This is a genomic window from Streptomyces sp. NPDC050560 (assembly GCF_044457285.1).
Classification (GTDB): Bacteria; Actinomycetota; Actinomycetes; order Streptomycetales; family Streptomycetaceae; genus Streptomyces.
In genome coordinates this window covers 226,705-341,385 of record NZ_JBITGT010000001.1, presented here as the reverse complement: position 1 = coordinate 341,385, position 114,681 = coordinate 226,705, and the positions used below count along the sequence as shown (strand labels likewise).

The window sequence follows — 114,681 nt, the reverse complement described above, 5'->3', positions numbered from 1 at the left end:
GTCTCCGAGCGCAGCAAGACAGGAGCAAGCCAGTGAAGTGCTACCACTTCAGCGAGATGCCCTATCCGTATGTCCCCGCCGAGGTCGAGGAGGAGCACCGTGGGCTGAAGTACTTCATGCCCAACCGCCACTACGACCCGGTCCGCGGCTACGAGTTGTACCAGCGCTACCTCGACGAGTACGAACTGGCCGACGAGCTGGGCTTCGATCTGATGGTCAACGAGCACCATCAGTCCGCGTCCACGCTGCATGTCTCCGCGACCCTCAGCGCCGCCTCGGTGCTGGCACGCACCCGGCGCGGACGGGTGCTGGTGCTCGGCACACCGCTGCCGCACCGCGAGAACCCGGTCAGGGTCGCCGAGGAGGTCGCGTACCTCGACGCGATCAGCGCCGGCCGTATCAACTGCGGCTTCGTGCGCGGTGTACAGGGGGAGACCTTCCCCTCCAACCAGAACCCCGTACACAACCTGGACATGTTCTTCGAGGCGCACGACCTGATCAAGGAGGCATGGACCCGGCGCGACCTGTTCAACTGGGAGGGCCGCTTCTACCACTACCGGTACGTCAGCATCTGGCCACGGCCCTATCAGCAGCCGCACCCGCCGATCTGGGTCAGCGGCACCACCCGGCCGCTCGTGGAGTGGACGGCGCGCCACGGATACACCCTGTGCAACCTGCTCGGCACCTACGAGGACACCGCCAAGTCCTTCCGGCTGTACCGGAAGACCGCGGTCGACGCCGGTCTGCCCGAGCCGCCCCCTGACAACTTCGCCTATCTCGCGTTCTGCCATGTCGCGCCCACCGAGGAGCAGGCGAGGCGGTCGGGCGAGAAGCTCATGTGGTACCTGAAGCAGGGGCGGCTGCGGCTCGGCGCCGCCAACCCGCCCGGCTACTCGTCGAACGCCGCCGCGGTGGCGGCGCTGCGCGGAAAGCTCGGCGAGGTGCGCAAGTACGACTTCGAACGGCTCGTGGACGAGGGGATCATGCTCGTCGGCACCCCGGACACCGTGACCCGGCAGATACAACGGCTCTACGACCGCACCGGCGTCGGCAACCTGATCCTGATGAACCAGGCGGGCGAGATGACGAGCAACGAGGTCAGGGACAGCGTCCTGCTGTTCTCCCGCGAGGTGCTGCCCGCGGTGGCCCCCATCGGCAGGCGGTGGCAGGACGACGACACCAGTTGGCGGGTGGACCACGACACCCGGCCGGTGGAGACCGTCCTGGCCAGCGCCCTGTCCTGACCAGGAGGCCGCCCCGACGGGGACGGCCCCCGCACCGCGCATGCACCGCACCGTATCGCCACAAAGGAGACGAGTAATGCCGAGGATTGTCGTGCAGGCCATCGAGGGCAGGTCGTTGGAGCAGAAGCGGCACCTGGTACGCGCCCTCACCGACGGCATCGTCGAGGCGTTCTCCGTGACCCCCGAGAGCGTCACGGTCGTTATCGAGGAGATCCGCCGCGACCACACATCGAGGGCCGGTGTCCTCGACGTGGACCGCGCGGGCCGCGCGCCCGCGGGGGACGGGGCGCGGCGGACACCGGCGACCGGAAGCTGACCCGGCACGGCCCGCGGGCCACCGCTCACGCGGGGCCCCCGCCGTGCACCGCACCGCACCAGACCACGACACAGGGGAGATCAACGTGACGGATGACGCTGCCGCCTCGACGGCGCCGGTGGGCCTCGACCCGGGGCTCGCCGGGTCCCGGGCCGTCGTTTTCGGGGTCGGCCCCGGCATCGGCCTTGAGTGTGTACGCCTGCTCGCGGCCCTGGGAGCCGACGTCGCCTGTGTCGATGTCGAGCCCGACAGGGCCGCTGAGGCGGCCGCGGCGCTGGCCGAGTACCCGGGCAGTGGCACCCCGCTGACCTGCGACGTACGCCGCCCTGAGCAGGTGGGACGGGTCGTCGACGAGACGGTGGCCGCGCTCGGCGGTATCGATGTGATGATCAATGTCGTGGGGCACGGCGGACCCGCGGGACCGGTCGCCGAGATGCCGGACGACGTGTGGCGGGACGTGCGCACGCTCAACCTCGACCAGCACTTCCTCGTCGCCCGCGAGGTGCTGCGCCCGATGGTCGCACGGCGGCGGGGCAGCATCGTCCTGATCTCGTCCATCAACGCGTTCGGCTCGTCGCCGCTGCGGGCGGCGTATGGCGTGGCCAAGGCCGGGATCGTCTCGATGGCCAGAAGCCTGGCCATCGAGAACGCGCCGTACGGGGTCCGGGTCAACACCGTCGCCCCCGGGCCCACCCGCACTCCGCGGCGCCGGCATCTCGCCGAGGGCGAGCTTGCGGACGTCTACCGGACGTCGATACCGCTCGGGCGGCTCGCGGAGCCGTACGAGGTGGCGCGGGCGGCCGTGTTCCTCGCCTCCGACCTGGCGGGCTATGTCACCGGCGAGACCCTGGTCATGGACGGCGGCGCCACCGTGAAGTACTCGGTGCCCGCGGGCAACTGACCGGCCCGCGCCCCGCCCGGGGCGCGGGCCGGTCAGTGCCAGCCGATGATCTCGTTGTGCAGCGCCGCGTAGCTCCGCTCGAAACCGGCGGCCAGCTCCACCATGTGCTCACGCATCAGCCGCTCGGCCTCGGGGCCGTTCCCGTCGAAGATGGCCTGCGCCACCGCCTCGTGCTCGCGGCGCACCTCGGCCCAGCGGGCCGGGGGCCGTTCCGCGGCGATCACCCGCTCGGTGTACACCTCCTTGAGCGCCCGTCCGTACAGGTCGAGCACGCCGTTGCCCGACATGCCCGCCACCACGCCGTGGAAGCTCTGCACCACCGAGAGGTACGTCGCCTGGTCGTTGGTCTCCAGGTCCTTGTGCGCCTGCATGGCCTTCATGAGCTGGCTCAGCCGCTCCTCGTCGCGGCGCTCGGCGGCGAGCCGCGCCATCATCGGCTCCATGACCACCCGGGCCTCGACCAGCTCCCAGAAACGGGTGCGTCCCATCTGGAGGAAGAGCGCCATGGTGCGGCCGAAGTTGTACGGGTCGGCCGCGCCCACCATGGGACCGCCCCCGCGGCCGGGTCGCACCCGCACCAGACCGTTGTTCTCCAGGATGCGCAGCGCTTCCCGCAGCGTGCCGCGGGCGATGCCGTACATCTCAAGCATCGGCGCCTCGCTGGGCAGCGCCGCGCCCGCGGGCAGGCCCTGCTCGACGATGTCCTCGACGATCTGCCGGGCCACCAGCTCGGCCATCTTGGCCGAACGCTGCCGGAACCGCGGTGTGGGCCGCGGTTCCCCGGGCTCGGACACAAACACCCCTCACTGGCCCCGGCACCCTGGTACGCGGATGGCCCCGTCGATTCCTGCGAATGTTTAGAAGAATTTGTTAAATTCTATCAGCCACCGCAAGCTCAAGCCGCCCCCAGGCCGACCAATACCGGTCATATCCCGCCTTGAAAACCCGGCAGGGAGCCCCTGGGGCACCGAGAGCCCCAAGGCCGCCGACCCGCGGGTGGGCGGTCCCGCGGGTGCCGAGGCTGGGTTGAACCGCCGTACGTCGATGCCGCCGCGCGCTTGCCCGAACGAGGAGCCGGTGATTCTCATAAATCATCCGCAGATGTAGTTGTTCGCTGATGGTTGCCGACGAGCGATCCGCAAGGGGACGTCACGTGGCGTGCAGTGGCCGCGGCCGCGGTGGTTGTGCCCGCCATGCAACTTGACTGGTTCGAACGCCGGTGAGAGTAGGAGGTGTTCCACGGGGAGGGTTGGCGGCCCTTCCATCGGTGATGGCGGGGGCGGATGGACGGTGGGTGTACGTCAGGCGGCTGTGCGGCGAACTATGCTACGAGGCGGTCGAGTTGAGCGGCTTCTTCGCCTAAAGGCTATCCCGTAACTGCTGGTCACAGATGAGATGATCTTGGTGTGGCTGGTGTGATCGCGGCGTCGGAGCCGTCCTGGATAGCCCCGTTCACCGGGCTGAGCCCGAGGCAGTTCGGGAAGCTGGTGACGATGCTGCGCCGTGAGGGTGCGGACGCTGTCCGCGAGGGCCGGCCGTGGAGTCTTCCGCTGGAGGACCGGGCACTGCCGGTCGCGGCGTACTGGCGCACGAACCTGACCATGCGGCAGCTCGCCCCGCTGTTCGGGGTGTCCAAGTCGACGGCGGACCGCATCATCGGCCGTCTCGGGCCGCTGCTCGCACTCCGGCCCCGCAAGCGGTTCGCCGAGGACACCGTGCTCATCGTGGACGGCACCCTGGTTTCACGAGCACGTCCGAGCCCGCGTCGAGCACGTCTTCGCCCGTATGCACAACCTCACCCTCGCCGGACAGGCCGGCGAGCCGCACAGCGACCAGCATGCCCAAGGCGACCCAAAGATCATTTACGAGACAGCCCTTAGGTCCCTGAAAATGAACTCGTAGTGGTCGAGCGGTGCTTCGGCGGACCGGGTCATCAAGCTCCGCCAGTCCCCGGCTCTCGGGGACGAGTGGCTGTTCGGGGACGTTGCGCCGGAAAGTGGCGGAACGGTTGGCACGCTGGTCGGCCATCTTCAGGAAGAGGAGGTAGGTCAGTTGCCTGACGTAATCGAGGGTGGAGACGCCTGAGTGGCGGAGCAGTTCGCAGTACGACGGGAGGCGGTTGACGAGGGTGGGGGTCGGGGCAGGGGCGGCGGATGCGGCCTTGCTCTTGGTCCCGGTCGCGGGGCGGGAGGAATGCAGGTACCGAGGGGGCAACGCCTCAGCGGAAGCCACAGGGGGTCGGCTTCTCGGTGCCGCTGCTCATGTTGGATACCTGTCCTCCGGGAACCTTCGCTTTCCGCTTTCTGAATCCTTCTGGCAACGATGCTGTGCTGTTCAGCCCGGGGGCGGGCTGCGAATTGTCTTCCCGGAACTTCTGCTGCGTCGGAGTGAAATGTCTTCTCTCCCGCAGAACCTACCTCCTCGGACACGGCGGCGCCGTCGGCCGACGCTCTCTGCCGGATCTCGAACGGGCCGACCCGCACGGCGGCGCGCGAGTCGGCCCGGCAGCCAGCGGACCGGCGCGCCTGGAATCCTCAGCGGGTGGCGGAGCGGGAGCGGGAAGAGGCGGAGGAGGGGCGGGTGTGCTGCGCTGCGGCGGGCGACGTCGGCGAGACGGGACGGAGCCGCTGCGTCTCGCTGCCCGGCGGGAGCAGGGAGGACACCGGCGCGGTCGCCGGATTGCGGATGGCGGGCGGCCGGGCCGGATCGTTCGCAGGCGAGGCCCTGTTCACGCTCTCTGCCGACTGGGAGCCCTGGGGCGGCAGCGGCGGCGGACCTGGCTTCGCGCTCAAGGCTTGGTCGTGCGGGCCAGGGGACGGCCGGCGGCCCGCCGCACTCTGCAGAGCGTTACCGATACGCCTCGCACTGTCCGCCAAGAAGTGGTCGAAGCGTAGCCCCACCCGGCCCAGCGCGTCATACCCGTCGGGCGGCGCCAGCGGCTTCCTGTTCTTCTCCTGGTACTCCTGGCGTGTCATGGGACGCCAGTAGTCTTTAACTTTCCGCTGAAGAGCAGCATCCTCGGAGCCGTATTTCCGCACCAACTCACCGAATTTGCGGCCTTTTTCCATCATGTCCGCCAAAGCCCGGAGTTCACGTTCGAACTCCGGATGGGCGTAGATCCCGTACTCGTTCTTTACTCTCGGCCTTTGCGACCTTTTCTCCGCAGTGTTCTCCGCCCAGGCCCCGTCCTGGTTCCGCGCCGCCTCCGCAAACCGGCGCGTAGGTGCCGCCTGCACCATTCCCCTGCGCCACGCCTCCTGCATGTCCTTGTCGTTCTGCCGAGCAGATACCACCTGGTCTTCGGGGAAAGTGAGGGAGGTTCGCTCCTTCCAGAACTCCCGCGTCGCCGGGTCGGAAAGGTCGGGGGACGGTCGTGCCACAGGAATGCCCTTCTCGATCGCTCGTGTCCGCTGGTTGGTTAATAACGTGATAACGGATCTGCCGTCCGGAGGGTTCAACATCACCCGGTCGGGGTCCATCACCACGACGCGGTCCGCGCGGGCGGCGGTCGTCGGGCGGTGGCCGGCGGCTGCCCCGCCGCCCCGGCGTGTTCGCCATGGTGGACTTGAGGGCCGGGTCGACGCCCTCGGCGACGCGGCTCCCGTAAGAAGACCCATCACGGACCCACACGCGCCCCCACAAAGCGAAAGGGCGCCCTCGAAAGACGAGAACGCCCAGGTCAGCGACCTATTCGCAAGTGCGCCGCCAGGGACTCGAACCCCGGACCCGCTGATTAAGAGTCAGCTCGTGGTGGGTTCGGTGGGTGTCGGACTGTGTTGAGGCTGCTCGGAAATGCTGAGTTTGTGTAGGTCAGGGTTGAGTCATGGGTGCGTCCTGTGCTGTTGGGTGTCAGCGTGTTTCAGGGCATTCGGCCCCATCAACGACCCATTCGTGGTTGTGCTGGGTCGGAGTTGAAAGGCAGGGAGCGGTCGGCTACACACGCTCCCAGATCGTGGATAGGGGGCTGCGAGCACCGGGGTGCTGTGGGTGGTCCGTCGGTCCATTCCCGTGTGTGACGAAGCAGCGCCGTCTCGGCCTGGCGGGGTTCGCGGTCAAAGAACTATCCCCGCGCGTGTGGGGACCAGACCGGCCTTCCGTGCCGTATGCCGACGGTGACGGGACCATCCCCGCAGGCGCGGGGCCGACTGCTCCACGCTCAACCGGTAACCGAGCGCCGGGGGAACATCCCCGCAGGCGCGGGGCCGACTCTAGAGGCTGTCCCGTAACTGCTGGTCAGAGGTGGGATGATCTTGCCGTGACTGGTGTGATCACGGCGTCGGAGCCCTTCTGGACAGGTCCGTTCACCGGGCTGAGCCCTCGGCAGTTCAAGAAGCTGACTGATCACCGCGCTGCGGCGTGAGGGAGCCGATCCGGTCCGCAAGGGCCGGCCGTGGTCGCTGCCGTTGGAGGACCGGGTGCTGCTGGTGGCCGCGTACTGGCGCACCAGCCTCACCCTGCGTCAACTTGGCCCGCTGTTCGGCGTCTCGAAGTCGGCAGCCGACCGGATCGTCGCCCACCTCGGGCCGGCTCTCGTCCTCCAGCCCCGGCGGCGGTTCCGTAGGGAGACCGTGCTCATCGTGGACGGCACGCTGGTCCCCACCCGCGACCGGACCGTGGCCGCCTCCAGCAAGAACTACCGCTACTCCACCAACCACCAGGTCGTCATCGACGCCGACACCCGCCTCGTGGTCGCCGTCGGCAAGCCGCTGCCCGGCAACCGCAACGACTGCCGGGCCTGGCAGGACTCCGGTGCGAAGACCGCCGTCGGCACCACCCCCACGGTGATCGCCGACGGCGGCTACCGCGGCACCGGCCTGACCATCCCGCACTACCGCCAGCACAAGAACGAGGAACTGCCTGCCTGGAAGGAGGAGCACAACGCCTCCCACCGCAAGGTCCGGGCCCGCGTCGAGCACACCTTCGCCCACATGAAGAGCTGGAAGATCCTCCGCGACTGCCGACTCAAAGGCGACGGCGTCCACCACGCCATGCTCGGCGTCGCCCGCCTGCACAACCTCACCCTCGCCGGGTGACAGGCAAACAAGCAGGTCAGCCAGCATGTCCCAGAGCATTTACGGGACACCGTCTAGGACGGACTCAGCGACAAGCCCGGTATAAGGAACATCCCCGCAGGCGCGGGGCCGACGACGGCGTTACGGCGCAAGACGGTCTCGCAGAGGGAACATCCCCGCAGGCGCGGGGCCGACGATCGACCTCATCGGAGATTTGGCAGGCACGTAGGAACATCCCCGCAGGCACGGGGCCGACGGCCGGCGCGCTCATGTCCCGGGTCGCGTGGACGGGAACATCCCCGCAGGCGCGGGGCCGACATGGCCGGTGACACCCTGCTCGGCTGGCTCGCCGGAACATCCCCGCAGGCGCGGGGCCGACTCGGCAACTGGCACCGCTTCCGTCTGCGGCAGGGGAACATCCCCGCAGGCGCGGGGCCGACCTTTCGGTGGGCACTGGCGGCGGCAAGAGCACAGGAACATCCCCGCAGGCGCGGGGCCGACACGGGTCCGGGAAGGCACCCGAGGAGCTGGTGAGGAACATCCCCGCAGGCGCGGGGCCGACGTGAGGCCCCGGCATCTGAAAGGCCGCGGTCACGGAACATCCCCGCAGGCGCGGGGCCGACCCCCGGCCTGGCACCGGTTCAACAGCACGTAGGGGAACATCCCCGCAGGCGCGGGGCCGACCCCCGCCTGGCAGATCGGGCGAAGACGGGAGCGGGAACATCCCCGCAGGCGCGGGGCCGACTTGCCGGATCTTTTGACAAGCGCGGCAGACCCGGGAACATCCCCGCAGGCGCGGGGCCGACTACGCCTCTGCGCGTGTGCCCGGCGTGCGCGAGGGAACATCCCCGCAGGCGCGGGGCCGACCACAGGGCCAGGAGGAGGACGCGGAGGATGTAGGGAACATCCCCGCAGGCGCGGGGCCGACTCGACGGCGATGGCGACCGCCCCAAGCTCCACGGGAACATCCCCGCAGGCGCGGGGCCGACGGTAGAGCCTCGGATGAGGAGTCGGGACCCGAAGGAACATCCCCGCAGGCGCGGGGCCGACGTCTGAGAGTGCCAAACGCAGATCCCCTCAGGGGGAACATCCCCGCAGGCGCGGGGCCGACTGGTGGCCCCTGGACGCGCTGCCGGACCTCGCGGGAACATCCCCGCAGGCGCGGGGCCGACGCGGGCGGAGTACTCGGTTACGTAGCTGAGGACGGAACATCCCCGCAGGCGCGGGGCCGACGACCTTCTCCACGCCGTACCCAGCGGCTACCGCGGAACATCCCCGCAGGCGCGGGGCCGACCGTTCCACTCGTCGCGCGACATCAAGGGGCCGAGGAACATCCCCGCAGGCGCGGGGCCGACGCGGGCGATCTCGGCGCGCATCTCCTGGTCCCAGGAACATCCCCGCAGGCGCGGGGCCGACCCCACGACCACCCACCCGCTGCGCTCGTACGCCGGAACATCCCCGCAGGCGCGGGGCCGACCAGCTCGTCAGCGAGGGCGCGGGCGCCGCGGAGGGAACATCCCCGCAGGCGCGGGGCCGACGAGGCGCAGCGATGAGCACGGAACAGCTCACCCGGAACATCCCCGCAGGCGCGGGGCCGACTAGCTGTACTCGGGGTAGCAGGCGCACTCGTTGGGAACATCCCCGCAGGCGCGGGGCCGACTCGATGCGGATGTTCCTCCACCAGCGCGATCAGGGAACATCCCCGCAGGCGCGGGGCCGACCTGCGGTCGGCCGGTCTTGGTGGTGCAGCGCCGGGGAACATCCCCGCAGGCGCGGGGCCGACGGCGGAGTTCGGCCACCGAACTGGCCGAAGTGGGGAACATCCCTGCAGGCGCGGGGCCGACCGTGACGCGACCGGACTCGACCTCTTCCAAGTGGGAACATCCCCGCAGGCGCGGGGCCGACGGCACACCGGCACTCATGGCTCACCCGCGTGCCGGGAACATCCCCGCAGGCGCGGGGCCGACTCAGACACTCCGCCGAAAAAGGCCAAAGCGCGGGGGAACATCCCCGCAGGCGCGGGGCCGACTACCGGCTCGACCTCAGGAAGGCAGGCGAAGTGGGAACATCCCCGCAGGCGCGGGGCCGACACTTTCTGGCCTGCTGTTTTATCTGGCGGGTGCTGTGTTTTCGTTTAGTTGTTTTCGGGGGCGGGCGGAGAGGATCAGTCCGTCGAAGTCGACGGGTTGCCAGCGGTCGTGCCCTGCGGTGCGTACGGCCCAGCCTTGTTCGTTTGTGTCTGGTTCGATGAGGACAGCTTGGCCGTCTTTGATGCGGGTGGCGAGGAGTTCCCAGAGGCGGTCACGTACGCGGCGACTGGGGTTGCCGATGAATACGCCTGCGCTGGCTTCTACCATCCAGCGGGTGAGGTGCCCGCGGAGTCCTGGCGGGGCGGCGATGAGGATGATGACGGTCATGGGGTAGGCCCGGTCCCCTCGTCGAGTTCGGGGCCGATGATGGCGATGTGATTGTCGGGGGTGAAGGAAGCCGTGGTGGTGGACCAGTCGGTGCCGCCGGGGACGACGCCGAGGTGTTCGTCCCACAGTAGGTTGGTTTCGGGGTCGTCGAAGTCGGTTCCGTCGGGGGTGAGGAGGGTCTTGACGTCGGTGACGATGCGGCCGAGGAGCTTGTTGCGGGCGATGAGGTCGCGGAGGCCGAGTCGTGCGTCGCGTTCCTCTGTGAGGTCTTTTGCGGCGAGTTCGAAGGCGAGCGGGATGGTGTATTCGGCTTTGTAGAGATCGGCGATGTCGAGGACGAAGGATGTGGCGAGACCGGTGTGGACGAAGCCGAGTCCGGGGCTGGCGCCGAGGCCGACGATGACGGCGTGGCAGATGCCGTAGAGGGCGGCGTTGGCGGCGGACAGAAGGCGGTTGAGGTCGTCGCCGACTGCGTGGGGGTCTCCTGCTTTGTAGAGGCGGCCGTTCCAGGTGATCCCGGTGCGTTCAGCCTGAGCGCGGTAGATCTTGCGGACGCGGGCCCCTTCACGGCCGCGTAGTTGCTGCATGGTGAGGGTGGAGACGTCTTCGCCTGGAAAACGCATGCTGTACATGGCACGGGCCACGTTGAGACGTTCTTTGGGGCGGGTGACGAGCCATGCCTGGCGGTGGAGGAGTCCCGCGCCGCGGCTGGGTCCGACGCCCGAGGCGTACATGCGCACGCCCTGTTCCCCGACCCAGGAGACGGCGGTGCCGGAGTCTGCGAGCAGGCGGATGGCGCCGTGAGTGACGCGGGTGCCGGGACCAAGCAGCATGACGGCGACCATGGCGGCCGGGACGCGGACGGTCTTCTGCTTGTTGATGATGACGATGGCGTTTTCGTCGCGGTCGAGGTGGCTGCGTTCGACGTAGACGCTGGAGACGCGGTCGGCGAGTCGGTGCAGGTCCTGGGGGTCGGCCTTCCACCAGATGTCGGGCATGGGTTCAGGCTCCGGCGGTCAGGGGGGCGAGGGTGAGCAGGCCGCATCCGTAGGCTTTGGAAGGGCCGATGCCGCTGAGGAGGTGGTTCCTGAAGAGGGCAGGGTCGGTGATGTGCAGGCGGCCCTCGAAGGTTGCGGTGCGTACGACGACGCGGTCTTCGCGGGCGGTGTGGCGTCGCTCGTGGGTGTGGGCAGTGGTGACGGTCTTGCTGAAGGAGTGGCGGTTGCGTGTGGTGATCCGCACGTCACGGGGAGGCCGGCCTTGTGCGTCATGGGTGTCGGTGAGTCCGGGGGCTTCCGGGATATCGAAGCCCCAGCGTTGGGTCCGGGTGAGGAACCATTCCAGCTGTGTGGCGGCGGTGCGGTGTCCGGTGCGGAAGCCGCGAAGGTGGTGAGTACCGCCGTTTTCTGCTTCCTTGAGGTGTTGTTCCAGGCGTTGTTTCTGGTTTTCGGTGGGTTTCAGGGGGCGGTTGGTGTTCTGTACCGGGCTTGCGGTCAAGCGGAAGGCGAATTCCCGGCCTAGTGCGAGCTGGCTGAGCAGCGGGGTGTAGTCCCGGATGGTGTAGTGCTCTCCGTCCGCGTCGGGCCAGCCGGCCTGTTCGGTGAGGTGGGTCCAGTCGGGCTTGGACTGGGTGAGGACGTACAGGTGGGGGCGTCGGGGATTGTCGGAGTCCAGGCGCCAGAGAGTGCGTTCCTGTTCGGGAGCGGTGGGTAGGCCACCTTGGACGGCGCCGTGCAGGGCGCGGGGGTTGGCGAGGAGGTGGCGGCTCGCGGTGCGCAGGGGATTGATACGGATGCGGGAGAGGTAGGGCATTGTCGTCACCAGCCCAGGAGGGCGAAGGGGTCGTGGCCACCGTGGTCCTCGGTGGGCGGGGGCTGGTCGGCGGCCGGGGTCAGCCCGGTGGGCGCGTTGAGGTAGGTGTGCCGTACGTGTCGGGTGGTGAAGGTCCGGTGGTGTGGGTTGAAGCTGAGGGGCACGTCGTGGCGGGTGTCGTCGCCTGCCGGGTCGTCGAGGGTGGCGGGTAGGTCGACATGCGTGGCGTGGTGGTGGGTGCGTCCCCAGCGTCTGCGGTGGTGGTCTGAGGCTTGCCAGGGCTCGTCGCGCAGAGCGTCCTCCAAGGTTCTTGAGCGGAGGCCGAGGGAGAGTGGCTGGGTGGGTACGCAGGAGCGGCGGCCGAGAGCGAGAGGGAATGAGGGGTGCCGTACGGCGGCGTCGAGCGCACTGATCAGTGCCGCCGGCCCGGTGACGGCAGCGAGGAACACGGCGTCCTGAAGGTAGAAACGCTGCGTGACGTGGGTGTGTTTTGCGGGAGAGGTCGGCTTCTGCGTTCCTTTGGCGTTGACGGCCGAGGACAGGAGCGGATTGCCCCGGTAGTCGCTGACGGTGTGGTAGTCACGCAGCAGGCTGCCTGGCTGGTCGACGCGGACGCCCAGCCGGAGCTCAACCAGGTCGACGACCGGGGCGCTGCGCGGGCGGCCGGCAGCAGCGGCCAGCAGGCCGATGACGCCTGACTTTGTGGGTTCGGGGCGCGTTTCGCGGCGGTTGGATGTGCTGCGGTCGCCCCAGGACTGGAGTGGTCCAGCCAGTCGAAGAAGCAGTACCGGTTCGTGGGGACTGACGGTAGTCACTGTGCCTCCTCGATGACGGTCGTGAGACGCGTCCGCAGGCCGTCGAGCAACTGGGGGAAGGCGACGGGTTCTCCGAAGGCTCCTGCCAGCGCTTCGACGGTGTCCTTCGTGTGGGAATCGGCCGCGCGGAAGGAGTGGCTGACGGCTGTGTGAAGCGGCGCGTCACCCCACATGCGGACGGCTTCCCTGTGCTCTTCGGCGAGGCGGAGGGCGGAGAGGGCCGAGATGCCGGCCTGGGCGGGCACGGGCGTCTCGAAGGCGGACACGAGGTTGACTGGTTGGTCTGCGCGGGCGACGACGGCGATGAGTGTGGGGCGGGTGCGGTGGGCGAAGGCGTTCTGGTAGCCGGTAGGAGCGGAGCGGGCGAAGCTGTCGACGAGGGTGGTGACGGCATTGACAGCGGCTTCGGTGTCGCCGCCGAGGTTGGCGATGAGCTGCTCCACACCGACGGTGGCGTATCGGTAGAGGGTGGCGGAGTTGAAACCGATGGAGCCGATCATCCCGGCGCCTGTCTCCTCCTTCTCGTTCCTGTCATCGACGGCTGTGAAGTAGTCGAATTCCAACTCGGTCTCGTGGGTGGACAGGGCGTGAGCAACTTGGACAGCCGCATCCACGTGCAGGGTGGGGAGGTTGGCAACCATGCGGCCGAACAGGGCGACTCCAAGCGGATGGCCCCTCTTGAATGTCTCTACGACGGGAAGGCGCTTCACCTTCTCGGTGAGCGTCGCGTCGTCGAGCAGGGCGAGTGCGCCTGCGTCGGTCAGTTCGGCTGGTGTGTTCTCACTGGTGAGGAGCGCTGTGACCGCATCAAGTTGGGCATTGCCGTAGAAGAGGAGATAGGCGGTGTCGTCCGCCTTCTTGCCCTGGCTCAGTCCGAGTTGCCCCAGCAGGGCGTTCGCGAGTCGGCCGGCCTGTTCATCGCCGATCTGAGTGCTTGTGGCGATGCGTTTCGTCAGCTCGCCGCGGACGCGCTTCGTGCGGGTGGCGCGGTCGGCCTCCGGGGCATGCTCGTCGAAGTGCTTACGGGTCGCCCGCTTCCAGGCTTGCGAGGAGACGCGGGAACGGCGGACGCCGCCGAAGATCGCTTCCTTCGGATTTCCTTGATCATCACGATTGGCGTTGGCCGGCGGGAGGCTTTGGATGACGTGCATGTCGACATACAGGCGGGAGGTCATCAGGATCTCCTGGTGGTGGGCACCATTGAGGGCGCAGTGAAAAAACGTGGTCGTGTATCGGGCGGCGCGGGGCGGGGCAGAGCGGCCGCTTTACGGCCTGCTGGCCGCCTCACGGCCTGCTCTGCCTCAGTCGTCCGGATGGCTCGTCGGGTGCCTGTCGGCGCGTTCCCCGGCGTAGTACTCCAGGCCCCAGCGACGACGAACCCGGCCGCGGGTTGCGGGCCGTTGCCATGCGTACAGGTCCTCGATGAGCCGGTCGTAGTCCAGCGGTTGGCCGATGCCCCGCAACTGTGTGACCAGGCCGCGCAGCCGCAACGTCAGCGCGGGAACTGAGGTGGTCGAGAACGCCTGTCGGAAGCGTGTGTCGACGGCTTCGGGGGAGGAGCGCTGATGGTGGCGCAGCTTCCGCATGGCGCGTCCGAGTCCGACTCCGCCGCGGTGCATGGGCTGGTCCTGGCTCTGCTGGTGCAGCCCGAAGAGGGCAAGCGCGGTGTGCTCGGCCTGCTGGACGTCTGACATCTCGCCACGGCGCGCCGCGAAATCATCGGACGGGCAGGTGTAGAAGGGAAACATCTCCAGGACCTCGCCCGCGGGCTTGCCCAGCCCGCGGCGCAACACTGCCAGGTCTTCACCGGGCGGGCGCCTGGCCGCGGCAGAGCCGCTCCGATGGCGCCACGTGCCGTCGGTGGCGATGTACAGGTTCCAGAAGCGGCTGCGTGCCAGGGCGTCGTCAGGCACCGTCGTCTCCGTTCGTGATCGTGTCCTGGGTTCGGTCCTGGCCGCTCTGGGCCCGGGCTTTCGCGACTCGGTGCAGGATCTCCTTGCGGCGATCCAGGAAGCGCCTTTCAGCAAGGGAGGCTTGGTGGAAAAGATCCGGTCTGCCCTCCCGGGACTCTGTACGGCCTGCGAACGCGCTGACAGGAACGGCCTGAATCAGCCGATCGGCCACCCCCCATGTCGCCCGCCAGGCCAACTGCTCCCATGCGAGCTGTCCCGCCTCGGCTTTCTCCAGCGCCTCGTCGTCTTCGCCGGTGCCGCGTATCCCCGCCAGCAGCCGACGGATCAGGGGGTCCAGTGTGTGCAGGACCTGTTCGCCGGGCCGGTGTCCCTTGTCCCACGGGATGGGTTTTCCGCCTGCCGCCCGGTGCAGGTCGGCGGAGAGGTGATTGACGGCCTCAGCAAGTTCCTCGGTCTGCGCGGCGACTTCAAGAACCGCGTCGCGAACGAAGCTGTTCTCGTCCAGGGCTGCGAGGGGCAAAGGCAGGGAGTCCGACATCACGTCTTCGATGACCGCGGACTGCACTCCGTACGTGATGCCGCACAGTTCAACCCGCAGCGGATAGCCCTCTCCGAGGTCGGCGCGGACGCTGCCAGCCTGGTCAAGCGTCCAACTGGTCGCGAATCCCGCGCGGTCAGCACTGGCTTCGCGACTCTGCCGGCTGAGGGCAAGCAGGGCCTGCATATCCCGCCAGGCTGCCTTGCCGGGCTGCATGCGCAAGGGACGGCGGGCAGACGCCCCACCTTTCGGCTTCTTGGCGCGGGACACATCACGAGATGCTGTGGGCTGCATGCGCCACATGGTGTGTGGGTCGAACTCCGGAGTGTGCGGCATCCGGTCTCCGGCCGCGACCACGACCCGTGTAATCCTCAGCCCTTCCCCGGTCTCCTCCGGTACCAGGCGAATGCGGCGTGACTGCCATGTCCAGAGGTCAAGGATGCCCACGGGCATCCGCTCGTACCAGGTAGAAGCCGATACGCGCTGCTCCTTGGTGATGTGGTCCCCGTCTCGGCGGCGCCATTGTGGGAGGTCGTCCGAGCGCAACGGAGGGCCGACTGGTATGTTCAACAGCAGCGTCTCGTAGAGTGTCCGACCCAGCGGGAGCGTGACCCCCATCTGACCCAAGGGCCCGGTGGGATTGCCTGTCGTTTTGCCTGACTTGACCCTTGGGTCGCCAACGGCACCGGTCTTGATGGCGGCCGTGTCCCAGCAGTGGGTGTGCAGAAGCCATGTGAGAGCTTGCGGGAGCGTCAGGGCCAGGACGTCGCCCTCGGTATGGGACGCGAAGAGCGGCACGTTGTTACCGTTGGCGCCGCTGGCCACCAGCAGGCCGGCACCCTTGGTTTCATTCTTGGCGGTGTGCAGATCTGCGACCTGAGCGAAAGGATGCTTGGGGTGAAGCAGATCGAACCGGTCGGCGTACTCCTCGAAGTAGGCCGTCAGCTTTCGCTCCTGCTCCGGGGTCCAGCGTCCCCTGCGGAACCAGACGGCCCACTCCCTCTCGTTCGCAGGTCGTCCCAGTGCGTCGACGACAACCGGCAGCAGAAGTTGACGCAGTTTCGAAGGATGCTGGGTGGGGAGGCCGACAACCAGATCACCCAGCGTATGCGCGTTCAGGAGAGCCGAGCGTACCGAGTGTTCTTCCACAGGACCGTGGTGGGCTTGTGCCCGTAAGCAGGGTTCATTGAGCAGGGAAAACACGACTCACTCCAGTTGGCTAACTGTCTCTACCTAGGCCACCGTATCGGTGAGAAGCAGGGGGAGTCTCGGGTTTCGTGAAACCCGGTGCAAGAATCCAGATGGCTGGCTCCGCACACCCGGGGGACCTCGGTGTGTCTCCCGGGCGGAGATGATCCCTGTCTGTACCTGGCAAGGGACCACGGCAGTGAGTAGGCCCCGCACAGCGGGGAAGCGGGCCGCCGGGCAACCGCCCGGCGGCCCCATCCGTTCGAGCTGTCAGGCCAGACGCTTCTTGCGTAGACCCGCCTTCTTCTCGTACCGCAGCTCCACGGAGCCCAGCAGGGCTCGCTGGGAAGCGTCCAGGACGAGGGCCCGGCTATGGTGCAGCCACGGGTGCCCGTGCCACGCCGCCAGCGGTGACAGGCTCTGGGCATCCCGAGTCAGTGAGACAGGCAGACGGACGGCCGAGCCCAGCACCTCATCGAGCAGCTCGGCTGCCACATCGCCGTTCGCGCTCAGCGGGCGGCCGCCGAGGGTCCGATAAGGCTCCCCTTCTGCCTCCTGAACGACCAGGATGACCTCCACGGACTCGTCACCATCCCGCACGGCGACTCGCATCTGATCTTCGCTGTCCCCAGACGAAGCGCCGCCGTAGTGCAGCCCCGCCAGGGTCGGCAGTTCATGTTCGCCGTGCCGGGTGAGCAGCAGCTCGCGTGCGGTCTCGGCACGCACCCGCTGCTCTCCGCGGTGTTCTTCGGCCGCAGCTTCGCCGGCTGCCCGCCAGGCTTCGGGCAGCAGCGACGGATCGTCGTCATACGCCTGCTTCACAAGTGAGGGCACGACGCTGGGCACCTGCCAGATCCTTGCCCCAGCAAGGGTGTCTGGGGCGGGCGCAGCAGTACCCGCCAGATCGCCGGCCTGGACCGGCAGGAGCGCCGCGGCGCGCAGCATCAGGTGGGTGCCGTAGATCTTGGTGTCGGCATACGAGAAGGCGGGCTCGCGAGCGCCGCGCGGTTGGAAGCCCGTGACAAACACCTGCGGCTCACGCAATGGGGCGGGCCGCCAGGTGTCGGCGTGACGGTGGAGACGCCCAATCCGCTGAAGCAGCAGATCTATTGGGGCAAGGTCGGTGATCAGCAGATCAGCGTCCACGTCAAATGACTGTTCTGCCAATTGGGTGGCGATAATGATCGTCGTCTCCCCTCGGGAGGCGGGACGGTCCGGTCCCAGCAGATGAAGGCAGTCCTGCGTGAGGTCGGCCCGCTCCGACACGGTGAACTGTGCGTGCAGCAGCCGCACCCGGGCGCTGCCGAACCGGGCCTGCACGCTGTCGTACAGGCTCTGCGCCCGGTCGACCGTGTTGCGGATCACCAGGGCCGTACCCCCTTGGGCAAGTTCGTGCTCAAGCAGCCGGACCACGGCCGTATCGGCGGCGGCACGCCGAGCGTCCCTGTCACGCAGGCTGGCCCGGGGGCCTGGGATCGACTCCGGGACCACGGTGACGCGAACTGGCAGATCGCCGCGCCATCCCTTCGCGGCGGCACTGTGGAAGCGAGGCTTTCCGGTCTCTTCTTCTATCCAGGCAGTCGTCACCTGTGGATAGCCCCCGGGCGCCGGGACAGTCACGGGAAACTCCTCCCGGGACGCTGCGCCTGCCAGGTATGCCTCGACCAGCGCATGGCGGGAGGCGGGTGGGAGTGTTGCCGACAACAGCACCACGGGGATGCGCGCCTGCCCCAGCCAGCGCAGTGCCTCCTGCAAGAACTGACTCATGTACACATCGCACGCGTGTACCTCGTCGAGGACGACCACCTTGCCTGCCAGCCCCGCCATGCGCAGCATCACATGCCGGGTGCGGGTCGCCGCATAAAGCAGTTGATCCACCGTCCCCACTGCGAAGGACGCGAGCAGGCCACGTTTCGAACCGAGGAACCACTCGGCCGGCGCCAACCGGTCCTGGTCCGCGCGGTTTCCCTGTAGCCCGTACGGATCGTCCTCGCAGCCGTACTCGTCAACTCCGGCGAACCGGTCACTCGTATCGGGAGAGCCACCCAGGAGCGCACGCCACTCCTTGTTGAACGCACGCTTGCCATGCAACAGTGCCACTTCGGCGGCCAGTCGCGGATCGATCGCCTCCGCCCACTGCCGAACCCGGGTGAACATAGGATCGCAGGTTGCCTGCGTCGGCATTCCCACAAATAATCCGTCAGCCCCGAACCTGGCGGCCAGTACCTCCACAGCCGCGAGCGCAGCCTCGGTCTTCCCCTCACCCATCGGAGCCTCGACCACCAGCAGCCCTGGCGACCGCATCCGCCAGGCCGCTTCCGTGACCATGGTTTGCGAAATGCGAGGACGCTTTCCGAACCTCACGCGGAACGCTGACGAGCCGGGCGTCGCCAACCGACCCCAGCCGCCCCGCAGTTCCAGCTCCGCCCAGGCTTTCGCCGCACGCTCTCGGGCGTTGTCCAGCGACACCCGGGTAAGGTCGTCAACGCCGACGAAATACTTCTCGTCGCTGGCAATCCAATCGGCCATGACCATGAAGCCGCTCAATACCAACTGCAATGCTCGTGGGGGTGCCACCGCTGGCTGCGTGGATTCCAGCCCGGCCAGTCCCACCTCCGCGGTGAACTCGACAAGCACCGCGTCTTGCAGTTCACGCCACAAGCGACGGCCCCGCAACTGTCCCTTTGCGAAAGGCGGTTCCTGGATGTTGCTCAGCGTCGGGAACATGCCATGATGCCCGGCCACCAGAGGCCAGGCCCAGTCAACCTGCTCGGCCTTCCAGCCTGCAGAGCGCAGCGACTCGCGCACCAACAGACCGCCGGCCCAGTCATGCCGCCAACGACTCCGCTTGGCACCGGCCGCGGCAGCAGCCTCCACCCACGTCAGCCCGACGCGGCGTACTGCCTCCCCGCCCTCCGGCCAGATCCGCTGGTGAGCGGGCGTCGCCTTTCCACAGTCGTGCACACCGCACAACCACATGAAGAACAAGCGCCCCCGTCCTGGGCCGCCCGCAACACGGTCCACGGCATCCCGAACAGACGGTGCCAGGAACCGGTCCCATAGCAGCTCAGCCACGGCAGCTGTATCAAGGAGATGCGTAAGCAGCAGATTCGTCCGTCCCCCAGCACGCTCCTTCGACTTCCCCCACACAGTCCCCAAAGCGGCCGCGACTTCAGGCCCGTACCGTGCCCTGATCTTCTCGACGTCCATTCATTCCCCACCTCCCGACGTTCTGAGAGCGTATGGGGCAGCACTGACAATGAGCCTGAACTGGGCATATCCGTGGTGGTGGGGCACTCCGACGATGACCGCGTCGACGAGGCCATCGGGGGGCCCGGAGTGGCGAAATCAGTTGTGAGACGCCCGGGTGCGCGCATGACGGTCGGCGAATGGCTGGCCGAATGGCTCACCTCCAAAGCCGACCTGCGCCCCACTACTCACCGCTCCTACGAGTCCCACATCCGCCTCTACCTCACCCCCCACCTCGGCCAGCTCCGCCTCGGCCGGCTCCGCGTCGCCCACATCCAGGCCATGTTCACCGCCATCACACAGCACAACGAAGCAATCACTGACAACAACACCGCCCGCCACACCCTCGAACAGGCAGCCCGTCAAGCATCGAAGGACGGAGGCCGGGAAACAGCACGCATCCTGCGTGCACGCCTCAGCACTCTCCCGCCCTACGTCCGCACCGTCGGCGCGGCGGGAAGGCAGTCCGTCCGCGCAACACTCCGCGCCGCTCTCTCCGACGCCCAGGCCCAGCAACTCGTGCAGATCAACGTGGCCAAACTCGTCAAGCTCGCCCCGGCCAAGCGGCCCAAAGCGCAAGTGTGGACCCCTGAACGCATCCTGGCCTGGCAGCAGACCGGCGAGAAACCCTCTCCGGTCATGGTCTGGAACGCCACCCACACGGCCACCTTCCTCACCCGCGCCCGCCGCCACCACCAACTCGGTGCACTCCTCCACCTCGTCGCCTTCACCGGCCTACGACGCGGAGAAGCCTGCGGACTGCGCTGGATCGACCTCAGCCTCGAAGAAGCCACCATGCAGATCCGCCACCAGATCGTATAGCTCGGCTGGAAAACCCAGACCGGGGCTCCGAAGTCGGACGCGGGGGAACGTACCGTCGCCCTCGACACCGCCACGCTCGCTGTACTGGCCGCTCACCGCCGACGCCAGATGAAACAACGCATCGCCCTCGGCCCCACATGGGCCAACACCGGACTCGTCTTCACCGAAGATGACGGCACACCCCTCCACCCTGCCTGGGTCACCACCCAGTTCCGGCAACTCGTCCGGGAAGCCGAACTCCCACCCATCCGCCTGCACGACCTGCGCCACGGAGCAGCCACCCACGCCCTCTCCGCCGGAGTGGACGTCAAAGTGGTCCAGGACATGCTCGGCCACTCCTCCTCCACCCTCACCCGCGACACCTACACCTCCGTCGTCGACGGAGTGAAACACCACGCCGCCGGTGCCGTAGCACGCGTCTTCCTCTCCGCAGGACTCCAGGACAACACCCGCCCCTGATACCCGCGAGACCGGGTCCGCTGTCACTGCGCAAGGCCGGGCGTCCCACTTCCGGGGCGCCCGGCTGACGGGGATCGTATGGCGGCTACTGGCGGCCGTGTCAGCTCAATCGGCCCAAGCCGCGACGGTTCACCGGGCCCCCGCCCGGGAGAGCGCAGTTGCCACGAGACGAACCCGCTGCGTTTTGCGATATGTCGGCCGAGGTCGGCATCGGTGAACCGACTTGCGCTCCCGCCCGTCACAAGCCCCCGCTGATTCGATCAGGAGACACGGGCTTCAGCACCCTCCAGCTCCTGCCCGCGCCGACCGCACTCCCCAAAACTCCGCCCCTAACCCCCGACCAGTTAATGCCCCCACCGACGCGTCTCCCGCACACGGACCCATCACGGACCCACACGCGCCCCCACAAAGCGAAAGGGCGTTCTCGAAAAACGAGAACGCCCAGGTCAGCGACCTATTCGCAAGTGCGCCGCCAGGGACTCGAACCCCGGACCCGCTGATTAAGAGTCAGCTGCTCTAACCAACTGAGCTAGCGGCGCCTGCTGACGTGTAAATCTTACCCGGTCTCCGGGGGTGCTGATGACCACCGGGGCGGCGGGGGGTGGCCCCGCCGCCCCGGCCGTGGGTCAGAGGATCGCGCTCAGGAACTCGCGCGTCCGCTCGTGGTCCGGGTCGCCGAAGATCTTGTCGGGGGCGCCGGACTCGATGACGCGTCCCGAGTCGAACATCAGGATCTGGTCGGAGATGTCGCGCGCGAAGCTCATCTCGTGGGTGACGCAGATCATCGTGATGTCGGTGGTGTGCGCGATGTCCCGCAGGACGTCGAGGACGCCCGCGACCAGCTCCGGGTCGAGCGCCGAGGTGACCTCGTCGAGCAGGAGTATCTCTGGCTGCATGGCGAGCGCGCGGGCGATGGCCACGCGCTGCTGCTGACCGCCGGAGAGCTGGGTCGGGTGCGCGGTGACCTTCTCCTTGAGGCCCACCAGGTCCAGCAGCTCCCTGGCCCGCTCCTCCGCCTGGGCGCGCGGCACCCCGAGGACGTTCACCGGGGCCTCGGTGATGTTCTGGAGCACGTTCATGTTCGGGAACAGGTTGAACTGCTGGAAGACCATGCCGATCTTCTTGCGTACCTGTCGCTGGTGCTTCTCGTTCGCCCGCTTCAGGGAGCCGTCGGAGGCGCGCATATGGGACAGCGGCTCACCGCCCACCCATATGTGGCCGTCGCTGATGTGCTCAAGCGTCATCAGCAGCCGCAGGATGGTCGTCTTGCCCGAGCCGCTCGGCCCGATCAGCGTGACGTGCTGGCCGCGCTGCACGGTGAAGTCGAGGTGGTCGAGCACCACATGGTCGCCGTACTGCTTGACCACCTGGTCGAACTGGACGAGATGGCCGGCGTCGGGCGTCGCGGCGGCGCGTGCTCCGGCGCCGTCCGCGGGCTTCTTGGTCGGGTCAGTGGCCAAGGCGCTTCTCCAGTTTCCTCATCAGAAGCGAAGTCGGGTAGCTCGCCACCAGGAAGATCAGTCCCGCCAGCGTGAAGGTCTCGGTGTAGGCGAAGTGGTCGGAGCCGTACTCGCGTGCCTTGGAGACCATCTCCGCCACCGTGATGACGGCGAGGAAGGGGGTCTCCTTGAACATGGCGATGGCGTAGTTGCCGAGCGCGGGCAGTACGTTGCGTACGGCCTGCGGCAGGATCACGGCCTGCCAGGTGCGCCGCGGCGACATCGACAGCGCGCGGCACGCCTCCCACTGCCCCCGCGGCACGGCGTCGATGCCGGCCCGGTACACCTCGGAGAGGTACGAGGCGTAGTGGATGCCCAGGACCACGATGCCGATGGTCAGCGGGTCCACGGTGTTGAAGATGGCGTAGGCGAAAGCCAGTTGCACCAGCATCGGTGTCGAGCGGATGAACTCGACCACGACCCGCAGCGGCACCGTGACGAAACGGGACGGCGTCCGGTTCGCCATGGCGACGATCAGACCGAGCACCGCCGCGACCAGGATGCCGAACACCGTGGCCAGCAGGGTCGTCTTGAAACCGTCCATGAGGAGCGGGAAGGCGTCGCCCACCCGGTCCCATTTCCATTCGAAGTTCACGCCGCGCCTCCCCCGACCGGTGCCTTAGGACCCGGAGCCGCCGCGCCCTGGGCGCTGCGGGTGCGCAGCAGGCTGCGGGTGTCCGTGTGCTGCCCGAGCCGCTTCTTCGCCGCGCGCTCGACCGTGTTGAGGATCAGCGTCATGGCGTAGGCAAGGACGAAGTAGATGACCAGCAGCGTGAGGTACGCGGGGGTGCTCGCGCCGGTGCGGTCACGCATCTGCTGGATCACGGTCGTCAGGTCGGCGGCGCCGATCAGCCACAGCAGCGGGGTCGCCTTGAGGAGCTGGATCAGGAGGTTGGTGAACGGCGGGATCATCTGGACGAGGGCCTGCGGCATGATCACCCGGCGCATCCGCTGGAAGGGCGTCATGTTCAGCGCGACGGCGGCCTCCCACTGGGCCTTCGGTACGGCGTTGATCGCGCCCCGCACGACCTCGGAGCCGTAGGCCCCGTAGTTCATGCCGAACGCCACGACGCCGCAGAACAGCGCCGTCAGCTCGTAGCCGGATATCAGCGGGAAGGCGTAGTACAGCCAGAAGAGCTGCACGTACAGCGAGGTGCCGCGGAAGAACTCCACGATCACCCGGGATATCCCGCGGACGATCACCGGTTTGCTGTTCGCCATCAGGCCGAAGACGAAGGACAGGACGAACGCGACGAGCGCGCCGAGCAGGGTCGCCTGGACGGTCACCCACAGCCCGGAGAGGGCCGACGAGATGTGGTCGGAGAAGTAGGAGAAGAAGTCACCCATGAGGTGGTCTCGTCAGCCCTTGCAGAGGTCGGCGGTCTTCAGGCTCGGCGGGGGCAGCTCGGACTTGCTGAAGCCGTAGGGCGTCAGCAGCTTCACATAGCGCGCCTCGTCGGCCGTGATCTTCTTGAGCTGCTTGTTGAAGGCGTCCCTCAGGTCCTCGCTGCCCTTGCGGAACACGGCGCCGCCGGGGCTGTACTGCTTGGCGCCCTTGACCTCGGGCACGAACGGCTCGGTGACCTCGACCTGCGGGTTCGTCTTCGCGAGCCAGCGCAGCGAGATCCCGGTGAGGACGAAGCCGTCGATCCTGCCGTTCTTGACGGCGTCGGCGCCGTCCTGCTGCTTCTGCACGGTCTTGACCTTGTCGTCGGAGATTCCGGCGGCGGTCACGTAGTCCTTCTCGACGGCGCCCGACATCACCCCGAGCGTGACACCGGCCTTCTTCGCGGAGGCGAGGTCGGTGATCTTCTTGGGGTTGCCCTTCTTCACCATGATCGCGGTGGGGGAGATGAACTCGGGCTCGGAGAACAGCGCGTTCTCACAGCGCTCGGGGGTGATGGCCATGCCGGCGCTGATGACGTCGTACTTCCCGGCCTGGAGTCCGGGAATGAGGCCGTCGAACTCGGTGAAGGTCGGGCGCAGCTCGTCGACGCCGAGCGCCTTGAAGATGGCGGCGTGCAGGGTGGGGGCCTCGCCCTTGAGCTTGCCGTCCTCCTTGTAGCCGTACGGCGCCTCGTTGGCGTAGGCCACCTTCACGTAGCCCTGCTTCTTGAGGGAATCCAGCTTTCCCTCGCCGTCGCTGCCCGTGTCCGTCTTGCTGCAAGCGGTGAGGAGTGAGGGAACGGCGACCAGGCTCCCCACGGCCGCGGTGCGGGTGAGGAAGCCTCTGCGGGACAAGTTCGGGAACTCGGCCATGAATACGAACCTCCGGAAAAGGGCCTCGATGGTTGGGGCCAGAGAGGGCACCTGCCCGATCGCCTGAAAATATGCGGCCCGAGCCGCAGCCGTGACGGAACAGTGTCCGGAGGGTGACCTTTCTGTTTTCTTCTGACGGCTGCCGCACGGATTCCTTCGGTGATCGACCGGTCTCGTTCGGTGAGCGGTCGTGGGCAGGGGCGGACCCTGGGAAGGGGGATTCTCCCCCGTGGTGACGGGACGCGTCCCGTCGCGGTGCGGGAACGGGCGCGGCATGGGGCGGCCGGGATGCATGGGAAGCCGTGGTGCGTGGGAATGCTGGCTGCATGGCCGACCGCTTTATCGAAGTCGCCTTCGCCAAGCGCGGGGTGCACTGCACAGCGAAACTGCTCGATGACCGGGCCCCCCTCACCTGCGATGCGGTGTGGCAGGCGCTGCCGCTGAGCGGCGACGTCTACCACGCGAAGTACGCGCGCAACGAGGTCTACGCCCTCTTCCCGCCCTTCGCACCGGAAGAACCTCCCCTGGAAAATCCCACCATCACCCCGATCCCGGGCGATCTCTGCTACTTCTCCTTCAACGGCACACAATTGGGAAGCCAGGCTTACGGTTACAACGCGACCGGGGCCGAAGTGCGGGCCGGTGCCACCATGGTCGATCTCGCACTGTTCTACGAACGGAACAATCTGCTGATCAACGGCGATCTCGGCTGGATTCCCGGGATTGTGTGGGGACAGGTGGTGGACGGCCTCGAAGAGATGGCGGACGCCTGCCAGGATCTCTGGCGCGCGGGCGCCACGGGGGAGTCCCTCGTCTTTCGGCGGGCCTGAGACACGTTCGTCCGTCGGGCCTTTGTTCGGTGCATTCCGGCCGTGCCCGGAATGCCCTTTCAAAGGCCCCTGGCATTTACCGGCCCGCCCCGGCCGCCGCGCGGAGGCCCTGCGCAGCCCGTACCGCGGCTCGCGCCGGGCGCGGCCCGCCCGCCCTCTACCGCCGCCGGGCCGCCCCCGTTACCGCCCCGCCCTACTCACGCTCGCCCCCGGCCCCCGTGTCCGCGCCCGCCTCGGCCTCCCCCTCGGTCTCCAGCGTGTGCGCCGTGCGCAGCAGCAGCGCGTCCATGTGGCGGGCCGCGACGAGCTGGACGCCGATGGGCAGCCCGTCGGCGTTCCTGCCGTAGGGGAGCGTCACCGCGGGCTGCTGCGTCATGTTGAAGGGGTAGGTGAACGGGGTCCAGCCGGTCCACCGGGTGTGGGGCGAGCCCTTCGGGACCTCCTCGCCCGCCTCGAACGCGGTCACCGGCAGCGTCGGCGTGAGCAGCACGTCGTACCGCTCGTGGAAGAGGCCCATCCGGCGGCCGAGGTCCATGCGCACGTCCACCGCCGCCAGGTAGTCGAGCGCGCTCGCCGCCGCGCCCTGCTCGCAGACCTCCTGAAGGCCCGGGTCGAGCGACTGCCGGGCCTCCTCCGACAGGCCCTGGGTGACCCGGGCGGCGCCGCTGAACCACAGGGTGTGGAAGGCGTCCACCGGGTCGGCGATGTCCGGGTCGGCCTCGGTCACCTCGGCGCCCAGGCCGGCGAGCCGGTCGGCGGCCCGCCGTACCGCCTCCGCGATCTCCGGCTCGACCGGGACGTCCCAGCCGAGCGAGGCCGAGTAGGCCACCCGCAGGCCGCGCACCCCGTCGCCGAGGGTGGTGCGGAAGCTGCCGGTCAGCGGGCCGAGGCCCGACCAGTCGCGGGGGTCGGGGCCGCTGATCACGTCCATCAGCAGCGCCGCGTCCGCCGCGTCCCTGGTCATCGGCCCGACATGGGCCAGCGTCCCGAACGCGCTCGCCGGATAGAGCGGCACCCTGCCGTACGTCGGCTTGAGCGCGAAGATGCCGCAGAACGAGCCGGGGATGCGCACCGAGCCGCCGCCGTCGGTGCCCAGGGACAGCGGGCCCGCGCCCATGGCCACCGCCGCGGCGCCGCCGCCGCTTGAGCCGCCCGCGGTGCGCGAGGTGTCGTGCGGGTTGCGGGTGATCCCGGAGAGCGGGGAGTCGGTGACGCCCTTCCAGCCGAACTCGGGCGTCGTCGTCTTGCCGAGGAACACCGCGCCGTGCTCGCGCAGCCGCGCCACCGAGGGCGCGTCCTCGTCCCAGGCGCCGTCGGACGACACCGTCTTCGAGCCGCGCAGCGTGGGCCCGCCGCGCAGCAGCAGGATGTCCTTCACGGTCACCGGCACCCCGTCGAGCAGCCCCCTGGGCTCGCCGCGGCGCCAGCGCGCCTCGGACTCGCCGGCCTCCGCGAGCGCCCGCTCCGAGTCGATCCGTACGAAGGCGTTGACCCGTGGCTGGATCTCCTCGCAGCGCCGCAGCATCGTCTCGGCGGCGTCCACCGGGCTGAAGGAGCCCGCGCGGTAGCCCTCGACGAGGCGGCGCGCGGTCAGGTCCGTGAGGTCAGTCATGCGCGCTCCCTGAAGTCGTACGGGGCGGACGGGCCGGCCCCGCCCACCGCTCAGATCCCTTCCTTGCCGGGACGCGGTCCATGCCGCGCCGCGACCCATTCCCGAGGCCAGGGCCCGGTGTGCGCGGCTCCGGTGGGTGGGGCCCGGTGTGCCCGGTGTGCAGGGCGCCCCGTGTCGTCAGCACCCCGGCTTACGGCCCCCGGCGTCAGCGGCCGGTGGCCCCTCACGGCGGGGCGGCCCCTCAGCCGCCAGCGGCCCCGGCCCCGGCCCCGTGGCCACGTGTGCCCTCAGTGGCCCGGAACATAGCCCCGTTCCTTGTCGACGACGTTCGGCAGCGGCTTGCCCGCCTCCCACAGTTCGTACATCTGCACGAACTGCCGACCGAGGTCGTCGCGCCAGCCGTGGATGTCGCCGCTCATGTGGGGCGACACCAGCAGCCCCGGTGTGTCCCACAGCGGGCTGTCGGCGGGCAGCGGCTCGTGCTGGAACACGTCGAGGGCCGCGCCCGCGATCTCACGGCCGCGCACCGCCGCCACCAGGTCGTCCTCGACGACCAGGGGGCCCCTGGCGATGTTGACGAACCGCGCCGAGGGCCGCATCAGGCCGAAGCGCCTGGCGTCGAACATGCCGCGGGTGGCGTCCGTGAGCGGCGCGGCGCATACCACCCAGTCGGCCCCGGCCAGCAGCCCGTCGAGTTCGTCCTGCCCGTGCACCCCCTCGCGGGCGGTGCGGCCGACGAGCGCGGTCTCGATGCCGAGGGCGGAGAGGGTGTCGGCGATGGCGCGCCCGATCGGGCCCGTGCCCACCACACAGCCGCGGCCCCCGGCGATCCGCTGCGTCTCGCGGTGGCGCCACTCGTGGCGGCGCTGGAGGTCCCAGGTCTCAGGCAAATTCTTCGCCATGGCGATCACCAGTCCGGCCACGTATTCGGCGATCGGCTGATCGAAGATTCCGCGTGCGTTGGTGACGACCGTTTCCGAATGGACGAGTTCCGGACAGAGAAGATGATCGACACCGGCACTCGCCGTGTGCACCCAGCGGGGCCGAGAACCCGGCCCCGGCCAGGCCCTGCGGACCAGGTCGGAGCTGAAATCCCAGACGAGCAGCACGTCGGCGGCGGTGAGCTGGTCGGCGAACACATCGGGTTCTGCGGCGCTCGCGTGCTCCACCCGGACACGCCCGGTGAGCTGCCCGAGGCGGGGCGGAGGCTCCGCATCGAGTACGAGAAGGGTGGGTTCGGACATCGTGGTGAAACCCTTCTGCAACGAAAGTCGGCTTCTCTGGGACCCGGCGGTCGCAGCCGTCTGGATTATGCGGATTGACCACGCTGGCAGCCCCAACCTACCGTCGTCAATACGGACCCTTTCCCACCGTCCGCACCCTCGTCCCGACGTCCCCGGCGCCAGCCGGACATTCGCTGAACCCTTCGGCCATCGGCCGCATGCTCCTCACGCTTGAATCGAAATCGGAGCCTGTTATGGACGTCTCCTCCCTGGGTGGCCCCCACCCGCAGCGCGGCGTCGGGGTGGTAGCCCCGTTCGACTTCGCCCTTGACCGGGAACTGTGGCGCTGGGTGCCCGACGAGGTATCCCTGCACGTCACACGGACTCCCTTCGTACCGGTGGAGGTCAGTCTCGACCTCGCGCGCCTCGTCAGCGAGCACGAGACGCTCGGCGAGGCGGTGCGGGCGCTCGGCGCCGCCGAGCCCGAGGCCATCGCCTACGCGTGCACCTCGGGCAGCTTTGTCGGCGGCACGGCGGGCGAGCGCGCCATGTGCGAGGCGATGGTCAGGGCGGGCGAGGTGCCCTCGCTGACCACGTCCGGCGCCCTGCTCGAAGCGCTCGCCGACCTCTCCGCGACCAGGATCGCGCTGGTCACGCCCTACACCGCGTCCGTGACCGGCGCCCTTGAGGGGTATCTCGCCGAGGCGGGCGTGCATGTCACGGGGACGGCCGACCTCGGGCTCACCCGGCACATCTGGAAGGTCCCGTACCACGACGTGGTCACGATGGCCCGGATGGCCTGCAAGGGGCCCGCCGACGCCCTCTTCATCAGCTGCACCAACCTGCCGACGTACGACATCATCCCCCAACTGGAGGCGGAGCTACAGATCCCGGTGCTGTCCGCGAATCAGGTGACGATGTGGGCGGCGCTGCGCCGACTGGGTACCCGTGCCGTGGGGCCGTATCAGGCACTGCTCGACCCCGGCGCGAGGCCGGGGGCCGCGGGGCTCGACACCCCGGCCCTGCAAGAGCCGCCCGCCCTGCCGGACGGGCCACCCGCTGAAGGAGGGAGCTGGACGTGACCTCACTGGGATTCCTCTATCCCGGCCACTCCGCCGAGGACGACTACCCACGGATGGAGCAGCTCATCGGCAGCAACATCCGGCTCGGTGTCGTACACACGGACATCGGGGAGGACGCCCACCGGGTCGACGCGCTGATCGAGATGGGCTCGGCGAAACGGCTCGCCGCCGGAGTGGAGGAGCTGCGGCTCGCCGGGGCCGAGGCCGTGGTGTGGGCCTGTACGAGCGGCAGCTTCGTCTACGGGTACGAGGGGGCGCACGGCCAGGTGCGGGAGCTGGCACGGGTGGCCGGGCTGCCCGCGTCCAGCACGTCCTTCGCCTTCGCGCACGCCGTCAAGGAACTGGGCGCGAGCCGGGTCGCGGTGGCCGCCACCTACCCGGACGACGTCGCGGAGCTGTTCGCCGAGTTCATGAAGGCCGTCGACATCGAGGTGCTCTCGGTGCGCGGCAGCGGCATCATCACCGCGGCCGAGGTCGGCACCTGGGGCGAGGACGAGGTCCTGGCGCTCGCGCGCGCGGGCGACCATCCGGAGGCCGAGGTCGTGCTGATGCCCGACACCGCCCTGCACACCGCCGCGTATCTGCCGCTCATCGAGGAGACCCTGGGCAAGCCGGTGCTCACCGCGAACCAGGTGACCGCCTGGGAGGGCCTGCGGCTCGCCGACCGCCGGGTGAACGCCCCCAGGCTCGGCACGCTCTTCACCAGGGAACCGCTGGTCCAGGTCGACTGAGCCACGCCACGCGCGGGCGGCCCACCCGGCCGCCCGCGCGGCGCCCTGCCCCGGGAGTAAACGCGCGGCGCCCTGCCCCGGGAATAAAACGGAGGGTCGCTCCCGTTACCGGCACGTCCCGGGTTCCCGGGGCCCTGTGGGTTCTTCAAGCCGTACGTGGACGGGAGCAAGCCGTGGTGGACGCGAGCCGTGGCAGTGGTGGGGACGCAGCCGGCGGGCCGGAGGCGGGCCCCCGGATACGCGGCGAGGCGCGCGGGGAGGCCCCCGTGCCGCTCTCGGTGCTCGACCTGGTCACCGTCGGCGCGGGGCGCACCGCGACCGACGCGCTGGACACCGCGGTACGGATCGCGGGGCTGGCCGAGCGGCGCGGCTACCACCGGTACTGGACCGCGGAGCACCACTCCATGCCCGGGGTGGCGTCCTCGTCGCCCGCGGTCATCCTGGCCCACCTCGCCGCACACACCTCCCGCATCCGGCTCGGCTCCGGCGGTGTGATGCTGCCCAACCACGCCCCGCTGGTGATCGCGGAGCAGTTCGGCACGCTGGAGGCCATGGCGCCGGGCCGGATCGACCTCGGGCTCGGCAGGGCGCCGGGCACCGACGGCGCCACCGCCGCCGCGCTGCGCCGCACCGACCGGCTGCACGAGGGCGCCGATGACTTCCCGCAGCAGCTCGGGGAGCTGATCAGGTTCCTCGACGACGACTTCCCCGACGGCCATCCGTACGCGAAGATCCACGCCGTGCCCGGCCCCGTGCAGGCCACCTCGCCCGGCGGGGTGCAGTCGCCCGCGCGGCCCCCGGTGTGGCTGCTCGGCTCCTCCGGGTTCTCCGCGAGGCTCGCCGCGGCGCTCGGGCTGCCGTTCGCCTTCGCGCACCACTTCTCCGCGCAGAACACCATCCCCGCGCTCGACCTCTACCGTGAGCACTTCCAGCCCTCGGCGGTGCTGGACGCGCCCTACGCCCTCATCGGGGTGTCCGCGCTGGCCGCGGACGAGGAGCGGGAGGCGGAGCGCCAGGTGCTCGCCGCCGCGCTGAACATGATCAGGCTGCGCACCGGCAGGCCGGGACTCGTACCGACGCCCGAGGAGGCGGAGGCGTACCAGTTCGGCCCGCTGGAGCGGGAGTTCGTGGAGAGCTGGAACACCAACGTGATCAGGGGGACGGCCGACCGGGTCAGGGCCGACCTCGACGACCTCCAGAAGCGGACCGGCGCCGACGAACTGATGATCACCGCCAACGCGCACGGCGGCGACATACGGCTGCGTTCGTACGAGCTGATCGCCGACGCGTACCGCTTGTAGGACCCGCCCGCAGCGGCCCGCGGCGCGCGGGGAGGCGCCGCGCGCCGACCCGTGCTTCCACGCGCCCGAGCCCCCGCCTCGCGTGCGCGCCGGGGCTCACACCCCCCGCGCGGTCTTCGCCATCAGCAGGCCGGTGATGGACCGGGCCGGCACCGGGCGGCTGTAGAGCCAGCCCTGCCCGGTGTCGCAGCCGATGCGGCGCAGCCTGGCCGCCTGGTCCTTGGTCTCGACGCACTCCGCGGTGACCGTGAGGCCGAGCCGGTGGGCGAGCTGGACCAGCGCCTCGACGATGACCTCGTCCGCGGGGTTGGGGTGGGCGCCGTCGTCGTAGCGGAAGCCGTGCACGAAGGAGCCGTCGAGCTTCAGCGCGGACACCGGGAGCCTGCTGAGATAGGCGAGGTTGGAGTAGCCGGTGCCGAAGTCGTCGATGGCGATGCGCACCCCCATGTCGCTGAGCGCCTGGAGCGCCTGGAGGGGGCGTCCCGCGGAGCCCATCACCGCGGACTCGGTCAGTTCGAGCTGGAGCAGCCGGGGCGCGAGCCCGGTCTCGGCCAGGATCTCCGCGACGTCCGCGACCAGGTCGGAGTCCCACACCTGGCGCACCGCGACGTTCACGCTCACATAGACCGGCGGCACGCCGGGGTGGTCGAGCTGCCAGCGGCGCGCCTGGCGGCAGGCGGTCTCCAGCACCCAGCGGCCGAGCTGGACGATGGCGCCGTTCTCCTCGGCGAGGCCGATGAACCGATTCGGCGTCAGCATGCCGAACTGTGGGTGGCGCCAGCGCACCAGGGCCTCGACCCCGTGCAGCTCGCTGTCGTCGAGGCCGACGAGGGGCTGGTACTCCAGCACGAACTCCTCGCGGTCGATGGCGGGCCGCAGGGTGGAGGAGAGGGCCTGGCGGGTCATGCGGTGGGCGTTGCGCTCGGGGTCGAAGAGGGTCCAGCGGCCCTTGCCGTCGGCCTTCGCCCAGTAGAGCGTGGTGTCGGCGGCCTGCATCAGACCGGTGGCGGTGGTCCCGGCGGCGCGCCGCTCGACGACGCCGATGGAGGCGGACACCGAGAGGCGCTGCCCGGAGATGTCGAACGGCTCCTGGAGGCTGCGCAGCACCGACTCGGCCAGCTCGGCGAGCTGTTCCGTACCGGTGGAGTCCTCGACGAGCAGCGCGAACTCATCGCCGCCGAGCCTGGCCACGAGCGGCGCCCTCGAACGGGTGCGCCCCGCCTCCTCCGCGCACCGGGTCAGCCGCTCGGCGACGGTGGCGAGGAGCTGGTCGCCGGTGCGGTGGCCGAGGGTGTCGTTGACCGCCTTGAAGCCGTCGATGTCGAGGTAGCACAGGCCGATGCGTCCTGTGCCCGTCTCGCCGTAGCCGGCGTAGGAGCCGTAGGTCTCATAGGCCGGTTCGTACGAGTCCTGGCCCGGCGGGCCGCTCTGCGCCCCGGCGTCCACGGCCGCGGAGAGGCGCTCGAAGAAGAGGGCCCTGTTGGGCAGCCGGGTGACCGCGTCGTGCATCTGGAGGTGGCGCAGCCTGGCTTGCAGTTCCCGGCTCGCACTGATGTCGGAGACCGAGAGCAGGACCGCGCCGCCCGCGCCCTGCGCCTCGCTCCTGGGCAGCGGAGCCACCGTGACCTGGCCCCACAGGGAGTGTCCGTCGGGGTGCATCAGCCGCCTGGTGCATCGGAGTTGGGCCTGCCGGCCGCGCAGCACCTCGCGGTACGCGTGCCAGGTGCGGCTGTCGGATGCGAGGTCGACGAGGTCGGAGGCGACGAGCCCCGCGGGGCCCTCGTGGCTCGTGCCGAAGAGGGAGTTGAAGGCGTCGTTCGCGGTGACCACCGCACCGTCGCGGTCGACGACGGCCAGCGCGAGGGGGGCCGCGGCGAACGCGGCGTGGTGCAGGGGTGTGTCGGGCGCCGGACGCTGCGTGACCGTGTGGGCGAGGTCTGCCGCGGGGGCCGGTCCTTCGGACGTTCCGCTCACCGCTCGCTCCCGCAGTGCAGTCGTTCTCGTACAGGTGTCGCCGGTCTCGGCGGGGGCCTCGGCCCGCCGTGCCACCGGGGCCGTACGGGCCGGTGGGGCGGGGGCCGCCGGGTCCCGGCCTTCGCCGGCCTGTGGGTCGGTTCCGGGTTCCGGGGTGGGGTCGGGGACGGACGGGTCCGTTGGATATGGCGGCGGCGCGCCGCGCCCCCGCGGGAAAGGTGTGCCGATCATAGAGCCAGCCACCTGGCGTATCCAGCCACCGGCCGCGGGGGTGTGGCCCGGGAGGTCGGGACGGAACGCCTTTGGATCGGAGTTTGTCGTAAATCTAATGATCTAGTGCATGTGATCTCGCTGCTGACGATCCATTATGACCGCTTCCGATCGGAAGTGAGGGGTCCTCATCACCCGGCCGGGTCAGATAAACAGAGCAAAATATGACAAATCCATCCACTCTGGGTGCGGTGTTCCCGAAGTTCCCGAAAACCGCTTCCGGAGGTCGATGTGCCGCGCCCCTCGCGCTCCAAGGAGCCGCCCGGCGGCGCCGAGCGCCCCCGTCTGCGCGCCGTGGGCGCCGCCTGCACCGCGCTCGCCGCCCTCGCCGCCACCTCGCTCGTCGCGGGCCCGGCCGCCGCGGAGCACCTGGCGCGCCCCTGCGGGCTCCAGCGCACCACGGCGCACCACTCCGAGGGCCTGACCACCTGGGACGACGCCTATCCGCGGCCGCGCAGGACGCTGGACGCGGCGCTGGTCTTCCTGTCGTTCCCCGGCTCCCGGCCGCGGCTCGCCCCCGCCCGGCTCGCCGCCGACCACTTTCCCGCGACCACACGGTTCTACGAGCGTGCCTCCTACGGGAGATTCACCCTGCGGCCGCATGTACGGCCGGGATGGCTGCGGATGCCGAGGCCAGCGACCGCCTATCGGGTGCAACGGGACTGGGCCGCGGCGGACCGGGCGGCGTTCCTGCGGGACGCGATGGCGGCCGCCGACCCCCACGTCGACTTCTCCCGCTACGACGTCGTGTACTTCGTCGCCGACCCGGACGCGCCCGGTGTGAACGCGGACGCCACGAAGGTGGTCAACCTCGCCCGGCCGTTCGAGGCCGACGGGAGCGCGGTGCGCCGTCTGGTGACCGTCTTCGAGAAGCACCCGCCGGACCACAACGTCCTCGCCCATGAGACCGGGCACATGTTCGACCTGCCTGACCTCTACCGGCGCCCGGCCGACGGCAAGGGCGGCGACTGGGACACCCTCGTCGGGGACTGGGACGTGATGGGCAGTCAGTTCGGCCTCGCGCCCGACCTGTTCGGCTGGCACAAGTGGAAGCTCGGCTGGCTGCGCCGCGGCCAGGTGGCCTGCCTGCAACGCGGCGGCAGCACCCGGCTGAGCCTCACCCCGCTGTCCGCGCCCGGGGGCGGCGGCACCCGCCTCGCGGTGGTGCGCACCGGACGCACCAGCGCGGTGGCCATCGAGGCCAGGGACCGCAGCGGCAACGACGCCGCGTCGTGCGCCGAGGGCGTGCTGATCTACCGGGTGCACAGCACCACCGCCTCGGGCGAGGGCCCCGTGGAGGTCCTGGACACCCATCCGCACACCTCGGCCTGTGTGGGCGGCTCGGTGTACCCGCCGCTCGCGGACGCGCCGCTGCGGCCGGGGGAGCGGTTCCTGGTGCAGCGCTCCCCGGTGCGTATCGAGGTGTCGGCGGGCGCCCCGGCGGCCACGGGGCGGTGGCCGGTCACGGTGACGACGGGGTAGGGCGCCGCCGCTCAGCCGCCCGCGTCGTCGGCGCGGTCCCGGGAGATCACCTTGCGCGGCGCGAGCGCCACCGGCTGCGAGCGCGCCACGTCCTTCAGCTCGCGCCTGACCGCGCGGTGCTCGCGCGCTTCCACGAGCCCCCGCGCCTCCAGGGCGTCGAGGACGCGCCGGGTGGCGCCGCGCGGCTCCTGCTGGATGCATGCGTGCCCTCTTCCCGCGTCCCGCGCGACCACCGGCACTGGCCACGACGCGGGCGGCGGGGTCCGCGGTTTCCCACGGTGGGCCGCGAGGGCGGACGCGGCCCCGGGCCGGTCACAGGTCGTTGCCCGCGTACGACAGGTTGAAGCTCTTGTTGGCCAGGGGGAAGTCGGGGACGATCGTGTTCGCCAACGCCACCGGCAGCGCGGGCCAGTTGAAGAAGGACGGGTCGACCGGCTTGACCCGGCCGAGGGTGGCGTCGGGGGCGAGTTCGACGCGGGTGGCGATGGTGCCGCGCCAGCCCTCCACGAGGCCCACCCCCGAGCCGGGCCCCGCGCCGGGCGGCGGCGGGGGCGCCAGCGCCGTGAGGGGCGCGGACAGCTCCCCGCTCAACTGCTCGATCAGGGCGAGTGAGGTGTCGATCTCCGCCGCGCGTACCAGGAAGCGGGCGAGGACGTCGCCGCTCTCGTGCCGGGGGGTGTCGGGCGGGGTGGCAAGGCCGGTGGTGGGGTGTGCGATGCGGGCGTCGTCCCGCAGGCCGCTGGCCCGTGCCACGTAGCCGAGGCAGCCGATCTCCCGGGCGGCCTCCGCGGTGAGGACCGCGGTGCCCGTGAAGCGGTCGCGGACCGTGGAGTGCCCGAGGGCCAGGCCCGTGATCTGGCGGATGTCCTCGCCGACGGCGCGCAGCCGTCCGACGGCGGGCAGGGCGCGGAGGGTGGCGCCGCCGGGGACCACACCGCCGCGCAGCAGCCGGTGTCCCGTGATCTCCCTGTTAAGCCGCAGGAGTTGTTCGCGTACCCGCTGGGCATGGGCGTTGAGGACGCCGTGGCCGACGTCGTTGCAGAGCATGCCGAGGTCGGCCACGTGGTTGTGGAGGCGTTCGAGTTCGAGGAGCAGCGCGCGGGCCCGCCGTGCGGGCTCGGGGACCTCGGCCCCCGTGGCCTCCTCCACGGCCAGGCAGTAGGCGAGAGCGTGGCCGACGGCGGTGTCACCGCTGATGCGCTCGGCGAGCGGCAGCCCCGCGTCGACCGTGCGGCCCTGGAAGAGCCGCTCCACCCCCCGGTGGACGAACCAGAGGCGGGCCTTGAGCTTGAGGATGGTCTCGCCGACAACGGAGAAGCGGAAGTGCCCCGGTTCGATCAGGCCCGCGTGCACCGGCCCGACCGGGATCTCGTACACCCCGTCGCCCTCCACGTTCAAGAAGGGGTAGGGCCCCTCCTGCTCGCCGAAGGCGGGCGGCGCTCCCGCGTCGGGGCGCATCGGATACCAGCCGCGCGGCCAGTGGAAGTGGCGTACCAGGCGGCGGGGGAGGGGATGGCCGACCGGCACGATGCCGAACAGGTCCCGCATCTCGCGCTCGAACCGGCCCGCGGGGAAGGACAGTTGGGCGAGGGTGGGCAGCTCGGGCCGCTCGGGGTCGAGGCGTACCTGGAGTTCGACGCGGGTGTCGGGGGGACCGGCGACGAACAGGTGGACGACGCGGATTCCCGTCGCGTCATGGTGGGCGGCGACCAGGGCGAGCCGATGACCCTCGCGGAGCAAGTCCGCTGCCTGGCCCGGGAGTTCTGCGGCGTCGATGTCCCGTGTGGTGCGCATGGGGTCAGCCTCCCGCCACCTGGGCGGCACTGCGCAGCAGTGCGGTGAGCGGCCCCGTGGCGATCCCGAGGGCGGCGCAGCCGGCCAGGCCGAGGGCGAGTGGCCACAGCGCGGACACCTCGGCTCCCGCGGAGGGTGCCGCGGGCGGCGCCGCGGGCGGTGGTCCCAGGAGCATGCGGGCGCTGCGGACCGCGAGCGCCGCGAAGGCGACCAGTACCAGCGCCAGTGCCGCGCAGGTCGCCAGGGCGGGCCCCGTCCCATGGGTGAACCCCGCACGGAACAGGCCGAGTTCGGAGGCGAAGGGGCCGAAGGGGGGAAACGCGAGCAGTGCGAGCACCGCGAGGCCGAGCATCCCGGCGGGCGCGGGCACGCGGTTGAGGAGGCCCCGTACCCGGCCGATCCGTGTGGTGCCCGTGGCCTGGAGGATACGTCCGGAGGCGCAGAAGGCGACCGACTTGGCCAGGCCGTGCCCGGCGATGTGCAGCAGCGCCGCGCTCAGCGCCGCGGGGCCGCCGATCGCCGCGCCGAGGGCGACGAGGCTCATGTGTTCCATGCTCGAATAGGCAAGCATCCGTTTGTAGTCGCGCTGGGCCAGCAGCAGCGCCGCCGCGAACGCCAGCGTGAGCAGGGCGGCGCCGAAAAGGAGGACCCGGGTGAAGCCAGGACCCAGGGCGGCGTCGGCGATGACCCGGTAGCGCAGCACGGCCCCGAAGGCGACCGAGAGCAACACCCCCGACATCAGCGCCGAGACCGGCGCGGGGGCCTGGCTGTGCGCGTCCGGCAGCCAGGAGTGCAGCGGTACGAGACCGGCCTTCGCGCCGAAGCCCAGCACCGTCAGGGTGATGCCCAGCCGGGTCACATCCGGGTCGAGGCGGTGGGCGTGGGCGGCGAGGGTGGGCCAGTCGAGCGCCGCCGACTCCCCGATCCCGGCCTGCCGGGCCGCGTAGTAGATCAGCACCGTGCCGAGGAACGCGAGCGCGATCCCGGCCGAGCAGATCACCACGTACTTCCAGGCGGCCTCCACCGAGGCACGGGTACGGCGGTGGCCGACGAGGAAGGCGGTGACCAGGGTGGTGGCCTCCACCGCGACCCACAGCACACCGAGGTTGGCGCTGAGCACGGCCACGCACATGGCGGCGAGGAAGGCGTGCACCAGCGCGTGGTAACGCCGTACGGCGGCGGCCGTGGCACGTCCCGCGGCGCGCTCACCCGCCAGATACCCGGGCGTCGCCCCGAGGGCCACCAGCGCCACCGCACCCACCACCAACAGCAGCCACACACTGAGCGCGTCGGCCCGCAGCACCCCCGAGGCCCAGGACACGGAGCCGCCGCCACCGACCCGCGCCGCGAGCACACCCCCGCACGCCAGGATCGCCAACGGGGACAGCAGCCAGGACCAGCCCCACGGGGACCGCCGCGCGCCCTCGTCGGGCCCGGGTGCCTCCGCCACCAGGACGGGGCCGTCCACGGGCGTGGGCGTGGGCGTGGGCGCGGACGCCGGCACGGCGGCGGGCGGTGCCACGCGCACCGGGACGCGGGTGTGGGCGGCGGCGACCAGCAGCGGTACGGCCACGGGCGCGGTCAGCAGCAGGGTGGTGGCGTTCATCAGTCGTGCAGCTCCCGCAGGTCGTCGACATCGGTGGTGCCGAACGCCTCCACCACCCGCGCGGTCAGCAGGTGCAGCACCAGCACCGCGAGCAACACGTCGAAGGAGACGCCGAGTTCGACGATCAGCGGCACCCCGGACGTGGCGAGGAAGGCAGTGGCGGTGATCCCGTTGTCCAGCAGCAGGAAACCCACCACCTGCGCCAGCGCCCGCCTGCGGGTCACCAGCACGAAGAAGCCGATCAGCACCACCGCGAGACCCACCGGAAGCGCGCGCGTAGCGGCCGTCGGATCGAGCGCGGTCAGCGGGCGGCTCACCGCGTAGGCCAGCAGCGTCAGCAGCGCCGCCGCAAGCAGCGAGGCCGCCACGTTGACGAGGGGCCGGGTCTCCCGCACCTCGTCGCCCGGACCGCGCCCCGCGGTCAGCGCCGCCAGGGCGCGCCGCATCAGATACGGCAGCACACCGGCCCGCAGCACCCCGATGCCGACGCCGACACCGACCAGGTCCCACCGCCCCTCGTGCCCGCCGAGGAGGACGGCGACGGCGGCAAGCGCGATGCCCTGGAGGGCGAACAGCCGGATGACGGCGGCGAGTTCGCGTCGCCACAGCACGACCATCGCCGAGAGGAGGAAGGCGCCGCAGGCCAGGTCGAGGAGCTGGGTGTACGCGCTCCCTCTCATGCCGTCCCCCCGAGGAAGTACGACGCCGCCACCGCGAGCAGCGCCAACAGGAAGGAACCGGCGAGCAGTTCGGGAACCCGGAAAAGCCGGACCTTGGCCCAGCACACTTCCGCCGCCGCCAGCAGCCCGCCCAGCACGGTGACCTTCACCGCGAACAGCACCACCGCCACCGCGAGTGCGGCCCAGGAGCCGTCGGTGGCGATCCCCCAGGGGACGAACAGCGAGGACAGCAGCCCGAGCAGCAGCGTCAGCCGCATCTGGGCACCGAACTCGACCAGGGCCAGATCGGGGCCCGAGTACTCCAGCGCCATCGCCTCGTGGATCATCGTCAACTCAAGGTGGGTGGACGGGTTGTCCACCGGGATGCGGCCGGTCTCGGCGAGCACCGCGACCGCGAGCGCGGCGACGGCGAGGAGTTCCGCGGGGGAGGCGAGCCGCGACGCGTCGTCGAGGGCGCCCGCGACGATGGCGGGCAGGTTGGTGGTGCCCGCCGGTATCGACAGGGCGAACACGGAGAGCAGGAGGGTCGGTTCGACCAGCGCGGCCACCGTCATCTCGCGCGAGGCGCCCATTCCGCCGAACGCCGTGCCGGTGTCGAGACCGGCGAGCGCCAGCGCCAGGGTGCCCAGCGCGATCAGCGACACGACCACGATGAGGTCCGCGTGCCCGCTCACCGGGGTGTCCGTGGACAGCAGCGGTACGAGAGCGGTGGCGACCAGGCTCGTGGCCACCAGCAGCGCGGGCGCGACCCGGAAGGCGGGCCCGGTGCCGACGGGCGTGATCGGCTCCTTCCGCAGCAGCTTGCGGGTGTCCCGCCAGGGCTGGAGCACCCCGGCCCCGGCCCTGCCCTCCATCCGGGCCCGTACCTGCCGCATCCATCCGGCCAGCAGCGGAGCCCCGGCGCCCGCCACGACGACCTGGCCCGCCACTGCCGCGTATCCGTGTGCGCTCATCCGTCCGCCCTCACCAGCCCACACCCAGGGCCACCAGAAGCACGACCAGGCTGACGAAGCCGTAGGCGAGATAGCGGTGGACACTGCCGTCCGCGAGGCGGCGCGCCGCCCGGCCCGCCCCCGCCAGCGCGCCGAGCACCGGCTCGTACAGCCGGTGCTCGATCCGGTCGGCCACCCGCCGCTGGAAACGCACCCGCTCCACCAGGTACGCCGACTCGCGCACCGGTGTGACGTCCACGTCCTGCTCGGGGGCGAGCACGTTGTCGAAGACCCGCTGCAACGGTTCGGCGAACGAGGTCGCGGTGTATGCCATCCGGGGTGTCGGCGCCCCGCCGCCGCAGTCCCACAGCTGGGCGTTCGCCCTGCGCCGACGGCGCCCGTACCAGCGCGGCAATGCGGTGGCGAGCAGCAGGCAGGCCGTCAGCGCGGCGACCACCCACAGCGGCGCCAGCGACTCCGACAGGCCGCCGAGCCGCACCTCAAGGCCGCCGCCTGCGACCGCGTGGCCGCCCGGCAGACCCACCGCGTCCACGGCCCGGTCGAGGCTCCCGGCCAGCAGCCCCGGAACCAGCGCCAGCGCCACGCACAGGGCCGCGAGCAGGGCCATCCCCGCGAGCATGAGGGGCGGCGACTCCCGCGCCGAGGCCGCGTGCGCGCTGCGCGGCCTGGCGAAGAAGCCCACCCCCAGGGCCTTGACGAACGCGACCGAGGCGATGCCCGCCGACAGGGCGATGAGGGCCACCGACAGCGGCAGCACGACGGCCACGGCGACGCCGGGCACCTGGAGCCCGTGGATCAGCGATTGCAGCAGCAGCCATTCGCTGATGAAGCCGTTGCCGGGCGGCAGGGCCACGGCGCCGAGCGCGGCGAGGGCGAAAAGACCGGCCGTGACGGGCATACGGGCGCGCAGCCCGCCGAGCAGGTCGAGGTTCCGCTCGCCCGTGGCCCGCAGGACGGAGCCTGCCGCGCAGAACAACAGGGCCTTGAACGCGGCGTGGTTGACGGTGTGCAGCAGCGCCGCCGCCAGGGCGAGCGCGGCCGGCACCCGGTCGCCGTGCGCGGCGAAGAGCCCGCAGGCCCCGACGCCGATCAGCACCAGGCCCATGTTCTCGCTCGTCGAGTACGCCAGCAGCCGCTTCAGATCGGAGGCCATCGCCGCCTGGAGGATGCCGTAGACCGCGCTGATCCCGCCGACCGCCATCAGCCCGAGCCACCACCACGCGGGGCCGCCGCCGAGCAGGTCGAGACCGGCGCGTACGACCCCGTAGACACCGAGGTTGACCATGGCGGCGCTCATCAGCGCCGACACCGGGCTCGGCGCCTCCGGGTGGGCGCGCGGCAGCCAGGCGTGCAGCGGCACCGCCCCCGCCTTGCCGGTGAAACCGGCCGCCACCAGCACGAACACCAGCCCCCGCACGGCCGGTCGCATCGCGTGCGCGCCTTCCCGCAGGGCGGCGAAGGTCGTGCCTCCCGCCTGGGCGGCGAACACCGCGAGCCCGGTCAGCAGCAGTACGAGCCCGAGGTGGGTCATCACGGCATACCAGACGCCCGCCTGCCGCACCGACGCGCTGCCCCCGGGGCGCTGCCGCGACCGGTGTTCCGCGAGCACCAGTGCCAGGGAGGCGAGCGCCATCAGCTCCCACAGCACGAGGAACGTGGGGACCGAGGCGGCCACGGGCACCAGCACCAGGGTGAGGGCGAACAGCGGCAGCATCGACTGCGCCGTACGGGACGCGAGCCCGTGCGGGCCGTGGCCCGCCGCGTAGCCGACGCCGTACACCGCGACCACGGCCACGATCGTCCCGGCCACCGCCGTGAAGAGGCCCCCGAGCGCGTCCATCGCCAGATGTGTCCCGGCCAGCGGCAGCAGCCAGGGGATGGCGGCCGACCAACTGCCGCCGTCCAGCGCGGCGATGCCCGCGGTGGCGCCGCTCGCGCCCACGCCCGCCGTCAGCGCGCCCACCACGGGGGTACGCAGCCGGTGGGGAAGCCCGCATCCGGCCAGGGTGCCCGCGCCGCCCAGGACGGTGGCCGTCGTGAGGGCGACCGGGATCACGCTCACCGCCCTGTCACCCTCCGCAGCGCCGCCACGACGGCCTCGGGCTCCGGTGGGCACCCCGGCACCCGGAGGTCCACGGGCACGACGTCGGACACGGCGCCCTCGACGCCGTAACCGCCCGCGAACTCACCGCAGTTGATCGCGCAGTCGCCCACGGCGACCACCAGGCGCGGCTCGGGCATGGCGTCGACGGTGCGCCGCAGCGGCGCGGCCATGTTCCGTGTCACGGGGCCGGTCACCAGGGCCACGTCCGCATGCCGCGGCGAGGCCACCAACCGGGCCCCGTACCGCTCGGCGTCGTACACCGGGTTGAAGGCGGCGGCGATCTCGATCTCACAGCCGTTGCATGACCCGGCGTCCACGCACCGCACCTGCACCGAGCCGCCCAACTCCCGCGCCGCCTCCGGCATATCGCCTTCGGGGCGCGGTGGGGCGGCCTCGGCCACCCGTCCGGTGTCCCGGATCTTACGCAACAGGCCCATGGCCCCTCCCTGGTCCTTCGCCGACGGCCTTCCTTGCGCGGCCCGCAGCCGCTGCCGTGGGGCGCCGCGGGCCTGTCGCGTCGGGCGTGGCCGGGAGCCGGGACGCTACGGCGGCGGTGTCGCCTCGGTCTGTGCGGAGCGCAGGTCGGCGAGCAGTTCGGCCTGGCCCGCCAGTACCCCGGACAGGATGGTGCGCGCCACCCGCAGCAGTTCGGCCACGTGCGGGCTGGTCAGCGAGTAGTACGCGGTCGAGCCCTCCTTGCGGGTCACCACCAGGCTGGCCCGGCGCAGCACGGCGAGCTGCTGCGACAGATGCGCGGGCTCGATGCCGACCTCGGGCAGCAGCTCCGCGACCGCGTGCTCGCGCTCGCTGAGCAACTCCAGAATCCGGATGCGCGCGGGGTGTCCGAGCGTTTTGAAGAACTCGGCCTTGAGCTGGTACAGCGGAGTCGTCACCGCAGCGCCCCTTCACCGGCACGGGACCGTGTCCCTGCCGCGGTCGTCCGCCCACTCGCCGCGCATCGCGTCCACTCACTCGTCACAGACATGTGCCCCATTTTCGCGTGCGACGCGGCCGTGCCGGACCCGCACAGCGGGACCGGGGCAGCCGAATCCCACAACGGCAAGTGACGATCTCAGCAATTGCTAAATTTCGCAACTCTGCATGAGTGGGGAGGTGGGCTTCGGAAGATCCGCGGGGGCCGGGCGGGCGGCCCCCGCGCGTCATCCCGGCGTCCGGGGGACGGGCCGGTGTTCGGCGCCCTGCGGCCAGAGGACGTCGACGTCGACCCCGTGGCTGCGGGCGTAGGCCACCAGATGGGCCGTCGCGTCCGTGCCGTTCGAGGGGGAGCCGTCCCAGACCGCGAGCACCAGGGCGCATGTGCGCAGCAGGCTCTCGTCCGCGCCGACGCAGGCGCCGCGGTCGGCGGGGTCGAACTCCAGCAGGCGTACCTGCTCGGAGAGCATCAGCAGCTCCCCGGCCGCGCCGCGGTCGTCCCCGGCGAGCTGCGCGGGGACGCCGTCGTGCGACGGCAGGACCGTGACCAGCGCGAGCCCCGCCCTGCGCGCGGCCCGCCCGAAGGCGAGGGGGAGCCCGCGCCCCGCGCGTACGAGCCCCGTCCTCCCGGCCCGGGCGAAGCCCGCCAGCCTGGCGCGCAACTCCTCCTCCAGCAGCACGAGCGTCGGCACCGTGAGATCGGGGTGCCCCACCACAGCGATCACTCCCGGGTGTTCCTTCCTCCGCGACAGAACGCCACCGCTCCCGTACGGCCGCCCGGTCGCGGATGCGTCCCGGCCGTACGCGGCCGACCGCGCCGGCCACCCGTGAACGGCCGTCCGGGGGAGTGGAGACCGCCCACGGGCCCACTCGATTCTCCGCACACCGCGCCACGGTGCGCCCGGGTCAACCGGTCCGGACATGGGGCCGGTCGGCCCTTGTGGGGGTGGGTGGGGGGTGGATCAGCTCCGGTGTTGTTCGTAGAAGGGTTTGAGGCGGTGGGTCCTGCGGCACGGTGGGCAGGCCCAGCGCCCTCCCGCGTCCAGGCTCGACGTCCCGGTGACCGTCACGAGGCGGGTGTCGTGGGAGTAGCCCGCGTGCCAGTGACACCACCCTGCGCCGCTCGCCGCCGCCTGCCGCTGGCCGTGCCGGGTCAGGGTCTTCAGTGCTTCCGGGTCGCACAGCTTGTACGGCTTCGCCGGGGGCACGGTCCAGTACGGGGTCTGTGCGGTGGGCTGGGTGGCGGTGGGGGCGGGCATGTTGAGGTGCTGTTCGGGTTCCAGGCACCGGATGTACGCGACGGCGCGGCGCCAGGATTTGGCGGTGTCCGTGGGGACGAGGGGGTAGTAGCGGGCGCGGGCGGGGTCGTGGATCACGGGCCCGCCCAGGTGTTCGCGGAGCCGGGCGCGAAGGGTGTCGGTGTCGTCGGTCCCGGTGGCGGCGTGGACGATCAGTGCGGGTCGGCTGCGGAGCGGCCGTGGTTGCCCGGTGTCGGCGCCACCAAGTTCCCGTCGAGTTCTGTTGGCTTGTCCGGGTGGCAGTGTGCGGTGTCCATTTCGCCGACTCCTCGCGGTCGGCCATCCCCGGGGCCGATGAGCGGCCGCCGGGGTCTCTTGATGCCGTGACAGCGCGAAGCCGGTTGGGGAGTCGGCCCTCTTACTCCATCGGATAGTTGTCGATGCGCTCGAAGACATGCGTCGCGGTCACGCCCTCCTCACACACAAGCGGTCGGCGGTCCTGGTCGAACGCGGTGTGCAGGGCGACCGCCACTGCTGTGGGCTGGTCCACTTCCAAGAGTCGCGCCTCCTCGTCCGTGGCCAGCCGCACAGTCGTGCGGTCGACGCCCTCTGCCGGAGCGCGGCCCGTCTCGCGCCTGACGTAGTGCGTGGTGCCCTCGGCGATCGGCCCGTTCATCGCCAGCCGCGGGGCGCCATCCGCAACTGACGGTGGAAACCAGGCAGTCACCAGGCTGTTCGGTGAGCCGTCGTCCAGCAGCACCAGGCGCATCCTGCGCAACGCTTCCTCGCCAGGCTCCAGGCGCAGGGCATCCACCACGTGCGCGGGCGGCACTGTACGATCCGGGACGCCGAGGCGCCGGTACGGGCCGCCGCCGGACATCCGGCTCGAACCCGCGCGACGTCCGCCCGCAGGCCGGGCGACCGGCGTCTCCCCGACGGTGAACCCCGTGCCCTGGCGGGCGACCACCAAGCCGTCGTTGCGCAGTACTTCATAAGCCTTGACGACCGTGGCCCGCGACACACTCCACTGCTCGGCGAGATCACGGCCGGAGGGCAGGAGGTCGCCGGGAAGGAACTCGCCGTTCGCGATCCGGGTGCGCAGATTGTCGGCGATCTGCTCGTACTTCAACAGCGGCATGTCGTGTGTCTCCTCTTACTGGCCTGGTCCACCGGTGAGGTATCAGAATGACCGCATGACGAGCCCTGAGCCAGCGCCGGAGATCGTGAGGTTTTACACCGAGACCATCGATGAGGTCGGCCGCCTGACCGCTTCAGCCGACGGCCGTCTGGAGATGGTACGGACGCAAGAACTCCTGCGCCGCAGCCTTCCCGCGCCGCCCGGCCGGATCCTCGATGTCGGCGGAGGGCCCGGCGCCCATGCCGAGTGGCTCGTCGCGGATGGCTACACCGTGCACCTCGTCGACCCCGTCCCCCGCCACATCGGACAGGCGAGACGGACCGGCGCGACTGTCGAACTGGGCGACGCCCGGCTGCTCACGGCCGAGGACGCCTCGTACGACGTCGTCCTCCTGCTCGGCCCGCTATACCACCTCATCGAACGGACCGACCGGGACCAGGCCCTCTCCGAGGCGTACCGCGTACTCAAGCCGGGCGGTCTTCTCGCGGCGGCCGGAATCAACCGATACGCATCGCTCTTCGAGCACACGGCCTTCGCGCATCTCCATCGGGAGCCACTCCGGAAGAGCATCGGCAGCATCCTCGAAACCCAGACCCACGACGGCAAGAAAGCTTTCACTGCCGCGCACTTTCACACGGGCGAGCAGTTGCGCAACGAGGTGGCCGCGGCCGGATTCGAGGAGCCCGAGGTCTTCGGGATCGAGGGTCCGGCCTGGTCGCTGCTCGCCGCGACCGAGCGGCACACCGGTCAGTCCCTCGTGGACTCCCCGATGTTCGAGTCCGCGTTGACCGCGGCACGGATGGCCGAGCCATACCCCGAACTCCTCGCGGCCGGCTCCCACCTGCTTGCGGTGGGACGACGCGCGATGTCGTGAAAGGTGTGTCCGACCGCCCCGCGAAGGGGCGCGCGGTTGCGCCGCGGGCGGGAGCGTTTCCGTGTGGCGGGTTGGGGGAGACGAGGGCGGCGTGGGAGTGGAGGATCAGTCCCGCCGTCGTGCGTAGAAGGGTGTGAGGCCGGTGCGGGTGTGTCGAGGTGCTGCCCGGGTTCCAGGCACCTCATGTGTGCCACCGCACGCGCCAGGAACTGATGGTGTTCGTGGGCACCAGGGGGTGGTGGCGGGTGGCCGTGTCTCCACCACTCTTGACACCTACTGTGCCGGGAACAGGTGGCAGGGGATGTTGCTTGACCCGTACATTCAGTTCCCGAGGGCTTGACCGTGTGATCGGCAAAGGGGCGAATGATGGCTGGGGGCAAGGGGGACGGCAAGGTCCTGGACATCAAGGTGACGGACATCAAGGCGGCGGCGCCGGCGTTTCACGAGCAGGGCAAGAACCTCAGCAAGGCTTTGACGGCGCTGATCGAGACGTTGGACGGTCTTGGTAAGCCGTGGGGCGACGACGACCAGGGCAAGCAGTTCGAGGACGCCTACTCGCCCCAGCAGAAGACGATCGAGTCGGCCGCGGGCACCCTCGTCCTCGGACTGGTGAGCATTCATGAGGCGATGGTCGACATGGCCGACGGCCACATCGACAACGAGCTGTTGATTCAGGGCATGTTCACCGAGATCAAGGCACCCCACGGCGATGGCCGGGGGCAGGGCGGCGGCAGGTGAGCCTGGAGGACGAGGCCCGTGGCGTCCTGATGAAGATGGGCCTTTACTGGCCCGACGCCGATTCGGGAAAGCTCCGTTCCGCCGCCACTGCTTGGCGGACCTTCGCGGGTGCTGTCGATGATGTCCGCGGTCCTGTCAACACGGCCGCGTTGACGATCATCCAGCACAACAAGGGTGAGGCTGTTGACGCGTTCGAGAAGTTCTGGGGGCGTTATGCGAAGGGTAAGGACGCCGGCTGGCTGAGTGATCTGTCCCAGTCGGCTGGCAAGATGGCTGAGGCGCTGGACAAGTTGGCCAATGCCACCGATGACGCGATCAACAAGCTGTGGACGCAGATCGGTATCGACGCGGCGGTGATCGCGGCCGGGGTCGGCGTGGCCATCCTCACGGCGGGGATCGCCTCGGGAGCGGCGGCAGCGGCGGCCGAGGCCATCATCGAGCTCGGTGGCACGCTCGGTATCGCGGTGACGACGACGGTGGCGGAGCTGGCCGCGGGCGCCCTCGTCGCCGCGGCTTTCGGCGGGCTGGAATCCGTCACGGTGGATCTGGCGGTTGCTCAGCCGTTGAAGGTGGCCGCCGGTCTGCGGACGGGCTTCAGCCTGGACGAGGTGAACGAGGCGGCCCAGTCCGGGATGGTCTTCGGCGGCGCACTCGGCGCGGGCGCCGGGGTCCTGAAGGCGGGGGCGGAGGGTGCTTTCGCCAACCAGTCGCCCTTCCTTCTGCGCCCACCGTCACTCCGTCCTGACCTGGTCGACTTGGGTTCCGCCGCACGCCGTTCGGACGATATCCCCTGTGTGGGCGAGCCCATTGACGTCGCCACGGGCGCGATGCTCATGAGACAGACGGATCTCACCCTTCCCGCCGCCGGACTGCCGCTGGTCTTCGAACGTACTCACCTGTCCTCGTACCGGGCGGGAGTCTGCTTCGGTCCGAGTTGGGCGTCGACCTTGGACGAGGCGGTTCAGATCGACGGTGAGGGCGTGGTTTTCGCCGCCGCCGACGGCATGCGCCTGGTGTACTCGATCCCCCGGCCGGGTGAGCCCCTCCTCCCCGTGACGGGCGCCCGTTGGCCCCTCGAATGGGACGGTCAGGCGGACGGCGTCATGACCATCACCGACCCGGCCACCGGCGTGGTACGGACCTTCAGCACCCCCCTGCCCAGCGGCGCCCCCGGTACCTTCCGCCTGCCGATCGACGGCTGGCACGACCGCAACAACACCAGGATCAGCGTCGAACGCACCCAGCAGGGCACTCCCACCGCCCTGCGTCACTCGGGCGGCTACTACGTGGCCATCGACACTCACGGCCACCGCGTCACCGCGCTGCGCTTGCTCGATGAAGCTCCGTCCGAGTACGAGATGCACGACTCCCCTACGGCCGGGACGGGCACGGTCGTCATGCGCTACGGCTATGACGAGGCGGGCAACCTCACCGAAATCATCAATTCGACGGGTGAGGCCCTGCGTTTGGCCTACGACACCGAGGGCCGCATCACTCGCTGGACCGACAGGAACGGCACCTGGTTCGGTTACGTCTACGACGACCGCGGACGTGTGGTTCGCACCCAGGGGATCGACGGAATCCTGTCCGGGACGCTGTCCTACGACGACGAGGCACGTACGACGACGTACACGGATTCCCAGGGTCATGTCTCGGTCCGCCGGTACAACGCGGAAGGCTTGGTGGTCGAGGAGGCGGACCCGCTGGGGCGTGTCACCTATACAGAGTGGGACGGGTACGGAACGCGGCCGCTCGCGGTGACGGACCCCCTTGGACACACGACGCGCTACACGTACGACGCGGCCGGCAACAACACTGGCGTAGCCCTCCCGGACGGCACGCTGACCCAGGCGGAGTACAACTCGCTCGGCCTGGTGACGAAGGTGGTCGGGCCCGGCGGGGCACTCTGGCGGCACACGTATGACGAGCGGGGCAATCGGCTGACGACGCTCGACCCGCTCGGCGCCGAGACACGGTACGAGTACGACGATTCAGGCCGTCCGACTGCAATCACGAACGCGCTGGGCCATACCCGCACCATGATCCTGAACTCGGCCGGGCTCCCCATAGAGATCACCGACGAACTCGGCCACACCACCACACTCCGTCGTGACGTCTTCGGACGTATCACCGCGGCTACCGACCCGCTTGGGCATACCACCCGGACAGGTTGGACGAACGAAGGAAAGCCCAGTCGGCGCGAATTTCCTGACGGCACTCGGGAGATGTGGACCTGGGACGGCGAGGGCAATCTCCTCACCCATACGGACCCCGCGGGGAACATCACCCAACACACCCCGGGCCCCTTCGATCTTCCTGCTGCGCGCACCGACCCCGACGGCGCCCACTACCAATTCGCCTACGATACGGAGCTACGCCTCACGACGGTCACGAACCCCCTGGGAGACCAGTGGACTTATGCCTACGACGCGGCAGGCCGCCTGGCCGCGGAGTCCGATTTCAACGGCCGCAGTGTCACCTACGCCTACGATGCGGCAGGTCGCCTCACGGCCCGCACCACTGGTGTAACCGGGACTCTTTCCTACCTGCGTGACTCCTTGGGGCGGGTCGTGGAACAGCGCACCGTGACCGACGACATCACGACCTACGCCTACGATGCGAGTGGCAATGTGGTACGTGCCGCCAACGCGGAAGCCGAAGTGGTGCTGGAATATGACGCGTTGGGCCGCTTGCTGTCGGACAGTGTCAACGGCCGCAGCATGGTGTACGCGTACGACTCCCTGGGGCAGTGCACCCACCGGGTCACTCCCACCGGTCTGGCGACGGAATGGGCCTATGACCCGGTGGGTCGCCTCGCCGGACTCCGCTCGGAGGACGGGGCTCTCGCCTTCACCTACGACGCCGCAGGACGCGAGACCCAGTGCCGCATCGGCGACGGCGTGGTCCTCACCCAGGCATGGGACGCCACCGATCGCCTTACCACCCAGACCCTGGTCTCCCCGTCTTCGACTCAGCACGCGGAAGACCTGCTCCAATATCGCAGCTACGCCTACCGACCCGACGGCCATGTCTCCGAGATTCGCGACCTCACCTCCGGCACCCGGAGCTTCGGCCTCGACGCGATCGGCCGGGCCACGACGGTTCGGGCTCCCGGCTGGTCCGAGACATATGCGTACGACACCACGGGAAACCTCACACACGCGACAATCCCCGGCTCCTCGGAGCCCGATAAGCGGTCCTACACAGGCACCCTCCTCCGCGCCGCCGGCCGCACCGCATACACACACGACCTACAAGGTCGCCTTGTCCGTAAGACCCGCAAACTACTCAACGGCCAGACCCGCACCTGGGCCTACGACTGGAATGCGGAAGATCGCCTCACCACAGTCATCACTCCGGATGGACAGTGCTGGCACTACGCCTATGACCCACTCGGCCGCCGGGTTTCCAAACGCCGCGTCGCCACCGACGGTCACCCGGCCGCGACAGTCGACTTCAGCTGGGACAACAACAGGCTCGCAGAGCAGACGGAGGCCGATGGGCGGGCAGTCACCTGGGCCTACGCCCCAGGAACCCATCGCCCACTTACCCAGACCGATCACTGGCATCGCGCCCGCGCCCGGGAAACGTCCTTCCTGACTCAGCTCGCCGAGGATACGAGGGCGGATCGCGACACGCGCTTCCACGCGACCATCACGGATCTCGTGGGGACTCCTACCGAGTTGGTTACGGCTGACGGCGAGCTGGCGTGGCAGTACCGCACCGCGCTGTGGGGAACCGGGCTTCCCCAGGTGGCAGACGATCGCACAGCCGTGAAATGCCCACTCCGTTTCCCCGGGCAGTACGCCGACATCGAAACCGGCCTGAACTACAATCACTCCCGCTATTATGATCCGGAGACTGCCCGATACCTCAGCCCTGACCCCCTGGGCCTTGAACCCGCGCCCAACCACCATGCATATGTGGCATCCCCGCTGTCGATATCCGACCCTCTCGGACTGAATCCGTGCCGCATCGCTTCGGTGACGGGCCCCGCCGGGGAGACACTTCCCCTCCCTAAAGGGGCAACGGGCACTCCGGTCGCAACGGGGAAAGGGTGGGCTTATGATATTCCATCAGGAACCAAGGGGCTTGATCCGCGAGTTCAGCAAGTTCGGGTCATGGACCCGGTAACGACGGGAAAGTATCAATACCCCAATGGATATGTGGTTTACATGAACAAGGCAGGACAGTCGGTCAACCCTCTAACTGGTCAGACGGTCGGCAAGGCGGACCCTTACAATCACATCCCAATCCCATGATCTCGGTGAACAGTCTCGTTGCAGCGAAGCGTGAAATCTCGACGGGTGTCGAGGCGGCCGATCCAAATCCACTGAGAGAGGTCGACGCCCTACAAGAATCCCAATTGCTGGACTCCCGTGTATGCCAACTGAACTCGACGGCTGCCCTACTTTTCGAACTGCGCACCTCATTGCAGTTCGATGCCGGAAACGCGGCGCTGCTTGTCGTTCGCCGACTAGGATATTTCGGGTGGCGGTCTTCGACACTGCCGACGCCTCCTGCGGCTCTGACGGTAGTATCCAGCGAACCCGACAGTACTGCCGATTCATTTCGTATGAGCTTTGAGTTCTTTCCTGCCGCACGGCTCGACGTCGCGGGTTCCCAGGCGGAATTCTACGTTCTGGAAGTAGAGGGGATCGGTGACGCCCCACCGGATTACACTGAGATGAATCAGGAGGACCTCCGAAGCGGATTGCCGTCCTGGTCCTCCCCCTGTGACCTGCTTCAGGCGTCGAGTGTGTAACGCCGGCCACTCTCCACGCCTCGTACACCCTTGACAGGTCTGGGACGCGAGTGAGCCAGTGAACTTTTCGGTCACAGCGCCAGGGGAGGCTTTCCCCGCACACTGCCAGGACCATGCTGCCCAGAGGGCATGGTCCTGGCAGCGGTCGCCGAACCGCCGACCAGGTGATGCCCCGGCGAAGCGGCTCCCGCACCCGGACGCGTGCCCGGTCCGACAACGCGAAAGGGCGTTCTCGGGAACCGAGAACGCCCTGGTCAGCGACCTGTCGCTGGGTGCGCCGCCAGGGACTCGAACCCCGGACCCGCTGATTAAGAGTCAGCTGCTCTAACCAACTGAGCTAGCGGCGCCTGCTGACGTCGTAGACATTAGCACCCTGGTCGGCGCGAGGAAAAATCGATATCCGGGGGGCCGTGCGCGCCGCCCGTACGCAGGCCCAGAGCAGGGTGTCGGGGCCGGGGAGCCAGGGGTGGCGGGTGTCGGGTGCCACCAGCCAGCGGACGGCGTCGCGGGGGCCGGGGGTGAGGGCGGGCACCGTGATCGCGTCGCCCCTGCCGTGGCAGAGCACGGGGGCGGCCCAGTCGCGGCCGGTGTTCCACTCCTCCCAGCCGAGCAGCGAGGGCAGCCGCTGGGCGGTGCCAGGCGCCGCGAAGAGCAGCATGCGGCCCCGGTGGACGGCGACGGGCCCCGAGCCCGGGCCCTCTTTCCAGAGCGGGTCGAGCATGCGGCGCCCGAAGAAGGCGGGTGCGTTCACCACGTCGAAGACCCGGCCGCAGGGCAGCACGAGCGGGGCGTCGGGCCGCCGGGCCCAGTGTGTGAGCGCGCTGTGGGGATACGTTTCGGCAGAGGCCAGCCACGAGGCGCCTTCGCGGGTGACGCCCCGTACGTCGAACCGGTCGGACGGGCCCCCGCCCGCGGCGCCGCGACCGCCCTGCGCCGCCCCCGCCGCCGCTCCCGTCGCCCGTGCCGCCGCGCGCCGCGGCCCCGGCCGTCCGCCCTGCGCCGCCCCGCCTGAACCGCCGCCCACGCCACTCCATGCACTGCTCATGGGCGTCAGGTCTACCCGCGGTGAGCACCCCGTTTCCGAGAGTTCGCGAAAGCGGGGACAAGGCGCAGATACGGGGAGTATGGTGCCCACTCGGCATATGCCAGGCACTTGGCGGCGGACCCTCTCGGGATGCCCTGCCCGGCGGACCTCCTCGTGCCCCCCGGCGGCCTCCCCGGACCGCCCCCCTCCGCTCCCCGGGTCCTCGCGGCGTTGTCGGGTTATCCCCACCCCGGGACGGGCGTGTACCGCATGGTGTGGGGCGGGCGCGCTCCGTAACGTCGGTCGGGAGCCACCGGCAACCGACACTTCCCCGTGGGCCCGTCCCCCAGCCCCGGCGTCTTCCGCCCGCAGTTCCCGGCCGGTACGAGAGGAACACCACCTGATGAAGACACACGCCACCGCCTTCGCTCCCGGCCCCCCGCACGGGGGCGCGGGCGAGACGGCCCTGAGTCTCGACACCGTCACCAAGGTGTACGGCAGGGCGGACCGCGGGGTCCGCGCGCTCGACTCGGTGTCCGTCGCCGTGCCGCGCGGCACCTTCACCGCCGTGATGGGGCCCTCGGGCTCCGGCAAGTCCACCTTCCTGCACTGCGCCGCCGGGCTCGACCGCCCCACCTCGGGCACCGCCAGGATCGGCGGCACCGATCTGACGCGGATGAACGAGACCGAGCTGACGAAGCTGCGGCGCAGCCGGATCGGGTTCGTCTTCCAGGCGTTCAACCTCGTACCGTCACTGACGGTTCGTCAGAACATCGAGCTGCCGCTGCGGTTGGCCGGGCGGCGGCGTGAACGGGCCTGGCTGGAGGAGATCCTGGGGCGGGTCGGGCTCGCCGGGCGGCAGCGCAACCGCCCCGCACAGCTCTCCGGCGGCCAGCAGCAGCGCGTCGCCATCGCCCGCGCCCTGGTCACACGCCCCGACGTCATCTTCGGCGACGAGCCCACCGGAGCACTGGACACGGTCACCGCGAAGGAGATCCTCACCCTGCTGCGCACCTGCGTCGACGAGGGCGCGCAGACCGTGGTGATGGTGACGCACGACCCGGTGGCGGCCTCGTACGCGGACACGGTGCTGTTCCTCGCGGACGGCAGGATCGCCGACCGGATGCGCCGGCCGAGCCCCGACATGATCGCCGACCGTATGACACACCTCGGGGCGTGGGCCTGATGTTCCGCTACGCGTGGCAGACGCTGCGCTACCGCAAGGGCGGCTTCGCGGGCGCGTTCCTCGCGCTGCTGTGCGCCGCGACGCTGGTCACCGCCTGCGGCATGCTGCTGGAGACGGGGCTGCGCGGCCACATCGGCACCGAGCGCTACGCGGCGGCGCCCGTGGTCGTCGGCGGCGACCAGGACGTGCACCAGCGCACCGTCACCCACAAGCACGGCAAGACGAAGGTCAAGGAGAAGGCGAAGCCGCTCTCCGAGCGGGTGTGGCTGCCGGCGTCCACCGTGGACAGGCTCACCGGCCTGTCCGGCGCCCGCGCGGTGGTCCCCGAGGTCACCTTCCCCGCCCACGCCGTCGCCGACGGCGCGCTGGTCCCCGGGGTCGACGGCAGCCCGTCGTACGGGCACGCCTGGAAGTCGGCGGCGCTCACCCCGTTCACCCTCACCGCGGGCCACGCGCCCGGCGGCGCGGGCGACGTGGTCGTCGACGCCGAACTCGCCGCCCGCGCACACCTGTCGCCGGGCGACCGGCTGCCCGTGCAGGCGACCGACGCGCCCCGCACCTACACCGTCACCGGGATCGCCCACGCCACCGGCGGCCAACTCGCCCGGCAGACCTCGCTGTTCTTCTCGGACGCGGAGGCCGCGCGGCTCGCGGGCCGCGGCGGCGCGTACGACGCCGTGGGGCTGCTGCCGAAGCCCGGGGTCACCCCCGCCGCCCTCGCCGACCAGGCGGAGAAGGCCCTCGGCGGCACCTCGGCCAAGGTGGTGACGGGCGGCGACCGCGGCCCCGTGGAGTTCCTCGACGCCGCCGACGCCCGCGTCAAACTCGTCTCCATGGGCGGTGCGATCGGAGGCACCTCGCTCCTCGTGGCGATCCTGGTGGTGGTGGGCACCTTCGCGCTCTCCATCCAGCAGCGCCACCGCGAACTCGCCCTGCTGCGCGCCGTCGCCGCCACCCCCAGGCAGGTCAGGAAGCTCATCGGCCGGGAGGCACTGGGTATCGGACTGGTCGCAGGGGTGCTCGGCGCCGCGGCGGGGCTCCCGGTGGGGCACTGGCTGCACGACCGGTTCGTGTCGCTCGGCGCGATCCCCGACAGCCTCCAACTCACCTACAGCATCGTGCCGTTCCTCGCCGCCGTGGCCGCCGCGCTGCTCGGCGCGTGGGTCGCCGCCAGGATCTCGGCGCGCCGTGTCGCCCGGATCAGGCCCGCCGAGGCGCTCTCCGAAGCGGCCGTGGAGCAGCGGGCGTTCACCCTGGCGCGCGCCGTGGGCGGGGTGGTCACCCTCACCGGCGGCATCGTGCTCCTCGTGGTGCTGCGCGCGCTGCACACCGAGGCCGCCTCCACACCGGTCACGTATGTCACCGTGATGCTGCTGTGCATGGCGGTCGCCCTGCTCGGCCCGCTCGTCGTGCGCGGCGCGGTGGCGCTGTTGCGCGGACCGCTCCAGGCGTCCCCGGTGGGCGGGCACCTGGCCGCGGCCAACGCGGGCGCCAACACCCGCCGGGTCGCCGCGGCGATCACCCCGCTCGCGCTGCTCGTCGCCATGGCGAGCACCGTCCTCTTCGTCCAGAGCACCCTCGGCGACGCCTCCAGCGAGCAGGCCCGCGAGGGCACCACGGCGGCGTGGGTGCTCGGCTCGTCCGGCAGCGGGGTGCCGCACGCGGCGTCGGCCGCCGCCGCGAAGGTGCCCGGGGTCGACGCCGTCACCGAGGTGGTGCACACCGACGTCAGGGTCGGCCTCGTACGCTACCCGGCGCAGGGCGTCACCCCCGCGGGCCTCTCGCACACCTGGGACCCGGGCGTCACGGCGGGCTCGCTCGACGGCTTCGGCCCCGGCGACGTCGCGCTCAGCGACACCGCCGCCGACCACCTGCACAAGGGCCCTGGGGACAGGATCGCGGTCACTCTCGGGGACGGCACCCAGGTCACGGCGCGGGTCGCCGCGGTCTACCGGCGCGGCCTCGGCTTCGGCGACCTCACCCTCGACCACGCCCTGGTGGCCGGGCACGTGGACAATCCGCTGGCCTCCGCCGTGCTGGTCGCGGGCGACGTGTCCAGGGACCGGCTCGCGGCCGCGGTGGCCCCCTACCCCGGGGTGAGCGCCCTGGACAGCGGGCAGGCGGACGACCTCAACGCCGAGGTGGCGCAGACCACCGCCGAGGTCAACTACGTCGCCATGGGGCTGATCGTCGCGTTCACGGCGATCGCGGTGGTCAACACCCTCGCCATGGCGGTGTCGGACCGCTCCCGGGAGTTCGCGCTGCTGCGCCTCGTGGGCACCACGCGCCGCCAGGTGCGGGGCATGCTCAAGATCGAGACGGGTGTGGTGGTCCTGGTGGCGGGCGCCCTCGGCACCGGGATCGCGTACGCCGTCCTGGCGTCGTTCGGCAAGGGCATGACCGGCAATGGCTCGCCCACCTTCCATCTGCCGCTGTACGCGGCGACCCTCGGGCTCGCCCTGCTGCTCGCGGCGGCGGCGACGCTGGTGCCGGGGCGCCTCGCCCTGGCGCGGCGGCCCGCCGAGGTGATGGGGGAGCGGGAGTAAGGACCACGGCCCGCCGCGTCGCGCGACTTGTTCCGGAAGGCGCCCCGGTGCGAGCGCCGCGCGGCCCGCAGAACGTGCCACCGCAGCGCCTGCCGGGTGGCGGTGGCACCGGCCCTCCGGGGGAGGGGCCGCGAACGGGCGGGGCGGGGAGTGTGCGGACGCTCCCCGCCCCGCCCGTTCACTCCGCCAGGACGACGCAGGCGGCGAGGTGCCAGGTCTGGCCCTCCTTCGCCGAGAGGCCGACGTCCGTCTCGCGGCCCGCGGGGCCGCCGTCGAGCGGGACCCGCAGCCACTGAAACTGACGGCCCGTCAACTCGGCGCCGCGTGCCCTCTCTTCGCCGTCCACGCTCACGACCATCGTCTTCGTGAAGGTGTTGGGGTCCCAGGTGAGCAGATGCGCCGTGCAGGGTCCCGCGGGCAGCTTCAGCCGCAGCGTGCGGGGTGCGGCGTGGCGCACGTAGTCGCGTGGCGGCCCAACACCCCGGCGAGCGCGGCGAGTTTGTCGAGGAAGGGGGTGTCGAGGTAGTCGGCGCCCGTGTTGACGTTGTTGATCACGGCGCTGTTGATCCCGAGGGAGGCCAGCGCGCGGGCGTAGTCGGTGTGGCGGTCGTCGAGCTTCGGCAGCTCGTCCCAGGGGAGGGCGAGCGCCCCGGCGGTGCCGCCGAGGGCGGCCGCGGTCAGGACGCTGCGGCGACGTATGTCCGGGTCCATGATTCTCACTTTCCGCCGATCTTTCCGCCGATGGACGAACAGTGCGCAATCAGGGCCTCTTGACCGGCCCGCGAGAGATGGCCGGGAAGCGGCCAAGTCCCCAAACCGTCACATGCGTTACGACAAGTGTCAACACAATCGACCACGAAAACACATCAGATGCATGGGGCCGCATTCCGGATGTGGTCCAGGGATGGGAGGTGGCGTCAGAAACATGTACGGCGAGCCCGGCGACTCCGGGCCCCGAGGCGACGTGAGAAGGCGAAGCGCCCCGCTCGGGTTCGCCAGTTGATGGCCCGTAATCCATGTACGTGAATCTGGATCAGGTACGTCAACTATCAGAATCAAACATGTTCTTGATCGGCTGGGACGTTTCGGTCACTTTCTGAAGTCGGAGGGTTTCATGGTGTAGTAGCGCAAGCGTAGGGATGGAGGGGTGAGTGTCCGGGATCGACCGATTCCGGAAGGGGGTTGACCGGAGGGGTGGACGCTCTGTTTACTGAAGCGAGTTTCAGTGAATCTACTTTCAGTAAACTGGTGTCCAGGGAACTCAAGGGGGGACGCGATGGACGTCTTGGTCACAGGTGGGGGTGTCGCGGGTGCCGCGGCCGCGATCGCGCTGCGTCGCATCGGCGCCGACGTCACCATCCACGAGGCGTACGCCGACCCGGCGGGACAGGTCGGCTCCTTCCTGAGCCTCGCCTCCAACGGCCTGCGCGCACTGCGCGCCCTCGGCTGCCTCGACGAGGTCGCCGCCGCCGGATTCCCCGTACCCCACCAGCGCATGTGGTCGGGCTCGGGCAAGCTCCTCGGTGCGGGCCCGCGCGGCAGGCTCGACTCCGACCCCCTGCACAGCGTCACCCTGATGCGCGCCGAACTCGTCCGCGTGCTGCGCGAAGAGGCCGTACGCGCCGGTGTCCGCATCGTCACCGACCACCGGCTCGTCGGCGCGGAAGCCGTCGGGGGCGCCGTGCGCGCCGAGTTCACCGACGGCTCGCAGCACACCGCGGACCTCCTCGTCGGCGCCGACGGCCTGCGCTCCGCCACCCGCTCCGCGCTCGACCCCACCGCCCCGAGCCCCCGCTACGCGGGCTTCTTCACCGTCTCGGGCGTCACCGAGTCGGCCGCCGTGGAGGGCGTCCCCACGGAGCCAGGCTGCTTCAACATGGTCTTCGCCCGGCACGGCGCCTTCCTCCACCTGCCCGCGCCCGACGGCACCCTGTGGTGGTCCGCGCAGGTCGCCGACCCCCGCCCGCCCGACCTTGAGGGCTTCACCGGGGACGAGGGCGTCACCAAGCTCGCCGGTGTCTACCGCGACGACCCGGTCCCGTACGAGATCGTGCGCGCCGCCGCCGCGCTGCACCGCCCCACCCCGATGCACACCCTCGCCGAGGTCCCCCGGGTGCACACCGACCGCATGGTCCTGATCGGGGACGCGGCGCACCCGGTGGGCGCGGGACAGGGCGCCTCGATGGCGGTCGAGGACGCGGTGGTCCTCGCGCAGTGCCTCGCGGGGGAGCCGTCGACGCAGGCGGCCCTCGCCGGGTACGAGCGCCGCCGCAGGTCCCGGGTGGCCAGGATGGCCAGGGCCGCCACCGCCAACCGGGACGCCAAGGCCCCGGGGCCCGTGCGGCGCCGCGTGCGCGACCTCGTCATGCCGTACGTCTTCCGCCACGCCCAGGCCCGCGCGACGGCCTGGCTCTACAAGTACGACATCGGGGCGCTGCCGGAGCGCGGCTGAGCGCCCCCGGGGCGTGCCCGCCACGGCACCGTCGCGGCCCGCGTGTCACCTGTACGGCGTCAGCCGGGGGCGCGGCCCGGCACCGGCACCAGCGCGGCGGAAGGCGCACGTCGACGCGGTGGCCGGGGCGGGAGCGCCCGCCGGACCCGCAACCGCGGCCGTTTCCCGCGGGCGCGCGGGCGGCCCGCCTCCGACATGATCGGGCGGTGGGAGACGGCGACGGAGAGCGCGCAGGAGGGAGCACCGTGGGCACGGAGACGGCACGGGAGCCGCTGCACTGCCTGGTCACCGGGGCCTCCGGCTACATCGGCGGACGCCTCGTGCCGGAGCTGCTGAAGGCCGGGTACCGGGTGCGCTGCCTCGCGAGGTCCCCCGCCAAGCTCCGCGACCAGCCCTGGGCCGACGAGGCCGAGGCGGTCGAGGGGGACGTCATGGACGCGGAGTCCGTGGCCGACGCCATGCGCGGCATCGACGTCGCGTACTACCTGGTGCACGCCCTCGGCACCGGGTCGGGGTTCGAGGACACCGACCGCCGCGCGGTCCGCGTCTTCGCCGAGCAGGCGCACGCCGCCGGGGTGCGCAGGATCGTCTACCTGGGCGGGCTCACCCCGCGCGGCGTACCGGAGCGGTCGCTCTCGCCGCACCTGCGCTCCCGCGCAGAGGTGGGGCGCGTCCTCCTCGACGCGCCCGTGCCCGCCACCGTGCTGCGCGCGGCCGTCGTCATCGGCTCGGGATCGGCCTCGTTCGAGATGCTTCGCTATCTGACCGAGCGGCTTCCGGTCATGGTCACCCCCAGTTGGGTACAGACCAGGACGCAGCCCATCGGTGTACGGGACGTGCTGCGCTACCTCGTCGGCTCGGCCGCGATGCCGGACGACGTCAACCGCGCCTTCGACATCGGCGGCCCCGACGTCCTCACCTACGGCGACATGATGCGCCGCTACGCCGTCGTCGCCGAGCTGCGGCGCCGCCTCATCGTGCCGGTGCCCGCCCTCACCCCCCGCCTTTCCAGCTACTGGGTCGGCCTCGTCACGCCCGTGCCCACCCCGCTCGCCCGGCCGCTGACGGAGTCGCTGCGGCACGAGGCCGTCTGCGACGAGCACGACATCGCCCGCTACGTGCCCGACGCCCCCGGTGTGCCGATGCCGTTCGACGAGACGCTGGCGCTCGCGCTGCGCAGGGTGCGGGAGGCCCAGGTCGCCACCCGCTGGTCGTCGGCCGCGCTGCCCGGCGCCCCGAGCGACCCCCTGCCCACCGACCCCGACTGGGCCGGCGGCAGCCTCTACCGCGACGAGCGCGAACTGCCGGTCGACGCCTCGCGGGAGGCGCTGTGGCGGGTGGTCGAGGGGATCGGCGGCGACAACGGCTGGTACTCCTTCCCGCTGGCCTGGGCGGTACGCGGCTGGCTCGACAGGTTCGTCGGCGGCGTCGGACTGCGCCGCGGCAGGCGCGACGCGCAGCACCTGCGGGTCGGCGACTCGCTGGACTTCTGGCGGGTGGAGGAGATCGAGCCCGGCCAACTGCTGCGCCTGCGCGCGGAGATGCGGCTGCCGGGTCTTGCCTGGCTGGAGATGCGGGTGGAGACGGAGGATACGGGGGCCGGGGGCGGCGGGGGACGTAGCCGCTACCGGCAGCGCGCGCTGTTCCACCCGCGTGGGCTGTCCGGCCACATGTACTGGTGGGCCATCTCCCCCTTCCACACCGTCGTCTTCGGCGGCATGGCACGCAACATCGCCGCGGCCGCCGCCAAGTCGGCACCCCCGCGCCGATGACCGGCCCCGGCCCCGTGCACTGGCTCTTCGGCGACCAGTTGGGGCCGCACTTCCTGCGCCCGTCCCGGGACAGCGGCCTCGAACGCGACACACCCCTGCTGATGATCGAGGCCCGCTCGGTGTTCAGGCGCCGCCGCTTCCACCGCGCCAAGGCACACCTGGTGCTCTCCGCCATGCGGCACCGCGCCGCGGAACTCGGCGACCGGCTCACGTACGTACGCGCCGACACCTACCGCGAGGGCCTGGCGCGTGCCGTGGGCGAGGGGCCGGTGAGCGTGCACCACCCGACCTCGTACGCCGCCCTGCGCCTGGTGCGCTCGCTGCCCCAGGTGACGGTGGGCCCGGCACGCGGCTTCCTCATGGCCATGGACGACTTCGCGGCGTGGGCCGAGGGACACCGCGGGCGCAGGCTGCGGCAGGAGGACTTCTACCGGTGGGTGCGGCGCGACCACGACCTGCTGATGGAGGGGGACACCCCGGCGGGCGGCCGGTGGAACCTCGACCACGACAACCGCGAGCCACCGCCGCGCGAGGCGCACACCCTGCCCGTGCCCGCCCCCTACCGGCCGCGCGAGGACGAGATCGACGAGGAGGTACGCCACGACCTCGACCGCTGGGAGCGCGACGGCGATGTCTCCTTCGTCGGCCGGGACGGGCCGCGCGTGTTCCCCGCGACCCGCGCCGAGGCCCGCGCGGCCCTGCGGCGCTTCGTCGAGCACCGGCTGCCCGCCTTCGGCCCGTACGAGGACGCCATGCTCGCCGCCGACCCCGTCATGAGCCACAGCCTGCTGTCGTCCTCCCTCAACCTCGGCCTGCTCGACCCCGCGGAGTGCGCGGAGCGCGCCGAGGCCGCCTGGCGGGCCGACCGCGCGCCGCTGAACAGCGTGGAGGGCTTCGTCCGGCAGATCGCCGGGTGGCGCGAGTACGTGTGGCAGCTCTACTGGTACTTCGGCGAGGGGTACCGCGACTCGAACGCGCTGCGGCACACCGCGCCGCTGCCCGACTGGTGGGACACCCTCGACGCGGACGACGTGCGCGCGCGCTGCCTGCACACGGTGCTCGCGCAGGTCCGCGACACCGGGTGGACCCACCACATCCCCCGTCTCATGGTCCTCGGCAGCTACGCCCTCCAGCGGGGCTGGGACCCGGCCGCCGTCACGGACTGGTTCCACCGCAGCTTCGTGGACGGCTACGACTGGGTGATGGTGCCCAACGTCGTCGGGATGTCCCAGTACGCGGACGGCGGCCGTATGACCACGAAGCCGTACACGACCGGCGGCGCGTACGTGAACCGGATGAGCGACCTGTGCGGGCCGTGCGCGTACCGTCCGGGCGACAGGACCGGCGACCACGCCTGCCCCTACACGGCCGGCTACTGGACCTTCCTCCACCGCCACCGCTCCCGCCTCGCCCACAACCCCCGCACCGCCCAGGCGGTACACGGCCTCGACCGCCTCCCCGACCTGGACGAGCTGCGCCGCCAGGAGCGGAGCCGGGGGGATGCGGCGCCGTGAGGCCCCTTCGCTGACGTGTCGTCAGAAGGCGATCGGCATCGCTTGAAGGGCGCGGCCCTCCCCTCGGCGTCAAGCGCGTAGATAAGCCAGGACCGCCAGAACTCTGCGGTGGGTTCCCTCTGTTGGGGGGAGGGACAGCTTGGTGAAGATGTTGCCGACGTGCTTGCCGATCGCGGCCTCCGAGACCACCAGCTCCTCGGCGATCGCGCCGTTGGACCTGCCCTCGGCGATCAGGGCGAGCACCTCGCGTTCGCGGGGGGAGAGCGAGTCCAGGGGGTCGCGGCGGCGGCGCAGCAGTTGGCGTACCACCTCGGGGTCGACCACCGTCCCGCCGTCCGCCACCTCGCGCAGCGCCGCCACGAACGCCTCGACCTGGCCCACCCGGTCCTTCAGCAGGTAGCCGACGCCCGATCCGTCGCCGGAGTCGAGGAGTTCCGCGGCGTACGTCCGCTGCACGTACTGGCTGAGGACCAGTACCGGAAGCGTGGGCTGCCGCTCGCGCAGCCGCACCGCCGCGTACAGGCCCTCGTCCTGGAAGCCGGGCGGCATCCGCACGTCCGTCACCACGATGTCGGGCGCCTGCTGCGCCACCGCGGCGAGCAGCGCGGGGGCGTCCCCGACGGCCGCGACCACCTCGTGCCCGAAGCGGGTGAGCAGGCCGACGAGCCCGTCCCGCAGCAGCACGCTGTCCTCCGCCAGCACTACGCGCAGCGGTCGGCCGTGCCGCTCAACTCGCAAGGAAGCTCCACACGCAACAGGGTCGGTCCGCCCGGCGGACTGGTCAGGGCAAGTCTGCCATCGAGGACCGACACCCGGTCCGCGAGACCGGTGAGACCGCTGCCGGCCGAGGGGTCGGCGCCGCCCCGGCCGTCGTCGCACACCTCAAGGAACAGGCGCCCGTCGCGGTGGCCGCCGCTCACCCGCGCGCGGCCCGCCCCGCTGTGCCTCGCCACGTTGGCCAGCGCCTCGCAGACCGCGAAGTACGCCGCGGCCTCGACCGCCCTGCCCGGCCGGCCGGGCAGCTTGAGATCCACGTCGACGGGGACCGCACAGCGTTCCGCGGCGTCGGCCACGGCGGCCGCGAGGCCGTAGTCCGTGAGGACCTTGGGGTGGATGCCGTGGATGAGTTCGCGCAGCTCCGTGAGTGCCGCGCCCGCCTCGTCGTGCGCCTTGGCGAGCTGGTCCGCGAGCGGTCCGGGCGGAGCGTCGAGCCGGGCGAGGCCGAGGGCCATCGTCAGGGCCACCAGGCGCTGTTGGGCACCGTCGTGCAGATCGCGCTCGATACGGCGCCGCTCGGCCTCGAAGGCGTCGACCAACCGGGCACGGGAGCGGGCCAGTTCGACCACCCGGGCGCCGAGTTCGCCCTCGCGTGAGGCGATCAGCAGCCGGGTGAGACCGGCTCGGGCACCCGCCGTGGCACCGAGCAGATAGGCGCCCGCGCCCAGCAGGAGCACGCCAAGCACCGCGACGCCGAAGACGGCGGGCCAGGTGGTGACCGTCCACAGCTTCAGCACCTTCGCCTCGTGGCCGCCGCCGACGGTGGCCATCAGCAGGGGAGCGGCGGCCATGGACAGCGGGAAGAGCACGGCGGCGGTCACCGCCAGCGCGTCGAACGGCCACAACACCCCGGCGAACAGCAGCAGATACCCCAGCTCGCGCCAGGTCGCCTCCTCGCGCAGCCGGGTGGCCAGCCACGCCCTGAGCCCCGGCGCGGCAGGCATCTGGTGCCGCCCCGACACCCGGCGGCCGTCGACAAGGCGCAGCCTGCGCCGCTCCACCCATGCCAGCGGGACCCCGCCGAGGGCGACGAGGACGAGCAGCGGTAGCCCCACGAGGACGAGCGCGAGCGCGCCGCCCACCGCTGCCGCGGTGACCGTCCCCACCAGCGCGGCGGCGCCTGTCACCGCGCCGGTGAGCAGGTACGCGGCCGAGCGCCACGGCCAGGCCGACAGCAGGAAGCCCGGCCGGGACATGGCCTGCCACACGTTCCGAGGGTGCATGCGCCCGACCGTAGGCGCGCTGCGCGGCCTGTGCCATCCGCCCCGGGCCCGTACCGGGGGTATGCCCGGCCCTACCCCGGTTCTCGCCCCTGCCGTACTGCGCCGCGGCACGCCCCCGGGGTTTCGTGGAGGCTCCGACGAGCCGAGAAGCAGGTACTGGTGGAAGAACACAGGAACAACGAGGCGGTCCGGCTGCGCGCCGTGTCCCGGCGGTACGGCGCGGGCGGCACGTCCGTCACCGCCCTCGACCGGGTGTCGCTGACCTTCCCGCGGGGGAGCTTCACCGCCGTGATGGGCCCGTCGGGGTCCGGCAAGTCGACCCTGCTCCAGTGCGCCGCGGGCCTGGACAGGCCCACCTCCGGCTCGGTCACCGTGGGCGGCACGGAGCTGACCGGGCTGAGCGAGACCAGGCTGACCCTGCTGCGCCGGCAGCGCATCGGCTTCGTGTTCCAGGCGTTCAACCTGCTGCCCTCGCTGACCGCGGAGCAGAACGTGGCCCTGCCGCTGCGGCTGGCAGGCCGCCGCCCGAAGAAGGCACGGGTGCGCGCGGTCCTCCAGCAGGTGGGGCTCGGCGACCGGGCGCGGCACCGCCCCGCGGAGCTGTCCGGCGGCCAGCAGCAGCGGGTCGCCCTGGCCCGCGCCCTGATCACCCGGCCCGACGTGCTGTTCGGCGACGAGCCCACCGGCGCGCTCGACTCGCGCACCGGCCGCGACGTGCTCGCCCTGCTGCGCGGCATGGTCGACGGGGACGGCCGGACGGTCGTCATGGTCACCCACGACCCGGTCGCCGCCGGTCACGCCGACCGCGTCGTCTTCCTCGTCGACGGCCGGGTCAACGGCGAACTGGTCGGCGCGGGCGCCGAGGACGTCGCGGCCCGCATGGCCGGGCTTGAGGCGGCGCCGTGCTGAGCATCGGCATGCGCACCCTGCGCACCCGCTGGGTCACCTTCGTCGGCAGCTTCGTCGCCCTCTGCCTGGGGGTGGCGCTGCTCGCCGTCATGGGGCTGGTCCTGGCGTCCTCCGCGGACGCGCCGGAGCGGGGGCCGCAGCGGTTCGCCGCCGCACCCGTCGTCGTCAGGGGCCAGGACACCCTGGAGGTTCCCACCCCCGTCGGTGTGCGCAGCCGGAGGCTCGCACAGCCGCGCGCCGTCCCCGACGACGTGGTCGCAAGGCTGCGCGGCCTGGGGACCGTCGTCAGGGACCGCTCGTTCGCCGTGCGGGCCGCGGGCGCCCCCGCCGATCTGGTGGGCCACCCCTGGTCGACGGCGGCCTTCACGCCGTACCGGCTCGACGCGGGACGCGCGCCACGGGCCGCGGACGAGGTCGTCACCACCGGGGACCTGGCGCGTCCGGGCGCGGTGCTGCGGACCGGCGGCGGCACGGTGCGCGTCGTCGGCACCGTGCCGGGGCGCGGCTTCGAGAACGCCGTGTTCTACACCGACGCACGCGCCGCCGCACTGGCGCCGCGCAGCCTCCAGCTCGTGGTCGACGCGGACGCGGCGGCGGTGCGCGAGGCGGTGCGCGGCAGCGGCGTCCGGGTCCTGACCGGGAACGCACGCCGGTACGCCGACCCCGACCCGGACCGGGACGGCGAGGCGCTCACGGCGATGAACGCCATGTTCGGGACGGCCGGGGGTGTCACCGGCTTCGTGTCGGTGTTCGTGGTGGCCTCCACCTTCGCGTTCACGGTGGCCCAGCGGCGCCGCGAGTTCGGGCTGCTGCGCACCGCGGGGGCGACACCGGGGCAGGTCCGCCGCATGGTCGTGTACGAGGCGCTGGGGGTGGGCGCGTCGGCCGCGGCCGCGGGCTGCGTGCTCGGCTCCCACGGGGCCCCGCGGCTCGCGGCGTGGGCGGTCGAACAGGGCCTCGCGCCCGGCTGGTTCACCGTCGGCCACCACATCTGGCCGTACCACATGGCGTTCTGGACGGGGCTGCTCGTGGCCCTCTGCGGTGCGCTCGCCGCGTCCTGGCGTGCGGGGCGCACCGGGCCCGCCGAGGCGCTGCGCGAGGCGTCCGTGGACAAGGGGGCGATGACACGGGGCCGTCTGCTGCTCGGCGCGGCGCTGCTGACCGGCGCCGTGGTGCTGTCCGCCCTCGACCTGGCCACGGACCCGGGCGGCCTGCTCCACCGCAAGACCTATGTGAGCCGCCCGATGCTGCTGATCACCGCGGTGGCGCTGCTGGCACCCGTGCTGGTGCGGCCCCCGGCCCGGCTGCTCGCCTGGCTGCCCGCCCAACTGCCCGGCGCCGTGGGGATGTTGATGAGGGAGAACGCCGCCGCCGGGGTGCGCCGCACCGCCGCCGTCGCGGCACCGGTGCTCGTCACGGTCGCACTGGCGGGCTCGCTGCTCGGCGCCACCGCGACCCTCGACGGGGCGAAGGCCACCGGGACACGCGCGCGGACGGCCGCCGACTACGTGCTCACCCCGGCGGACGACGCCGGATTCGACGTGGCCACACTGCGGCGGCTGCGGGCGGTGCCGGGCGCGCAGGTGTCGGCAAGCTCGGCGAGCGCCGTGTACGTGCTGGCGGACGGTGTGGCGCTCACCAGGTCCGACGCCAGGGCCGTCGAACCGGGAGCGCTGACGGCGACGGCGCGCCTCCCGCTCGCCGAGGGGAGCGCGGGCGACCTCGACGACGGCTCGATCATCGTCAACGAGGAGTGGGAGAAGCACACCGTGGGCCAGCGGGTGGACGTGTGGCTCGCGGACGGCACCAGGAGGTCCCTGAGGATCGCCGCCGTGATGACCACCGGCACCGGGGACAACGGCGTCTACGTCACACCGCGCAACGCCCCCGCGGCGCCCGTCGACCGGGTCGACGTACGTCTCGGCCGGGGCGCGGACGCGAGTGCGGTGGCCGCGGGCCTGCGCGCGGCGGTACGGGCGTCGGGCGGTGAAGTCCGCACCAGGGACGCCTGGTTGCGGGCGACGCGCCCGGCGGCCGACCGCACCACCCGCGCGGGTTTCCTGCTGGTCCTCGGGATCGCCCTGCTCTACACCGGCATCTCCCTGGCCAACACGATGGTCATGGCGACCTCCGACCGGGTACGCGAACTGGCCGTGCTGCGGCTGGCAGGCGCCACCCGCGGGCAGGTGCTGCGGATGGTGGCGGCCGAGGCGCTGACGGTGGTCGCGGTCGGCGGGCTGCTGGGGGCGCTGGTCGCCGGGCTCGACCTGGCGGGCATGTGGGGCGCACTCGCCCTGCTCTCGGCGCGGGCGCCCGTCGAGATCCCGTGGGCGGCACTCGGAGCGGCCGTGGGCGCGTGCGCACTGCTCGCGGTGGTCGCGTCGGTCACCCCGGCCGCCCTCGCCCTGCGCCGCCCGGCGGTGGGGAGCGGGGGCGGCTGCGTGCCGAACTCGGCGGGTATGTCGCCGAGTTGCACACCCTCACCGGCGCGGGGTTCGGCTACCCGGCCGGGCCCTTCGGGCCGCTCACCAGTCGCTGGCGGGACGCGTTCCTCGCCATGGTGGGCGGGGTGCTCGACGACGCCGCCAGGTTCGGCGCCGTGCTGCCGCGTCCCGTGGACGAGGTGCGGCGGCTGTTCGCCGCGCGGGCGGACGTGCTGGACGGTGTCACCACACCCCGGCTCGTCCACTTCGACCTGTGGGACGGGAACGTCCTCATCGCCCACGACGGGCGGGGCGGAACCGGCGCGGCGCCGCGTATCGGTGCGCTCGTCGACGCCGAGCGGGCCTTCTGGGGCGATCCCGCCGCCGACTTCGTGTCGCTCGCGCTCTTCGGTGACATCGAGGACGACACCGACTTCCTGCGCGGGTACCGGGCCGCGGGCGGCATTGTCACGTTCGACGCCGCCACCCGCGAGCGCCTCGCCCTCTACCGCGGTTACCTCCATCTGATCATGTGGGTGGAGGCGGGCCCGCGCGGCTACGGGCGTGAGCGGTGCGACTGGCTCGAAGCGCGGGTCGTACGGCCGTTGGCCGCCACGCTCGACGGGTGGGCGCGCGGCTGAACCGCGTCCCCGGCGGTCCGCGCATCCCCCCGGGGTTGTCGATTATCGATATGCTCCCCTACCCTGGGGCATATCGATAATCGATGGGAGGGTGCAATGGACACGCGACTCACCAGGAACCTGGCGTCCGTGACGTTCGCGATCTCGGTGATCTGCGGGCTCGGCTTCGTCGCCAAGACGCTCACACACGCGACCGACGACGGGATGATCTGCGTCGAGACGGGCTTCTGGCACAACACCCCGCTGGGGAGCCGGATGCCGGTCGCCGACGGGGTGGAGGCGACCGGCGCCGGTACGCGCCTGTGCCAGGACGCCCCGTCCGCGGGGCAGCGCGCGGCCGAGATCGGGGGAGCGCTGCCCTGGCTGCTCTTCGCCGCCCTCGCGCTGATGCTCTTCTCCCGGCTGCTCAAGTGCGTACTGGACAAGGGCCCGTTCACCGACGCGGTGTCGCGACGGCTGTCCACGCTCGGCTGGTTCGTCGCGCTGGGGACGCCGCTGACCGGGCTCGTCGTCGGCTGGTCGCACTCCTGGCTGGTCGGGAGCATGGCGCCGATGATCGGCTCGGGGCCGACGGTCTCGGGGCCGCTGGTGCTCGTCGTCGCGGGGCTCGCCGCCGTGATCATGGGGAGGATCATGCGGGACGGCGTCCGTATGCGAGAGGATCTCGAAGGGACAGTCTGATGCGCGAACCCGAAGAGACGGCCTGATGTCGGAAGAGGATCTTCACACCATCCGGGTCCACCTGGACCGGCTCCTCGACGAGCGCGGCATGACGCTCACCGAACTGTCCGCGCAGGTCGGCATCACCGTCGTCAACCTGTCGATCCTCAAGAACGGGCGCGCCAAGGCCATCCGTTTCTCCACGCTGTCGCGGATCTGCGAAGTCCTGCGCTGCCAGCCGGGCGACCTGATCACCCACGACCCCGCCGCCCCGCGGTGACGGCCCCTTCCGGGGCGGCCCGGCGGCACGGCCCCGCGGAAACGGCCGCCCCGGCCGCGGCTCAGCTCCGCTCCTCGCCCCCGCGCCGCAGCAGGTCCTGGCCGTACTCGATCATCTTCTTCGCGTAGTCCTCGGTCCAGCCGGCCCGCTCCGCGACCGCGTCGGGCGTGAGGCGGTCGAAGCGGCGCGGGTCCGCGAGCTGGGCCGCGGCCATCGCCTGGTACTCGACGGCGCGGTCGGTGGCCGCGCGGAACGCGAGGGCGAGTTCCGTGGCGCGGGAGAGCAGTTCCCCCGGGTCGTCGAGGGATTCGAGGTCGAAGAAGTGCTCGGGGTCGGCGGCTGCCGCCGCGGGCTCGAAGAGCAGCGGGGCCGGTCGCAGCCGCGGTGCGCTACGGGGCCGGTCTGGCTCCGCCATGTTCTCCTCCTACGGGTCCTGCGGTGTCACGCTTCCTGCGGGCCCCGCGGGGTGCGGGGCGCTCGCGCGCCCTCCCGCGCGGGTTCTGACACCCCCATTCTCCCGCGTACCGCCGGTATCTTCACGGGTGCCGGGTGAGGATCACATGTGCGGGGGCGTGCCGGGGCCGAGCGGGTCGTCGAGCAGTTCGGGAAGGGCGCGCCGGGCCGCCGCGCGCAGGGCCGGAATGCGGTCCTCCGGAACCGGCCGGTGCGGCCAGCGGACCCGGGTGCCGGTGCCGCTCCAGCCGCCGATGGCGCAGAGGGTCTTGTCGAGCGCGGGGTCGCAGTAGCCCGCGCGGGCCAGGGGCGTGATGTGGGCGTCGAGGAAGGCCCGTATCCGGGCTTCGAGGGCGAGCGCGGCGGCCGGGTCCGCGGTCATCTGCGCGAACCAGCGCGCCGCGCCCGCGGGGCTCATACAGGCCACGTTCGAGTACGAGCCCGCGGCGCCCGCGCGGTGGGCGCTCGCCAGGGTGTGGCCCGCGACGAACACCGCGAACCGGTCGGTGAGCCCCTCCGCCACCGTCACCGAGGGCACCTTCAGGCCGACGACCTCCGGTATCTCCGCGGCGATCCTGGCCAACAGCGCGGGGCCCGCCTGGGTCTTGGCGCAGCCCGGGTTGTACAGCACGAGCGGCACCCCGTCCGCGGCCCCCGCCATGCGGCGCAGCGCGTCCAGGGCCTCGTCCTCGGTGAGCGGCAGCCAGTCGGGGAGCACGACCTGGATGGCGCCGGGGCGCAGCGGGGCGGCGCGGCGAATCCGGTCGAGCGAGAGCTGCCCCGAGGGGTGCCCGGCGCCGAGCTGGAACGGCGTCCCCGCCGCCGTGCAGCGCTCCGCCACAAGATCGTGCAGCCGGTCGTACTCGGCCTCGCCGAGGGTGTGGAACTCGCCCGCGCTGCCGTTGGTGTAGACGCCGTGCACCCCGGAGCCGAGCACCGCGTCCAGGGTGTCGGCAAGACGCCGGAAGTCAATCCCCTCGTCCTCGCGCAGGGGGAGCAGTGCGGTGCTCCAGACGCCGTTCAGGGTACGGGTGTCGAGCGGCCGCATGGCGCCTCCGGGGAAGGGTGGTTATCGGACATGGGACATCCTATGTCCGACCCCGGCATGAGGTGGCCCCGACCTCTGGTCCCACCGTCGGCTGCGCCTCCGGCGCTCAGCGGATATGCGCCTTCTTGATGTCCTCGGCGATGGCCAGTGCGTGTCGGGTTCTCGCTGGGTCGGTGAGGCTGATCGCGGCGTGGAGGATGTCGACGACCGCGAGATGGGCGAGGCGGCTGCTCGCGGGTGCCATGTGCAGGCCGAGGTCGGGGCCGCCCGCGACCAGGGCCACGGTGGCCCGTTCCGCCAGTGACGACGAGGCGAAACTGGTGATCGCGACGACGCTCGCCCCCGCGCCCAGCGCGGCGTCGGCGACGGCCAGCGTCTCGGCGCTCTGGCCCGAGTGGCTGACCGCCACCAGCACCGAGGCCGGATTCAGCAGCCCCGCCTGGAGTTGGGCGGTGCGGGCGTCGTGGGGGGCGGCGGTCCGGCAGCCGATGGCGGTCCACCGGTAGGCGGCGTCGGCGGCGGGCGCGGCCGACGTGCCCACCCCGAAGACGTTGATCATGTCGGCGGCGGCGAGCAGCGCCGCGGCGCGGGTCAGCGCCTCCGGGTCGACCGTCGCACGGGTCGCGCCGATGGTCGCGGCATGGCTGGCCAGTACCAGCTCCCGGATCTCGGCCGTGGTGGCGCCCTCGGTCAGCTCCTCGGGCGGCGCCGAGTTGGACCGCAGGGCGAGCTCCCTGACCAGCGCGCGCTTGAGGTCGCCGACCCCCTCGAAACCCGCCGCGCGGGCCGCGCGGACCACCGTGGCGGGGGAGGCCCCGGCCCGCTCGGCGATCTCGGCGGTGGTCGCCGACTGCACGAACGCCGGGTCGTCGAGCACCAGGCGCATCACCTTCGCGTCACTGGGCCGCAGCCCTGGCAGTACGGCCGCGACTGTGGCACGCAGCCCTCCGGCGACGCCCGGGCGTCCACCGGCACCCGCATCAGAAATCACGTTTCTCTTGATACCATATTTTGGAAACTGAGTTTCCAACGCGGGGGGTGCCGTGCACGCTGGCTCGCTGGCGCTGCTGCTCGGCGCGGCGGTCCTGCACGCCGCCTGGAACTTCGCGGCCAAGCGCGTCGGCGCCGGTGGCGCGGTGTTCGTCTGGTGCTACTACACGGCGTCCGCCGTGCTCTGCCTGCCCGTCGCCGCCGGGAGCCTGCTCCTCGGGAGCGTGCGGCCCGACTGGGGGTGGTGGAGCGCCGCCGCGCTCGGCACGGCGGTGCTGCACGTCGGCTACGGCCTGATCCTGCAACGGGGCTACGCCGTGGGCGACATGTCGGTGGTGTACCCGCTGGCCAGGGGCACGGGACCGCTGCTGTCCGTGGCGGTCGCCGTGCTGCTGCTCGGGGAGCACCCCCAGGCCGTACAGATCGCCGGGGTCGCCGCCGTCGTGCTCGGCGTGGGCGTGATCAGCGTCAACCCGGCCGCCGCGGGCGGCGGACCGCGCGTCGGCAGCGTCGTCCACGGCGTGCTGACGGGCGCCGCGATCGCCGGGTACACCCTGTGGGACGACCACTCCGTCGGCACCCTCGCGATGCCGCCCCTCCTCTACTTCACCGCCGGCTGTGTGTTGCAGAGCGCCCTGCTCACCCCGTACGCGATGGCCCGCAGGCGCGAGGCCGCCCGGCTGTGGCGCACGCACCGCCGCGAGACACTGGTCGTCGCGGTGCTGTCCCCGCTCGCCTACCTGTTCGTGCTGTTCGCGATGCGGACCACACCCGTCAGCGTGGTCGCACCGGTCCGCGAACTGAGCATCGTCATCGGCAGCCTCGTGGCGTGGCGCGTGCTCGGCGAGCCCCACCCGGTACGCAGACTCGTCGGGGCCGCGATCGTACTGACCGGGATAGTGGGGATAGCCCTGGGGTGAGGTGGGCCCCCGGGGCGGGGCGCCGTCGCGGACGCCCCGCCGCGGGCCGCTACCCCCGGTCCCCGACACACCTCAGCACCGGTGCGGAGGCGAGCGCGGACGGGTCGGGGAGGGTGGCGCCGGTGACCCGGATACGGGCGGTCTCGCCGGGCAGCAGGGTGACGAGCGCGTCGTCGGCCTCGGCGGCGGGGGAGAGGCGGTCGGGGAAGACCGTGAGGTCCTTCAGCAGGGTGTGGGCCGTCACCGTCAGCAGGTACCCGCCACCGGGGTCCGCCGCCACCCGCGCGTCGTACGCGGGCCTCGGCAGCGCCAGGGCGGTGTCCTCCGCGAAGTAGTGGTGCACACGCGCCTCCCCCAGGTGGGCCACCAGGAGTTCCGCCGCGGGGTCCGCGGCCGCCGCCACCGACGGGGGCAGCGCCACCCGCTCCACCGAGCGCGGCGGCACCGACACCTCCGCCTCCTCCTTGGCGAGCACCGTGCCGTCCCACGCGTGCCGGTTCAGCCGCAGCCGCCCCTCCCACGGCAGCGCGCTGTCGTTCACCGCGAACACCGCGCCGTCCCGCACCACGAGCAACCGGTCCGCGTACACCCTCCGCAGCGCGTACCACAGCGGCTTGCGGCGGCCGTCGCCGTCCACCGCCGACCAGGACACCACCGGCCAGCAGTCGTTGAGCTGCCAGACGATACTGCCCATGCAGTACGGCATGTGCGAGCGGAAGTAGCGGATGCCGAAGTCGACCGCGCGCGCCTGGTTGAGCTGGGTCAGCCAGTGCCAGTCGTCGAAGCCGACCGGGCGCGGAAGGTGCTCGCCCAGGCCACGCAGCAGCTTCTCGTCACCGCCCACCGCCTTTTGATGGTGTGTCAGCAGCGGTGCGCCGGGTTCGAGTTCGCCGCCGATGGCGCGGCGCAGGGTGGCGTGGGCGGGCGGGCCCTGGAAGCCGAACTCGGCGACGAAGCGCGGCGGTTCGTCCGCGTAGTGGGTGTAGTCGACGCGGTTCCACACGTCCCAGAGGTGGACCGTGCCGTGCCCGCGGTCCTGCGGGGGCAGCTCGGGGGAGCCGGAGTAGGGCGATCCCGGCCAGTAGGGGCGGGTGGGGTCGAGGTCGGCGACCAGGGCGGGCAGCAGCTCGTGGTAGTAGCCGCGGCCCCAGGTGCGTCCCCCGAGTTCGTCGCGCCAGCCCCAGTCCTCGTACCCCTCCAGGTTCTCGTTGTTGCCGCACCACAGCACCAGCGAGGGGTGCGGCGCGAGACGCACGATGTTCTCGCGGGCCTCCGCCGCCACCTCCGTGCGCAGCGGCTCCTCCTCCGGGTAGGCGGCGCAGGCGAACGGGAAGTCCTGCCACACCAACAGGCCCTTCTCGTCGCAGAGTTCGTAGAAGTCGTCGCTCTCGTAGAGGCCGCCGCCCCAGACCCGCACCAGGTTCACCCCGGCCGCCACCGCCTGGTCGAGGCGCTGTGCGACGCGCTCACGGGTGACCCGCGCCGGGAAGCAGTCGTCGGGAATCCAGTTCACCCCCCGCACGAACAGCGCCTCGCCGTTGACCGAGACCCGGAACGCGTCCCGTTCGAGCGCCACCCGGCGAAAGCCCGTACGGCCGCGCCACTCCTGGTCGCCGAGGCGCACCGACACCGGGTACAGCGGCTGCGCGCCGCGCCCGAGCGGCTGCCACACCCCGGCGTCCGGCACCGGGAAGCGGACCTCGCTGCTGGTGAGCCCGGCGGGCACGGGAAGCACCGTGCGCACCCCCGCGACCTCCACCACCGCCTCAAGTACCGCGTCGGGCGCGGGCGCCGTACCCTCGTCGGCCCGCTCCACGGTGAGGGCGACCGCGGCCCTGGGCACCCCCGCCGCGTCCACGTCGGCGAGCAGCCGCACGGACGCGATCCTGGCGCCGCTCCACGATTCGAGCGCCACCGGCCGCCAGATGCCCGAGGTGACCAGCGTCGGCCCCCAGTCCCAGCCGAAGTTGCAGGCCATCTTGCGGATGTACTGGTAGGGCTCCGCATACGCGCCAGGCCGCGCGCCGAGGCGCTCGCGCATCTCCTCCGCATAGGCGTAGGGGGCGGTGAAGCGCACCTCAAGGGTGTTGGCGCCCGCGCGCAGCGCGGTGTCCGCGCGGAAGCGGTAGCCGCGGTGCTGGTTGGCGGCCGTGCCGACGACGGTGCCGTTCAGGACCACGTCGGCGACCGTGTCCAGGCCCTCGAAGACCAGGTCGGTGCGGTCGTGGCCGCTGTCCGACCAGTCGAAGGAGGTGCGGTACGTCCAGTCGGTGCGGCCGATCCAGCCGAGCCGGGTCTCGTTGTCGTCGAGGTACGGGTCGTCGATCAGGCCCGCGGCGAGCAGATCGGTGTGCACACAGCCGGGCACGCTCGCCCGCACACCACCGGCGGGCAGCGCGGCGGGCACCCGGGCGGCTGGGTCGGTGGCGGTCAGCGTCCAGCCCTCGGTCAACGGGGTGCGGTGGTGTCCTGGCAGGGGGGTGGTGCTCACGCGGCGTTCCTTCCGCAGTCGGGTAGCTGGGCACACGCGACGAAGTGGTCGGGCTCGGTCTCCCGCAGGGCTCCGGCCCCGCCGCCGCCCGCCGCGTGGAAGGCGCACTCCGTGACCGGGTCCGCCTCCGTCCACGGGGCGCCGAGCCGCGGCACGGACGCCAGCAGCGTCCGGGTGTAGGGGTGGCGCGGGTTGCCGAACACCCGCTGGGTGTCGCCGCGTTCGACGACACGGCCGCGGCGCAGCACGACGGTGCGCTCGGCGAGATAGGTGCCGAGCGAGAGGTCGTGGGTGATGTACAGGACCCCGAGGCCGCGCTCCTTGAGGTCGGCCAGCAGGTTGAGGACGTCGATCCTGGTCGAGGCGTCCAGCATGCTGGTGATCTCGTCGGCGACGAGGAAGGTGAGGTCGAGGAGCAGGGCACGCGCGATCAGCAGCCGCTGGAGCTGGCCGCCGCTGAGCTGGTGGGGGTACTTGCCGAGGACGGCGCCGGGATCGAGTCGCACATCCCTGACGGCCCGCTCCACCCGGGCCGCCCACTCACCGGCGGGCACCCTCGGATGGTACGCGTGCCTGATCATGGCGAACACCCGGTCCGCCTTGAAGACGGGGTTGTAGCAACTGAACGGGTCCTGGAACACGCCCTGCACCCGGCGGTAGTACTCGCGCCCGCCGCGCACCGGGCGCCCGTCGAGCGTGAGGGCGCCGGAGCTGACCGGTGTCAGCCCCAGGACCATCCGGCCGATGGTGGACTTGCCGCTGCCGCTCTCGCCGATGAGCGAGACGACCTCGCCCTTGCCGGCCGCGAAGGACACCCGGTCCACGGCCGTGAAGGAGCCGCCGCCGAGGGTGCCCGTGCGGTACGTCTTGGTGACCTGGTCGAGGGTGAGCATCATGCCTTCCAGCAGGCGACGTGGTGGCGGGGGGCGATCTCGGTGACCGGGGGCTCCTGCTCGCAGCCCGTGTCCGCGAGCGGGCAGCGCTCCCGGAACCGGCAGCCCGCGGGGGGCCGCAGCAGCGGCGGCGGGCTGCCCTCGATACCGGTGAGGCGCCGCTTCGCGTGCCGGACCCCGACCTCCGGCAGCGAGTCGACCAGCATGCGGGTGTACGGGTGCCGGGGCGCGGCCGTCACCGTGTGCGCCGGTGCCTTCTCCACCAGCTTGCCCGCGTACATCACCATGATGGAGTCGGCGATGTGCGAGGTCAGCGCCAGATCATGGGTGATGAACAGCATGCTGCCCACGAGTCCGCGGTCCCGCAGGCCCACCAGGGCGCGCGCCACCGCCTGCTGGGTGGACACGTCGAGCGCGGAGGTGATCTCGTCGGCGATCAGCAGCGCCGGGTCGAGCAGCGTGGAGATCACCATCACGGCGCGCTGCTTCATGCCGCCCGACAGCTCGATCGGGTAGCGGTCGAGGACGTCGGGGGCCAGGCCCACGAGACCCAGCCTGCGGTGCAGCTCCGCGGTGTCCACCCGGGCCCCGCGCGCCGCGAGCAGCTCGCGGATCATACGGCCGACGCGGCGCGTCGGGTTGAGCGCGCTCATCGAGTACTGCGGCACGAGCGAGACCTCGTGGAAGCGGAACGCGTTCATGGCCCGGTCGTCCGCGAGCGGCAGCGCCGTGCCGTTCAGCTCCACGGTGCCGCCGATGTGCCGCATCCGCCCGTCGAGCCTGATCAGCGACTTGCCGAGGGTGGTCTTGCCGCAGCCGGACTCGCCCGCGAGCCCCAGGATCTCGCCGTCCGCGACGCCGAACGACACCCCGTCGAGCGCCTGTACGTCGCCGCGCAGCGTCCGGTAATGGACCCGCAGGTCCTTCACGGTGAGGCTCATGACTCCCTCAGCTTCGGGTTGAAGACCTCGTCGAGGCCGACGTTGGCCACGTACAGGCCGCCGACGATCGCCGTGATGCCCGCGCCCGGCGGTACGAACCACCACCACATGCCCAGTTGCAGCGCGCTCCACTGCTGCGCGCTCTGGAGCATCAGCCCGAGCGAGACACCGTCGGTGGGCCCGAGGCCGATGAAGTCGAGCGACGACGCGATGAGGATCGCCCCGCCGAACAGCAAGATGAACATCATGAACAGATACGAGTTCATGTTCGGCGCGATCTCCCGGAAGACGATCCGCCAGGTACGGCTGCCGCTGAGCCGCGCCAGGTCCACGAACTCCCTGCCGCGCAGCGACAGCGTCTGCGCCCTGATCGACCGCGCCGCCCACGGCCACGACGTCACCCCGATGAACACGCCCTGCACCGGGACGCTGCGCACCCCCAGATACGCGTTGACGATCAGCAGCACCGCCAGGGTGGGGATCACCAGCACGATATTGGTGAGCATGTTCAGTACCTCGTCGACGAGGCCGCCCCGGTAGCCGGCCAGGAAGCCGACCAGCATGGCGATCACGGCCGCGATACCACCGCCGACCACCCCCACCAGGAACGTGGCCCGCAGCCCGTACACGAACTGCGCCCACACGTCCTGCCCGAACGTCGTCGTGCCCAGCGGGTAGTCACCGCCGGGCGCGGCGGCCTGCGGTCCCACGTACTCGTTGGGGTCGGAGCTGTCCAGCAGCAGCGGCCCGACCAGGCCCGCGAGCAGCAGGAGCAGCACGATCGCGAGGCCGACGAGCAGCTTCGGGTTGCGCACCGCGTAGTGCAGGGTCTCGCGGCGCGGTGCGGGCGCCTCGGCGGCGCCGGTGACGGCGGCCGCCTCGGGAAGGGTGCTCATGCCCTGCCTCCCGTCATTCCGGTGCGGGTCCTCGGGTCGACGACGACGTATACGAGGTCGATCACGAAGTTGGCGATCAGCACACCCACCACGATGAACAGGAAGGCGCCCTGGAGCAGGAAGAAGTCCTGGTTCTGGATGGCCGCGAGGATCAGGCTGCCGAGCCCCGGATACGCGAACACGATCTCGGTCACCAGCGCCCCCGCCACCAGCACGCCCAACTGGAGCGCAAGACCGGTGAGTTGCGGCAGCACCGCGTTACGGAAGGCGTAGCGCCTGATGAGCCGCCGGGGTGCGCCGAGCGCGGAGAGGTACGAGGAGTAGTCCGCCTCCAGCTCGTAGATGATCATGTTGCGCATGCCGATGGCCCAGCCGCCGAGCGCGACCAGGAACAGCGAGAGGAACGGCAGCACCCAGTGGTGCAGCGCGTCGGCGATGAACTCCCCGGTCAGCGCGGGCTGTTTGTCGAGGCCGTAGCCGCCGGAGAGCGGGAACCAGCCCGCCTTCGAGCCGAGCGCCCAGGCCAGGATGACCGCGATCCACATGTACGGCATCGCGGTCAGCAGGTAACTCGCGGGCAGCACCGTGTTGTCCAGCAGCCTGCGCCGCGCGGCCAGCGCGCCCAGCCAGTTCCCCACCACCCAGCTCAGCAGGATCGCCGGGACCATCAGGGCCAGGGTGTACGGCAGCGCGTCCAGGATGACGTCGGACACCGGCTTCGGGAACACCCAGATGGAGAGCCCGAAGTCGCCCTGGAACAGCGACGACCAGAAGTGCAGGTACTGCTGCCACACCGGCTGGTCGAAGCCGAAGAGCCGGGTGTAGTAGGAGCGCATCGCCTCGACCGCCTCGGGCTGGGAGACCCGGGCCCGGGAGATCATGGCGGCGACCGGGTCGCCCGGCATGAAGCGCGGGATCATCCAGTTGACGGTGACGGCGACCACGAACGTGAGTGCGTAGACGAGGAGTTTGCGGGCGAAGTAGTGGCGCAAGGTCTCTCCCTCCCGGGGGTGCGGGCCTGGTCGGCCGCCCGGTGGCTCGGTCGGTGCCTGCGGGGGACGGCACCGGCCCCGCGCGGGGAGGCGGTGGGGGCCGGTGCCGGTCGCGTCAGCTCGCCGGCTTCAGGGTGGTCAGCGTCTCGAAGCCGCCCATCTCCAGCCAGTTGCGCCACATCGCGGGCGCCGAGTGCGGGGCGCCCGCCTTGTCCGAGGGCCAGTTGGTCCAGGTGCCGGGGTTGGACTGCGCCCACAGCGCGTTGTACCAGAGCGGGATCAGCGGCATGTCCGTCAACTGGATGTCCTGGAGCCGGGAGATGACCTTCCGCATCCCCGCGGTGTCGTCCGTCTTCACCTGCCCGAGCTGCTGCACCAGGTCCCAGGCGTGCTTGTTCTCGTACCGGCCGAAGTTGACGGTGTTCTGGGTGTCGAGGACCGGGAGCTGAAAGAGGTACTGGTAGTACGTCCAGGGCGTGTTGGAGAGCTGCCGCTGGTTGTCCATGATGAGGTCGAAGTTCCCCTTGCCGCGCTGCTCGTTGAGCGCGTTCTGGTCGGGGAAGCCCGGGGTGATCCTGATGCCGGCGGCCTTGGCGCTCGACGCGATGACCTTCGACGCCTCCATCCAGTCGGTCCAGCCGCTCGGCACCATCAGCTTGAGGCTGATCGCGGAGCCGTCCTTGTTCTCGACGTAGCCGTCGCCGTTCCCGTCCTTGTAACCCGCCTCGGACAGCAGCTTCCTGGCCTTCGCGGTGTCGAACGAGAAGCCCTTGCGCGCCACTTCGCCCTTGTCGACGAACTTGTCCCACTGCGGCAGCAGCCCCGTAGGACCGGCCTTGTCGACGAGCTGCCCGTAGACCCCCTTGACGATCTTGTCCACATCGACAGAACTGGCCAGCGCCTTGCGGAACTCGGCGTCGTCCATCGGCTTCCTGGTGGTGTTCGGCACCAGCCAGGCGGTGTTGGCGGGCAGCATGTAGGGGGGCTTGTCGTGGTACGAGACGACCTTCCCGGCCTTCACCATGGACGCGGCGCCCGGCAGGAAGTTGTTGCTCAGGTCCAACTGCCCCTGGTTGAGCTGCCCGATGACGACCTCGTTGCTCGGGTTGGAGACGTCGACGATGTACTTCGGCGCCGGGGTCATCCCGAGCGCCTTGGTGCCCCACCAGTCGTCCCTGCGCTGCCAGACCACCCGGTCCTGGCCCTTGCTCTTGAGCGTGTACGCGCCGCTGACCACCGGCTTGTCGTTGACCCCGTTCAGCACGTCCTTCTCGGAGCGCCCGCCCCAGACGTGCTTCGGCACGATCGGGATGCCGTAGAGGTCGAAGTCCCACTCCTGGTAGTGGGGTTGCTCGAAGCTGAAGCGCACGGTGGTGTCGTCGACCTTCCTGGCCCCGGAGAGCCAGCTCCACATGGTGTGCGTCGGAGCCGCCGCCATCTTGCCGATCTCGTACGAGTAGACGACGTCGTCGGCGGTGAGCGGCTTGCCGTCGGACCAGGTGATACCGGGGCGCAGCTTCAGCTCGTAGGTGGTGTCGTCGGTCCAGCTCCCCGATGTGGCGAGCCAGGGAGTGAGCTTGCCCGCGTTCGGGTCGAAGTGGAACAGGGTCTCGTACGCGAGCCCCTTGGTGCCGGTGGCGCAGTCCCAGTCCCGCAACGGGTTGTAGTTGGCGGGCGGGCCCCACTGGGTGCCGGTCGTGTAGAGCGTTTCGTTGCGCGGCAGCGCGCCGCCGGCGGCGGGCCCCGAGGGCCCGGAACCCGAGGACGACCCGCCGGTGCACGCGGTGGCGGCGAGTCCGAAGACGACAAGCGCGGCGGTGATCCGCCCCCGAATACCCATCGGTCCCTCTCTCTCGTTTAGTCATGCACTCGACAAATCAACGTCCTGATGGCGCGGCGGCACGGGGATAGCTGAACCGGGTAAGTGAGGGGAAGCTATGGCGGGGCGTGGGATGTGTCAATAGGGCGGGGGGACGGGAGGGGAGCGCTCCCAACTCCGCGTTCTTGATCCCTTGACCACACCACCCGCTAAGCTGCCCCCCTCCGAACCGGTTAAGTAAGGAAGGAGGCGCCCCATGCCCAAGCAGCGTCCCACCATCGCCGACATCGCACGGCGTGCCGGGGTCTCCAAGGGGGCGGTGTCGTACGCGCTGAACGACCGGCCAGGGGTCTCTCCCGCCACCCGGGCCGCGATCAAGGCGATCGCCGAGGAGATCGGCTGGCGGCCGAACAGCGCGGCAAGGGCGCTCACACACGCGCGGGTGGACACCGTCGGGCTCGCGCTGTGTCGGCCCGCGCACGTGCTCGGCGTGGAGCCGTTCTTCATGGAGCTGATCAGCGGCATCGAGAGCGAACTCGCCGCGCGCGACCGGGCCCTGCTGCTCCAGGTGGTGGCCGATCCCGCGCAGGAGGCGGAGGTGTACCAGCGCTGGTGGGGCGAGGGCAGGGTGGACGGTGTCTTCCTCGCGGATCTGCGCGAGGAGGACCCGAGGGTCGAGCGGGTGCTGGAACTCGGCATGCCCGCCGTGGTCATCGGGGACCCGGGCGCCGCGGGGCCGCTGCCCGCCGTGTGGTCGGACGAGGCCGCCGCGCTGCGCGACACCGTCGCCTACCTCACCGCCCTCGGGCACCGCTCGATCGCCCGGGTCGCGGGCCTGCCCGACCTGGTGCACACCCGGCTGCGGGACCGCGCGCACATGGCGCTCTGCGCCGAACTCGGCCTGGCGGAACCGGTGGTGGTGCACACCGACTACACCGGCGACGAGGGTGCGCACGCCACCCGCCGGCTGATCAGCGGGCGCGCGCGCCCGACCGCGATCCTCTACGACAACGACCTGATGGCGGTGGCGGGGCTGTCGGTCGCGCAGGAGATGGGGCTCGACGTGCCGGGCGACCTGTCGCTCGTGGCCTGGGACGACTCCCAGCTCTGCCGGGTGGTGCGCCCCGCGCTCACCGCCCTGAGCAGGGACATTCCCGCATACGGCGCCCATGCGGCGCGGGTGCTCGGCGCGTTCGTGGAGCACGGCGCGGCGGAGGGCCTTGAGGACGCACCGGCGCGGCTCGTGCCCCGGGGGAGCACGGGCCGGGTGAAGGCGTAGGACGGCCGGGGGCCGCGCGATGCGCGCCCCGTGGTGCCTCTCCGTGGTGTGCGGCGGCGTCCGGGCGCCGTGCCGGTGCCGCTCGCGGCGCCCGTGTCCCGGACGCACGGCCGGGCGGGTGTCGGCCGCTTCCGCACCGCCACCGCCGCGATCCCCGCGACGTCGGCCGCGCTGACCGCGGCGGGGGCCTCGCCACCGTCCGCCGCCTGGCCGTCTGACCGGCGCCCGCGGGGCCGCGGCGCGGTGTCCCTCAGTCCTCGGCGACGTCCTGGACGACCGAGGCCAGCAGGTCCACCAGTGCGTCCGGCTCACCGCCGCCCGCCACATAGGCCGTCGTGAAGCCGAGGTCGCGGCGCTCCTTGAGCTGGTGCAGCAGGTCGTCGCGGCCGGTGCCGGGGGCCACCGCGAGCGTGGTGGTCTTCTCGATGTCGTCGAAGTCGCGGCCCACCTCGTCGCAGTGCCGCCGCAGCACGTCGAACTTGTGCGGGGTCTCGGGCCCGCCGAAGAGGTTGCAGGCGTCCGCGTACTGGGCCACGTACCGCAGCGTCTTGCGCTCGCCGCCGCCGCCGAGCAGCAGGTAGGGGCGCGGGGTGCGCAGCGGGCGCGGGCTGCTGAGGGTGCGGCCGAGCGTGTAGTGGGCGCCCTCGAACGGCTCCTCGTCCGCGCCCCACATCGCCAGGCAGATGCGCAGCGTCTCCTCCAGCCGTTCGAACCGCTCGCCGACCGGCGGGAACGGCAGCCCGAGGCCCTGCGCCTCCTCCTCGAACCAGGCCGCGCCGATCCCGAGCCCCGCACGGCCCCCGGAGAGCGCGTCCAGGGTGACGATCTGCTTGGCGAGCAGCCCTGGCTCGCGGTACACCACCGCGGAGACCAGGGTGTGCAGCAGCACCCGCTCGGTGTGCGCGGCGATGAACCCGAGCGTGGTGTACGCCTCCAGCATCTCGTTCTCCGGCCGGCCCACGCCCGGGATCTGCCAGAGGTGGTCCATCACGGTGATGCGGGCGATGCCCGCGGCCTCCGCGTCCCGTACGGTGCGCGCCAGGGTGTCGCGCAGCGCCCGGGGGCCGCCGCTCCAGGTGAAGTTGGCGACGTGCAGGCCAAGTTCCATGAGATGTCCTCACTGATGGGTGATGCCGGGAGCGTCCGGTACCGGCCGCTCCCCGCCGTTCACGGGCCCCCGGCGCCGTGGAGCGCCGCCGTCCGGGCCCGTGCTCCCACCCTGCGTGAGCGCGGGCGCCGCGTCCAGGGCAACACGGGACCTTGCGCGCGGCGGCGACATGTGTTCACACGGGGGCGCCCTCACCCCGGCGCCGCGCCGCGGCCGCCGCGGTGGCGCCACTTCACCGGGTCGTGCGCGGTGGCGCCCGGACGCCCGGTCGGCAGCGGGCCCCGCCCCGCGCAGTCGAGGACCAGGGCCTCGTCGCCGCCCGGCTGGAACTCGTAGCCGACCCGTTCGATCCTGGAGGGCACGCCGAGCCCTTCCAGCCTGCGGCGCAGCCGGTCGAGCCCCGGGTAGCGCAGGTCGCTGGTGTGCAGCAGCACGGGGAAGAGCCGCACCTCCCGGGCCGCCACCCGTACCAGGTCCACCAGCGAGCTGAGGTGGAAGTCCTCGCCGAGCCCCGCCCCGTACGAGAACAGCAGATGGGAGCTGAGGACGAGGTCGAAGGAGCGGTCGGGGAAGGGGAGCCGGGGCAGCGCCCCGGCCACGTAGCGCCCGGGGCGCGCCGCGATGTCGGCGGTGAACGCGCGCGCCGAGGCGAGCCGCGCCCTGGTGTACCGCTCCGGATCGCCGAACCAACTCCACACGTACGCACCGGCGCCCGCCGCCACATCGGCGTGCTTGTGCGCGATCTCGCGCTGCGCCAGGGTGCCTAGGCCCGCCCTGCCGGGGCCGTACTGGGGGTCGACGGCGACCGCGTCGACCCCCCGCGCGCCCGCCTCGGCGGTGAAGCTCGCGGCGCCGCCCGGGCAGTCGAGCACCCGCCCGGTGAGATCGTCGTCCGTGAGCGCGAACATCGCCCGGTACTCGTCGAAGGAACGCGCGCTGACCAGCACCGTCAACCCCTGCCCAGGTAGGGCATGGTGGTGGGCAGCACCGTCAGGAACTGCACGTTGGCGTCGAGCGGCATCGACGCCATCAGCAGCAGCGACTCGGTGAAGCGGGCCACCGGGATGGTCGCCTCCACCGCCCGCGACCCGTCGGCCTGGGCCGAGGGCGGCTGCGGGGAGCCGTCGAGCGGTGTCACGTTGCCGACGTCGATCTGCCCGCACGCGATGTCGTACGGGCGGCCGTCGAGGGACAGCGCGCGGGTCAGCCCGAGCACCGCGTGCTTGGCGGTGGTGTACGCGATCGCGTGCGGGCGGGGGACGTGCGCGGACGGCGCGCCGTTGTTGATGATCCGCCCGCCGCGCGGCGACTGCTCCCGCATGACGCGGAACGCCTCGCGGGCACAGAGGAACGTGCCGGTGACGGTGGTGTCCATCACCCGCCGCCAGTCCGCGAGGTCCACCTCGGCCACCGGCCGCCGCGGCACCGCCGCGCCCGCGTTGTTGAACAGCAGGTCCACCCGGCCGAAGTGCTCCCGCACGGCGTCGAACAGCGCGGTGACCTGCTCCGGGCGGGAGATGTCGGTGGGCACGGCCAGCGCGCGCCCGGCGTCGGCGCCCGCCTCCGCGACGGTGTCCTCCAGGGTGACGCGCCGCCTGCCCGCGAGCGCCAGCGACCAGCCGTCGGCGAACAGCGCGAGCGCGGCGGCCCTGCCGAGCCCGCTGCCGCCGCCGGTGACCACCGCGACCCTCCCCGCGCCGCTCACGGGGTGTTCATCCAGACCCGCAGCACCCGGCGCGAGCGCGGCCCCGGCTCGTCCACGTAGGGCGAACGGCCGTGCAGGACACGGCTGTTGCGGATGACCAGCAGATCGCCCGCGCCCAGCCGCAGTCGGAACGCGATCTCCGGGCGGTAGAGCACGTCGTCGAGGTGGTCGAGGGCCGCCAGATGGGGCTCGTCGAGCTGGGCCGACGCCCGTACCGTGCGGGTCTGGTAGTAGCAGCCGACGGTGCCGTCGTCCTGGGTGAACAGGATGGGCGAGTGGATGATCTGCTGCCCCGCCCGGCCCGTGCGGTCGAAGCGCCAGTGCTCCTTCAGCAGCGCGAGCGCGTCGGGCCGCTCGTGCGCCACGATGTCGTGCACCCGCCCCGCGCTCGCCAGCTTGGTGAACCCGCCCCCGTCGGCGGCGGGTTGGAGGCAGAGCAGCACCAGCAGGTCGCAGGTGTCGGCGTGGAAGCCCAGCTCGGTGGCGCCGTCGCCTTCCCGGTCGCGCAGCACCTGGGTGAGGTCGCCCGCCGCGTTCTGCGGGATGATCTCGCCCAGCTCCCGCAGGAAGAAGGAGAACGCGTCGACCAGTTCGGTGTCGGGCGCCGCCGGGTCCATGAGGTTCGCGACGTGGGCAAAGCCCACCGCGTCCAGGCTGCCCTCGATGAACGCGCGCAGCCGCGCCCGCACCCCGTCTGCCGCGTCCCACCGCCCGGCGGTGGCGTCCTCCCACAGCAGCCGCCGGTCCCCGTCGCCGAGCGGCAGCGACCAGTCGCCTCGCCGCGCCTCCAGATGGGCGCTGGTCCAGCCGGCGCCCGTGCCCTGCCCGGGCTCCGCGGCGGGTGCCCCCGCCGCGCTCCCCGCGCCCTGTGTGTTCCGTGTGGTCTCGGCCATGCCGTGTTCCGTCCTCTCCGCGCCGGTACGGGTTCGCTATTCGGCCGCCGCCGTGACGGCCGCCCGCCAGATGTCCAGTGCCTCGTCAATCTGCCCCGCGGTGACGACAAGTGCCGGGATCATCCGGACGACGTTGCCGTACACACCGCACGTCAGGAGCAGCAGCCCGCGCCCGGCCGCCGCGCGCTGCGCCCGCAGCGCCCCCTCCTGGTCGGGGGAGCCGTCGGGCGCGCGGAACTCGCAGCCCGCCATGAGGCCGCGTCCGCGTACGTCCGCGATCGCCGGGGCGTCGGCCGCGGCCTTCCGCAGCCCTTCGAGCAGCCGCGCCCCCTGCTCGGCCGCGTTCTCCACAAGACGCTCGTCGCGTATCACGTCGAGCGTGGCGAGCGCCGCGGCGCACGCCACCGCGTTGCCGCCGTACGTGCCCCCGTGCGAGCCGGGCCACGCCTTCCCCATCAGTGCGGCGGGCGCCGCGATCGCCGACAGCGGCATGCCGCTGGCCAGGCCCTTCGCGGTGACCAGGATGTCGGGGACCACCCCCGGCTCGTACTGGTGGGCCCAGAAGGTGCCGGTGCGGCCGTACCCGGCCTGGATCTCGTCGGCCACCAGCAGGATGCCGTGCCGGTCGGCCCGCTCCCGCAGCCCCGCGAGGAAACCGGCGGGCGCGGGCACATAGCCGCCCTCGCCGAGCACCGGCTCGACGAAGAGGGCCGCGGTCTCGGCGGGCGCCGACACCGTCGCGAGCACGTGGTCGAGGCCGCGCAGCGCGTGCTCGACTGCCTCCTCCTCGCCCATGCCGAGCCGGAACGCGTCGGGGAACGGGGCCACCGCCACCCCCGGCATCAGCGGTCCGATGCCCGCGCGGAACCTGATGCCCGCGGTGCTCAGCGCCGCCGCGCCCATGGTGCGGCCGTGGAAGGAGCCGTCGAACACGATCGCGTTCTGCCGGCCCGTGGCGTGCCGGGCGAGACGCAGCGCCGCCTCCACCGCCTCGCTGCCCGAGTTGAGGAAGAACAGCGAGTCGAGTCCTGGCGGCAGCACCTCGCCGAGGCGCTCGGTGAGGGCGAGCAGCGGGGTGTGCAGCACGGTGGTGTACTGCCCGTGGAAGAGGCGGCCCGCCTGCTCCCGCACGGCCTCGACGACTCGGGGGTGGCAGTGTCCCGTGCTCGTCACCCCGACCCCCGAGGTGAAGTCGAGATGGCGGCGGTCGTCGGCGTCGTACAGGTACATGCCCGCACCGCGGGTGGCGACGACGGGCGTGGCCTGTTTGAGCAGGGGGGAGAGCTGGGACATGGCTTCACCTTCCGTGGTGCGGGTGGGTGCCGGTCGTCGAAGTCGGTTGTTTGCTAGAGGAGTTGGGGGGATCTGAGGCCGGTCGACGGGGCCTGCGCGGGCGGCGGCAGGAAGCCGGTGTCGCTGGCGCGGGCGAGGACGCGCGACCACCACGCGGGTGTGGGCGCGGCGAAGCGCACCCCGAGCCGGGCCAGCACCGCCGTCGTCCAGGCGCTGTCCACGACGACGCCACGGTCGTCGAGCGCGGACCAGGCGGAGGCGATCCCGGCCGCGTGCGGATCGCGCCGCTCGGCGCGGGCCAGCGCCGCCGCGAAGGCGTCGTCGTCCATGAGCGTGATCGGATAGCCGTGGGCCGCGAGCCAGCCGACGAGTTCGTCGTGGGGGAGCGGGTGCGGGTTCTCCACGTGGTACGTGCCGGGGGCGGCGCCGGGGTGCGTGACGAGTGCGGCGATGCCCGCCGCCACGGTGTCCGCGTAGGAGAACGCGAAGGTCACCGCGGGCCGCCTGGGCGCCGCGCCCGCGAGGACGTAGCCGCGCACGGTCTGGAAGATCCGGTTGTCCTGGAGGTTGCGCTGGAAGGCGCCGGTGCGGCTGTGCGCGGCGATGTGCCCGCTGCGGTGGATGTACGCCTCCCGTCCCGAGGCCGCCCAGCGGCGCACCGTCTCCTCGGCGTGGAACTTGGCCCGCTCGTACGGTGTCCTGAACTCCTGGCCGATCCGCAGGTCGGCCTCGCCGAAGCGGCGCCCGGGGGCGGGCACGGTGCCGGCGACGCCCAGCGTGGACACATGGTGCAGCGCGGCGCCCGGCGCCTCGGCGTCGATCCACGCCAGCAGCCGTCCGACCGCGGTGCTGTTGGTGCGTTCGAGTTCGCCGGGCGAGGCCACCAGCCGTACGTCGGCGGCGGCGTGGACCACCACACGGCACTCGCGGGCCCGCGCGAGCCCCGCGGGGGTGAGGCCGAGGCCGTCCCGGTTGATGTCGCCCGCGACCGCCGCGGCCCCGCCGAGGCGCCCGGCCGCCGCGGTGTCGCCCTCCGCGCGCACCAGGCACAGCACCCGCGCGCCGCGCTCGGCGAGTGCGGTGCGCAGATGGCCGCCGAGGTAGCCGGTGGCCCCGGTCAGCAGCACCCGTACCGGCTCGGACACCACCCGGGCGCGGGGCGGCGGGGTGGCGCCGGTGTGCAGGAGCTGGCCCGACGTCGACACCGGGGAGGCGTGGTGCGCGTCCGCCCCGGCGCCTGCCGCGGTGGCGACCGCCCGGGTGAAGGCGGTGAAGAGCCGGTCCGCGTGCCGGTGCGACACCCGCGGGGCCGCGTGGACGAGGTCGGCGACCAGCCTGCCGTGCACGACACGCGCGGTCAGCCGCAGCCGGTAGAGCGTGTCGGCGCCCGTGCAGCGCGCCGCCCCCGCCTGCTCGTCCGCGACCGACCAGCCGAGCGCGGGATCGGCGGGCAGCCGGAAGGAGCCGAGGAAGTTGAACGCCGCCTCGGGCCGCAAACCCCCGGTGTCCATGGGTAGTTGGGGTGCGCTACGGAGCTGTTCCCGGACGGCGTCGAGACGTGCGCCCGGGTACGGGGCCCCGGTGGCGGCGGCCACCGTCAGCCACTTCACGGCGGTGAACCAGCCCACCGTGTCCAGGTGCCGCCCCTCGCCGGTGTCCCTGCCGTGGGTCTCCACCTCCACCCGGAGGCCCGGCTGACCGCTCCACTCCGTCACCGCGTCCGTGAACGCCGCGAGCAGCAGCGCCTCAAGGCGCCCCGCCCGGCCGTGCCGTGCGACGAGCCGGGCGGTCGCCGCCTCGTCGAGCCGCCACAGCAGCGCCCTGGGGCGTGCGGCGCCGCCCGCGTCGTCCACCGGCAGCGGGGTGACGGGTCCGGTGTCCCGGGGCGCGGGGGCGGGCGGCTGCCCGGCGGCCCAGGCGTAGAAGTCGCCGGTCGGCGCGGGCTCGTGGCGCCCGCCGTCGAGGGCGGCGCGGTAGGCGGCCGCGAGGTCGTCGAGGAGGATGCGCCAGGAGAGCCCGTCGACGGCGAGGTGGTGGGCGAGCACCGCGATCCGGTCGTCGCGGCCGGGGCCGCCGCGGAACAGGTGCACCCGCAGCAGCCGCCCCGCCGCAGGGTCGAGGCCGCGGTGCAGCCCGGTACAGATCTCGCCGACGGCGGCCTCGTCCCGCGGCGACGTGCACGAGAAGGCGTCCGCACCGTCCGCGTCGTCCGCGGGCCGCGGGACCCCTGGCCCCTCGGGGCCGACGGGCACCCGCAGCGCGAGGTGGCGGCGGAGCACCGCGCACACCGCGGCGGCGAGCGCCCCCGCGTCGACACGCACCGCGCACCGCAGCAGCACCGACTGGTTGAAGTGCCGCGGGTCGTCGAGCGCGTCGGGCGGCAGCCGCAGCAGCCAGCGCTGGGCGGGCGCGAGCGCCCCGCGCGCGGCGGCCGGCTCCGGGGGCGGCGGCGCGGCGGGGGCGGTACGGGCCGCGGCGGCGAGCCCGGCGGCCGTCGGGTGCTCGTAGAAGTCGGCGAACGAGACCCGGTGCCCCCTGCCGCGCAGGAAGACGACGGTGCGCATGGCGAGGATGGAGTCACCGCCGAGGCCCAGCACATCGGCGCCAGGGGCGACGAAGGGCAGGTCGAGCGCCTTCGCCCACAGCTCGGCCACCGCGCGTGCCAGCGGCTCTTCGGCCCCCTGCGCCGCCTCTCGGCCGCCGTCGCGCGCCCGGCTCCCGACGAGGTCGGTGAGCTGTGCCCCGAGCGCCGTGTGGTCCACCTTCCCGTTGGCGCCCAGGGGGAGTTCGGGCACCGCGAGGATGGCGCCGGGCACCGCGTGCTCGGGCAGCAGCCCACGCAGCCGCGAACGGAGCGCCGCCGTGGTGCCGTTCGCATCGCCCTGCCCCGACAGCCGCACGGCGGCGAGGAGTTGGGTGCCCGCGTCGGTGGACCGCACCACGACCGCGCTCCGCTCGACGCCGGGGAACGCGTCCATCGCCCGCTCCACCTCCTCCGGATCGACCCTGAAACCGCGCACCTTGACCTGCCGGTCGGTCCTGCCGACGAAGACGAGGGTGCCGTCGGGCCGCCGTCTGCACACGTCCCCGGTCCGGTACATCCGCAGCCCGCCGTGGCGCACGAAGCGCCGCGCGGTCTCCTCGGGCCGCCCGAAGTAGCCCGCGGCGACGCCCCGTCCGCCGATGTACAGCTCGCCGCGCTCCCCGTCGGGCACCAGCCGCAGCTCGACCTCGCCGAGCGCGGTGCCGATGGGCACCGTGGCCTCGTCGGCGGGGAGTTGGGACGCGTCGGTGGCGGTGAAGCAGGTCGCGCCGACCGTGGTCTCGGTGGGCCCGTAGTGGTTCACCAGGCGCGCCGCGACGCCCTGGTGGAGGAGGCGCGCCGCGAACTCCCGGGGCAGCGCCTCCCCGCCGAGCAGCACGGTGTCGAGCGCGGGCGCGCTCCGCGGGCGCCCCGCGGTGAGCGCCATCAGGTGCGAGGGCGTGGTCTTCACCATCGTGACACGGGCGGTTTCCAGCGCGGCCCAGAAGGACTCGGGGTCGCGCACCAGGTCGTCGGCGACGAAGTGCACGCCGCCCGCGGTGGCGAGCGCGAGCAGCCACGAGGTGTGCCCCAAGTCGGCGGCGAGCGTGGTGACATGGGCGACACGGGGCGCGTCGGCCGCGGTGACGCCGAGGCGCCCGGCGAGCGCGCGTGCGTAGTGGACGGCGTTGGCATGGGTGACCGCCACCGCCTTCGGCGCCCCGCTGGAGCCCGAGGTGAACGACAGGTAGGCCACGTCGGAGGGGGTGGGACACCAGGCGCGGGGCGCACCGTCGGGCGGGCCGCCGCGCTCCGCGAGCCCGTCGACGGGCACGGTCCTCGTACGGTAAGGACCGGGGGCGCGGGTGCCAGGTGCCGCGGTGAGGGCGTGGCACACCCCCACGGCGTCGAGGCGCGCGCGGACGTCGGGCGCGCTCCACCCCGGGTCGACCACCACCGCGACCGCGCCCGCACGCCACACCCCGTACAGCAGCGCCGCGAGACGCGCGTCCCTGGGCCCGAGCAGCGCGATCCGGTCGCCGCGGCCCGCGCCCAGGCCCCTTACGACCGCCGCGGTGCCGTGTGCCACCGCCCCGAGGGCGCGGTAGTCGAACGCCCTGGTGCCGTCGCTCAGCGCCTGCCTTCCCGGGTGGCTCCCGGCGGCGTCCGCCAGCAGCCAGGGCAGGGTGTCCTCCGGCCCCGTGCCGCGCGTCATGCGCCCCGGCCTTCCGCGGGGGACCCGGTGCCGAGGGCCCCGCAGACGAACGCGGTGACCCCCGTGTCCTTCGGCAGCCGCGCGGCCAACTCCCAGGCCAGCATGCGGTGCAGACCGTCCAGGTGCACAAGTCCCTCCCCCTCGGGCAGGCCCGCGTAGTCGCTGTGCGGCAGCGGGCGGGTGCTCAGGTAGACGGGGCCGATCGGGGCGTCCCTGAACAGGTCGAGCTTCGCCGCGCACACCGGGTTCGCCCGCGTCATCTCCCCGGCGCGCCCGCGCAGGAAGCCCACGGCCTCCGCGACGGTGCGCCCGGTGCGCGGCACGACCTCGAAACCGCCGCCCTCCGAGGTGTGCCAGGGCAGCATCACACCGAGCACCTCGGCCCGCGAGATCCGTACCTCCGTCCAGCCGCCGAAGGCGCGCCCGGCCAGTTCGAGGGCCTCCACCGCGCTCTGGTTGCTGTTCGCGGTGTGCCGCCGCCGCGGCGGGTGGTCCCTGCGGAACGTCGTCAGCACCTCGTCGGGCGGCACCGGCCTGATCACACGCATCCCTGCCCCTTTCCTCACGCGGACCTGGCGTACTCGGTGAAGTGCCGCTCGGCGAACAGCTCGGGCCATCTGCCGCCGCCGAGGCCGAGGTCCCGCGCTCTCGCCAGCATGTGCCGCCAGTACGGCTTCACCGGCCGCCAGCGGGCCCCGGTCTGGCAGTAGGAGGCGTCCACGAAGTAGCGGGCCGAGCCGGGCTCGCCGGTGCCGGGGACGGGCCTGCGGGCGTGCAGCAGCGCGGAGTTGATGAGCACCGTGGAGCCGGGCGGCAGGCTGTCGACCACGATCTCGCCGGGCTGGCGCGCCGTGCCGAGGTGGGCGAGCGCGGACTTGCCGCGCGGCTCGTGGTGGGAGCCCGGCAGCAGGGTGAGGTTGCCGACGGTGCCGTCGAGGCCGCTGATGTAGTGCAGGGCGTGCACCATATGCAGACCGCGGTCGCCGCTGTCGTTGGGCTCGTAGTCGTGGTGCCAGGGCTTGCCCGCGGTGCCGGGGCCGTGCCGGTCGCTGTGCAGGTGGTGGAAGACGAACGGCGCGCCGAGCAGCCCCTCGACCACTTCGAGCAGCGGCTGGTGGGTGAGGAGTTCGCCATGGGCGGGCAGCTCCAGTTCGAGCACCGGCGGTGCCTGTGCCGGTTCCGGGCCCACGCAGGCGGCTATCGACCGGGCGCGCAGCCCGTCGTCCACCCAGTGGTCCACCTCCCGCATGACGCGCTCGCGCAGCGGCGTCGGGAGTAAGCCGCTCAGGACGAGGAACCCCGACCGGGAGAACTGCTCCCGCCGTGCCGCGACCGCTCCGCTGTCGACGGAGAAAAGTGACATCTGGAACATCCCTTCCTTCCCGCGGGACATGGTGCTGTGTGGTGCCGACTGCTGGTGTCCGCCGCCGTGTCCGGCGCGGTGCGGTTGCGGGCCGTCCCCGCCCGGCAGCGCCCTCACGGGTCCCCGCCGGTCGTCTGGAGGACGCGCCGGGTCCGCCCCCGTGTGGGTTCTTCCGCCGTCTCCGAGCGGGCGCTGCCGAGCGGCGAAAGACAGGTGCCGAGCCAGACGAGGCACTGCACGCCCGCCGCCGTCAGGAAGAGCGCGGGGGCGCCGTGGCCGGTCAGCAGCGTGCTGCCAACCAGGGCGCTGAGCGGGACCACCGCGAAGGGGACGGCCCGCTGGATGCCCACCACCCGGCCGAGGAACTCCGCGTCCACGGCGCCCTGCCGGTAGGTGCGCCAGGGCACGAGGAAGAGCGAGGTGGACGCGCCCGCCAGGCACCAGGACGCGGCGAGGACCGCGACGCCGCCGCGGAGCGCGGGCAGCACCAGCGCGCCGACCATCGCGCCCGCCGCGATCCGCATCAGGGTCCCCGGCTCGCACCTGCGCAGCAGCGCGGGCGCGAGCACGGCGCCGAGCACACCGCCGAGGCCCTGCGCCGCGGCCACCATGGCGAGCGACGCGGGGACGTGCCCGTCGGGCCCGGCCATCAGGAAGACCAGGTTCGCCGAGACCGCGGGGAAGGTGAAGTTGGCCAGCGTCAGCAGCCCCGTCGCCCAGAGCATGCCCCGGTCCCTGGTGACCGCGTGGAACCCGGCGAGGGTGCCGCCCGCCAGGGAGCGCAGCGCCCCGCGGTACGAGCCGCGCGGGCGCGGCGCCGCCGGGCGCGCGGAGCGGCCCCCGGCCATGGCCCTGACCAGGACGGCGGACAGCGCGAACGAGACCGCGTCGGCGATGCTCGCGACCGTGGGCCCGAGGAGGGTGACGACCGCGACGCCCGCGAGCGGCCCCAGCATCCCGAAGGTGCCCTCGACGCTCTGCACGAACGCGTTCGCCGGGGCCCGCCGCTGCGGCGCCACCCGCTCGGTCAGCAGCCGCTGGAACGCCGGGAACGAGAACGGCCGTACGCACCCCAGCACGAAGGCCGCCGCCAGCACGAGCGTGACGGAGGGGCGGTCGGCCAGGCAGACGATCCCGATGCCTGTGACGATCACCGCGGAGGCGGTGTCGCAGCCGACCATCAGCCGCCGCCGGTCGGTCCGGTCCGCGACGACCCCGCTGAACAGGCCGATCACCACGTAGGGGACCACCTCGACGACGGCGGTCAGCGCCGTCGAGATCGCCGAGCCCGTCAACTGGAGCACCAGCACGGGCAGCGCGAACCGGAAGATCCAGTCGCCCCCGGTCGACACCGTGAACGCCGCCCGCAGCAACGTTTCGTCCCGCCGCCGGGAGGGCGGGCCCTGCGTCAAGGGTGTGAACCGCATGCAAACCCCCCGCGTGGTCGGGAAACGGCTACCGCTACGTCCGCGCCTTGCTGCTCGGGCCGGTGCTCCGGGGGCGCCGACGGGGGCCGGGGGGAGAGCCGGGGAATCTGAAGTGGGAGGAAGTGGGAGGAAGTGGGGGAGTGTGGGGCGTGAGGGCGACGGAGCCCTCACCTCACGCTGTGGTGTGCGGCTGGGGCCAAGTGGGCCGCAGCGCATGGCCGGTGAGACTACTTGCGGTTACCAGCCACTTTCAAGACGTTGACAACAACGCGGGAAATTGGTATAGTCCAAATCTGTTTACCCAGGTGGAAGCGGTTTTTGGGACCCCCTGAATGGAACCCGCCGCTCCGCCTGACGAGCCATGACTACGTAACGTGACCCCGCCCGGGGCCTCTTGCGCGCCCCGGGACGAGCGGCAGGTGGCTCAGCGGGAGCCGGCCCGGCGGTGTGCGAGCAGGATGGCGCCGTGGGTGCTCTCCCCGCGCGGAGGCGACCCGGCACGGCCGCGCGGGCTCCCGGGGGCGAAGGGCGCCGCGGACGCGGCCCTCACCCCCGCCACCCCACCCGGTGCCCCGACAGATGGTCGAGGAGTGCGTGGTTGGCCTCCCAGCCGTCGGGGAACTTCACCGTCACCCCCAACTGGACCGGCTCCGTGGACGGATGGGCGTCGAGGAGGTCGGGGACGCCCGCGCGGCATACCACGACGCACGCGTGGCGGTGGCGGGACGCCAGGACGCACAGGCGGCCCGTCTCCAGGTGGAACGCCGTCGCGTCCGGGCGTCCGGAGAGGGGGTGGAGGACCACCGTCACGTCGAACTCCCTGCCCTGGAGCCGGTTCGCGGTGTCCACCGTGACGCCCGTGACGCCGAGGCCCGCGAGCGCCGCCCGTACCGCCGCGGCCTGGTCGCGGTGCGCGGTGCCCACCGCGACCCGGTCGGCCGTCAGGTCGGCGGGGGTGTCGGAGCGCTCGGAGCGTGTGGTGCCGCGCCGTTCGAGCAGCCTGCGCACCACCTGCGCCAGCGCCGCCACCGCCTCGGGGTCGGTACGTGGCGTGTGCCGCGCGGGCAGTTCGAGCAGGCCCCAGCCGGACCGCGCCGCCTCGTCGAGCACCGCGTCGGCCGCGGAGCCGTCCGCCGCCCCGGCGAACCCGAGCGACCTGTCCCCGGGGCCCGTACCGCTGGTGAAGCCGGTGTACGGGTAGAACGCGCGCGACACCAGCGGCGCCGCCGACGCGGGCAGCCGCCACGACACCGGCAGCCGGTGCTGCGGCAGCCTCGGATTGTGCGCGAGCAGCGTCGTCACCGCGCTCGCCGACGGGTCGTACGAGAGACCGGCCCACTGCTCGGAGCCCACGATGGCGAACGGGTCGAGCTGCCCGGGGTCGCCCACGAACAGCGCGCGCTCGAACAGGCCCGCCACCGCGAGCAGTCCATCGGAGCGCATCTGGTACGCCTCGTCGACGATCGCGTGCCCCCAGCGCTCCACACCGCGCACATGCGCCCACTTGGCCGCCGTGGAGATCACCACGTCGAGCCCGGCGAGATCGCCTGCGCGCGCGGACTTGCGCACCTGCCCGAGCGCGTCGAGCGCCGGGTCGTAGGCGCCCGCCTCGCTGCTGTGCAGCCGGCCGACCGGCAGGTCGGGCGCCCGCTCCGCGATCCGCAGCACCAGATCGTCCACCTGCGCGTTGGTCTGCGCCACCACCATCAACGGGTGGCCCGCCGCGGCCAGTTCCAGCGCGGCGCGCACCACCAGCGTCGACTTCCCCGCGCCCGGCGGCGAGTCCACCACCACGCCGCGCTCGGCGCCGTACAGCGTGTCGCGCAGGATGTCGGACGTGACCCGCGCCGCCGCCTCGGCGGGCGGCTCCCCGCCGCCCGTCGGCCGTGCGCGGCCGGCCTCCTCCACCGTCACAGGACGTCCTCCGCGGTCACCGGGTCGGGGGCGGACGGCTGCTCGCCCGGCGGGCCGCCGTGCGTCCACGGGGTCTCCTCGGGCTCCGGCAGCTCGGGCCCGCCGCGCTGGTCGTGCTCGAAGAGCGTCCAGCAGAGCCGGTCGCCCGGCTCCGGCACGGAACCCGGCTCCGGGTCGCCGCCGCGGCCCATCTTGTCCAGCAGCCGCAGCACCAGCAGGCGCGTACCGTCGTCCGCGGGCGCCGCCCCCGCCGACTCCTCGGCGCCGCGCCCGACGTACTGCGCGGACTGCGGCCTGCCGTCGAGCGAGCGGAACACGCGGGTGCCGGGCGCCAGGTGGGGGCTGTCCGCGGTGCGCACCGTGACCAGCGGGCGCGGCGCGGGGCGCTTGCCCTCGCTGTGCGCCATCACCACCTCCGTCACCTCCCCGCAGAACGCCTCGCCCGCGAGCCGCCGCACCGCCATCACCAGCGGGTCGTCCAGCGCCTCCTGCGCGTCCAGCCTGGCCTGCTCGCGCTCCCGCGCGGCCAGCTTCCGCGCGGAGGTCACCGCGTCGTCGAGCCGCGGCTGCGGCGGCTCGCCCGCGGCCACCCGGTCCCGGTGCCCGGTGAACGACCAGCGGTCCCTGGTCCACCGGTCCACGACATGGGCGCCCTCGGGCAGCGTGCACAGCAGGTCGAGGCCGCGCCAGACCGCGTCCCACGTCGGGCGGGTACGGCTCGCCACCAGCGCCCTGATCTCGTCCTCCGCAGCCGTGAGCCCGGCGAGCAGGGTGTCGGCGCGCACGCCGTCCTCCGCGGCGGCCAGCGCCGTACGCGCGCGGGCGTGGCGGTCGAGGGCGGGCGCCAGCAGATGGTTGTCGAACGCCGGGTCGGTGGCGGGCCCCGCGGGCGGGCACAGCAACTGGCCCGCCTTGTCACGGGCCAGCTCGGCGCGGCGCGCCGCCTCCGCGCCCGTGCTGCCCGCCGGGGGGCGCAACCAGCCGAGCAGCGCGCCCAGATGCTGGTCCTCAAGACCCGACTGCCCCGTGGCCCAGTGCCGCGCCAGCAGGTCCGTCATCGCCAGCAGCAGCGAGGACCCCGGCACCCGCGCGCGCTCCCCGTAGTGCGTCAGCCAGCGGCCCAGCAGCGGCAGCCTGGCCGGGGCCGGATACGGCTCGTCCGGGTCCTGCTCCGCCGTGCGGCGAAAGCGCGTGGAGCGGCCGAGCAGCCGTACGAAGCCGATGCCCGCCGCGCTCGGCACCACGATCTGCGGCGCGTCCGCGCACAGCTCCGCCTCGACCTTGACCCGCTTGCCGGTCTCCGGGTCCCGCTCGCTGCGCTCCGTCAGCTCCACATTGCCCGGGTCGTCGGCGAAGGACTCGATGTACGGCACCACGACGTCCGCGAGGTCGGCGAGGAACGCGAACCGCAGATCGCGATCGCGCGGCTGCGGCACGACGAGCAGCCGGGGCGCCGTACGCTCCGTGCCCACCAGCGCGCCCAGCGGCGCGCCCGTCTCGCCCGCGGTGGTCAGCGGCACGAACACCAGCGGCCTTGTGCTCAGATGCCGGTGCCTGACGGTGGCGATGGGCGTGGCGCGGCCCGAGTCGACCGCTTCGAGCCTCGCCAGATCGATGATCAGCGACACCCGGGCCCGCCTTCCCCGAGCGCCCCGCGCCGCCGTCCCCCGAGCGCGCCGGGCGGCGGGCACCCGCGCCGTGTGCGGCTCAGCATGCGGCGCCTCCCAGGGCCTCGGCGCGCAGCGCGGCGGCGCGGCGCAGCGCCGCCACCGCGGGGTCCGCCGGGTCGCCCGAGGCGCCGCGGGCCGCGGAGAGCACCGCGCCGACCGTGGCGAGCCCGCCGAGTTCGCCCCGCACGCCGCGGCCGAGCGCGGTCACCTCGCCCCCGGCGCCCGCCCGCTCCCGGCAGTGGAACGCCAGCTCGCACGCCGCGAGGCACTCGGGCGCGTACGACGCGGGGACCGCGGCGACCGCGGCGCGCAGCGCCCCCGGGTCCTGGTCCACGGCGAAGCACACCCCCTCGGGCAGCGCCGCCGCGATGTCCTCGACCCGGGTGAGCCTGGCGAGCTGCCGCCTGGTCACCGAGCGCTGCTTGCGGACGTCCACGGCGGCCGCCGTCGGCACGTTGGAGAAGTCGCGCGGGCAGACCAGCAGCACCGTGTGCGCCACCGGGGGCGCGGGGTCGAGCCGGGCCGCCACCGCTTCGAGCGCCAGGACGTACACCGCCGCCTGCCGGGCCGCCGCGCCCACCTTGGCCGGCTCGGCGAAGCCGTCGATCATCGGGAACGACTTGATCTCCACCACCGAGATCCCGCCGCCGGGGTCCACCACCACCGCGTCCGGTTCGAGGAACGCGGGCGTGCCCGCCACGTCGAGCGCCAGCATGGGGTGGTCGAGCAGCGTCCACGCGCGGATGCCCACCGCCTCGCGCAGCGCGAGCGCGGTGCGCGCGACCCGGCCCTCGGTGCCGGGCGCCGCGAGGTCGGGCCGCCGCACCTCGCCCCCGATCGGCTCGGGGGCGTCGGGAAGCAGGCGGGAGCGGACGAGCCTGACAAGCTCGGCGCCGCCGTCGGCCTTCACGCGGGCCTCGAACGCGTTGCCCCTGACGAACGCGAACTGCGACTGGCCGAAGCCCGAGGGCGCCCCGATCGCGCCCGCGAGCGCCGCCTTGTCCACCCCGGCGCCGTCGAGCAGCGCCCGCCGGTCGCAGCCGGGGTTGGCGGCGAGCGCCGCGAGGCGGCGGGCGTCGAGTGGCTGGGGCCTGGTGTCGGGGCCGCGCAGCTCAGCGAGCCGGTGCCGGAGCGCCGTCGCCTGCTTCGGCGGTGCGCCCTGTCGGCTCGTAGCGCTGCTTGCGCTGTCGGGGAATGCGTTCACCCGCCGCAGTCTGGCATCCGGCACCGACAACGCCGGAACGGGCCGCCCGCGCGCCGGGCCTCGCCCCGCCCGCGGGGCTGCTCGCGCGCCCCGGCGCGGCCGGGTTCGCCCTGCCCTGCGGGACCGCGGCGGGGCGGCGCAGGAGGAGGGCCTTGGCGTTGTCCACGAGCCGCAGCACCGGGCGGGTCAGCAGTAGCCCCACGCCCATGGTGGCGACCCCGGCGAGCGCGTCGAACAGATAGTGGTTGGCGGTGCCCATCACCACGAGCGTGGTGGTCAGCGGGTAGCCGACGGCGACCACGCGGGTCCAGGGGCCGCGGCCGTGCCGCCACAGCATCACACCGCACCACAGCGCCCAGCCGACGTGCAGGCTCGGCATCGCCGCGTACTGGTTGGTCATGCCGCCGAGGCCCTTGGGCGCGCTGGCGTCCCCGCCCCACCAGCCGTAGCCGCTGTACTGCGCCATGGTGTCGACGAAGCCGTGGCTCGCGGCGAGCAGCCGCGGCGGGCAGGTGGGCACCAGGGTGAAGCCGATGAGCCCGACGAACGTGGAGGTCAACAGCCAGGTGCGGGCCGCCCGGTAGTGCGCGGCGTGCGCGCGGAAGAGCCATACGGCGATCGCGGGCGTCACGATGTAGTGCAGCGAGGCGTACCAGAAGTCCGCGGGGAGCCCCAGCCAGATGTGCCGGGTGAAGAGCCGGTTGAGCGGGTGTTCGAGGTTGAGGTGGAGGAACTTCTCCGAGCGCAGGATGGACAGGCCGTGGCCGACGGCGCCGTCCGTGTCGCCGCGGGCCAGGACCCTGGCTATGGAGTACGCGGCGTACACCATGAGAATGACCGGCAGTTCGGTCCACCAGCGGAGCCGGCTGCCTGCGTTCGCCCCGGTGCCCGGCGCGTCGGTCTGCGGCATCCGTTCGGTCTCCCTACTTCCAACGTCGGCCGGTGACGTCCCTGCATCCGGTCGTGCCGTCCCACTTTACGGAGTACGGCACGGTTCCCCCCGGCCCACCCCCCTGTCCGGGAAGGACGCAACACGGGCCCCAGGGGTTGCGAGCGGAAACAGTGCGCGATGATGAGGGGGAAGACCGATGTCCGTACGGAGAAATTCCGCCCCTTCGCCGTATGCCCGCCCCCGCCGTGGCGCCCGGTTCACCGTCGCACCGCCCACGCGCCGCCCCGCCGGGCCGCGCCGCGGCGGGCGGGGCCGCGCGGGGCGGCCGGGGAGTGGAGTGCCATGGCCGCGCGTGTACTGCTGGTACGCCACGGGCAGACCGCGTGGTCGCTGTCGGGACAGCACACCGGGAGGACCGACGTGCCGCTGCTCGCGGAGGGCCGCGAGGGCGCCGGGCGCCTCGGCGAGCGGCTGTGCCGCGCGCCGTTCGACGGGCTGCCCGACGCCGAGGTGCGCACCAGCCCGCTGGCACGCGCGCGTGAGACGTGCGCCCTCGCCGGCTTCGGCGACCGCGCCACCGAATGGGACGCGCTCCTCGAATGGGACTACGGCGGCTACGAGGGCCTGACCCCCGCCGAGATCCAGCGCCGCGCGCCCGGCTGGCTGCTGTGGCGCGACGGCGCCCCCGGCGGCGAGGGTCCGGCCGACGTCACCGCGCGCGTGGACGGGGTGGTGGCGTGGGCGCGCGCCGCCCCGCGCGACGTGGTGCTCTTCGCGCACGGGCACGTGCTGCGGGCGGTGGCGGCCCGCTGGCTCGGCCTCGACCTGGCCTTCGGCGCCAGGATCAGACTCGACCCGGCCTCCCTCTCCCTCCTCGGCTGGGCCTACGGCGAGCCCGCCCTCGACACGTGGAACGACACCGGGCATCTGCGCTGAGCGGCGGCGCTCCGCGGGGGCGTACGCGCGCGTGCTGCCAGACGGCGTGCACGCGCGCGTGTAGGGGAGGCGGGCGTACACGCGTGTGCCCCGGCGTCGCGTGCCGGGGAGCGCGTGGGGCGTGCGTGCCGTGAGCCCCGGGGGGCGAGTGGTGCCCGAGCGCGCCCGGTTACCGACCGGAACCGGGGGATCTCGTTGCGTACCGGGGGCGCTCCACTTCCGTTGCGCGCCCCCGTCCACGCCCTCCCGGCGCGCTCCGTACGAGGCCGGAACGGGGCGCGGACCGGCGGTTTGGCTACAAACCGGATATCCCACGTGCCATTCGCCAGGGAGAGCCACCCCTCTCCGGCCCCGCGCCCCGTAGCCCACGGGGCTCGCGCGCGTTGGACACCACGGAACATGCGGGGCCGGAAACCAGGCGTTCCCGGCCCGGGACGACTCGATGGAGGAGGGTTCCGTGTTGAACGCTGCGAGGCACGGCAGCACGCCGCGTTTGCCACTCACCCCGGCCGCACGGGGCGCCGAGGACCGCGGCGACACGTGCGACCTGGTCACCGTCCCCGCGCGGCAGGGACTTGAGGCATTCGACATCCTCAGACGCGGCGGCGCCGAGGCGGTGGGGCCCGTACTGCACGACGGAAGCTGCGACACCCTCGGCTTCGTGGTGCCCCCCGGCACCGCGGACGCCTGGGACGTGCCGGGCAGCGCCTGCGCCGCCACCCTCGGCCGGGGCATCGCCGCGGGCTCCGCGCCCCCGGTCGCGGGCACCGGCTGGCTGCTCCCGCCGGGCGAGGCGTACGAGATGACCGACCCGGCCGTGCTGCGCGCGGCACTGGGCGAGGCCGCGCGGATGCTCGCCGCGGCCGACAACTGTAGTTAGGCCCGAAACCACGGGCCCGCCCCCCGCGCACAGCCTGTGGACAACTCGGGCCCCTCGCCCCGCGCCGTCGATAATGGCCGTATGGCGAGAGCGGCACGGGGCGGGAAGACGGCGAAGGGCACGGGAAAGGGGCACGGCACCAGGGCCGCGCGGGACGCGCAGTCGGCCGGGGACGGCGGGGCGCGGGGCGCGGCTGGCAGGCGCCCCGGCGCCAGGCGCGGCGCCGCCGGGACCGCGCAGGCCCGGGTCGCGGGCGGCACCGCCCGCCTCGTGCCCGACCCCGACCGCCCGCGCGCCTGGACGCTGCTGATCGACGAGGCCCCCCAGTCCCACGTCGACCTCGACGACCCCACCCGGCTCGACTTCGCCTACCAGCGCCGCATCGGCCACCTCATCGACCTCGCCGCCCCGCCCGGCGCCCCCCTGCGCGCCGTCCACCTCGGCGGCGGTGCCCTCACCCTCGCCCGCTACACGGCAGCCACCCGCCCCCGCTCCACCCAGCAGGCCATGGAGCACGACGCGGACCTCGTCGACTTCGTGCGCACCGCCCTCCCCCTCGACCCTGCGGCCCGCACCCGGGTCCGCCGGACCGACGCCCGCGCCGGGCTCGCCCGGGTGCCCGACGGCTGGGCCGACCTCGTCATCGCCGACGTCTTCGACGGCGCCCGCACCCCCGCGCACCTGACCACCGTCGAGTTCGTCACCGAGGTGCGCCGCGCCCTCGCCCCCGGCGGCCGCTACGTGGCCAACATCGCCGACGGACCGCCCCTGGCCCATCTGCGCGCCCAGATCGCCACCGCCGCCGCGGTCCTCCCGCACCTCGCCCTCGCCGCCGACCCCGCGGTCCTGCGCGGCAGACACTTCGGCAACGCGATACTCGCCGCCGCCGACACCCCGCTGCCCACCGCCGAGTTCACCCGCCGCTGCGCCACCGGGCCCACCCCCGCGCGCGTCCTGCACGGGCCCGAACTGCTCGCCTTCACCGGCGGCGCCGCCCCCGCGCACGACGCCACCGCCACCCCCTCGCCCGCACCGCCGCCCTCCGTCTTCCGCTGACCGGCCCCGCCGGCCGCCGAACTGCGCCCGCACAGGACCGAATTCGCCACCTCGCGGCCCATCCCGGATCGGCGCCCGGTGGCGTAACGTGCGCGCATGGCAAGTGTGCTCGTCGTCGAGGACGACCAGTTCGTGCGCTCGGCCCTCATCCGCCACCTCACGGCGCCCGACCCCGCCACCGGCCACACCGTACGCAGCGTCGGCACCGCGCTCGAAGCCCTGCGCGAGGTCGCCCACCACCCCTTCGACGTCGTCATCCTCGATCTGGGGCTGCCCGACCTCGACGGCTCGGAGGCGCTGAAGATGCTCCGCGGCATCACCGACGTCCCCGTCATCGTCGCCACCGCGCGCGACGACGAGAGCGAGATCGTCCGGCTCCTCAACGACGGCGCCGACGACTACCTCACCAAGCCGTTCTCCGCCGAGCACCTCTCCGCCCGTATCACCGCGGTGCTGCGCCGTGCGCGCGGCGGTGGCGCGTCCGGGCCCGAGCGCGTCATCGAGGCCGGCGGCCTCGCCATCGACCCGCTGCGCCGCGAGGCCGTCCTCGACGGCGCCCGACTCGACCTGACCAGGCGCGAGTTCGACCTGCTCACCTTCCTCGCCCGGCGGCCAGGCGTGGTGGTCTCCCGCAAGGACCTGCTCGCCGAGGTCTGGCAGCAGTCCTACGGGGACGACCAGACCATCGACGTCCACCTCTCCTGGCTGCGCCGCAAGCTCGGCGAGACCGCGGCCCGCCCCCGCTACCTGCACACCCTGCGCGGCGTCGGCGTCAAACTGGAGCCACCCCGATGAGATGGGCGCTGGTCAGGGTCTGCCTCGCCGTGACCGCCATGGTCGTCGTCGCCTTCGCCGTGCCGCTCGGCATGGTCATCGAGGAGACCGCCAGGGACCGCGCTGTGTCCGAGGCCGAGCGCAGGGCCGCCGCCGTCGCGCCCGCGCTCTCCCTCACCACCGACCGCGCCCAACTGGCCCGCGCCGTCGCCCTCGCCCAGGACGGCGGCCCCGGCGGCCGCATGGCCCTCCACCTCCCCCCGGCGCCAGGGCGCCGGGACACCGCCATCGGCACCGGGCGCGCCGCCCCCGGCCGGGTCGCCGCCGTCCGTGCCGCGCGCCGCACCGCCCTGGTCGGCGTGGCAGGCGGCAGCGCGCTGCTCCAGCCGAGCGCGTCGGCCTCCGGCGCGTTCGCGGTGGTCGAGGTGTTCGTGCCGTCCGGGGACATGGACCACGGCGTCGTCAGGGGCTGGCTCATGCTCAGCGGTGTCGCCGTCGCGCTCGTCCTCGGCTCCGCCGCCGTCGCCGACCGGCTCGGCGCCCGTATGGTCAGGCCCGCCTCGCGCCTGGTCGCGGCGGCCCACCAGCTCGGCCAGGGCCGCCTCGGCGCCCGGGTGCGGGTCGAGGGGCCCGCCGAACTGCGGCTCGCCGCCGTCGCGTTCAACTCCATGGCCGACCAGGTCGTACGGCTCCTCGCGGCCGAGCGTGAACGCGCCGCCGACCTCTCCCACCGGCTGCGTACCCCGCTCACCGTCCTCAGGCTGAACGCCGCGTCGCTCGGCGAGGGCCCCGCCGCCGAGCAGACCAGGGCCGCGGTCGAGCAGTTGGAGCGTGAGGTCGACACCATCATCCGCACCGCTCGCGAGGCCAAGCCGCAGACCGCCGCCGAGGGTCCTGACGGCGGCTGCGACGCGGCCGAGGTGATCAGGGAGCGCATGGCCTTCTGGTCCGCGCTCGCCGAGGACGAGGGCCGCCGCACCCTGGTCACCGGCGCGGAGGGGCCCCCGGTGCGGGTACCGGTGGCCCGCGCCGAGCTGGCCGCCGCGCTCGACGCCCTCCTCGGCAACGTGTTCCGGCACACCCCCCAGGGCACCGCGTTCACCGTGGACGTCGTCGGCGGCGAGGACGCGGTGACGGTGCTGGTCTCCGACGCGGGCCCCGGCATCGCCGACCCGCGCGCCGCGCTGGCCCGCGGCAGCGGGTCCAACCGCAACGGCTCCACCGGCCTCGGCCTCGACATCGCCAGGGGCCTCGCGGAGGGCGCCGGGGGCGACGTCCACATCGGCACCTCCCCACTCGGCGGCACGGAAATACGCATCCACATCCCACTCACACCCCCGACCCCGCCCCCACCACGGCGCCGCCGCCATCTCACTACCCGGTGACGGGGGAACTTCGTTGTAGGCGGGGACAGTTCCGTGCGGGTCCGGAGCAACTCCGTGGCCCACAAGGGAGGATCGGAAACGCGTCGGCGACAGCCGCCCCTCGTCCGGCAGGCCCCGCCCCCAAGCGGCCAAGACACCCCGCCCGAAGCGATGAACACGCCCCACCCGCAGCCACCAAGCCCCCGTGGCCGAAGGCAGCCGGTGCCCCTGGTCGGCCCCCGCCGTCCCTCCGCCGGTCGGCCCCCGCCGTCCGCCCGCCGGGTTGACGCGTGGAGCGCTGGGCCGGACACTCCTCCCCGGAGGGACAGTTCCCTCCGGTCTCGGCCTCCGGCACCGGTTCCCCGCTCGGAGCAAGCCGCCTGACGGGACGTCAGGCATCCGGCCGCAGACGCGCCGACCCGCATCGCGGCGGCGCCGCGCAGAAGAGGAGGTGAGTGGAGGCCGCAGGCTCACACCGTCGCTGAGAGCGCTCTCTCGCGCCCCGGCCGGGCCCCGGCAGCCGTACGGAACCGCGCAGACCGATCGGCCCTGTCCCCACGGCAGGCGGCCGACGACCAAGCCATACAGCACTCCCACCCCCCACCTCGAAAGGGAGACTCATGACGAGAAGCGTCTCACCGCGTACCGGTCGGCCAGGAGGCAGGCGGAGGGCGGTCCCCGTCGCCATCGGCGGCGCCCTGGTGATGCTCTTCAGCACGCTCCTCGGCCTTGTCGGAGCGGGCGGCAGCGCCTCCGCGGCCGTGCCGGGCCCGCCGGAGGGCTGGTCCACCGTCTTCTCCGACGACTTCGACGGCGCCTCGGGCAGCGGGCTCAACCGCGACGACTGGCTCTACGACCTCGGCACCGGCTACGACTACCCGGGGGCCGCGGCCAATTGGGGAACCGGCGAGATCGAGACCGCCACCGACTCCACGGGCAACGTGTACCAGGACGGGCAGAGCCACCTGGTGATCAAGGCGATCAGGGATGGCGCGGGCCAGTGGACCTCGGGGCGCATCGAGACCCAGCGCACCGACTTCGCCGCGCCTCCCGGCGGACAGCTCCAGATGAGCGCGTCCATCCAGCAGCCCAACCCCGAGAGCGGGCTCGGCTACTGGCCCGCGTTCTGGGCGATGGGCGGTGACGCCCGTCCCGTCGGCGCGACCAACTGGCCCGGTATCGGCGAGTTCGACATCATGGAGGACGTCAACGCGCTCAGCCAGCACTCCACCACCTTCCACTGCGACGTGTGGGCGGGTGAGTGTAACGACCCCGACGGCATCACCAGCGACCTCCAGGCGTGCGACGGCTGCCAGACCGGCTACCACACCTACTCCGCGATCATCGACCGTACCGACACCTCGGCCGAGCAACTGCGCTTCTACCTCGACGGCGACCTGACGTTCACCGTCAACGAGAACCAGGTCTCGGCCGCCGCCTGGCAGGCCGCGGTCGACCACGGCTTCATGGCCATCTTCGACCTCGCGATCGGCGGCTCGTACCCGGACAAGGTCTGCGGCTGCAACTCGGCCTCCCAGGCAGGGAGCATCACCTCGGGCGCGGCCATGAGCGTCGACTGGTTCGCGGTGTACCAGCAGGACGCGGCGGCGAGCAGCGGAAGCACCCACTGATCGGTAACCGGAACCGGTAACCGGCGCATCGCCGGTCCTTCGGCTGAGGTGATCGCAGGACCTGTCGCCGAGGTGCGGCCCCCGCTCACCGGGCGGGGGCCGCACCGTCAGCCCTGGCTCGCGGCCGCGAGCCCCGACATGCGGCCGCGGAGGGCGAGGTCGGAAACGGGCGCTACTTGCAGGGGCCTTGGTCCTCCCACGGCCCCCACGGACCGGTCGTTCCCGGGACCTCGTTCTGGCTCCACCACTTGGCGTGCCAGGTGTGGCCGCCGTACGTCACCGACTTGCCGCCGGTGTACGCGATGCCGGAGTTCCAGGCAGGCGCCTTGCAGGAGTCGCTCGCCGGGGGGTTCTTGGGCTTCCCGGTCTTCTTGGGCTCAAGCGGGGCGAGGGGCTTCTTCGGCTTCACCGGGTGCTGGTTCGTCCGGACACCGTTGGCGAACTCCACGCTGTACTTGGCGAATTCCCAGTCCTTCTGCGGCACGCTGCTGCAAACCCCCGAAGTGGTCTCGCCGCTGGGCGGGTTGCAGGGGCGGTCGCGGTTCAGGGACCAGAAGGTGTAGCGGGCCATCTTGTGCGACTTGGCGAAGTCCAGGACCGTACGGAAGGCCGACTGGGGGAACATCTCCCCCGAGTCGCTGCGGCCGTTCATGCCGGAGAAGCCCTCGTGTGCGTAGGCGGTGGCCTCGTCCCAGCCGAAGGTCTTGCGCAGCACGCCGTTGAACGCGGTGAGCGCGGCGGTCTGCGCGGAGGCGCCGTTGAACCCGCCGTCGAACGGCATGATGGAGAAGTTGTCGGGCGTGAAGCCCTGCTTCTTGGCCTCGTTGAGCATCTGCTGGCCGAACCATCCGGTGCCGGTCGGGGTGGCCGCCGTGGTCACGGAGATGTAAAGACCCGGGTTGTTCCTCTGGAGGATCTTGGCCGCGCCGATCTCGTTGTGGATCGCCTTCGCGTTCTCGTACTCGGGCTCTTCGAGGTCGAAGTCGACGGCGTGCAGCCCGTAGCGGCTGACCACCTTCTGGTAGGCGGCGGCGGTGGCCTCGGGGGTGGCGCATGTCTCGCCGAGCTTGGTGCCGCCGTAGCCGCCGAAGGACACCGACACATCTCCGCCCTTGACGCGCAGGCCGTAGATGATTTCGCCGATGGCGTTGTCGGATTCTAGGGACATGGCGCCGTCCCAGGTGGGCGTGCAGCCGTTTCCGGCCAGGATGAAAGCGAGCTGGAACGCCTTGAGCCCGCTGGCGTCCATGATGGTTTTCGCGTCGGGTGGATTGTTGCTCAGTGGCATCAGATACGGCGCTGCCGCGTACCAGCGGTTCGGCAGCTTGGAGCTTGCGCTGGCGGTTGTGGCGATGCCGCCGTCCCCCGTGTCGGCGTTCACCACATAGGTGGTGACGCCGGCGGTGGCCAGCGCCAGTGCGGCGAGGCCGGTGAGAAGGGAACGCAGACGGGTCATGTCCATGTCTCCCGGATGGGCGTAAAGGGAGCCACATCATCCGAGCGGCTTCCGACCCGGTCAATGGCTCACGGGCGCGGCACTTTTCATGCCCCACAAATTGCCCACCAGGGGCCGCGGTGCTGCTTTTTGCCACTTCCGGTCCCCCGGCTCGTGCTCGCCCCGGACCGCGGGACCCGCACGTCGAGCCGGGGTTGAGCGCCTTGATGCAGCCCTGGCGGGGCGTGGGCCGATTTTTCGCGGGGGGCAACAACCGCCGGTCCACGGCCCGTTCATCCGGAAACGGTTCAACGGGCCGCAATAAGCGTGAGGTGCGAGGGCGGCCGGACGGGGGCGAATCGGCCGACCGTGCCCCCTCTCCTGTCACTAATTGCACCGGCACAAATTGCGCACCGCCCGGCAGGAGGTGCCGCGGGCGGCTGGAAAGAAGACGGACGACGAGCGGGGGAGCGGGGTGCCGTGTGCCCGCAGAGGTCCGGCAGAAGACCCCTACAACTGCCGCCCGAGCGCCGCCGCATGGCGTTGCATCACCGGGGCGACACGGTCGCGGAGTTCGTCGACCGTGATGCGGGAGCTTGAGGCGCTGACCGAGATGGCGGCCACCAGGTGGCCGGCCGGGTCCTTGACCGGTACGGCGATGGAGAGCAGCCCGATCTCCAGCTCCTCGGAGTTGATCGCCATGCCCGCGGCCAGTACTGCCAGGACACGGTCTTCCACCGCGGCGGCCGTGGTGGGGGTGCCCGGGGTGCGTGCGGGAAACGGGGCGGCGGCGAGGTAGTCGGCCAACTCGGCCGCGTCCAGGGCGCCGAGCAGGATCTGCCCGGTGGCGGAGGCGTAGAGGGGAAGCCGGGCGCCGACCCGGATGCCGTTGTCGATGAGCCGGGTGCCCTCGCTGCGCGCGACGAACAGCGACTCGTCGTCGTGCCGCACGGCGATCGAGGCGGACTCGTCGGTCGCGTCGCGGATGGCGGCCAGGTGCGGCTGCGCGAGTTGGGGAAGCGCCGCCGACTCGGTGTAGGTGGCGCCGATGCGCAGCACGCGGGGCGTGGGCGCGAAGAACTTCCCGTCGAAGGTGACGTAGCCGAGCTCGGCGAGCGTGTTCAGACAGCGGCGGGCCGTCGCCCGGCTCAGCCCGGTGGCCCGGGAGGCGTCGCTGATGGCGAGCCGGGGAGCGCCCTCGCCGAATGCTTCGAGGACCGCGAGCCCCTTGGCGAGCCCCGCCATTCCTTCGACGGCCATGCGGCCCTCCCTCTTGACAGACCTGACTGTCGGCAAATGTACTGCCCACATGTTCGGATAACGAGCACATGTTCGCAAAACGAACGACAGTTGTCAAGCACTGCTGGAGGTGCATGCATGAGCGCACGCAACGCGGGGGCGGGTGCTGCGGCGTCGGCCGGGATCGCGGAGCGTAGCTGGCCCGAGTCCCTGACCGAGGTGCCGTACTGGGTCTTCCAGGACGAGGACGTCTACCGGGCCGAGCAGGAGCGGATCTTCCACGGTCCGATGTGGAGCTATCTCTGCCTGGAGGCCGAGCTGGCCGCCCCCGGCGACTTCTGCGCCACCTTCATCGGCGAGCAGCCGGTGCTCGTGACCCGCGACCACGACGGCCAGATCTACGCCTTCGAGAACCGGTGCGCCCACCGCGGCTCGCTGATCGCCATGGAGCACTACGGCCACACCAAGGACTTCACCTGCGTCTACCACGCCTGGACCTACAACCTCCAGGGCGACCTCACCGGCGTCGCCTTCGAGGAGGGCATCAACGGCAAGGGCGGGATGTCGCCGGAGTTCTGCAAGGCCGCCCACAGCCCCCGGCGGCTGCGCCTTGCCACCGTCCACGGCCTGGTCTTCGGCAGCCTGGACAACGACGTGCCGGAGATCGAGGAGTACCTCGGCCAGGAGATCCTCGACCGTATCGAGCGGGTGCTCGGCGGCCGTAAGCCCGTTGTGCTCGGCCGGGTGACCCAGAGCCTGCCGAACAACTGGAAGCTCTACATGGAGAACGTCAAGGACTCCTACCACGCCAGCATCCTGCACCTGTTCTTCACCACCTTCGGGCTCAACAAGCTGAACCAGAAGGGCGGCATCATCGTCTCGGAGAACGGCGCCCACCATGTGAGCTGGTCGGCGATCGACCGGGAGGCGGAGAGCGGGGAGCACTACAAGGACCAGAAGATCCGCTCCGACTCCGCGTACCAGTTGGAGGACCCGTCGCTGGTCGACGGCTTCAGCGAGGTCGGGGACGACATCACGTTGCAGATCCTCTCGGTCTCGCCCGGCTTCGTGCTCCAGCAGATCCAGAACTCCGTCGCCGTACGCCAGGTGCTCCCCACCGGGGTCGACTCCACCGACCTGCACTGGACCTACCTCGGCTTCGAGGACGACACCGAGGACCGGCAACTGGTCCGCCTCAAGCAGTCCAACCTGGTCGGCCCGGCCGGGTACGTCTCCATGGAGGACGGCGCCATCGGCGGCTTCGTGCAGCGCGGCATCGCCGGGGCGAGCCGGGAGTTCGCGACCCTCCAGATGGGCGGCGACCGGGCGGTCTCCAGCGAGAGCCGGGTGACGGAGGCTTCGATCCGCGGCTTCTGGAAGGTCTACCGCGAGACCCTGGGCTTCGCCGCCGCCGCCGACGACGACGCGGACGGGGGAGCGCGGGCATGACCGACGCACACGGCCTGATCGGCCGGGCCCAGGGGCACTACGTACGCGCCATCGACGACGGCCCGATCGAGGACTGGCCCGACTTCTTCACCGCCGACGCCTTCTACAAGGTCACCACGGCGGACAACCACAGGCGCGGCCTTCCGGCCGGGATCATCTGGGCGAACAACAGGGCGATGCTCAAGGACCGGGTCTCCGCGCTGAAGGAGGCCAACATCTACGAGCCGCACGCCTACCGGCACATACTCGGCCAGCCCGCGGTGCTGGAGGAGAGCGGCACCGGCGCGACCAGCGAGACCTCGTTCCTGGTCGTCCGCATCACGGGCAACGGCCCCACCGACGTGTTCGCCACCGGCCGCTACCTCGACGAGTACGTCTTCGACGACGGCAGGGCCCTGCTCAGGAAGCGGATCGTGGTCTGCGACAGCTCCCGCGTCGACACCCTGCTGGTGCTGCCGCTGTGACCGGGACGCCCAGACTGCTCCTCACCACCGGCGACCCGAACGGGATCGGGCCTGAGATCGCGCTCGCGGCCGTCGCAGAACTCGGCGACAGGGCACCGGTCGTGGTGGGCGACCGCCCCGTACTCGAACCGTACGCAGAGCGCGCGGGCCTCGTGCTGCGCACGGCGCGGCCCGGCGTACCCGCCGAGCGCGGCCGGTGCGACCTCGTCGACGTCGGCGCGCTCGCCCCCGGCGACCTCGCGGTCGGTCAGGTCACCGCGCCCGCCGGAGCCGCCACCCTCGCGTACACCGCCGCGGCGGTACGGCTGGCGAGGGACGGCGGCTACGCCGGTGTGGTCGCCTGCCCGCACTCCGAGACGGCCGTCCACCGGGCCGGGATCGCCTTCGCCGGATATCCGCCGCTGATCGCCGAGCTGACCGGCACCCCGCCGGAGAAGGTGTTCCTGATGCTGGTCGGCGCGGGTCTGCGCATCGCGCACGTCACCCTGCACGAGCGTCTTGCCGACGCGCTTGCCAGGCTCACCCCCGAACTGGTCACCAACGCAGGGCTCGCGCTCCACGGCGCGCTGCGGGCCGCGGGCGTCGCCGCACCCCGCATCGGCGTCTTCGGCATCAATCCGCACGCCGGAGAGGACGGCCTGTTCGGCGACGACGACAGGCTGGTCACCGAGCGCGCGGTGGCCGCCCTGCGCCGGCTCGGCGTCCGTGCCGAGGGCCCGGTCGGGGCCGACATCCTGCTCGGCGGCGCCCGCGACCACGACGCCTACCTGGCGATGTACCACGACCAGGGGCACATCCCGGTCAAGGCCCTGGCGGGACGTGCCGCGGCCGCGGTCACCATCGGCGCCGGGGCGCCGTTCGCCAGCGTGGGCCACGGTCCCGCCTTCGATATCGCGGGGCAGGGCAGTGCCGACCCGGGCGCCGTGCTCGCCGCCCTCAGGCTGCTCGACCCGACCGTCCAGGAGGGCTGAGATGACGTTCACCATCAGTGTCCGCGGCTCCGACGTCGCCTTCGGCTGCGAGCCGGGACAGAACGTCCTGGACGCGGCCGAGGCGGCCGGCTGGGCGATCCCGTACTCCTGCCGCAAGGGCGTGTGCGACACCTGCCTCGGGTCGGTGACCGCGGGACCGCTCGACCTGCCGGGCAGCGGCCCCGTACGCGGCCCTGCCGAGGTCCGGCTCTGCCGGGCGCTGCCGACCGGCGACCTGGAGATCGCGCCGCGCCGGATCGCGGCACGGACCCCGCCGGTACGCAAGCGGCTGACCACGACGGTGTACCGGCGCCGCCGGGTCGCCCCCGGCGTCACCGTTCTCGACCTGCGCTACCCCATCGGCCGCAGGACGCCGTTCCGGGCGGGCCAGTTCCTCGACGTCATCCTCGACGACGGGGACACCCGGGCGTACTCGCTGGCCAACGCGCCCCAGCACAACGACCTCGCCCAGTTGCACGTCCGGCATGAACCCGGCGGCGTCTTCTCGGCGCGGGTCCTGCAACAACTGGAGTTCCACGACACCGTGGAGATAGAGGCGCCCTTCGGCGAGTTCTTCGTCGAGGACGGCGAAGGGCCGCTCCTGCTGCTCGCCACCGGCACCGGGTTCGCACCCATGCGGTCGATCATCCTCGACCACATCGCCCGGCGGCTGACCCGCCCGGTCCACCTGTACTGGGGCGCCCGCACCCTCGACGACCTCTACGCCCGCGCCACCCTGCGCGCCTGGACCCTGCGCCACCCGTGGTTCCGCTTCACCCCCGTCCTCTCCCGGCCGCACCCCGGCTGGGAGGGCGCCACCGGCTGGGTGCAGGCCGCGGTGCTCAGGGACCACCCCGACCTGGGCGGCCACCACGTCTACGCCTGCGGCAGTGCGGCGATGACCAGGGCCGCCGCCGAGGAACTGGCACGCGAGCGCGGTGTCGCCCCCGACCGGTTCCACTCCGACGCGTTCGTCTCGGCCGTGGGAGCCCTCGCCGGCGTCGAGTAACCCTTCCCCCTGTGAGGTGCACCATGTCCGACACCGCTTCGTCCCCGACCCCCGCCCTGTCCGACCCACAGGACCCGCTCAAACTCCCCGGCTTCATCGACCGACGCCGCCCCGGCGGATTCCAACTGCGCACCATGCTGCTGTGCGGACTCGTCATGCTGCTCGACGGGTTCGACACCCAGGCCATCAACTACATGGCCCCCGCGATCACCCGGGATTGGGACATGTCCAAGGGCACCATGTCCACGATCTTCTCGGCCGCACTCGTCGGCCTGATGATCGGCTATCTGCTGCTGGCTCCGCTCTCCGACAAGTTCGGCCACAAGCGGCTCGTCCTCGCGGGCGTCGCGGTCTTCTCGCTCTCGACGCTCGCCTCGGTATGGGTGCAGACCCCCGACCAGCTCATGGCCATGCGGGTGATCACCGGAATCGGTCTCGGCGCCGCCACGCCGAGCACCATCGCGCTCACCGCCGAGTACAGCCCCAAGCGGCTGCGGGCGAGCCTGGTCCTGGCGATCTACTGCGGTTTCTCCCTCGGGTTCGTGGTCGCCAACTACGCCGCCGACTGGCTCATCCCCGCCCACGGCTGGCGCTCGGTCTTCGCGGCCGGGGCCGTGCTGCCCCTCGCCCTGCTCCTCGTACTGTTCTGGCAACTGCCCGAGTCGATCTCCTACATGCTGCGCCGCGGGGAGAACGCCAAGGCGTACGCCCTGTGCCGCCGGATCGACCGGACCCTTCCCGAGACGGCCGGGGCACGGGTCGAGGCGGAGAGCGCCAACCCCGCCAAGCGGGTCAGGGTCACCGAACTCCTCACCGGCCACCGGCTGCTCGGCACCCTCCTGCTGTGGGCCGTGTTCGCGATCAACCTGGCGATGTTCTACGGCCTCCAGAGCTGGATGCCGAGCATCCTCGCCGACCGCGGCTACTCCGCGGGCACCCTGGCGACTGCCGCGTCCATGACGACCATCGGCGGCATCGCGATCGCCTTCGTGGTCGGGCCCGCCATGGACCGGCTGGGCGCGTACGGCTCCCTGGGCACGCTCTACCTCGCCGGCTGCGGCTTTCTGATCCTCATGGGCCTGGCGCTCGGCTCGCCGGTCTGGGTGGTCCTGGCGACGATCTTCCTGGTCGGCTGCGCCGTCAGCGGCGGCCAGAAGAGCGTCATCGCACTCGCCGCCGCCTTCTACCCCGAGGAAGTGCGCTCCACCGGCGTCGGCTGGGCCCTCGGCGTCGGCCGCGTCGGCGGCATCGTGGGACCGATGATCGTCGGCGGCATGCTGGCCGACGGCGTGGGCCACGAGCAGGTGTTCCTGATCCTCGCGGCCCCCACCGCGCTGTGCGGTCTGATCGTCCTGTACCTCGGACACCGCGCGAAGCAGCTCCGGACGGCCTGAGCCCGGCGAGCGGCACCGCGGGGGCGTTCACGCCTCCCCTCGCGCCGGGCGGGGGTGCGCGAGTGTGCGGGGTGCGCGCCCGCTCCGGCGTCCGAAAACGGACCCTGTGGGGACATGCGGGACGTTGCCGTGCAAAATGGAGCCGTCCTCGGCGTCCTCGGCGTGGCGCGCCGTACCCCTCAGGCGGGAGCCCCATGAGCAGCAGGTATCGGCGGCGGTACGGGCGCAGGGGCGCGGCGGCCCTCGTCGCACTCGCGGCGCTCGCCACCGCGTGCGGCGGCCACGGCGCCACGGCGGACGGCGACGGGCAGGGCGCGGAACGGGCCCGTGTCGCGGGCGGCTTCGCCCCCTTCGTCGACACCACCCTGACCCCGCCGTTCGACCTGGAGTCCGCCGGGGAGCAAACCGGGGTGAAGCACTACACCCTCGCCTTCGTCACCGCGGAGGACGACGGTGGCCACGGCGAGAAGA

The 114,681-nt window shown here is 72.1% G+C and carries 94 protein-coding genes, 2 tRNA genes, 4 pseudogenes and 1 CRISPR repeat array (2 of these 101 cut by a window edge); of the genes and pseudogenes, 41 read left to right on the top strand and 59 right to left on the bottom strand.

What is annotated here, in order from left to right; translation table 11 throughout:
- The 4 genes from ACIBIW_RS01480 to ACIBIW_RS01465 form a co-directional block, all read left to right on the top strand.
- Positions 1–36 carry the end of an alpha/beta fold hydrolase gene (locus ACIBIW_RS01480; protein WP_399330675.1) on the top strand. 750 nt of this gene lie to the left of the window's left edge, so the window shows 36 of its 786 coding nt (coding positions 751–786); its start codon lies beyond the left edge, outside the window; it ends in the stop codon at positions 34–36.
- Positions 33–1,244: an LLM class flavin-dependent oxidoreductase gene (locus ACIBIW_RS01475; protein WP_399330673.1), complete on the top strand. Its 1,212-nt coding sequence runs from the start codon at positions 33–35 to the stop codon at positions 1,242–1,244. Before ACIBIW_RS01480 ends, ACIBIW_RS01475 begins: the two co-directional genes overlap by 4 nt.
- Positions 1,245–1,320: 76 nt before the next feature.
- Positions 1,321–1,560 (top strand): 4-oxalocrotonate tautomerase family protein, encoded by a 240-nt coding sequence (locus ACIBIW_RS01470; protein WP_399330671.1) that lies wholly within the window; start codon positions 1,321–1,323, stop codon positions 1,558–1,560.
- 85 nt (positions 1,561–1,645) lie between these two features.
- Positions 1,646–2,461 carry an SDR family NAD(P)-dependent oxidoreductase gene (locus tag ACIBIW_RS01465; RefSeq protein WP_399330669.1) on the top strand — a complete coding sequence of 272 codons (816 nt, stop codon included), beginning with the start codon at positions 1,646–1,648 and terminating at the stop codon, positions 2,459–2,461.
- Positions 2,462–2,493: 32 nt separating this feature from the next.
- On the opposite strand, the gene ACIBIW_RS01460 is transcribed toward ACIBIW_RS01465, so the two are convergent.
- A complete protein-coding gene (locus ACIBIW_RS01460; RefSeq protein ID WP_399330667.1) occupies positions 2,494–3,198 on the bottom strand; it encodes a FadR/GntR family transcriptional regulator in 705 nt (234 codons plus the stop codon).
- Positions 3,199–3,867: 669 nt separating this feature from the next.
- Between ACIBIW_RS01460 and ACIBIW_RS01455 the strand changes: the two are divergent.
- Positions 3,868–4,203: pseudogene (locus ACIBIW_RS01455) on the top strand (transposase family protein); the annotation flags it as partial.
- Positions 4,204–4,995: 792 nt separating this feature from the next.
- Here ACIBIW_RS01455 and ACIBIW_RS01450 read toward each other — a convergent pair.
- On the bottom strand, positions 4,996–5,946 hold the full coding sequence (locus tag ACIBIW_RS01450; RefSeq protein WP_399330665.1) for a hypothetical protein: 951 nt from the start codon (positions 5,944–5,946) through the stop codon (positions 4,996–4,998).
- A gap of 770 nt (positions 5,947–6,716) precedes the next feature.
- On the opposite strand from ACIBIW_RS01450, the pseudogene ACIBIW_RS01445 reads away from it, so the two are divergent.
- Positions 6,717–7,494: pseudogene (locus ACIBIW_RS01445) on the top strand (transposase).
- Positions 7,495–7,579: 85 nt separating this feature from the next.
- Positions 7,580–9,563: a CRISPR direct-repeat array (repeat unit 28 nt; unit sequence GGAACATCCCCGCAGGCGCGGGGCCGAC).
- Positions 9,564–9,581: 18 nt separating this feature from the next.
- On the opposite strand, the gene cas2e reads toward ACIBIW_RS01445, so the two are convergent.
- From cas2e to cas3, 8 genes are all read right to left on the bottom strand, one after another.
- A complete protein-coding gene (gene cas2e, locus ACIBIW_RS01440) occupies positions 9,582–9,890 on the bottom strand; it encodes a type I-E CRISPR-associated endoribonuclease Cas2e (RefSeq protein ID WP_399330663.1) in 309 nt (102 codons plus the stop codon).
- Positions 9,887–10,888, bottom strand: coding sequence for a type I-E CRISPR-associated endonuclease Cas1e (gene cas1e / locus ACIBIW_RS01435; protein WP_399330661.1), 1,002 nt, complete (start codon positions 10,886–10,888; stop codon positions 9,887–9,889). Before cas1e ends, cas2e begins: the two co-directional genes overlap by 4 nt.
- Positions 10,889–10,892: 4 nt before the next feature.
- A complete protein-coding gene (gene cas6e, locus ACIBIW_RS01430; protein ID WP_399330659.1) occupies positions 10,893–11,702 on the bottom strand; it encodes a type I-E CRISPR-associated protein Cas6/Cse3/CasE in 810 nt (269 codons plus the stop codon).
- A gap of 5 nt (positions 11,703–11,707) precedes the next feature.
- Positions 11,708–12,517 carry a type I-E CRISPR-associated protein Cas5/CasD gene (gene cas5e, locus ACIBIW_RS01425; protein WP_399330657.1) on the bottom strand — a complete coding sequence of 270 codons (810 nt, stop codon included), beginning with the start codon at positions 12,515–12,517 and terminating at the stop codon, positions 11,708–11,710.
- Complete coding sequence (cas7e, locus tag ACIBIW_RS01420) at positions 12,514–13,692, bottom strand: type I-E CRISPR-associated protein Cas7/Cse4/CasC (RefSeq protein ID WP_399330655.1); 1,179 nt, start codon at positions 13,690–13,692, stop codon at positions 12,514–12,516. Before cas7e ends, cas5e begins: the two co-directional genes overlap by 4 nt.
- A 126-nt stretch (positions 13,693–13,818) precedes the next feature.
- Complete coding sequence (gene casB / locus ACIBIW_RS01415; protein WP_399330653.1) at positions 13,819–14,430, bottom strand: type I-E CRISPR-associated protein Cse2/CasB; 612 nt, start codon at positions 14,428–14,430, stop codon at positions 13,819–13,821.
- The gene (gene casA, locus ACIBIW_RS01410; RefSeq protein WP_399330651.1) at positions 14,423–16,171 is read right to left on the bottom strand and encodes a type I-E CRISPR-associated protein Cse1/CasA; all 1,749 of its coding nucleotides are present in this window, start codon (positions 16,169–16,171) and stop codon (positions 14,423–14,425) included. The genes casB and casA overlap by 8 nt, the downstream gene beginning before the upstream one ends.
- 255 nt (positions 16,172–16,426) lie before the next feature.
- Complete coding sequence (gene cas3, locus ACIBIW_RS01405; protein WP_399330649.1) at positions 16,427–19,366, bottom strand: CRISPR-associated helicase Cas3'; 2,940 nt, start codon at positions 19,364–19,366, stop codon at positions 16,427–16,429.
- A gap of 165 nt (positions 19,367–19,531) precedes the next feature.
- Here cas3 and ACIBIW_RS01400 point away from each other — a divergent pair, with 165 nt between their 5' ends.
- Positions 19,532–20,227, top strand: coding sequence for a hypothetical protein (locus ACIBIW_RS01400; RefSeq protein ID WP_399330647.1), 696 nt, complete (start codon positions 19,532–19,534; stop codon positions 20,225–20,227).
- Between the two features lie 108 nt (positions 20,228–20,335).
- Complete coding sequence (locus tag ACIBIW_RS01395) at positions 20,336–20,686, top strand: tyrosine-type recombinase/integrase (RefSeq protein WP_399330645.1); 351 nt, start codon at positions 20,336–20,338, stop codon at positions 20,684–20,686.
- A 465-nt stretch (positions 20,687–21,151) separates the two neighbouring features.
- On the opposite strand, the gene ACIBIW_RS01390 is transcribed toward ACIBIW_RS01395, so the two are convergent.
- The 5 genes from ACIBIW_RS01390 to ehuB all read right to left on the bottom strand — a co-directional run bounded on the left by ACIBIW_RS01390 (position 21,152) and on the right by ehuB (position 24,444).
- Positions 21,152–21,225 (bottom strand) — tRNA-Lys (locus ACIBIW_RS01390).
- An 87-nt stretch (positions 21,226–21,312) separates the two neighbouring features.
- Positions 21,313–22,146, bottom strand: coding sequence for an ectoine/hydroxyectoine ABC transporter ATP-binding protein EhuA (gene ehuA, locus ACIBIW_RS01385; protein ID WP_399330643.1), 834 nt, complete (start codon positions 22,144–22,146; stop codon positions 21,313–21,315).
- A complete protein-coding gene (gene ehuD / locus ACIBIW_RS01380) occupies positions 22,136–22,729 on the bottom strand; it encodes an ectoine/hydroxyectoine ABC transporter permease subunit EhuD (RefSeq protein WP_399331867.1) in 594 nt (197 codons plus the stop codon). The genes ehuA and ehuD overlap by 11 nt, the downstream gene beginning before the upstream one ends.
- A 47-nt stretch (positions 22,730–22,776) precedes the next feature.
- Positions 22,777–23,532, bottom strand: a complete 756-nt coding sequence (gene ehuC / locus ACIBIW_RS01375; RefSeq protein ID WP_399330641.1) for an ectoine/hydroxyectoine ABC transporter permease subunit EhuC — start codon at positions 23,530–23,532, stop codon at positions 22,777–22,779.
- Between the two features lie 12 nt (positions 23,533–23,544).
- Positions 23,545–24,444 (bottom strand): ectoine/hydroxyectoine ABC transporter substrate-binding protein EhuB, encoded by a 900-nt coding sequence (gene ehuB / locus ACIBIW_RS01370; RefSeq protein WP_399330639.1) that lies wholly within the window; start codon positions 24,442–24,444, stop codon positions 23,545–23,547.
- Between the two features lie 326 nt (positions 24,445–24,770).
- Here ehuB and ACIBIW_RS01365 point away from each other — a divergent pair, with 326 nt between their 5' ends.
- The gene (locus tag ACIBIW_RS01365) at positions 24,771–25,274 is read left to right on the top strand and encodes a DUF3830 family protein (RefSeq protein WP_399330637.1); all 504 of its coding nucleotides are present in this window, start codon (positions 24,771–24,773) and stop codon (positions 25,272–25,274) included.
- Positions 25,275–25,467: 193 nt separating this feature from the next.
- On the opposite strand, the gene ACIBIW_RS01360 is transcribed toward ACIBIW_RS01365, so the two are convergent.
- Together ACIBIW_RS01360 and ACIBIW_RS01355 are read right to left on the bottom strand one after the other, a co-directional pair.
- On the bottom strand, positions 25,468–26,886 hold the full coding sequence (locus ACIBIW_RS01360; protein WP_399330635.1) for an amidase: 1,419 nt from the start codon (positions 26,884–26,886) through the stop codon (positions 25,468–25,470).
- A 287-nt stretch (positions 26,887–27,173) separates the two neighbouring features.
- Positions 27,174–28,130: a D-2-hydroxyacid dehydrogenase gene (locus ACIBIW_RS01355; protein ID WP_399330633.1), complete on the bottom strand. Its 957-nt coding sequence runs from the start codon at positions 28,128–28,130 to the stop codon at positions 27,174–27,176.
- A 233-nt stretch (positions 28,131–28,363) separates the two neighbouring features.
- Between ACIBIW_RS01355 and ACIBIW_RS01350 the strand changes: the two genes are divergently transcribed.
- The 3 genes from ACIBIW_RS01350 to ACIBIW_RS01340 all read left to right on the top strand — a co-directional run bounded on the left by ACIBIW_RS01350 (position 28,364) and on the right by ACIBIW_RS01340 (position 31,223).
- Positions 28,364–29,191, top strand: a complete 828-nt coding sequence (locus tag ACIBIW_RS01350; protein ID WP_399330631.1) for an aspartate/glutamate racemase family protein — start codon at positions 28,364–28,366, stop codon at positions 29,189–29,191.
- Positions 29,188–29,922 carry a decarboxylase gene (locus ACIBIW_RS01345; RefSeq protein ID WP_399330629.1) on the top strand — a complete coding sequence of 245 codons (735 nt, stop codon included), beginning with the start codon at positions 29,188–29,190 and terminating at the stop codon, positions 29,920–29,922. Before ACIBIW_RS01350 ends, ACIBIW_RS01345 begins: the two co-directional genes overlap by 4 nt.
- Positions 29,923–30,098: 176 nt before the next feature.
- Positions 30,099–31,223 (top strand): LLM class flavin-dependent oxidoreductase, encoded by a 1,125-nt coding sequence (locus ACIBIW_RS01340; protein WP_399331865.1) that lies wholly within the window; start codon positions 30,099–30,101, stop codon positions 31,221–31,223.
- A 96-nt stretch (positions 31,224–31,319) separates the two neighbouring features.
- Here ACIBIW_RS01340 and ACIBIW_RS01335 read toward each other — a convergent pair whose 3' ends face one another.
- Positions 31,320–33,197, bottom strand: a complete 1,878-nt coding sequence (locus ACIBIW_RS01335; protein ID WP_399330627.1) for a putative bifunctional diguanylate cyclase/phosphodiesterase — start codon at positions 33,195–33,197, stop codon at positions 31,320–31,322.
- 501 nt (positions 33,198–33,698) lie between these two features.
- Here ACIBIW_RS01335 and ACIBIW_RS01330 point away from each other — a divergent pair.
- Positions 33,699–34,949: a M6 family metalloprotease domain-containing protein gene (locus tag ACIBIW_RS01330; RefSeq protein ID WP_399330625.1), complete on the top strand. Its 1,251-nt coding sequence runs from the start codon at positions 33,699–33,701 to the stop codon at positions 34,947–34,949.
- 11 nt (positions 34,950–34,960) lie between these two features.
- Here ACIBIW_RS01330 and ACIBIW_RS01325 read toward each other — a convergent pair whose 3' ends face one another.
- The 11 genes from ACIBIW_RS01325 to ACIBIW_RS01275 form a co-directional block, all read right to left on the bottom strand.
- Positions 34,961–35,182, bottom strand: a complete 222-nt coding sequence (locus ACIBIW_RS01325) for a hypothetical protein (RefSeq protein WP_399330623.1) — start codon at positions 35,180–35,182, stop codon at positions 34,961–34,963.
- A gap of 79 nt (positions 35,183–35,261) precedes the next feature.
- Positions 35,262–36,743, bottom strand: coding sequence for an NADH-quinone oxidoreductase subunit C (locus ACIBIW_RS01320; protein WP_399330622.1), 1,482 nt, complete (start codon positions 36,741–36,743; stop codon positions 35,262–35,264).
- A gap of 4 nt (positions 36,744–36,747) precedes the next feature.
- Positions 36,748–38,349 carry a proton-conducting transporter membrane subunit gene (locus tag ACIBIW_RS01315; protein WP_399330620.1) on the bottom strand — a complete coding sequence of 534 codons (1,602 nt, stop codon included), beginning with the start codon at positions 38,347–38,349 and terminating at the stop codon, positions 36,748–36,750.
- Positions 38,349–39,029 carry a hypothetical protein gene (locus ACIBIW_RS01310; RefSeq protein ID WP_399330618.1) on the bottom strand — a complete coding sequence of 227 codons (681 nt, stop codon included), beginning with the start codon at positions 39,027–39,029 and terminating at the stop codon, positions 38,349–38,351. Before ACIBIW_RS01310 ends, ACIBIW_RS01315 begins: the two co-directional genes overlap by 1 nt.
- Positions 39,026–39,982, bottom strand: coding sequence for a respiratory chain complex I subunit 1 family protein (locus ACIBIW_RS01305; protein ID WP_399330616.1), 957 nt, complete (start codon positions 39,980–39,982; stop codon positions 39,026–39,028). Before ACIBIW_RS01305 ends, ACIBIW_RS01310 begins: the two co-directional genes overlap by 4 nt.
- A 10-nt stretch (positions 39,983–39,992) precedes the next feature.
- Positions 39,993–42,044: a proton-conducting transporter membrane subunit gene (locus ACIBIW_RS01300; protein WP_399330613.1), complete on the bottom strand. Its 2,052-nt coding sequence runs from the start codon at positions 42,042–42,044 to the stop codon at positions 39,993–39,995.
- Entirely contained in the window at positions 42,041–42,523 is a 483-nt protein-coding gene (locus tag ACIBIW_RS01295) for an NADH-quinone oxidoreductase subunit B family protein (protein ID WP_399330611.1), read from the bottom strand. The genes ACIBIW_RS01300 and ACIBIW_RS01295 overlap by 4 nt, the downstream gene beginning before the upstream one ends.
- Positions 42,524–42,628: 105 nt before the next feature.
- Positions 42,629–42,979: an ArsR/SmtB family transcription factor gene (locus ACIBIW_RS01290; protein ID WP_399330609.1), complete on the bottom strand. Its 351-nt coding sequence runs from the start codon at positions 42,977–42,979 to the stop codon at positions 42,629–42,631.
- Positions 42,980–43,246: 267 nt separating this feature from the next.
- On the bottom strand, positions 43,247–43,744 hold the full coding sequence (locus tag ACIBIW_RS01285) for a hypothetical protein (RefSeq protein ID WP_399330607.1): 498 nt from the start codon (positions 43,742–43,744) through the stop codon (positions 43,247–43,249).
- Between the two features lie 237 nt (positions 43,745–43,981).
- On the bottom strand, positions 43,982–44,395 hold the full coding sequence (locus tag ACIBIW_RS01280) for a hypothetical protein (RefSeq protein ID WP_399330605.1): 414 nt from the start codon (positions 44,393–44,395) through the stop codon (positions 43,982–43,984).
- Between the two features lie 280 nt (positions 44,396–44,675).
- Positions 44,676–45,395, bottom strand: coding sequence for a GntR family transcriptional regulator (locus tag ACIBIW_RS01275; protein ID WP_399330604.1), 720 nt, complete (start codon positions 45,393–45,395; stop codon positions 44,676–44,678).
- Between the two features lie 55 nt (positions 45,396–45,450).
- Between ACIBIW_RS01275 and ACIBIW_RS01270 the strand changes: the two genes are divergently transcribed.
- From ACIBIW_RS01270 to ACIBIW_RS01255, 4 genes are all read left to right on the top strand, one after another.
- Entirely contained in the window at positions 45,451–46,269 is an 819-nt protein-coding gene (locus tag ACIBIW_RS01270) for a class I SAM-dependent methyltransferase (protein ID WP_399330602.1), read from the top strand.
- Between the two features lie 366 nt (positions 46,270–46,635).
- A complete protein-coding gene (locus ACIBIW_RS01265) occupies positions 46,636–47,007 on the top strand; it encodes a hypothetical protein (protein ID WP_399330600.1) in 372 nt (123 codons plus the stop codon).
- A complete protein-coding gene (locus tag ACIBIW_RS01260) occupies positions 47,004–51,269 on the top strand; it encodes a DUF6531 domain-containing protein (protein WP_399330598.1) in 4,266 nt (1,421 codons plus the stop codon). The genes ACIBIW_RS01265 and ACIBIW_RS01260 overlap by 4 nt, the downstream gene beginning before the upstream one ends.
- A complete protein-coding gene (locus tag ACIBIW_RS01255) occupies positions 51,266–51,772 on the top strand; it encodes a hypothetical protein (protein WP_399330596.1) in 507 nt (168 codons plus the stop codon). The genes ACIBIW_RS01260 and ACIBIW_RS01255 overlap by 4 nt, the downstream gene beginning before the upstream one ends.
- A 273-nt stretch (positions 51,773–52,045) precedes the next feature.
- On the opposite strand, the gene ACIBIW_RS01250 is transcribed toward ACIBIW_RS01255, so the two are convergent.
- A tRNA-Lys gene (locus ACIBIW_RS01250) sits at positions 52,046–52,119 on the bottom strand.
- Positions 52,110–52,817 carry a bifunctional DNA primase/polymerase gene (locus ACIBIW_RS01245; RefSeq protein ID WP_399330594.1) on the bottom strand — a complete coding sequence of 236 codons (708 nt, stop codon included), beginning with the start codon at positions 52,815–52,817 and terminating at the stop codon, positions 52,110–52,112. The genes ACIBIW_RS01250 and ACIBIW_RS01245 overlap by 10 nt, the downstream gene beginning before the upstream one ends.
- A gap of 382 nt (positions 52,818–53,199) precedes the next feature.
- Here ACIBIW_RS01245 and ACIBIW_RS01240 point away from each other — a divergent pair, with 382 nt between their 5' ends.
- Together ACIBIW_RS01240 and ACIBIW_RS01235 are read left to right on the top strand one after the other, a co-directional pair.
- Positions 53,200–53,982 carry an ABC transporter ATP-binding protein gene (locus ACIBIW_RS01240; protein WP_399330592.1) on the top strand — a complete coding sequence of 261 codons (783 nt, stop codon included), beginning with the start codon at positions 53,200–53,202 and terminating at the stop codon, positions 53,980–53,982.
- On the top strand, positions 53,982–56,528 hold the full coding sequence (locus ACIBIW_RS01235) for an FtsX-like permease family protein (protein WP_399331863.1): 2,547 nt from the start codon (positions 53,982–53,984) through the stop codon (positions 56,526–56,528). Before ACIBIW_RS01240 ends, ACIBIW_RS01235 begins: the two co-directional genes overlap by 1 nt.
- Positions 56,529–56,706: 178 nt before the next feature.
- Here the strand turns inward: ACIBIW_RS01235 and ACIBIW_RS01230 are convergent, their stop codons facing one another.
- Both ACIBIW_RS01230 and ACIBIW_RS01225 read right to left on the bottom strand, forming a co-directional pair.
- Positions 56,707–56,985, bottom strand: a complete 279-nt coding sequence (locus tag ACIBIW_RS01230) for a hypothetical protein (RefSeq protein WP_399330590.1) — start codon at positions 56,983–56,985, stop codon at positions 56,707–56,709.
- A complete protein-coding gene (locus ACIBIW_RS01225; protein ID WP_399330588.1) occupies positions 56,952–57,239 on the bottom strand; it encodes a hypothetical protein in 288 nt (95 codons plus the stop codon). Before ACIBIW_RS01225 ends, ACIBIW_RS01230 begins: the two co-directional genes overlap by 34 nt.
- Before the next feature lie 565 nt (positions 57,240–57,804).
- On the opposite strand from ACIBIW_RS01225, the gene ACIBIW_RS01220 reads away from it, so the two are divergent.
- The 3 genes from ACIBIW_RS01220 (at position 57,805) to ACIBIW_RS01210 (ending at position 62,266) form a co-directional block, all read left to right on the top strand.
- Positions 57,805–58,980, top strand: a complete 1,176-nt coding sequence (locus ACIBIW_RS01220) for an FAD-dependent monooxygenase (protein ID WP_399330586.1) — start codon at positions 57,805–57,807, stop codon at positions 58,978–58,980.
- 245 nt (positions 58,981–59,225) lie between these two features.
- Positions 59,226–60,752, top strand: coding sequence for an SDR family oxidoreductase (locus tag ACIBIW_RS01215; RefSeq protein ID WP_399330584.1), 1,527 nt, complete (start codon positions 59,226–59,228; stop codon positions 60,750–60,752).
- The gene (locus ACIBIW_RS01210) at positions 60,749–62,266 is read left to right on the top strand and encodes a cryptochrome/photolyase family protein (protein WP_399330582.1); all 1,518 of its coding nucleotides are present in this window, start codon (positions 60,749–60,751) and stop codon (positions 62,264–62,266) included. Before ACIBIW_RS01215 ends, ACIBIW_RS01210 begins: the two co-directional genes overlap by 4 nt.
- A 69-nt stretch (positions 62,267–62,335) precedes the next feature.
- On the opposite strand, the gene ACIBIW_RS01205 is transcribed toward ACIBIW_RS01210, so the two are convergent.
- Both ACIBIW_RS01205 and ACIBIW_RS01200 read right to left on the bottom strand, forming a co-directional pair.
- Positions 62,336–62,968, bottom strand: coding sequence for a response regulator (locus tag ACIBIW_RS01205; RefSeq protein ID WP_399331861.1), 633 nt, complete (start codon positions 62,966–62,968; stop codon positions 62,336–62,338).
- A complete protein-coding gene (locus tag ACIBIW_RS01200; protein WP_399331859.1) occupies positions 62,968–64,239 on the bottom strand; it encodes a sensor histidine kinase in 1,272 nt (423 codons plus the stop codon). The genes ACIBIW_RS01205 and ACIBIW_RS01200 overlap by 1 nt, the downstream gene beginning before the upstream one ends.
- A 186-nt stretch (positions 64,240–64,425) precedes the next feature.
- Here ACIBIW_RS01200 and ACIBIW_RS01195 point away from each other — a divergent pair, with 186 nt between their 5' ends.
- From ACIBIW_RS01195 to ACIBIW_RS01175, 5 genes and pseudogenes are all read left to right on the top strand, one after another.
- A complete protein-coding gene (locus ACIBIW_RS01195) occupies positions 64,426–65,175 on the top strand; it encodes an ABC transporter ATP-binding protein (RefSeq protein ID WP_399330580.1) in 750 nt (249 codons plus the stop codon).
- Positions 65,169–67,610, top strand: a pseudogene (locus tag ACIBIW_RS01190) (FtsX-like permease family protein); the annotation flags it as partial. The gene ACIBIW_RS01195 and the pseudogene ACIBIW_RS01190, both read left to right, overlap by 7 nt.
- Positions 67,502–68,065 (top strand): annotated as a pseudogene (locus ACIBIW_RS01185) (phosphotransferase family protein); the annotation flags it as partial. The pseudogenes ACIBIW_RS01190 and ACIBIW_RS01185, both read left to right, overlap by 109 nt.
- 270 nt (positions 68,066–68,335) lie before the next feature.
- Positions 68,336–68,920, top strand: coding sequence for a DUF2975 domain-containing protein (locus ACIBIW_RS01180; RefSeq protein ID WP_399330578.1), 585 nt, complete (start codon positions 68,336–68,338; stop codon positions 68,918–68,920).
- Positions 68,921–68,945: 25 nt separating this feature from the next.
- On the top strand, positions 68,946–69,179 hold the full coding sequence (locus ACIBIW_RS01175) for a helix-turn-helix domain-containing protein (protein ID WP_399330576.1): 234 nt from the start codon (positions 68,946–68,948) through the stop codon (positions 69,177–69,179).
- A gap of 61 nt (positions 69,180–69,240) precedes the next feature.
- Here the strand turns inward: ACIBIW_RS01175 and ACIBIW_RS01170 are convergent, their stop codons facing one another.
- The 3 genes from ACIBIW_RS01170 to ACIBIW_RS01160 form a co-directional block, all read right to left on the bottom strand.
- Positions 69,241–69,594, bottom strand: a complete 354-nt coding sequence (locus ACIBIW_RS01170) for a hypothetical protein (protein ID WP_399330574.1) — start codon at positions 69,592–69,594, stop codon at positions 69,241–69,243.
- 141 nt (positions 69,595–69,735) lie between these two features.
- Positions 69,736–70,680 (bottom strand): dihydrodipicolinate synthase family protein, encoded by a 945-nt coding sequence (locus ACIBIW_RS01165; protein ID WP_399330572.1) that lies wholly within the window; start codon positions 70,678–70,680, stop codon positions 69,736–69,738.
- Positions 70,681–70,786: 106 nt separating this feature from the next.
- Positions 70,787–71,671: a MurR/RpiR family transcriptional regulator gene (locus ACIBIW_RS01160; protein WP_399330570.1), complete on the bottom strand. Its 885-nt coding sequence runs from the start codon at positions 71,669–71,671 to the stop codon at positions 70,787–70,789.
- Between the two features lie 52 nt (positions 71,672–71,723).
- Between ACIBIW_RS01160 and ACIBIW_RS01155 the strand changes: the two genes are divergently transcribed.
- Positions 71,724–72,590, top strand: a complete 867-nt coding sequence (locus ACIBIW_RS01155; protein WP_399330568.1) for an EamA family transporter — start codon at positions 71,724–71,726, stop codon at positions 72,588–72,590.
- Between the two features lie 49 nt (positions 72,591–72,639).
- On the opposite strand, the gene ACIBIW_RS01150 is transcribed toward ACIBIW_RS01155, so the two are convergent.
- The 6 genes from ACIBIW_RS01150 to ACIBIW_RS01125 all read right to left on the bottom strand — a co-directional run bounded on the left by ACIBIW_RS01150 (position 72,640) and on the right by ACIBIW_RS01125 (position 80,643).
- Positions 72,640–75,081, bottom strand: coding sequence for a glycosyl hydrolase 2 galactose-binding domain-containing protein (locus tag ACIBIW_RS01150; protein ID WP_399330566.1), 2,442 nt, complete (start codon positions 75,079–75,081; stop codon positions 72,640–72,642).
- Positions 75,078–75,977, bottom strand: coding sequence for an ATP-binding cassette domain-containing protein (locus ACIBIW_RS01145; protein WP_399330564.1), 900 nt, complete (start codon positions 75,975–75,977; stop codon positions 75,078–75,080). The genes ACIBIW_RS01150 and ACIBIW_RS01145 overlap by 4 nt, the downstream gene beginning before the upstream one ends.
- A complete protein-coding gene (locus ACIBIW_RS01140; RefSeq protein ID WP_399330562.1) occupies positions 75,974–76,915 on the bottom strand; it encodes an ABC transporter ATP-binding protein in 942 nt (313 codons plus the stop codon). Before ACIBIW_RS01140 ends, ACIBIW_RS01145 begins: the two co-directional genes overlap by 4 nt.
- A complete protein-coding gene (locus ACIBIW_RS01135; protein ID WP_399330560.1) occupies positions 76,912–77,811 on the bottom strand; it encodes an ABC transporter permease in 900 nt (299 codons plus the stop codon). Before ACIBIW_RS01135 ends, ACIBIW_RS01140 begins: the two co-directional genes overlap by 4 nt.
- Positions 77,808–78,803, bottom strand: a complete 996-nt coding sequence (locus tag ACIBIW_RS01130; RefSeq protein ID WP_399330558.1) for an ABC transporter permease — start codon at positions 78,801–78,803, stop codon at positions 77,808–77,810. Before ACIBIW_RS01130 ends, ACIBIW_RS01135 begins: the two co-directional genes overlap by 4 nt.
- A 115-nt stretch (positions 78,804–78,918) precedes the next feature.
- Positions 78,919–80,643 (bottom strand): ABC transporter substrate-binding protein, encoded by a 1,725-nt coding sequence (locus tag ACIBIW_RS01125; protein ID WP_399330556.1) that lies wholly within the window; start codon positions 80,641–80,643, stop codon positions 78,919–78,921.
- Between the two features lie 235 nt (positions 80,644–80,878).
- Between ACIBIW_RS01125 and ACIBIW_RS01120 the strand changes: the two genes are divergently transcribed.
- The gene (locus ACIBIW_RS01120) at positions 80,879–81,901 is read left to right on the top strand and encodes a LacI family DNA-binding transcriptional regulator (protein WP_399330554.1); all 1,023 of its coding nucleotides are present in this window, start codon (positions 80,879–80,881) and stop codon (positions 81,899–81,901) included.
- Positions 81,902–82,151: 250 nt separating this feature from the next.
- Here ACIBIW_RS01120 and ACIBIW_RS01115 read toward each other — a convergent pair whose 3' ends face one another.
- The 13 genes from ACIBIW_RS01115 to ACIBIW_RS01055 all read right to left on the bottom strand — a co-directional run bounded on the left by ACIBIW_RS01115 (position 82,152) and on the right by ACIBIW_RS01055 (position 99,626).
- Positions 82,152–83,009 (bottom strand): LLM class F420-dependent oxidoreductase, encoded by an 858-nt coding sequence (locus ACIBIW_RS01115; RefSeq protein ID WP_399330552.1) that lies wholly within the window; start codon positions 83,007–83,009, stop codon positions 82,152–82,154.
- 191 nt (positions 83,010–83,200) lie between these two features.
- Entirely contained in the window at positions 83,201–83,956 is a 756-nt protein-coding gene (locus tag ACIBIW_RS01110; protein WP_399330550.1) for a hypothetical protein, read from the bottom strand.
- 2 nt (positions 83,957–83,958) lie between these two features.
- Positions 83,959–84,714, bottom strand: coding sequence for an SDR family oxidoreductase (locus tag ACIBIW_RS01105; RefSeq protein ID WP_399330548.1), 756 nt, complete (start codon positions 84,712–84,714; stop codon positions 83,959–83,961).
- Positions 84,711–85,607: a TauD/TfdA family dioxygenase gene (locus tag ACIBIW_RS01100; RefSeq protein WP_399330546.1), complete on the bottom strand. Its 897-nt coding sequence runs from the start codon at positions 85,605–85,607 to the stop codon at positions 84,711–84,713. Before ACIBIW_RS01100 ends, ACIBIW_RS01105 begins: the two co-directional genes overlap by 4 nt.
- A gap of 36 nt (positions 85,608–85,643) precedes the next feature.
- Entirely contained in the window at positions 85,644–86,900 is a 1,257-nt protein-coding gene (locus tag ACIBIW_RS01095) for an aspartate aminotransferase family protein (RefSeq protein ID WP_399330544.1), read from the bottom strand.
- A 53-nt stretch (positions 86,901–86,953) separates the two neighbouring features.
- Positions 86,954–91,138 (bottom strand): AMP-binding protein, encoded by a 4,185-nt coding sequence (locus ACIBIW_RS01090; protein WP_399330542.1) that lies wholly within the window; start codon positions 91,136–91,138, stop codon positions 86,954–86,956.
- A complete protein-coding gene (locus tag ACIBIW_RS01085; protein ID WP_399330540.1) occupies positions 91,135–91,686 on the bottom strand; it encodes a DUF6309 family protein in 552 nt (183 codons plus the stop codon). The genes ACIBIW_RS01090 and ACIBIW_RS01085 overlap by 4 nt, the downstream gene beginning before the upstream one ends.
- A 14-nt stretch (positions 91,687–91,700) precedes the next feature.
- Positions 91,701–92,501, bottom strand: coding sequence for a phytanoyl-CoA dioxygenase family protein (locus ACIBIW_RS01080; protein ID WP_399330538.1), 801 nt, complete (start codon positions 92,499–92,501; stop codon positions 91,701–91,703).
- A gap of 113 nt (positions 92,502–92,614) precedes the next feature.
- Positions 92,615–93,928 (bottom strand): MFS transporter, encoded by a 1,314-nt coding sequence (locus ACIBIW_RS01075; protein ID WP_399330536.1) that lies wholly within the window; start codon positions 93,926–93,928, stop codon positions 92,615–92,617.
- Between the two features lie 546 nt (positions 93,929–94,474).
- Positions 94,475–95,842: an AAA domain-containing protein gene (locus ACIBIW_RS01070; RefSeq protein WP_399330534.1), complete on the bottom strand. Its 1,368-nt coding sequence runs from the start codon at positions 95,840–95,842 to the stop codon at positions 94,475–94,477.
- On the bottom strand, positions 95,839–97,470 hold the full coding sequence (locus tag ACIBIW_RS01065; protein ID WP_399330532.1) for a hypothetical protein: 1,632 nt from the start codon (positions 97,468–97,470) through the stop codon (positions 95,839–95,841). Before ACIBIW_RS01065 ends, ACIBIW_RS01070 begins: the two co-directional genes overlap by 4 nt.
- Positions 97,471–97,549: 79 nt before the next feature.
- Positions 97,550–98,716 carry a hypothetical protein gene (locus ACIBIW_RS01060; RefSeq protein WP_399330530.1) on the bottom strand — a complete coding sequence of 389 codons (1,167 nt, stop codon included), beginning with the start codon at positions 98,714–98,716 and terminating at the stop codon, positions 97,550–97,552.
- The gene (locus tag ACIBIW_RS01055; RefSeq protein WP_399330528.1) at positions 98,625–99,626 is read right to left on the bottom strand and encodes a phosphatase PAP2 family protein; all 1,002 of its coding nucleotides are present in this window, start codon (positions 99,624–99,626) and stop codon (positions 98,625–98,627) included. The genes ACIBIW_RS01060 and ACIBIW_RS01055 overlap by 92 nt, the downstream gene beginning before the upstream one ends.
- Before the next feature lie 324 nt (positions 99,627–99,950).
- Here ACIBIW_RS01055 and ACIBIW_RS01050 point away from each other — a divergent pair, with 324 nt between their 5' ends.
- The 6 genes from ACIBIW_RS01050 to ACIBIW_RS01025 all read left to right on the top strand — a co-directional run bounded on the left by ACIBIW_RS01050 (position 99,951) and on the right by ACIBIW_RS01025 (position 106,249).
- Positions 99,951–100,544 (top strand): histidine phosphatase family protein, encoded by a 594-nt coding sequence (locus ACIBIW_RS01050; protein ID WP_399330526.1) that lies wholly within the window; start codon positions 99,951–99,953, stop codon positions 100,542–100,544.
- Between the two features lie 442 nt (positions 100,545–100,986).
- Complete coding sequence (locus ACIBIW_RS01045) at positions 100,987–101,424, top strand: hypothetical protein (RefSeq protein WP_399330524.1); 438 nt, start codon at positions 100,987–100,989, stop codon at positions 101,422–101,424.
- Positions 101,425–101,505: 81 nt separating this feature from the next.
- Positions 101,506–102,480, top strand: a complete 975-nt coding sequence (locus tag ACIBIW_RS01040; protein ID WP_399330522.1) for a spermidine synthase — start codon at positions 101,506–101,508, stop codon at positions 102,478–102,480.
- A 96-nt stretch (positions 102,481–102,576) separates the two neighbouring features.
- Positions 102,577–103,275, top strand: coding sequence for a response regulator transcription factor (locus tag ACIBIW_RS01035; protein ID WP_399330520.1), 699 nt, complete (start codon positions 102,577–102,579; stop codon positions 103,273–103,275).
- Positions 103,272–104,639: a sensor histidine kinase gene (locus tag ACIBIW_RS01030; protein WP_399330518.1), complete on the top strand. Its 1,368-nt coding sequence runs from the start codon at positions 103,272–103,274 to the stop codon at positions 104,637–104,639. Before ACIBIW_RS01035 ends, ACIBIW_RS01030 begins: the two co-directional genes overlap by 4 nt.
- A 599-nt stretch (positions 104,640–105,238) precedes the next feature.
- Positions 105,239–106,249: a glycoside hydrolase family 16 protein gene (locus tag ACIBIW_RS01025; protein WP_399330516.1), complete on the top strand. Its 1,011-nt coding sequence runs from the start codon at positions 105,239–105,241 to the stop codon at positions 106,247–106,249.
- A gap of 172 nt (positions 106,250–106,421) precedes the next feature.
- Here ACIBIW_RS01025 and ACIBIW_RS01020 read toward each other — a convergent pair whose 3' ends face one another.
- Positions 106,422–107,705: a chitinase gene (locus ACIBIW_RS01020; RefSeq protein WP_399330514.1), complete on the bottom strand. Its 1,284-nt coding sequence runs from the start codon at positions 107,703–107,705 to the stop codon at positions 106,422–106,424.
- A 489-nt stretch (positions 107,706–108,194) separates the two neighbouring features.
- Complete coding sequence (locus ACIBIW_RS01015; protein ID WP_399330512.1) at positions 108,195–108,944, bottom strand: IclR family transcriptional regulator C-terminal domain-containing protein; 750 nt, start codon at positions 108,942–108,944, stop codon at positions 108,195–108,197.
- Between the two features lie 117 nt (positions 108,945–109,061).
- Here ACIBIW_RS01015 and ACIBIW_RS01010 point away from each other — a divergent pair, with 117 nt between their 5' ends.
- The 6 genes from ACIBIW_RS01010 to ACIBIW_RS00985 all read left to right on the top strand — a co-directional run.
- A complete protein-coding gene (locus ACIBIW_RS01010) occupies positions 109,062–110,372 on the top strand; it encodes an aromatic ring-hydroxylating dioxygenase subunit alpha (protein WP_399330510.1) in 1,311 nt (436 codons plus the stop codon).
- Positions 110,369–110,836, top strand: a complete 468-nt coding sequence (locus ACIBIW_RS01005) for an aromatic-ring-hydroxylating dioxygenase subunit beta (protein WP_399330508.1) — start codon at positions 110,369–110,371, stop codon at positions 110,834–110,836. Before ACIBIW_RS01010 ends, ACIBIW_RS01005 begins: the two co-directional genes overlap by 4 nt.
- A complete protein-coding gene (locus ACIBIW_RS01000) occupies positions 110,833–111,807 on the top strand; it encodes a PdxA family protein (protein ID WP_399330506.1) in 975 nt (324 codons plus the stop codon). Before ACIBIW_RS01005 ends, ACIBIW_RS01000 begins: the two co-directional genes overlap by 4 nt.
- 1 nt (position 111,808) lies before the next feature.
- Entirely contained in the window at positions 111,809–112,816 is a 1,008-nt protein-coding gene (locus tag ACIBIW_RS00995) for a 2Fe-2S iron-sulfur cluster-binding protein (protein WP_399330504.1), read from the top strand.
- A gap of 23 nt (positions 112,817–112,839) precedes the next feature.
- Positions 112,840–114,210, top strand: coding sequence for an MFS transporter (locus tag ACIBIW_RS00990; protein WP_399330502.1), 1,371 nt, complete (start codon positions 112,840–112,842; stop codon positions 114,208–114,210).
- Between the two features lie 194 nt (positions 114,211–114,404).
- Positions 114,405–114,681, top strand: partial view of a chitinase gene (locus ACIBIW_RS00985; protein ID WP_399330500.1) — the 5' portion only. Its footprint extends 839 nt past the window's final position; only the first 277 of its 1,116 coding nucleotides appear in the window; it begins with the start codon at positions 114,405–114,407; its stop codon lies off the right edge, out of view.

Excerpts from the sequence above, each read along its gene's own strand:
- ACIBIW_RS01470 (WP_399330671.1), top strand. The coding sequence starts at position 1,321 with ATGCCGAGGATTGTCGTGCAGGCCATCGAGGGCAGGTCGTTGGAGCAG.
- ACIBIW_RS01460 (WP_399330667.1), bottom strand. The coding sequence starts at position 3,198 with ATGGCCGAGCTGGTGGCCCGGCAGATCGTCGAGGACATCGTCGAGCAG.
- cas2e (WP_399330663.1), bottom strand. The coding sequence starts at position 9,890 with ATGACCGTCATCATCCTCATCGCCGCCCCGCCAGGACTCCGCGGGCAC.
- cas1e (WP_399330661.1), bottom strand. The coding sequence starts at position 10,888 with ATGCCCGACATCTGGTGGAAGGCCGACCCCCAGGACCTGCACCGACTC.
- cas6e (WP_399330659.1), bottom strand. The coding sequence starts at position 11,702 with ATGCCCTACCTCTCCCGCATCCGTATCAATCCCCTGCGCACCGCGAGC.
- cas7e (WP_399330655.1), bottom strand. The coding sequence starts at position 13,692 with ATGACCTCCCGCCTGTATGTCGACATGCACGTCATCCAAAGCCTCCCG.
- cas3 (WP_399330649.1), bottom strand. The coding sequence starts at position 19,366 with ATGGACGTCGAGAAGATCAGGGCACGGTACGGGCCTGAAGTCGCGGCC.
- ACIBIW_RS01400 (WP_399330647.1), top strand. The coding sequence starts at position 19,532 with ATGACGGTCGGCGAATGGCTGGCCGAATGGCTCACCTCCAAAGCCGAC.
- ACIBIW_RS01395 (WP_399330645.1), top strand. The coding sequence starts at position 20,336 with ATGAAACAACGCATCGCCCTCGGCCCCACATGGGCCAACACCGGACTC.
- ehuD (WP_399331867.1), bottom strand. The coding sequence starts at position 22,729 with ATGGACGGTTTCAAGACGACCCTGCTGGCCACGGTGTTCGGCATCCTG.
- ehuC (WP_399330641.1), bottom strand. The coding sequence starts at position 23,532 with ATGGGTGACTTCTTCTCCTACTTCTCCGACCACATCTCGTCGGCCCTC.
- ehuB (WP_399330639.1), bottom strand. The coding sequence starts at position 24,444 with ATGGCCGAGTTCCCGAACTTGTCCCGCAGAGGCTTCCTCACCCGCACC.
- ACIBIW_RS01365 (WP_399330637.1), top strand. The coding sequence starts at position 24,771 with ATGGCCGACCGCTTTATCGAAGTCGCCTTCGCCAAGCGCGGGGTGCAC.
- ACIBIW_RS01360 (WP_399330635.1), bottom strand. The coding sequence starts at position 26,886 with ATGACTGACCTCACGGACCTGACCGCGCGCCGCCTCGTCGAGGGCTAC.
- ACIBIW_RS01355 (WP_399330633.1), bottom strand. The coding sequence starts at position 28,130 with ATGTCCGAACCCACCCTTCTCGTACTCGATGCGGAGCCTCCGCCCCGC.
- ACIBIW_RS01350 (WP_399330631.1), top strand. The coding sequence starts at position 28,364 with ATGGACGTCTCCTCCCTGGGTGGCCCCCACCCGCAGCGCGGCGTCGGG.
- ACIBIW_RS01320 (WP_399330622.1), bottom strand. The coding sequence starts at position 36,743 with ATGCGCACCACACGGGACATCGACGCCGCAGAACTCCCGGGCCAGGCA.
- ACIBIW_RS01315 (WP_399330620.1), bottom strand. The coding sequence starts at position 38,349 with ATGAACGCCACCACCCTGCTGCTGACCGCGCCCGTGGCCGTACCGCTG.
- ACIBIW_RS01310 (WP_399330618.1), bottom strand. The coding sequence starts at position 39,029 with ATGAGAGGGAGCGCGTACACCCAGCTCCTCGACCTGGCCTGCGGCGCC.
- ACIBIW_RS01305 (WP_399330616.1), bottom strand. The coding sequence starts at position 39,982 with ATGAGCGCACACGGATACGCGGCAGTGGCGGGCCAGGTCGTCGTGGCG.
- ACIBIW_RS01295 (WP_399330611.1), bottom strand. The coding sequence starts at position 42,523 with ATGGGCCTGTTGCGTAAGATCCGGGACACCGGACGGGTGGCCGAGGCC.
- ACIBIW_RS01275 (WP_399330604.1), bottom strand. The coding sequence starts at position 45,395 with ATGCCGCTGTTGAAGTACGAGCAGATCGCCGACAATCTGCGCACCCGG.
- ACIBIW_RS01270 (WP_399330602.1), top strand. The coding sequence starts at position 45,451 with ATGACGAGCCCTGAGCCAGCGCCGGAGATCGTGAGGTTTTACACCGAG.
- ACIBIW_RS01265 (WP_399330600.1), top strand. The coding sequence starts at position 46,636 with ATGGCTGGGGGCAAGGGGGACGGCAAGGTCCTGGACATCAAGGTGACG.
- ACIBIW_RS01255 (WP_399330596.1), top strand. The coding sequence starts at position 51,266 with ATGATCTCGGTGAACAGTCTCGTTGCAGCGAAGCGTGAAATCTCGACG.
- ACIBIW_RS01245 (WP_399330594.1), bottom strand. The coding sequence starts at position 52,817 with ATGAGCAGTGCATGGAGTGGCGTGGGCGGCGGTTCAGGCGGGGCGGCG.
- ACIBIW_RS01240 (WP_399330592.1), top strand. The coding sequence starts at position 53,200 with ATGAAGACACACGCCACCGCCTTCGCTCCCGGCCCCCCGCACGGGGGC.
- ACIBIW_RS01235 (WP_399331863.1), top strand. The coding sequence starts at position 53,982 with ATGTTCCGCTACGCGTGGCAGACGCTGCGCTACCGCAAGGGCGGCTTC.
- ACIBIW_RS01225 (WP_399330588.1), bottom strand. The coding sequence starts at position 57,239 with ATGGACCCGGACATACGTCGCCGCAGCGTCCTGACCGCGGCCGCCCTC.
- ACIBIW_RS01220 (WP_399330586.1), top strand. The coding sequence starts at position 57,805 with ATGGACGTCTTGGTCACAGGTGGGGGTGTCGCGGGTGCCGCGGCCGCG.
- ACIBIW_RS01210 (WP_399330582.1), top strand. The coding sequence starts at position 60,749 with ATGACCGGCCCCGGCCCCGTGCACTGGCTCTTCGGCGACCAGTTGGGG.
- ACIBIW_RS01200 (WP_399331859.1), bottom strand. The coding sequence starts at position 64,239 with ATGTCCCGGCCGGGCTTCCTGCTGTCGGCCTGGCCGTGGCGCTCGGCC.
- ACIBIW_RS01180 (WP_399330578.1), top strand. The coding sequence starts at position 68,336 with ATGGACACGCGACTCACCAGGAACCTGGCGTCCGTGACGTTCGCGATC.
- ACIBIW_RS01175 (WP_399330576.1), top strand. The coding sequence starts at position 68,946 with ATGTCGGAAGAGGATCTTCACACCATCCGGGTCCACCTGGACCGGCTC.
- ACIBIW_RS01170 (WP_399330574.1), bottom strand. The coding sequence starts at position 69,594 with ATGGCGGAGCCAGACCGGCCCCGTAGCGCACCGCGGCTGCGACCGGCC.
- ACIBIW_RS01165 (WP_399330572.1), bottom strand. The coding sequence starts at position 70,680 with ATGCGGCCGCTCGACACCCGTACCCTGAACGGCGTCTGGAGCACCGCA.
- ACIBIW_RS01145 (WP_399330564.1), bottom strand. The coding sequence starts at position 75,977 with ATGATGCTCACCCTCGACCAGGTCACCAAGACGTACCGCACGGGCACC.
- ACIBIW_RS01140 (WP_399330562.1), bottom strand. The coding sequence starts at position 76,915 with ATGAGCCTCACCGTGAAGGACCTGCGGGTCCATTACCGGACGCTGCGC.
- ACIBIW_RS01135 (WP_399330560.1), bottom strand. The coding sequence starts at position 77,811 with ATGAGCACCCTTCCCGAGGCGGCCGCCGTCACCGGCGCCGCCGAGGCG.
- ACIBIW_RS01125 (WP_399330556.1), bottom strand. The coding sequence starts at position 80,643 with ATGGGTATTCGGGGGCGGATCACCGCCGCGCTTGTCGTCTTCGGACTC.
- ACIBIW_RS01120 (WP_399330554.1), top strand. The coding sequence starts at position 80,879 with ATGCCCAAGCAGCGTCCCACCATCGCCGACATCGCACGGCGTGCCGGG.
- ACIBIW_RS01115 (WP_399330552.1), bottom strand. The coding sequence starts at position 83,009 with ATGGAACTTGGCCTGCACGTCGCCAACTTCACCTGGAGCGGCGGCCCC.
- ACIBIW_RS01100 (WP_399330546.1), bottom strand. The coding sequence starts at position 85,607 with ATGGCCGAGACCACACGGAACACACAGGGCGCGGGGAGCGCGGCGGGG.
- ACIBIW_RS01095 (WP_399330544.1), bottom strand. The coding sequence starts at position 86,900 with ATGTCCCAGCTCTCCCCCCTGCTCAAACAGGCCACGCCCGTCGTCGCC.
- ACIBIW_RS01090 (WP_399330542.1), bottom strand. The coding sequence starts at position 91,138 with ATGACGCGCGGCACGGGGCCGGAGGACACCCTGCCCTGGCTGCTGGCG.
- ACIBIW_RS01085 (WP_399330540.1), bottom strand. The coding sequence starts at position 91,686 with ATGCGTGTGATCAGGCCGGTGCCGCCCGACGAGGTGCTGACGACGTTC.
- ACIBIW_RS01080 (WP_399330538.1), bottom strand. The coding sequence starts at position 92,501 with ATGTCACTTTTCTCCGTCGACAGCGGAGCGGTCGCGGCACGGCGGGAG.
- ACIBIW_RS01075 (WP_399330536.1), bottom strand. The coding sequence starts at position 93,928 with ATGCGGTTCACACCCTTGACGCAGGGCCCGCCCTCCCGGCGGCGGGAC.
- ACIBIW_RS01055 (WP_399330528.1), bottom strand. The coding sequence starts at position 99,626 with ATGCCGCAGACCGACGCGCCGGGCACCGGGGCGAACGCAGGCAGCCGG.
- ACIBIW_RS01050 (WP_399330526.1), top strand. The coding sequence starts at position 99,951 with ATGGCCGCGCGTGTACTGCTGGTACGCCACGGGCAGACCGCGTGGTCG.
- ACIBIW_RS01045 (WP_399330524.1), top strand. The coding sequence starts at position 100,987 with ATGGAGGAGGGTTCCGTGTTGAACGCTGCGAGGCACGGCAGCACGCCG.
- ACIBIW_RS01040 (WP_399330522.1), top strand. The coding sequence starts at position 101,506 with ATGGCGAGAGCGGCACGGGGCGGGAAGACGGCGAAGGGCACGGGAAAG.
- ACIBIW_RS01035 (WP_399330520.1), top strand. The coding sequence starts at position 102,577 with ATGGCAAGTGTGCTCGTCGTCGAGGACGACCAGTTCGTGCGCTCGGCC.
- ACIBIW_RS01030 (WP_399330518.1), top strand. The coding sequence starts at position 103,272 with ATGAGATGGGCGCTGGTCAGGGTCTGCCTCGCCGTGACCGCCATGGTC.
- ACIBIW_RS01025 (WP_399330516.1), top strand. The coding sequence starts at position 105,239 with ATGACGAGAAGCGTCTCACCGCGTACCGGTCGGCCAGGAGGCAGGCGG.
- ACIBIW_RS01020 (WP_399330514.1), bottom strand. The coding sequence starts at position 107,705 with ATGACCCGTCTGCGTTCCCTTCTCACCGGCCTCGCCGCACTGGCGCTG.
- ACIBIW_RS01015 (WP_399330512.1), bottom strand. The coding sequence starts at position 108,944 with ATGGCCGTCGAAGGAATGGCGGGGCTCGCCAAGGGGCTCGCGGTCCTC.
- ACIBIW_RS01010 (WP_399330510.1), top strand. The coding sequence starts at position 109,062 with ATGAGCGCACGCAACGCGGGGGCGGGTGCTGCGGCGTCGGCCGGGATC.
- ACIBIW_RS01005 (WP_399330508.1), top strand. The coding sequence starts at position 110,369 with ATGACCGACGCACACGGCCTGATCGGCCGGGCCCAGGGGCACTACGTA.
- ACIBIW_RS00995 (WP_399330504.1), top strand. The coding sequence starts at position 111,809 with ATGACGTTCACCATCAGTGTCCGCGGCTCCGACGTCGCCTTCGGCTGC.
- ACIBIW_RS00990 (WP_399330502.1), top strand. The coding sequence starts at position 112,840 with ATGTCCGACACCGCTTCGTCCCCGACCCCCGCCCTGTCCGACCCACAG.